This window comes from Methylobacterium ajmalii, from assembly GCF_036448855.1.
Classification (GTDB): Bacteria; Pseudomonadota; Alphaproteobacteria; order Rhizobiales; family Beijerinckiaceae; genus Methylobacterium; species Methylobacterium ajmalii.
In genome coordinates this window covers 55,252-168,453 of sequence record NZ_JAZFXT010000023.1, presented here as the reverse complement: position 1 = coordinate 168,453, position 113,202 = coordinate 55,252, and the positions used below count along the sequence as shown (strand labels likewise).

The following is a 113,202-nucleotide window of genomic DNA, read 5'->3' as shown; positions in this document are numbered from 1 at the left end:
CCCCGAGCGGCCTCGGCCGGGTGATCGAGCCCCAGGCCGACGGCATGATGAACGCGATGATGCACGAGGTCTTCGTCAGCGGCACCGCCAAGAAGGGCGACATTCCGGGCTGGGATCTGGCCGGCAAGACCGGCACCAGCCAGGATTTCCGCGATGCCTGGGTGATCGGCTACTCCGCCACCCTGGTGACCGGCGTCTGGCTCGGCAACGACGACGGCGAGCCGACGAAGCGGGTGTCGGGCGGCAACCTGCCGGTGGAGATCTGGAACCGGGTCATGGTGGCGGGCCTGCGCGGCGACAAGCCGGCGCCGCTCCCCGGCGCCGCCCGCTGGCGCCGCACCAGCAACGCCGTCGCGGCGGCCAACCCCGCCGAGCCGCCGACGATCGGCGGCATGATCGACGACCTCCTCGGCGGCGGCCAGCCCGCCCCCGCCCGGCCGCAGCCGGCGCCCCAGCGCGGCGGCCCGAGCCGGGAGGACAAGAACTTCCTCGAGCGGCTGTTCGGAGTCGGGGAGTGAGAGGAATTCCGGACGATGTCTTCCGGGATTCCTCCCGTGGGCCCGCACGGTGGCGCCGTCGCCCCGCGCGCGTCGGGTGATGGGGACATCATGTGAGGCGGGCCGCACGGCGCCCGCCGAACGGGTCGTTCAGTCCTTGAATTCCTCGATCGCGTCGACCTTGCCCGGGTAGAACGCGAGATGATCCTTGATCGCCGCCACCGCCGGAAACGGGGTCTCGTAGCTCCAGACCGCGTTGGCCCGCTCGACCCCGCCGGCGGTGAGGGAGAAGTAGCTGGCATCACCCTTGTGGGGGCAATGGGTGCGGTGCGCGGTCCGTGCGAAGAGGTCCATCTCGGCATCCTCGCGCGGGATGTAGAGCACCGGCGGCATGGCGCCCTCGCGCAGGGTCAGCGCCCGGGTGGTCTCGGCGACGATCGTGCCGCCGAGCATGACGCGGATCCGGTGCGGGTTCGGCGTGATCGTGATGGATGGGCCCGTCATGACGGCTCCTTGCGTTCCACGGTGCCGAGGGCGTCGGCCAGCCGCGCCTGGGCGCTGCCCGGCCGCAGCGGCTTCTGCTGGCTCTCGTGCGGCACCCAGCCCGAGAGCCAGATCATCTCGAAGGTCGCCCGCAGGCGCCCGTCCGGGTCGGCGAAGCGCTCGGCGTAGAGGGCGGCGGCCCGCATCAGGGTCGCGCGGCGCAGGCCGCCGCGGCGCTCGCGAAGCGCGTTGGTCAGCCCCATGGCCCGCAGGTCGCGCATCAGCCCGAACGGATCGCCGTAGCGCACCGTCACGGTCTCGACGTCGGCGACCGGCAGGGCGAAGCCGGCGCGCTGGAGCAGGCCGCCGACGTCGCGCACCTCCGCGAACGGCGCCACCCGGGGGCTTGCCCCGCCCTCGACCTCGCTCTCGGCCTGGGTGAGGACCTGGCGCAGCTCGGTCAGCGTGCGCCCGCCGAGCAGGCAGCCGACGAAAAGGCCGTCGGGCCGCAAGGCCCGGCGGATCTGCACCAGCGCGCCCGGCAGGTCGTTGACGTGCTGGAGCGCCAGCAGCGACACGGCGAGGTCGAAGCTCCTGTCGCCGAACGGCAGGGTCTCGGGATCGCCGACCGCGACGGCGAGGCCGGGCCCGCCCGGCTCCGCCACCGGTGCGAGGCGGATGACGGATTGCGCCCGCCCGCTCGCCCGCAGCCAGGATGCGGCCGCCGGTACCGGGGTGGCGAGGTCGAGGGCGTAGGGAAATTCCCGCAACACCGCACCGAGGCGGTCCGACAGGTCGTCGACCGCCCGCGCGACCAGGAAGTCGGCGAAGCCGGCGCGGCGGGCGCGGGCGAGCCGCTTGCGGATCAGGGGGGCGTCGAACAGGAGCGGCGAGGACATCGCCCGCTAGATGGCGCGGGACCGGGCCCAGCGCCAGGGCCGGTGCGCCCGCGAGACCGGAAAGGCGTTGTCGATCCCTCGCCGATCCCTTGCAGGCCACTCGCCCAGCCTCTTGCCCGGCCCCTTGCCGAATCGTTCAAGGAATCGAGGTAAGAGGGCCTGGTGACCCGCCCCCCTCTCCTCCTCCCGGCCTGGCTGCTCGTCGCGGCCTGCGTCCTCCCGGCCGCCGCCGTGGCCGCACCGGTGCGGCCGGCGCCCGCGTCGCAGGCCAAGGATTCGGGAGGCAAGGAGGAGACGGTCGAGCAGGCCCTGTGCCGCCTGATCGAGGGCGCGGCCCAGTCCAAGGGTCTGCCGGTCGCCTTCCTGACCCGGCTGATCTGGCGCGAGAGCAGCTTCCGGCCCGGCGTGGTAAGCCCTGCCGGCGCCCAGGGCGTGGCGCAGTTCATGCCCGGCACGGCGCAGGAGCGCGGGCTGACCGACCCGTTCGACCCCGAGCAGGCGATCCCCGCGGCCGCGCGCTTCCTCCTCGACCTGCGGGGCCGGTTCGGCAATCTCGGCCTCGCCGCCGCGGCCTACAATGGCGGGCCCGGCAGGGTCTCGTCCTGGCTCGCCGGCACCGGCGGCCTGCCGGCGGAGACCCGCGCCTACGTCGCGGCGATCACCGGGCGCAGCGCCGAGGACTGGGCCGCCGCCGCCAAGGCCGACACCAAGGGCGATCTCGTCGAGCCGGAGGGCACGACCTGCCTGCAGGTCACGGCGTCCTTGCGCATCCGCGGCCGCACCGAGACCTTCTTCGCGGGTGCCGCCGCGACGCTCGCACCCTGGGGCGTCCAGCTCGCCGGCAATTTCTCGAAGTCGATCGCCCTGGCGAGCTTCGGCCGAGCCCGCGACCGCTACGCGGCGATCCTCGGCGACGTGCGCCCGATGGTCATCGGCACCCGCCTGCGCCACCGCGGCACCCGGGCATTCTACCGCATCCGCGTGCCCGCCGAGACCCGCCCCGGTGCCGAGGCGCTGTGCAACCGCATCCGCGGCGTCGGCGGGGCCTGCCTGGTGCTGAAAACCTGAGGTTCACGCCGCGTCACCCAAACGGGTGATGACACAACCTCCGCCCCCTGTTTCGCTCGGCAGCCGACCAAGGGTCGCGCAGCGGGCGAGCAGGGAGGAAGGCTCATGAAGTTCGGCGACGGCGTGCCCCGGTGGGCCCGGAGACGGGTCGAGCGGCACATGATGCGCCATGTCGACGGCCGGATCGTGCGGTGGATGTCGTTCGGATCCGGGCTCAAGCCGGGCGCGGTTGAGGCGATGGCATCCGAGACGGCCCCGGTCGACACGGTTGGGAACGTGGTTCCGTTCCTCCGCCGGCCGTCCCACGCCGGACCCGGCGGCCGTGCCTCGACGCTCGACGCGACGGGGTCATGATTCACCACCTAGAGTTCAAAAAACCGGCGCCCATCGTGGCGCCGGCCTCCGTCAGCCGCGGGGCTGTCCGATCGCGTTCAGCATCGCGGTGAACCAGGCAGCCTCTGGATCGAACGCCTTGCCGCCGCGGATACGCGGGAACTCGATCGCCCGCAGCCGGCCGTCCCGCTCCTCGTCGTGCCCGATCACGCCGGAGACGCCGGTGAGGCCGCACTCGACCGCGTAGTCGACCATGCCCTGGATCAGCCGCAGATCGTCGGCGTTCGGGGCCGCCGAGCGGGCGAAATGGCCGGATTTCAGCACGAGCGACTTCTCCGCCCCGATCATCGGCGCGAAGCGGTCGGCGAACCACTTGCCGACGTTGACCGTATCGATCTTGACGTGGCCGAAGGGGTCGCGGCCCAGCACCTCGCCCCGCCCTTCGATCTCGGCGACGATCTCGTCGAGGCCGGCGCCCTCGCTGAGAAAGATCGTGACGCAATCCTTGGCGTCGAGCCGTGCCTTCAGCCGGGCCGCCTCGCGGGCGATGTCGAGGGGCATCTCGGGCAGGTAGACCGCGTCCACCTCCTTGTGCGCCCGGTCGAGGCCGAATTCCGGCACGAACTCCGTCCGGTCGAGGCGGTCGCGATAGGCCTTGGCCGTCGCGGCGGTGAGCCAGCCGCACTTGCGGCCCATGATCTCGTGGACGATCAGCATGCGCGGGTTGGCGCTCTGCTCGTTGACGATGTTCTCGGCGAAGAGCGCGCCCTGCTCGGCCGCCGTCCAGGCGCCCAGCGTCTGGCGGATCGGCACCACGTCGTTGTCGATGGTCTTGGGCAGGCCGACGACCGTCAGGTGGTAGCCGTTGGCCTCGAGATAGGCCGCGAGGTCGGCCGCCGTGGTGTTGGTGTCGTCGCCGCCGATCGTGTGCAGCACGCTGATTTGATCGCGGGCAAGCTGCTCGGCCGCCACCTTGAGCGGGTCCTGCCCTTCCTTCACCAGGCCGCGCTTCACGCAATCCTTGACGTTGGTGAGCTTGATCCGGCTGTTGCCGAGCGGCGAGCCGCCGTGGCGCAGCAGGAGATGCGCCTTGGCCCGCACCTCGGGGGTGACCGGGATGTGGTCGCCGAGGAGCAGGCCCTTGTAGCCGCTGCGATAGCCGATGATCTCGGCCTCGGGCGCCAGGTCGGTGTAGCGGGCGATCAGCCCGCCGACCGCCGCCGACAAGCAGGGGGCGAGGCCGCCCGCGGTGAGCATGGCGATCTTCAGGGTAGGCATGGTTGGGCTCCGCGTGTCCGACGCGAAGCCCATAGTGGGCCGAACGGCCGTGGGGTCCAGCCCCCGGGCTCAGTCCTTGTCGAGGCTGAGGTCCGGCGCCTCGGGATTCTTCATGCCCACGACGTGGTAGCCGGCATCGACGTGCAGGATCTCGCCGGTCATGCCGCGCGACATGTCGGAGATCAGGTAGGCGGCGGTCTCGCCGACCTCGTCGATCGTCACGGTGCGGCGCAAGGGGGCGTTGTACTCGTTCCACTTCAGGATGTAGCGGAAGTCGCCGATGCCGGAGGCGGCAAGCGTCTTGATCGGGCCGGCCGAGATCGCGTTGACGCGGATCTTCTGGGGGCCGAGATCGGCCGCGAGGTAGCGCACCGAGGCCTCGAGCGCGGCCTTGGCGACGCCCATCACATTGTAGTGCGGCATCCACTTCTCGGCGCCGTAATAGGTCAGCGTGAGGAGCGAGCCGCCGTTGCGCATCAGCTTCTCGGCCCGCTGGGCCACGGCCGTGAACGAGTAGCAGGAGATCAGCAGCGACTTCGAGAAGTTCGCCTCGCTGGTCTCGATGTAGCGGCCGGTCAGCTCGTCCTTGTCCGAGAAGGCGATGCAGTGGATGACGAAGTCGATCCCCTCGGGGAAGTGCCGGCCGGTGGCCTCGAAGGCCGCGTCGATCGAGGCCGGGTCGGTGACGTCGCAATGGCCGACGACCGCCGCGTCGAGCTCGCGCGCGAGCGGTTCGACGCGCTTCTTCAGCGCCTCGCCCTGGTAGGTGAAGGCCAGCTGCGCGCCGTGCTGGTGGGCGCTCTTGGCGATGCCCCAGGCGATCGAGCGGTTGTTGGCGACGCCGAGCACGAGGCCGCGCTTGCCGGCGAGGAGCCCGGTCTTCAGGGATGCGGCCTGCCCGTCATCCTGCACCTGTGCCCGGTTCGAGTCAGCCAGGTTCGAGTCAGCCATGAGTCACCCAAAGAACAGCCGCCACGGGGGGCCGGCGGCAGGGCGGACCCGGCCGTCCATGGCTCCCCAGGGGTTTCCTTAACCGACGCCCGCGGGCGACGGAAGTGCGCCGGCTCCTGTTATAGCCCGCGCGTTCCGAACTCTACGGGGTCGCGGCGGCCGCCCGGCGCTTGCGGGCGAACTCGGTCAGTGCCTCGTCGGCGCTCGCCGGCAGGGTGATGGCGACCGTGGCGAGCAGGTCGCCGCGGGTGCCGTCCTTCTTCGGCAGGCCCTTGCCGCGCAGGCGGAAGACCCGGCCCGAGCTGGTCATCGGCGGGATCTTCATCTCGACCGCTCCGGTCAGGGTCTGGATCCGGATCGGCCCGCCGAGCACCGCGTCCTCCAGCGGCACCTCGGCGGAGGTGCGCAGGTCCGAGCCCTCGACCTGGAAGCGCGCATCGGGGGCAAAGCGGATGGTGAGGAGGGCGTCGCCCGGCTCGGCGCCGTGGGCGCCCGGATAGCCGAGGCCGCGCAGGCGGATCACCTGCCCGTCGACCACGCCCTTGGGCACCACCACGTCGACCTCGCGGCCGCTCGGCAGGTTGAGGCGGAGCTTGGCCTCCCCGGCGACCTGATCGAGGCCGACCGTGAGCTCGGCCGCCACGTCCTCGCCCTTCTGGGGCGCGCCGCGGCCGGCGCCGCCCGAGCGGAACGCCTCGCCGAACAGGTGCGAGAAGATCTCCTCGCCGAAGCCGCCGGCGGCCCCGCCGCCCGCGCCGCCCCGGCCGCGGGCCATCGATTCGAAGTCGAAGCCGCCGGCACCGCCGCCGCGCCCGGCGCCGCCGCCGAAGCCCTCGAAGCCGGTGAAGCGGGGCTTGCCGTCGCCGTCGATGGCGCCGCGGTCGAACTGCTCGCGCTTCTTGGCGTCGCCCAGGATCTCGTAGGCCTGGTTGACCTCGGAGAAGCGGTCCTGCGCCTTGGCGTCGTTCTTGTTGCGGTCGGGGTGGTAGGCCTTGGCGAGCTTGCGGAAGGCCTTCTTGATCTCCGCCTCGTCGGCCGAACGGCTCACGCCGAGTACGTCGTATGGGTTGCGCATGGCGATCCGATGGCGATTCGAGCGGCCCCGCATCCGGCGCGTCACGGGCGGGAGCGGGGCCGCGGCTTGAAAGAGATGTGCCCTATCTGGCGACCGTGTTGCCGGATTGCAACGCAGGCGGAGCGGGAGGCTGCCAGGTTACGGCACTTCCCGCGCAAGCGCCATTCGGACCGTCGAACCGGAGGCTCAGCCCGGCTTCGACGTGGCCTTGAGGCTCTTCAGCTCCCAGGCACCGCCGGACGGGCGGCAGCCGGTGCCGCGCACGAAGCGGTTGCTCCCCGGCCCGATCACCGAGGCGAGGAAGCCGCGGCAGATCTCGTCGTTCTTCACGAAGGGCAGCCCGGTCGGGTTGATCATGCCGCGCATGCCCGAATCCGGGTTGTCCCACTTCACCGGCTGGCCGTTGCCCTGCGGGTCGAGGGCGACGGAGAGGGCCGCCTTGGCCCGGCGCCAATCCTCGCCCGAAAGGTCGGAGCCGAAGCTCTTCGGCGCCGCCGGCTCGATGCTGCCGGTGCTCTCGGGCTCCGGCGGGGCGGCGTCCACCTGCGGGGTGAACATGATGAGCGGCTGGCTGCAGCCGCCGAGTGACAGGACGCCGCCGAGCACGCCCGCCGCACAGGCGAGCCCGAGCGTCACCGAACCGACTTTACACGCACCGCGACGCATTACACCTAATCTCAAGACCGGACGGCCCGCCGCGACGCATCACCTTGCGACGCCGACCCGCCCCCGGTTCGGTTGTCACAGCGGCACTCCCGCGGAGTGCCATTTGGGTAAGGACGATGCCGTGGACGGGTTAACGAAGGGTGATTTCACGCAGAACCCGGATCCGTGGGACCTGTTCCGGCAATGGTTTGCCGACGCACAGGTCTCCGAGCCGGAGGATCCCAACGCCATGGCGCTCGCGACCAGCGGCGCCGACGGGATGCCGGACGTGCGCATCGTGCTCCTGAAGGATGCCGACGAGCGCGGTTTCGTGTTCTACACCAACACCCTGTCGATGAAGGGGCAGGAGCTCGCCGACAACCCGCAGGCCGCCCTGGTGATGCACTGGAAGAGCCTGCGCCGGCAGGTCCGGGCCCGCGGGACGGTGACCAAGGTCTCGGAGGCGGAAGCCGACGCCTATTACGCCTCGCGCCCCCGCGACAGCCGCCTCGGTGCCTGGGCGAGCCGCCAGTCGCAGCCGCTGGAGAGCCGCGACGTCCTGATCCGGGCGGTGGACGAGATGCGCGCCCGCTTTCCCAACGAGGCGGTGCCGCGCCCGCCGCACTGGACCGGCTACCGCATCGCCCCGGTGACGATGGAGTTCTGGCAGGACGGCGCCTACCGTCTGCACGACCGGGTGCGCTTCACCCGCGAGGGCGAAGCCTGGACGGGGAACCGGCTCTACCCGTGAGGGGCGGGCCTCCCGGACCGTCGCGTCCCTGAGGCGCAACCTTTGCTGCGGCGCGGCGAGCCCTGGATTTCCGGGTCGCCGGGCCCTACCCTGAGGCTCTCGGCGCCCCGCACGACCGGCGGCGCCCGCACCGGACATCCCGAGGAACGGCCGTGGCCCCACCGTCGAACGAACGCCGCCGCGTGATGCTGCTCACCGGCGCGAGCCGGGGCATCGGCCATGCCACCGTCAAGCGCTTCTCGGCGGCGGGCTGGCGCGTCATCACCTGCTCGCGCCACGCCTTCCCGGAGAACTGCCCCTGGGAGATGGGCCCGGAGGACCACCTGCAGCTCGACCTCGCCGACCCGGAGGACACGATCCGCGCCGTCAAGGAGGTGGCGGGCCGGCTCGAGGCCGAGGGCGGGCTCCTGCACGCGCTCGTCAACAATGCCGGCATCTCGCCCAAAGGGGCGGGCGGCGCGCGGCTCGGCGCCATCGACACCCCGTTCTCCGACTGGCAGCGGGTGTTCCAGGTCAACTTCTTCGCACCCATCCTGCTCGCGCGCGGCCTGCGCGACGAGCTGACCCGGTCGCGCGGGTCGATCGTCAACGTGACGTCGATCGCGGGCTCGCGCGTCCATCCCTTCGCGGGGGCGGCCTACGCCACCTCCAAGGCCGCGCTCGCCGGCCTCACCCGGGAGATGGCCTCCGATTTCGGTCCCCTCGGGGTGCGGGTGAACGCGATCTCGCCCGGCGAGATCGACACCTCGATCCTCTCGCCCGGGACCGACAAGCTGGTGGCGCAGATCCCGCAGCGCCGCCTCGGCACCCCCGACGAGGTCGCCAAGGCGATCTACTTCCTGTGCACCGAGGCCTCGTCCTACGTGAACGGCGCCGAGCTGCACATCAACGGCGGCCAGCATGTCTGAGCGGGCGGCGCTCGCTCTCGCGCTCCTGCTTCTCGCCTCCCCCGCCGCCGCCGAGCCGCGGGTCGCGCTCCTCGACCTGCCGTTCCGGGTGACGCAGCTGCGCGACGCCGCCAGCGAGGCGGCTCTCGCCGTCGCCACCGCCGGCCTGCCGCAGCTGCCCCGCAAGCCCGGGCCGCTGGCGGTCGCCTGGGGCGAGACGGGTGCGGCCGTCGTCACCCTGGCGGGCGACACGGTGACGGTGATCCCCCTCCCCCTCGATGCGATCGAGGGCCTGACCGCCGGCGAGACGCCGAAGGGCGCGGTGCCGGGCTCGCGCCGGGTGCTGGCCGGGCCGTTGAGCGCCTACCTGTCGGGGACCGGGCCGGACGGCCACCGGACCGCGAGCGCCCTCACCTTGCGCGAGCGCCAGCCGGTGGCGATGAGCGCCGACCCGAAGCCGGTGCCGGTCGCGACCAGCGCCGTGTCGCCGGGCCCCGGCGCGGTCTTCGCGGCCGACGCCCTGCGGCCGGTCGAGATCGACGGGACCGTCAACCTGCTCGCGGTGAGCGAGCGGCCGGAGGGCGCGAGCCTCGCGGTGATCGGGCGCCGGGACGGCGCCTGGCAGGTGCGCGGCGCGACCCCGCCCGAGCCCGGCCCCCTGAGCCTCGCGGCCGCCCGTCCGGGCGCGACGCCCGCCGCCCTGCTGGTGCGCGGCGCCGACGGCCGGGCCGAGAGCTGGTCCCTCGCCGGCGGCACCCCCGCCCGGCAGGCGCGCGGGGGAGCGGGCTTTGCCGCCCCCGGCGCCGCCCTCGGCGAGGGGGAATGGGTTCTGGCGGCCGGCGACCGCACGGCGCTGGCCTACCTCTCGACCGACGGCCTGAAGGAGCGTGCCCGCGCGGCCCTGCCGGCGCCGGTCGGGGCCGGCCTCGCGGTCCTGGGCTCCGGGCATGGCGCCGCCATCGTGGTGGCGCTGACCGACGGGCGGCTCGCGACCGTGCGGGACGGGGACGCGCGGCCGTGAGCGACGGATCCGACGAGCCGGCCTGGCGCCGGCGCTATCCCGTCCGTCCCTTCGTCGCCGCCTCGGTGGCGGTGGTGCGCGACGGGCGGGTGCTGCTCGCCGCCCGCGGACAGGCGCCGATGCGGGGCGTCTACACCCTGCCGGGCGGGCAGGTGGAGGTCGGCGAGACCCTGGCCGAGGCGGCCCTGCGCGAGCTGCACGAGGAGGTCGGGGTGGTGGCAGAGATCGTCGCCGGCCTCTCCCCCCTGGAGGTGATCGGCCGCGACGGGGACGGCGCGGTGCTGCACCATTTCGTGATCCATCCCCACGCCGCCCGTTGGCGCTCCGGCGAGCCGACGACCGGTCCGGAGGCCCTCGATCTGCGCTGGGTGACGCCCGAGGAAGCCCATGATCTGCCGACCACCGAGGGGTTGCACGGCGTGATCGCGCAGGCCCTCGCTGCCGTGGGGAACGGCGCATGAGACGCTCCCCGTCGCTCGGTGCGCGCGCCGCCGTGCTCGCCGTCTGCCTGCTCGCGGCCTCGCCGGCTCTCGCCCAGACCCGGCCGAAGCCCGCCGCCAAGCCGCCGGAGAAGGAAGTCCCCGCCCCCCCGCCGCCGCCCGACGCGCCCGCTCCCTACGACCGCGACCTCCTGCGGCTGTCGGAGATCATCGGCGCCCTGAGCTTCCTGCGCGAGCTGTGCGGCCATCCCGACGCGCCGGAATGGCCCGCCCGCATGAAGGCCTTGCTCGAGTCCGAGGGGACCAGCCAGGGCCGGCGCGACCGCCTGGCCGGCGCCTACAACCGCGGCTATGGCGGCTACGCGGTCACCTACCGGGTCTGCACCCCCTCGGCGGTCGAGGCGACGACCCGCTTCATCGGCGAGGGCGAGCGGCTGTCGGTCGCGCTCGCCGGCCGTTTCGGCGGCTGAGCGCCGGCCTGTTGCCAGGATGCCACATCTGTGGCGGTGGCGTCGAAGAGGGAGGCATTCTCGCGGCGCCGTTAACCTCTTCGCAATTCCTTGCTGGCTCGCGCCCGGCAGAGACCCTATGAATCGGGACATCACCTGAGGCTGCTGCGGATTCGAGACCGCCGTTCTCCTCCAGAGACCCGATCTCAAGGCTGTCGATGACCGATTTCGAAACCTACGAGCCCGAGCTCCACTCCGACCAGGACGCGAAGCGCGCCGCCCTGAGCTACGTCTCGGAAGCCTTCGCCGAAGGCTGCCTGGACGGGCTCGACGGCGACTGCATGGCCCAGGCCGCCCTGTTCGCGGCCTTCCAGGAACTGGTGCAGACCTACGGCGAGGAAGCCACCGCGCGATACGCGGAAGGCTTTCCCGAGCGCATCCGCGGCGGTACCTACACGGTGCGGCCGGAGGCCCGGCATTAAGAGCCGTTAACGATTCCGGCCCGCCCGTCGACGAACGGGCGGGACCTGCGGCACCGCTTCGCGCGTTCGTCGCGCATGAGCCTCCACGATCCCGCCTCCCTCCGCACGGCCCGCCTGTGGCGCCCGCGACGGGTCGTCGTCACGGCAGCGGCGCGGGATCACGCCCACGGCCGGGCGATCCTGGCCCGGGCCGAGGCGCTGGGCCTGCCGGTCGAGGCCCTGCCCGGCAACCGCCTCACCGGCCTGCGCCATCCCGATCCGCGCCGGGCCTATATCGAGGCCAAGAGCACGCTCGCGGTGGTGGTGGCTCCGCCCGCCAAGCTGAAGCTGCAGCCGATCCCGCCGAGCGCCGACTGGCGGGTCGATCTCGCCGAGGGCTGCCCGGCCCATTGCCAGTACTGCTACCTCGCCGGCTCGCTCGCGGGCCCGCCGGTGACCCGGGTCTACGCCAACCTCCCGGAGATCCTGTCGAACCTCGCCTCCTATGTCGGGCGCGGCGGCGTCACCTCGGCGAGCGCGGAGCGGGCGCAGGAGGGCACGAGCTTCGAGGCCTCGTGCTACACCGATCCCCTCGGCATCGAGCACCTGAGCGGCTCGCTCTCGGCGGCGATCCGGCATTTCGGCGCCTGGGACGCCCCGGTGAGCCTGCGGGCGACTACCAAGTTCGCCGCGGTCGAGCCCCTGCTCGGCCTCGATCACGGGCGCCGTACCCGCCTGCGCTTCTCGGTCAACCCCGTGGCGGCCGGCCGCTTCGAGGGCGGCACCGCCCCTCTGCGCGAGCGGCTCTCGGCCCTCGGCGCGGTCGCCCGGGCCGGCTACCCGGTCGGCCTCACGGTCGCGCCGATCCTGCCTCTGCCGGACTGGCGCGCGGCCTACGACGACCTCTTCGTGCAAGCCGCCGAGGCGCTGGCGGGCGCGCCCGACCTCGACCTCACCGCCGAGCTCATCACTCACCGCTTCACCCCCGGCTCGAAGACGGTGCTGGAAGGCTGGTATCCGGGCTCCGACCTGCCGATGCGCGAGGACGAGCGCAGCCGCAAGTTCACGAAGTTCGGCTCGGTCAAGTACGTGTTTCCCGCCGAGCTGATGCGGGAGATGCGCGGGGAGCTGACACGTTCCCTCGCGGAGCGGCTGCCGATGGCGCGGGTGCTGTACTGGACCCGAGGCGGCTCGCTCACCCGCCTCCCGCGAACTCCGCCTCCAGGGCCGGGATCAATTCCTCCAGGAAATCCTCGGCGGCGGCCGGCAGGGTGCGGCCGGCCTTGGCGATCAGGCAGACCGGGCGGGAAAAGCTCGCCTCGGCGATCGGCCGCGAGCGCAGGGCGGGCTCGGCCCGGATCTCGCGGGCCGAGCCCGGCAGGATCGTGAGCCCGAGCCCGGCCCGCACCATCCCGACCGCGGTCATCATGTAGGTGGCCTCGCAGGCGGTCACGGGCCGGCGGCCGGCGGCCACGAAGGCGGCGTCGACCACGCCGCGCACGCTGGTCGCGGCGTCCATCAGCACCAGCGGGTGCTCGGCCAGCGCTTCCAGCGTCACGCTCGCGACCTCCCCGATCGGGTGGCCGTCCGGATAGACGACGTGGAGCGCGTCCGCGGCACGGGCCAGCACCGTCACCTCGGGGTCGCGGACCTCGCCGCCGGTCACGCCGAGATCGACTTCTTCCTGGCGCACCAGGGCGAGCACCCGCTCGGCGATCACGTCCTTGACCACGAAGCCCATCCGCGGATGCGCGGCCCGGAAGCCCGCGATCGCGTCCGGCAGGAGACCCGCCGCCACCGAGGGCAGGGCCGCGATCCTGACGATGCCATGGCGCCGCGCCGCGAGGTCGCGGGTATCGACCACCACGCCGTCGAGCTCGCGCAGCACGCGCTGGAACACCGGCAGCAACTCGCGCCCGGCCCGCGTCGGCGCGACGCTGCGGCTGGTGCGGTCGAGGAGGCGGACAGCCAGCGCCTCCTCCAGCCGGCGGATCTGCACGGTGAGCGCCGGCTGCGACAGGTTCAGGAGCGCGGCCGCCCGGGTGAAGCTGCGCAGGTGCGCCACCGACACGAAGGCGCGGACGTGGCGCAGGTTGAGATCCATAATGAAACGCTATCGTGACGATCCGATCTTTTCAATTGTTAGATCGTAACCCTTGAGTTGTGATCCCCCGGTCATCAACGGCGCCGCAACCGAGCGCCGAACCCTGGGAGGAAGCGATGCTGGCCCTGCTCGGCCTGTGCACCATCGCGTTGTTGCTCGCGGCCATTCTCACCAAGCGCCTGTCGCCCCTCGTGGCGCTGATCGTGATCCCGGTCGCCGCCGCCCTCGTGGGCGGCTTCGGGCTCGAGACCGGCAAGTTCGTGCTCGCCGGCATCCAGAGCCTGGCGCCGGTCGTCGGCATGTTCGTGTTCGCGATCCTGTTCTTCGGGATCGTCAGCGATGCCGGCCTGCTCGACCCGATCATCGACCGGATCCTCGCCACCGTCGGCACCCGGCCGAGCCGGATCGTGCCGGGCACGACGCTGCTGGCGCTCCTCATTCATCTCGACGGCTCGGGCGCGGTGACGTTCCTGATCACCATTCCGGCGATGCTGCCGCTCTACGACCGGGTCGGAATCGACCGGCGCATCCTGGCCTGCGCGGCCTCGCTGGCGGCGGGCGTCAACTTCCTGCCCTGGACCGGGCCGATGATCCGGGCCTCGGCGGCGCTCAAGCTGCCGATCCCCGACATCTTCACGCCGCTGGTGCCGGTGCAGGCGGTGGGCCTCGCATTCATCTTCGCGGTCTCTTACTGGCTCGGCCTGCGCGAGGAGCGCCGGCTCAAGCTGGCGAGCGCCGGTCGTGCGTCCGAGGCCGTGACCGCCGGGACGCGTACCCTGAGCGATGCCGAGCGCGCCCTGCGGCGGCCGGAGCGGTTCTGGCTGAACCTCGTCCTCACCCTCGCGGTCCTCGGCACGATGGTGCTGATGGCGGAGAAGATCCCGCCGGCCCTGATGTTCATGCTCGGCACGGCGCTGGCCTTGATCATCAACTATCCGAGCGTCGACGCCCAGCGCCAGCGCATCGACGCGCACGCCAAGGCGGCGATCCTGATGGCGTCGATCCTGCTCGCCGCCGGCGTGTTCACCGGCATCATGCAGGGCACCGGCATGCTCAGGGCGATGGCGCAGGGAGCGGTGGCGTTCGTGCCGCCCGGCCTCGCGCCCCACATCCCGTTCGCGCTCGGCCTCGTCTCGATGCCGCTCAGCATGCTGTTCGACCCCGACTCGTTCTATTTCGGCGTGCTGCCGGTGGTGGCCGAGGTCGCCCATCAGCTCGGCGTGCCGCCGCTCCAGGTCGCGCAAGGCGCCCTGCTCGGCCAGATGACCACCGGCTTCCCGGTGAGCCCGCTGACGCCTGCGACCTTCCTGGTCTGCGGGTTGTGCGGGATCGACCTCGCCGACCACCAGAAGTTCACCTTCCCGTTCCTGCTCGCGGCCTCCGTGGTGATGACCTTCGCGGCCGTCGCCTTCGGGGTCTTCCCCCTGTGATTCCGCAGCACCCGCAGGGTGCCGTGCAAGCCCGAACGGGCGTCGGCGCCGATGCGCCGGACGCCTTCGCCGGAGGCGAAGGCAAGCGAGGGAGAGATTCATGAAGTCCATCCGCCTGGGCGCCGGGGCCGGCTATGCCGGCGACCGGATCGAGCCCGCGGTCGAGCTCGCCGAGCACGGCGCCCTCGACTACCTCGTCTTCGAGTGCCTGGCCGAGCGCACCATCGCGCTCGCCCAGCAGGCGCGCCTGCGCGATCCCGCCTCCGGCTACGACCCCCTGCTGGAGGCCCGGATGCGGGCGGTGCTGGAGCCGTGCCGCCGCAACGGCACCCGCATCGTCACCAACATGGGCGCGGCCAACCCGCTCGCCGCCGCCGAGAAGACCCGGGCCATCGCCCGCGACCTCGGGCTCACCGGCCTCAAGGTGGCGGCGGTGATCGGCGACGACGTGCTCGAGGCGGTGGGCGCCGGGGATTACCAGATCCTCGAGACCGGCGGCCGGGTGCGCGATCTCGGCAACCGGGTGATCTCGGCCAACGCCTATCTCGGCGCCGGCCCGATCGTGGAGGCGCTGGCCCGGGGCGCCGACGTCGTCGTCACCGGCCGGGTCGGCGATCCGGCGCTCTTCCTCGCGCCGCTCATCCACGCCTTCGGCTGGGCAGACGACGACTGGGACCGCCTCGGCCGCGGCACGCTGGCCGGCCATCTCCTCGAATGCGCCGGCCAGGTCACCGGCGGCTACTTCGCCGATCCGGGGGTGAAGGACGTGGCGGGCCTCTCCCGCCTCGGCTTCCCCATCGGCATCGTGACGCAGGACGGCGACATCGAGATCACCAAGGTCGCGGGCTCTGGCGGGCAGGTGACGCTCGCCACCTGCAAGGAGCAGCTCCTCTACGAGGTCCACGACCCCGCCCGCTATCTCCAGCCCGACGTGGTGGCGGATTTTTCGGGCGTCGCCATGGAGGAGGTCGGCCCCGACCGGGTGCGGGTGACCGGCGGGCGCGGCACCCCGGCGACCGGGCTCCTCAAGGTCTCGGTCGGGTTGATCGATTCATTCATCGGCGAGGGCCAGATCTCCTATGCCGGGCCGGGCGCCGCCGCGCGGGGCCGCCTCGCCCTCGACATCGTGCGCGAGCGCCTCTCGCTCACCGGCGTGACGACGAGCGAGCTGCGCTTCGACCTGATCGGCGTCGATTCCCTGCACGGTCCGGCCCGCGCCGCCGGGGCGCCAGAGCCCTACGAGGTCCGCGTCCGGGTCGCCGGGCGCTGCGACAGCCTCAGCGAGGCGGCGCGGATCGGCAACGAGGTCGAGACCCTCTACACCAACGGCCCGGCCGGCGGCGGCGGGGCCTGGAAATCGGCCCGCGAGGTCGTCGGCGTGGTGTCGGTGCTGGTGCCGGCCGCGCTCGCCCGGCCGAGCGTGCGGATGATCGAGGCGTGAGGAGGAACCCGATGAAGCTGCGCGCGCTCGCCCATTCCCGCACCGGCGACAAGGGCAACACCGCCAATGTCTCGCTGATCGCGATCGACCCGGCCGACTACCCGCGCCTGGAGCGCCACGTCACACCCGAGCGGGTGCGGGCCCACTTCGCCGGCATCGTCCACGGCGAGGTCGTCCGCTACGCCCTGCCGCAACTCGGCGCCCTCAACTTCGTGATGGCGGACGCGCTCGGCGGCGGCGTCACCCGCTCGCTGGCCCTCGACGCCCACGGCAAGGGCCTGAGCGCGGCGCTCCTCGACCTGGAGATCCCCGACGAGGCGTGAGGATCGCCCGGCGGGCGTCCGGTCCCGCGCCGGACGCTCGCGTGCATAATTGTTGACAATCCTACGATAAGAATGATGATGGCCTAAGCCGCGGCCCATGCCCCGGCGTCGTCCATCCGTACCGGATCGTCACCGATGAAGCTCGCATCCTACTGGCTCGAGACCGCGCCGCCCTTCACGGCCGGCAGCCCCGGCCCGTCGGAGGGACGCTACGACGTCGCGGTGGTGGGCGCGGGCTTCACCGGCCTGTCGGCGGCGCTCGCCCTCGCGAAGCGCGGCGCCCGGGTGGCGGTGCTGGAGGCCGAGGGCGTCGGCAGCGCGGCGTCCGGCCGCAACGGCGGCCAGTGCAACAACGGCTTCGCCTCGGATTACCGCGCCATCGCTACCCGGTTCGGCGAGGAGCGGGCGGCGGCGCTCTACCACGCCTACGACGCGGCGGTGGACAGCGTCGAGCGGCTGGTCCGCGAAGAGGGGATCGACTGCGATTTCCGTCGCACTGGCAAGATCAAGCTGGCCGCCAAGCCCGAGCATTTCGACAAGCTCCAGCGCACCTACGAGGCGCTGTCGCCGCGCGCCGACCCGGACACCCACCTCGTCCCGGCTTCCGCCATCCGCGGCGAGGTCGGCTCGGACGCCTTCTACGGCGGCCTCGTCTACGCCAAGAGCGGCGGCATGCATGTCGGCAAGTTCGCCCGCGGGCTCGCCCGCGCGGCGGCGGGCCATGGCGCGGCGGTGTTCGAGAACGCCCCCGTCACCCGCCTGCACCGGCTTTCCGGCACCGCCCACGAGGTCACGACCCCGCGCGGCACCCTGACGGCGAACCAGGTGCTGATGGCCACCGGCGCCTCGACGGTCGGCCCGCTCGGCTGGTTCCGCCGCCGCATCGTGCCGGTCGGCTCGTTCGTGATCGTCACCGAGCCGCTGCCGCGCGACGTGCTCGACCGGCTGATGCCGACCCGCCGCATGGCAACCAATACCAAGAACGTCGGCACCTATTTCCGGGTCACCCCGGACGACCGGCTGCTGTTCGGCGGCCGGGCCCGGTTCGCGGTCTCGAACCCGCTCTCGGACGAGAAGAGCGGCCGCGTGCTGCGCCGCGCCCTCGACCAGGTGTTTCCCGAGCTCGCCCGCGCCCGGATCGACTATTGCTGGGGCGGCGTCGTCGACATGACGGCCGACCGCCTGCCCCGGGCCGGCGTTCGCGACGGGCTGTACTACTCGATGGGCTATAGCGGCCACGGCACCCAGATGGCGACCCATATGGGGCAGGTCATGGCCGAGGTGCTGGAGGGGCGCGCCGAGCGCAACCCCTTCGCGGGCTGGGACTGGAAGGCCATCCCCGGGCATTTCGGCCCGCCCTGGTTCCTTCCCTTCGTGGGCGCGTATTATCGTCTGCAGGACGTTCTGCACTAGAGCATTTTCCGACGGAGTGGGCACCGGGTCGTCGATAGAAAATGCGGCTATATCAACGACCTAGCGCGGCGCCCGGTTGCAGGGCGATCGGGCGCTGCTCTAGGACGGTCGTCTTCTCATCCGATCAGCGGGGCGCGGGAACGGCATGGCGAGCCAGACTGACAAGGCGGTAAAGCCGGTGCCCGCCAGCAAGCGCCTGCCGCGCACGACCCTGTCGGGCCAGATCGCCGGCCAGATTCGCGCTTCGATCCTCGACGGCAGCTATCCCCTCGGCGCCCAGCTCAACGAGATGGAGCTGGCCTCCGCCTTCGGCGTCAGCCGCGGGCCGGTGCGCGAGGCGATGCAGCGCCTGATCCAGGAGGGCCTGTTGCGCAGCGAGCCGCATCGCGGCGTGTTCGTGCCCGAGCTCGCGCCCTCCGACCTCATCGACATCTACTTCGTGCGCCGCTCCCTCGAACTCGTCGCCATGCGGCGGATCCTGGAGAACGCCGACCGCGGAGCGGTGGTGCGGGACCTCGCCGGCATCGTGCGCCAGATGAAGGCGGCGGTCCGGCGCAAGGACTGGCCGCAGGTCGCCGACCTCGACATGCAGTTCCACCGCCGCATCGTCGACGAGGCCGGCAGCGAGCGCCTGACCCGCAGCTTCGCCACGCTCCAGGCCGAGACCCGGCTCTGCCTGCAGATGCTGATGGGCGGCTACAGCGAGAATGCCGCCCTGATCGACGAGCATCAGCTCCTCGTCGACCTGATCGAGCGTGGCGCGGTCGAGCCGGCGCTCGCCGAGATGGAGCGTCATTTCGGCGATCCGGTCCGCACGCTGCAGAAGGCCAACGCCTCGCGCAAGGAGAAGCTCGGCGCCGAGGCGGCGTGAGGTTTCGCAGTGCAACACACGCTCAAGCTTAATCCCGGGTAAGCCGGATCCGCGGCTTTCGTTGCGATCGTCTCGGTTCTCGCTGACCAGCCGAGCAGTGCCCGGGGGTTGGACTTGGCTCAGCTTCATTTTCGAGTGGAACCGCGGGAACCTGCGTGTTACCCGGCAGATACGGACCGATTCGGTCCCTCTCTCCCCTCTCGGGACCTGCCATGCTCCTCCGGTTCAGCTTCGGCCGGCTGGCCTGCCTGTCGGCGGCCGTCCTCGCCGGTCACCTCGTCGCGGCCCGTCCGGCGTCGGCCTGCCCGGCCGCGCTGCCGCCGGCGGCGGAACGGATGAGCCTCGACGTGACCGAGGCGCACGTCGCCCGGCGCGAGCCGGTGCGGGTTCTGGCGATCGGCTCGTCCTCGACGGAGGGGATCGGCGCCTCGGGCCCGGACCGGACCTACCCGCATCTCCTGGAGCAGGCCCTGCGCGGCGCCTGGCGCGGCACCCCGGTCGACGTGACCAATGCCGGCATCGGCGGCGAGACCGCCGACCAGACCCTCGCCCGCCTCGCCGAGGCCCTGGCCCGCCCGGTCAAGCCCGACCTGGTGATCTGGCAGGTCGGCACCAACGACGCGATCACGGGCGGCGACGAGGCGGCGTTCCGCCGCCGGCTCGAACAGGGCGTCGCCCTGGTCCGCGCCGCCGGCAGCGACCTCATCGTCCTCGATCAGCAATACTACCCGGCGATCCCCGACCACGCCCGCTACGAGCGCTTCGTCGGCCTCGTCGCCGCGGTCGCCCAGGAGGCCGAGGTGCCGGTCTTCTCGCGCTACGCCCTGATGAAGGACTGGAACCGCCAGGACCCGGCGCTTCTGGCCGGCATGCTGTCCTCGGATCGCTTCCACATGGGCGACCAGGGCTATGCCTGCCTCGTCCAGGCGCTCGGCCGCGACATCCTCGACGCCGTGACCCCGCGGCCCGAACCGCTCCAGGCGGTCGCCCGCGCCAAGCGCCAGAAGCTGCCGGATGCGGCGTCGCTGCGGCGGGGCTGACCGGGACAACGCATCGGCGACGTCAATCGGCCCCCGGACGGATGACCGTCCGGGGGCATCTTTTTTGGGCTACCTCGATGGGATGAGACGGCCCCCTTCCATCGGACTGGGTCTTACAAGTCCGGCGCCCGCCGATGCCACTCCGTCGCCGCCTGGTAGGCCTGGCCGATCCGCAGCGCCATCGCCTCCTCGTAGCCGCGGCAGACGATCTGGAGCGAGAGCGGCAGGCCCGCCGCCGTGGCGCCGTTCGGCAGCGCCAGGGCGCAGAGTTCCAGGAGGTTGCCGAAGCGGGTGAAGCGGGAGGGCGCCACCGCCTGGTCGACCGCGTCGAGGGGGATCGCCGCGCTCTCGGTGGTCGGGGTGAGGAGCGCGTCGATCCCGTCCATCGCCCGGGCGAAGGCGGCATTCATCTCCCGCTGCATCCGCCGCGTGCGCAGGTATTCCTGCGCCGTGACGCCCGCGCCCGCCAGGATGCGCCCGCGCACGTCCTCGTCGAGGAGCGCCGCGCGGTCCTCGGCGACCGCGCCGTTGTAAGCGTAGGCCTCCGCCTCGACGATCGCCGAGGTCGCGAGCAGGTCGGCGAAGCGGAACGGCAGCACCACCTCGACGATCTCGGCCCCGCACCGGGCCAGGGTGTCGAGGGCGGCGTCGTAGGCGTCGAGCATCTCGGACGAGACGCCCGCCCGCTCCGCCGCCGGCATCCGGGCGAGCCGCAGGCCCCGCACCCCGCGATGCAGGGCCGGCATCGGGTCCTCCGGCACCACGCCCCGCGTGTTCGGGTCACGGGGATCGGGCCCGGACAGGATGGTGTAGAGGAGCGCGGCATCCTCGACCGAGCGCGCCATCGGCCCCGGCGTGTCGAGGGTGGCGCTGAGCGGGACGATGCCGGCGGTGCTGATCCGGCCGACCGTCGCCTTGAGGCCGGTGAGCCCGCAGAACGAGGCCGGCAGCCGCACCGAGCCGCCGGTATCGGTGCCGATGCCCCACGGGGCCATCCGGGCCGCGACGGCGACGCCGGTCCCGCTGCTCGACCCGCCGGGCGTGCGGGCGACGGCGAGGTCCCAGGGGTTGCGCGGCGTGCCCATCCGCCGGTTGGTGCCCCAGCCGCCGTAGGCGAACTCGACCGTATGGGTCTTGCCCAGCACGATCATGCCCTGGGCCAGCATCCGCCGGGCGATGGTGGCGGTCTCGGTCGCCCGCCGCGCGGCAAAATGCGCCGAGCCCCCGGTGGTGATCCGGCCCTCGAGGTCGATCAGGTCCTTAAGCACCACCGGTACGCCGTGGAGCGGGCCGACGGCGTGGCCGGCGCGGATCATCCGGTCGGCGCCCTCGGCGGCGAGCCGCGCATCGTCGGCGAAGACCGCGACGAAGGCCTGCAGTTGCGGCTCCAGCCGCGCGATGCGTTCGAGATGGGCCTCCACGGCCGCGACCGGCGAGATCGTGCGGGTGGCGATGGCTCGGGCGAGGGCGAGGGCGGGCAGCGCGGCGGGATCGGTCACGGGATGCCTCTCGGAGCGTTTCACGGGACGCTGATCCGGGTCAGGTCGACGAACCAGGATCGGGGTGGGACAAAACCCTTCACCCGCGGCGACATCGCCCTGGGGTTGAGATCATGGACAACATACAGCCAGGGCGGGTCGTCGACCAGCCGCTCGTGGCCGGCCCGCATCGCCGCGTCCATCGCCTCGGGGGTGCTCGCGCGGGCGGCGTCCATCATCGCAACGTCGAAGCGGGCATCCGTCCACTGCGCGAAGTTGAAGCCCTTCGGGGCGAGGTTGGCGGAGCCGAAGTAGCGCGCCATCACGGCGACGTCGGAGGTGGTCGAGGAGATGTTGAGCACCGTGGCGCCGCGCAGGGACGGCGCGTCCGGGGTCGCCCGCATGGCGTTGAGCAGCACCTGCCACTCGACCACCTCGAGGGCGACGTCGACGCCGCAATTCTGCTTCAGGGTCTCCTGCAGGAACTCGTTCATCGGCAGCGGCTGCATCTGGCCCGAGCCCGAGGCCGAGAGCATCAGCGTGAGCTTGAGCGGGTGCTCCGCGCCGAACCCGGCCTCGGCGAGGAGCGCGCGGCCCTTCGCCGGATCGAGGCGGTAGCGGTTCTGCGGCGCGCCGAATTCCGGGTCGTCCGGCTTGAGCCAGCCGACCGCCGGCTCGGCGGTCCCGTTCAGGAAGGTGACGAGCCCGTCCCGGTCGATGCAGTAGTTCAGGGCCCGGCGCACCCGCACGTCCTTGAGCGGGCTGCCGGCGGCGCCGATGTTGAAGAGCCACGGCCAGATATGCGGGTAGGAGCCGGTGGTGACGGCAAAGCCGGCTTGGCGCAGGGACGGGATCGCGTCCGACGGCGGCGCCTCGATCCAGTCGACCTGGCCGGCCCGCAGGGCGGCGATACGGGCATTGGCCTCCGGGATCGGCATCAGCCGCACCCGGTCGACCTGCGCCCGGTGCGCGCCGTCCCAGTAATCCGGGTTGCGGGCGAGTTCGACCATCTCCCGCGGCTGCACCCGGGTAATGCGGAACGGCCCGGTCCCGGCCGCCGGCAGCGTCGCGACCCGGGCCCAGTCCCGCCCGGCCGCCTCGAACGAGGCCGGCGAGGTGAACAGCAGGTAGACCACCATATAGGGGAAGTAGGCGACCGGGTCGCGGCTGGTGATGGCGACGGTACGGTCGTCGATCTTGCGGTAACCGGCGAGGAGCGGCGCCCGCGCCCGGCTGATCCCGGCGGCCGGCGGCTCGTATTGCGGGCTGTCGGACTTGAAGTAGCGGTCGAGGTTCCAGATCACCGCGTCCGCGTCGAAGGCCGTGCCGTCGTGGAAGCGCACGTCCTGGCGCAGGTGGAAGATCCAGGTCGTGGGATCGTCCGGCGCCTGTTCCCACCGCTCGGCGAGGCCCGGCCGCAGGGCCGAGCTCCGGTCGGTGCGGTCGAGATCCCACAGCACCAGCCCCTCGAAGACCGGATAGCCGAGGAAGCGCATGCCCTCGAAGCCGTTGTTCGGCAGCCCGGTGGTGGTCGGGATGTCGGCCGCCGTCATGGCGATGCGGAGCATCGAGTCGGCGGCGGCCGGTGCCGTGGCGGCGAGGAAGGCCGAGAGGGCGATGGAGAGGAGATGCGGACGGGTCATCACGAGGCTGGTAGCGCTGACAGGCTTGTTGCCGGAGCAAGCTCTAAGCCATCCGGGCTCAAGACTCGTGTGACCGTCCGATCGAATCGTCAGCTTTTGAGCCGGTATCCCGTCTTGAAGATCCGGGCCACCGCCGCGAGGCAGAGGAGAAGGAACACCACCGCCATGCCCAGGCTCACCGCCGGGTTGACGTCCGAATGGCCGTAGAAGCTCCAGCGGAAGCCGCTGATCAGGTAGACCACCGGATTGACGAGGCTGACCGCGCGCCACAGCGGCGGCAGCATGTCGATCGAGTAGAAGCTGCCGCCCAGGAAGGTCAGCGGCGTGACGATGAGGAGCGGCACCAGCTGCAGCTTCTCGAACCCGTCGGCCCACAGGCCGATCACGAAGCCGAACAGGCTGAAGGTGACGGCGGTGAGCACCAGGAAGAGCACCATCACGAACGGATGCTCGATGCGCAGCGGCACGAACAGCGCCGAGGTCGCCAGAATGATCAGCCCGAGCATGATCGACTTGGTGGCCGCCGCCCCGACATAGCCGGCGACGATCTCGACCGCCGAGATCGGGGCCGACAGGATCTCGTAGATCGTGCCGGAGAAGCGCGGGAAGTAGATGCCGAACGAGGCGTTCGAGATGCTCTGGGTCAGAAGCGTCAGCATGATCAGCCCGGGCACGATGAAGGCGCCGTACGGCACCCCGTCGACCGAGGTCATCCGCCCGCCGATGGCGGCGCCGAACACCACGAAGTAGAGCGAGGTCGAGATCACCGGCGCGACGATGCTCTGGAGCAGCGTGCGGAAGGCGCGGTGCATCTCGAAGCCGTAGATGGCGCGGATGGCGGGCCAGTTCATGCGCGGTCCTTCACGAGATCGACGAAGATGTCCTCGAGCGAGCTCTGCCGGGTCTGGAGGTCGCGGAAGCGGATGCCGGAGGCGGCGAGGTCGGTGAGGAGCCCGGTGATCCCGGTGCGCTCCGCCTTGGCGTCGTAGGTGTAGGTGAGCACCGTGCCGTCCGCCGACAGGGCCAGGGGATGGCCGGCGAGCGCCGCCGGCAGGGCGGGGAGCGGATCGTGCAGGAGGAGCGTCAGCTCCTTGCGGCCGAGCTTGCGCATCAGCTCGGCCTTCTCCTCGACCAGCACGATCTCGCCCTTGGCGATCACCCCCACCCGGTCGGCCATCTCCTCGGCCTCCTCGATGTAGTGGGTGGTGAGGATCACCGTGACGCCCTGCTCGCGCAGGCGGCGCACCAGGCGCCACATGTCCTGGCGGAGCGCCACGTCGACGCCGGCCGTCGGCTCGTCGAGGAAGAGGATGCGCGGCTCGTGCGAGAGCGCCTTGGCGATCAGCACGCGCCGCTTCATGCCCCCCGACAGGGTCATGATCTTGGCGTCGCGCTTCTCCCACAGCGAGAGGTCGCGCAGCACCCGCTCGATATGGGCCGGATCGGGCTTGAGGCCGAACAGGCCGCGGCTGAAGCTCACCGTCGCCCACACGGTCTCGAAGGCGTCGGCGGTCAGCTCCTGCGGCACGAGGCCGATCAGGCGCCTTGCGGCGCGCGGGGCGGCCAGGATGTCGTGGCCGCCGACCGTCACCGTGCCGGTGCTCGGCGTGACGATGCCGCAGATGATGCTGATGAGGGTGGTCTTGCCGGCGCCGTTGGGCCCGAGCAGGGCGAAGATCTCGCCCTCCCGGACGTCGAGGTCGACGCGCTTGAGCGCGGCGTGGCCCGAGGCGTAGGTCTTCGACAGGTTGGCGATCGTGATGATGGGCGTCATCCGGTCCCGGGGCGTGTCAGGGGCTGACGGGGATGCCCGTTCACCTAGGCCAGCCGGGGCCGGACCGCCACCGCCCTCCCCCGAAACCCGTCACGCCCGGGGACCCCGCGGGCTCGAAAACCGCGCGGGTGTGTCCCGGATGCGCGCTGGGCATCACCGCCCGGCACGCCTGTTTGCGGATAATATTACCGGTCGCGGGGCGGAGCCTCGTCGGCGTCGCCGTCCTCGACCTCGTAGAGGTCGTCGTCGTCCTCCGAGCCGTCGTCGTGCGGGGACCCGTCCTGGGCCTGGACCTCGTCGTCGCGGGTCCGCGGCTTGGTGTAGAAGTTGCCGACGAGCAGCGCCTCGCCGGCGCCGACCATGCCGCTCAGGTAGGCGTTGATGGTCGCCGGTGCGGCGTCCGGCAGCGCGCGCAGGATCTGCGGCTGCGACAGGCCCTGCGGCCCGGCCCCGTCGATCAGCGCCTTGAGCCGCCCCTTGGTCGAGTTCGCCCGCGGCCCCCGGGGACCGCGCCGACCGCTCGCCCGCGCCTCGGCGCTCATGCCGCCGGCACCCGCGAACCCGCCCGCCGGGCCGGCCGCCGGCCGCGCGAGACCGAGATCCTCGATCGGCGTATCCTCGACGATCGCCCGCAGCGCGTTCTCGGCGAGCCGGAGCTTGGCGAGTTCCGCCCCGATCCGCTCGTACTCGGCCTCGAGCGCCGCGCGCCGTTCGCTCACATCAGCCAAGGCCTTCATGAGCGCATCATTCTCCGACATTGCCCCTCCAGACATTCTGGGCAATGGCTCGTTGCATAGGTGTCCGACAGCGTCAACGAAGACCCGCACGACCGAAGAGATGTCCCTGCGTCTTCCACGGGATACCGCCGGCGCCGCGGCACCGATCGTCGGGTCGGTCCGGTACGAAGACTGCTGACGAGCGAGAGCTCGAACAATCGAGACCGGCATCTCTCGTCATGAGACACTCATGCCGCCGTTTTGCATGAGCTTCGCGATGATATTGCGGATATGTCGAGAAGTAAAAGTGGTGAGCGCGCTGGGACTCGAACCCAGGACCTACAGATTAAAAGTCCGTTGCTCTACCAGCTGAGCTACGCGCCCGTGCTCCCGGGATGAAGCGCGGCGCTGGCGGGCCGGCCCTGGTCCTGTTCGGAGCATGGGCGGACATAGGGGGTTGACGCGGCCGGGTCAACCGGGAGACCACGGCCGCCCACAGAACCCCCGTCGCGATGTCCCCTGCCCCCGCCCCGTCCGCCGATTCCGCGACCGCGTCCGCCGCGGCCTGGCGGCGTTTCGCCGGCCTCCTCGTCGGGGCGGCCGGCGCGCTGGGGCTCCTCGTGCTCGGCTTCGTGACGCTCCTCGACCCTTACGGCCTGCGTGCCGCGCCCGGGCGGGCGCCGGGGCCGATCATGGATCTCAACCAGCGCTTCATGTACCCGCAGGTGGTGCGCAGCGGCGCCTACGACGCGGCGGTGTTCGGCACCTCGACGGCACGGCTCCTCGATCCGCAGGCGCTCGACCGCGCCTTCGGCGGGCGCTTCGCCAACCTGGCGATGAACGCCGCGACGCCCTGGGAGCAGACGCAGCTCGCCCGGCTGTTCCTCGCCCGGACCTCAGCGAAGGCGGTGCTGTTCGGCCTCGACGCGCCGTGGTGCGAGGCGGATGCGGAGGCAAAGCGCCTGACCTTCCGGGCCTTTCCGCCCTGGCTCTACCGCGAGCCGCTCGCCTGGAGCGCACTCCTCCACCAGTGGAACCAGCAGAGCGTCGAGATCGCCGGGCGGGCGCTCCTCCACCGCCTCGGCAGGATGAAGGCCCGCATCCGCGGCGACGGCTACGAGGTCTTCACCCCGCCGGAATCGCTCTACGACGCGGCCCGGGCGGCGGCCCACATCCACGGCGATGCACCCGCGCCCGAGGCAGCGCCCGACGCGGCGCCCACGGCCGATCCCGCCACCCCGGCCCTGCCCTGGCTCGATGCGCTGCTGGCCCTCGTGCCGGCGGATGCCCTCAAGCTCGTCGCCTTCATGCCGGTCAACGTGGCGGCGCAACCCCCGCCGGGCAGCGCCGGCGCGGCGAGGGAGGCGGCCTGCAAGGCGCGGGTGGCGGACATCGCCCGCCGCCGCGGCGCGACGCTGGTCGACTTCCGCATCCCCTCGGCGGTGACGCGGGACGACACCCAGTACTGGGACGCGCTGCATTACCGCCTGCCGGTCGCCGGGCGCATCGTCGATGCCCTGCGCCGGGCGGTGGACGCGAAGGCCGACGACCCGGACGGGTTCTACCGGGTGCTCGCCGCGCCGCGGCCGACGGGGCCGTGATCAGGCGGCCCGGTCGCGCTCCGCCTTCTGCCAGCCCTCGCGCGTCTCGCCGATGAAGTCCTGGAGCCGGCCTTCGGCGATGGCCTTGCGCAGGCCGGCCATCAGGTCCTGGTAGTAGGACAGGTTGTTCCAGGTCAGCAGCATCATCCCCAGGATCTCGCCGGCGCGGACGAGGTGATGCAGGTAGGCCTTGCTGTAGAGGTTGGCCGCCGGGCAGGTCGACTCCGGGTCGAGGGGGGTGTTGTCCTCGGCGAAGCGCGCGTTGCGCAGGTTGAGGCGGCCGTGGCGGGTATAGACCATGCCGTGGCGGCCGGCCCGCGTCGGCATCACGCAGTCGAACATGTCGATGCCGCGGCTCACCGCCTGGACGATGTCGTCGGGCGTGCCGACGCCCATCAGGTAGCGCGGCTTGTGGGTCGGCAGGTGCGGCTCGACGGTCTCGATCATCGCGAGCATCGTCGCCTGCGGCTCGCCGACCGCCAGCCCGCCGACGGCGTAGCCCTTGAGGTCGAGGTCGACCAGGGCCCTGGCGCTCTCGACGCGCAATGCCGGGATGTCGCCGCCCTGGACGATGCCGAACATCGCCTTGCCGGGCTGGTCGCCGAAGGCGATGCGGCAGCGCTCGGCCCAGCGCAGAGAGAGGCGCATCGCGCTCTCGATCGCCGATTCGGGCGCGGGCAGGCGCACGCACTCGTCGAGCTGCATCTGGATGTCGGAGCCGAGCAGGCCCTGGATCTCGATCGAGCGCTCGGGGCTCAGGAGATGCGTCGAGCCGTCGAGATGCGACTGGAACCGCACCCCGGTCTCGTCGAGCTTGCGCAACCCCGACAGCGACATGACCTGGAAGCCGCCGGAATCGGTCAGGATCGGGTAGGGCCACTGCATCATGGCGTGCAGGCCGCCGAGGCGTGCCACCCGCTCCGCGCCGGGGCGCAGCATCAGGTGGTAGGTGTTGCCGAGCACCACGTCGGCGCCGAGCGCCTTCACCTGCTCAGGGTACATCGCCTTGACGGTGCCGGCGGTGCCCACCGGCATGAAGGCCGGGGTGCGGATGACGCCCCGCGGCATGCGGATCTCGCCGGTGCGGGCCGGCCCGTCGGTCGCCGCGACGGTGAAGGTGAACTGGTCGGTCATCGCGTCTCCGCCCGGAAGAGCAGGCTGCTATCGCCGTAGGAATAGAAGCGGTAGCCGCGCTCGATCGCGGCCACGTAGGCCGCCCGCATCGGCTCGAGCCCGGCAAAGGCCGAGACGAGCATGAACAGCGTCGAGCGCGGCAGGTGGAAGTTGGTCATCAGCCCATCGACCGCGCGGAAGCGGTAGCCCGGCGTGATGAAGATGTCGGTGGCGCCGGTCCAGGGCCGGATCGTGCCTCCGGAATCGGCCGCGCTCTCCAGGAGGCGCAAGGCCGTGGTGCCCACCGCCACGATGCGCCCGCCCGCCGCGCGGGCCCAGTTCAGGGCCTCCGCCGCCCCCGGGGTGATCTCGCCGATCTCGGCATGCATCCGGTGGGCGTCGGTGTCGTCGGCCTTGACCGGCAGGAAGGTGCCGGCGCCGACATGCAGTGTCACCCGCACCTGCGCCAGCCCGGCGGCATCGCAGGCCGCCAGCAACTCCGGCGTGAAGTGCAGGCCGGCGGTCGGGGCGGCGACCGCCCCGGGCTCGCGGGCGTAGACCGTCTGGTAGTCGGCGGCGTCCTGCGCGTCGGTCGGGCGCTTGGCGGCGATGTAGGGGGGCAGCGGCAACTCGCCGAGGGCCGCCACCGCCTCGTCGAGGGCGGGGCCCGCGAGATCGAACGCGAAGGTGGTCTCGCCCCCCTCCCCGCGCTCGACGATGGTGGCGTCGAGGCGGGTGAGCCCGCAGGCCTCCCCCTCCCCGGCCGCCCCGAAGCTGACCCGGTCGCCGACCTTCAGCCGCTTGGCCGGCCGGGCGAAGGCGCGCCAGCGATCGGGCGCCTCCCGCAGGTGCAGCATCGCCTCGAGCCGTACCGTGCCGCCGTCGCGGTGGCGCAGGCCGCGCAGGCGCGCCGGGATCACCCGCGTGTCGTTGAAGACCAGCACGTCGCCCGGGCGCAGGAGGCCGGGGAGGTCGCGCACGATGCGGTCCTCCGGGGGGCTGCCCGGATGCAGCAGCATCAGGCGGGCGCCGTCCCGCGGCACCGCGGGCCGGAGGGCGATGCTGTCCTCCGGCAGGTCGAAATCGAACAGGTCCACGCGCATCGCGCCCTTCAGCCAGGATTCCGCCGCCGGATCAATGGGGCACGGGCGCTCGCGGGCCGGAGGATGGCGCGCCGGCCTCCGGCGCCCCATCTGACATCGCGTCGTTTCGTCCGTCCGGAGTCTCCCGTCATGCCCAGCCATCCGACCCTCGATGCCGAGCTCGTCGTCTGGTGGGAGTGCGAGGCCGCGCGGCTGGAGAGCCTCGCCGCCTCCGCCCGCTTCGGCTTCACGCGCCGGCACTATGCCCGCAAGGCCGCCGCCGCTCGGGCGCGGGCCCAGGTGAGCCGCCTGCGCGAGCAGGCCCGGGAGCCGGCGCCCCGGCCCGCCATCGGCTGAGCGGGCCCGCGCCTTCCCCTGAGGAATAGCCGGCGCCCGAGGTTTTAGCCGGGGCTAAGACCTGTGCCGTGGCCTTCCGGGACGCGGCGCCGTATGGGAGCGGCGCCGGACCGCGGCGGCGCCCTCCGCGCCGCGGCTACGCCCTCGTGCCTCGGAACATCGTCATGGAACGCGCGCAAGCCGCCGCCCTCGCCAGTGCCGGGGTCGGCCTCCTGGTGCTCGGCCTCAAGTTCTTCGCCTGGTGGATCACCGGCAGCCTCGCGCTCTACTCGGACGCGCTCGAGAGCATCATCAACGTGGTCGCGGCGATGACGGCCTTCGTGGCCCTGCGCGTCGCCGCCCAGCCCGCCGACCAGAACCACCCCTACGGCCACCACAAGGCCGAGTACTTCTCGGCGGTGATCGAGGGCGCGCTGATCATCGTCGCGGCGATCGTCATCCTGCGCGACGCCTACGACGCGCTCCAGGCGCCCAAGACCCTCGACGCACCGCTCGTGGGCGTGGCGGTGAACGGGTTAGCCACGGTGATCAATCTCGTCTGGGGCCTGATGCTGGTGCGGCGCGGCCGCGACTGGCGCTCGCCGGCCCTGGTGGCGGACGGCAAGCACGTGCTGGCCGACGTGTTCACCTCCGGCGGCGTGCTCATCGGCCTCGGGCTCGCCACCGCGACCGGGTGGGCGATCCTCGATCCGGTGATCGCGGTCGTGGTGGCGCTCAACATCCTGTGGTCGGGCGGCGCCATGGTGCGCGATTCCGTGAGCGGCCTGATGGACCAGGCCGCGCCGGCCGAGATGGTGGGGCAGATCCGCCGCTTGATCTCCGAGCACGGCGAGGGCGCGCTGGAGGCGCACGACGTGCGCACCCGGCACGCCGGCCAGGTCACCTTCATCGACTTCCACCTCGTGGTGCCGGGCGAGATGACCGTGGCGGAATCCCACGGAATCTGCGACCGGCTGGAAGCCGCGATCGAGGGCGCGGTCGAGGGCGCCGTGGTGACGATCCACGTCGAGCCCGGCGAGGAGGCCAAGCAGCGCGGCCTACCGGTTATCTGAGGCGCGGCCCCTTGCGGGGGGCCGTCCCCACCGGCGACAACGCCCCGGCAACGGAGGACCGACCAGCGTGACGGGTGCGGACGACGACTACGTGTACGACGAGGCGACGGGCGAGTGGCGCCCGGCGAGCGAGATGCAGGCCACCGCGACCCGCGAGGTGCGGGACGCCTCCGGCAACGTGCTCAACGACGGCGATTCCGTCACCCTGATCAAGGACCTGAAGGTCAAGGGCGCCAACCAGACCCTCAAGCAGGGCACGGTGATCCGCTCGATCCGGCTGACCGACGACCCCGACGAGATCGATTGCCGGCACGACACGATCAAGGGCCTGGTGCTGCGCACGGAGTTCGTCCGCAAGCGGTGAGGCCGCGCTCGTGGTCACCCCGGAGCGGGAAAGCGGAACTTGGGATCCTTACCCGCATCCAGTCCGATGTGGACCGAGACGCTATCCGCCTCGCTTTTCGAATGGTCGTAGATCAAGAGTTATAATTTTATATTAGGACTGTATTCTGCAGCGCGCTCTCGTAGTATGGCGAGGCATGAAAAATTTTTGCCGCTTTCCACAATAATTTCATGCCATAAAGGCAAGGCCCATCGTGCGGGCTATTCGCAAAATGCGCAGTTCGTAAAAATAGTGCATTGATTTTTGATAAGTGGATAATCCATATTGCGGTTTCGCTTGCGCTAGTAGATAATACATGAAAGATTGGAAATCTGATCATTGCGCTCGCGGGTGAATGGCAATTATGCGATCCGTCAGTTCTTGTAGTGTATTATTTTTATTGAGCATGTTGTGCCTGCTGGCTGCCGGATGTGATAGATGGACGAGCCTTGCAAATATCACTAAAAAGACAATCACAGATAATTGGCCCGAACAGTATCTGGAGGCCATCACAGCAGCCAACAAGGGCGACTGCCGCGAGTCTTGGAACAGCCTCTGGCCGCTCGCTAAGCGGGGTGATCGAAATGCTATCTATCTTTTGTCCGAGATGCTGCTGGAGGGGATGGAAATCACAGTAAATTCAAATTATAAGAAAGACGCTTTTCTATTTTATTTATATTCATTAGGCTCAAGAGACGCGTATTCTATATATATCAGCAAATCAAATCCGAAGTATCATCATTCAGAATTTATCAAGAGATTCGAAAAGCAGGATCTCGGTGAATTGAGTCAGGTCTATCAATGCATCAAAAATAATCACGATTCGGATTGTCTCAAAGAGTATAAAGAAAAAGGGATTATACCAAATTTCAATAAATTTACATCCGATATCGAAAGGCAAATAAAAAATTACAAGACAATCTCCGGATGCCACATATTTCTCGGATAAAATATCGGAGTTTTAGATTGTTGGGCCTAAAACTCCGATTAAGCAGTTGACTATCAGAATTTTTAAAAAACCGGCACCATCCGGCGCATTGCCTCGGTGAGATCCGCAGCCGAACGGGCAAAACACAATCGCAGGAAGCCCTCACCGCCGGGCCCGAAAGCCGAGCCCGGAGCGAGCCCGACATTCGCCTGATCGACGATGTGCTTGGCCAGGCGGACGTCGTCCGGCTCGGCCGGCACCCGCGGAAAGGCGTAGAAGGCGCCCGGCGGCGCCGGCAGCTCGACGCCGGGCACGGCGCTCAAGGCTTCGGAGACGATGGCGCGCCCGGCGCGGGCCTGCGCGACCTGTTCTTCCACCAGCGCCTCGCCGTCGCGGATCGCCGTGACCGCGGCGTGCTGCAGGAAGGTGGCGACGCCCGACGTGCCGTAGAGGACGAGCCCGTCGACGATCCGGCCGATCGAGGCCGGTCCCTCGAGCCAGCCGACGCGCCAGCCGGTCATCGCCCAGTTCTTGGAAAACGTCTGGACGAACAGCACCCGGTCGCGGTCCTCCGGTTGCCAGACGTCGCGGATCGATGGCGCGCGGCCCGAAGCCTCGTAGGCGGGATCGAAGCAGAACCGGCCGTAGATCTCGTCGGCGACGATCCAAAGGTCGTGGCGGCGGGCGATCGCCAGCACCGCCTCGAGGTCGGCCCGGGTCGCGACCCAGCCGGTCGGGTTCGCCGGGGTGTTGAGGACGATGGCGCGGGTGCGGAGCGTGATCGCGGCGGCGATCCGGGCGATGTCGAGGCTCCAGCCCGTGCCGGCATCGAACTGCATCGGCACCGGGACCGGCTTGGCCCCCTGCATCGCGATCGCGCCGAAGAAGTTCGACCAAGTCGGGGTCGGCAGCACCACCTCGTCGCCGGGCTCGGCGGCAATGCGGATCGCGGTGTGGAAGGCGTGCATGCCGCCGACCGTCACGAAGAACCGCTCGGGGCCGACCGGATCGGCGTAGACCCGCGACACGTACTCGGCCAGGGCCTCGCGCAGGGGCGGGATGCCGAGCATGCGGGTGTAGAACGTCGCGCCGTCGCGAAGGGCCCGGTGGGCCGCCTCGGCGATGAAGGCCGGGGTCGGCCGGTCGCCCTCCCCGACCCAGAGCGGGATCAGGCCCGGCCGCTCGACGCCGTAGGCCACGAGCTCGCCGATGCCGCTCGGCCACACCCCGGCCGCCTCGCGGCTCACCGGCGGCATCGTGTCGGGCAGGGGCGTCACGGTCATGCTGGGACTCACCGGATGGGACGGGAGACCCAGGCATCGCAAGCGAGGCGTCCCGGCGCAAGCCGGAGCGGGAGCGCGCCAGATGCGCGTTCAGATCCGCGTGGCGATGAAGAACCAGCGCGTGCCGTCGAGCGAGCCGGTCTCGGCGAGCGGCAGGAACGGCCCCTCGTCCGAGCGGCAGAAATGCCGTGCGAAACGATCGGCGGGGAAGAAGCCGAGCAGCCGCTCGACCGAGCCGCCGAACTTTTCCAGGCCCGCCCCGCCATGGACCTCGATGAACCAGTTCGGAATCCGGTCAAGGGAGGTGCCTGCGCCGTCGAGCACCGCGCATTCGAAGCCCTCGACGTCGACGTAGACGATGTCGGGGGTGCCGAACTCACGGACCAGGCTGTCGATCGAGCGGCTCTCGACCTGGATCTTGCCGTGAGTGCCGGCGCCGCCGTCGACTTGGCCGTTCAGGCTCTCGTTGAACTCCAGCACCCCGTCCTCGCTCGCCGCGGCGGCGTGGAGGATCGTCAGGTTGCGGACGCCGTTATGCGCGACGTTCTCGCGGGCGACGCGGGCGTTGTGCGGGTTGGCCTCCAGCGCCACCACCCGGCCGGTCGGGCCGACATGGTGGGCGAGTTGCAGCGCCACCACCGCCTGATGCGCGCCGAGGTCGAACACCGTCGCCCCGTCCGTCAGCGCCCCGTTTTCCTTGAAGAACGCGATCTCGGCCAGCATTCCGGAATCGTGGTCGTACCATTCGGCGCCGACCGGATCGCACAGGCTGACCGTCAGATCGATCCCGCCGAAGCGGTGCGTCACCACGCGCCGCTCGAAGGACTTCAGCGAGCGCTCCAGCTTGGCCCGCCGCGCCATGGACTGCATCCATGGCGGCATCAACTGCTTCGACAACGCCGTCAACATGGAAGGAAGATCCCTCGTCCCGATTACTGCAACCGTCATAGCAGGTCGGGGCCGGGGGGCCGAAGCGGCTTCCGGTTTCTCGGTTAAGCGTCCCGGTGGCGGAGTGCCGAGATCCCGCCGACACTCGTCAATATTTGGGTGAGAGGTCGCGGCCTGCCGCATTTGGGTGAGAGGTCGCGGTGTACCGCTCCGGGCCGGTCGTCCGGCCGGCCGCGATGCGCGGGGTCCCCGGTGAATGGGGACCCCGCGCGAGGCTTTACCGAGGGTTCTGCGTCCTCACCCCTGGCGCACCAGGATGACCGTCGCGAGCGGCGGCAGCGACAGGGTCAGCGAGTGGTCCTGGCCGTGCGAGGCCTCCGCCACCGCGTCGACACCGCCGTAATTGCCGACGTTGCTGCCGCCGTACTGCTCGGCGTCCGAGTTGAACGCCTCCCGGTAACGGCCGGCCGCCGGCACGCCGACGCGGTAGCCATGGCGCACGACCGGGGTGAAGTTCGAGATCACGATCGCGATCTCGCCCTCCTTCCGGCCCTTGCGCGCCCAGGCGATGACGTTGTTCTCGGCGTCGTCCGAGATCAGCCACTGGAAGCCGGCGGCCTCGGTGTCGCGCGCGTAGAGCGCCGGGGTCGCCGCATAGAGGTGGTTGAGGTCGCGCACCACCGCCTTGACGCCGGCATGGAGGGGGTCCTCCAGCAGGTGCCAGTCCAGGCTCTGGTTGTGGTTCCACTCCTTCTCCTGGCCGAACTCGCCGCCCATGAAGAGCAGCTTCTTGCCGGGATGACCCCACATGAAGCCGAAATAGGCGCGGAGGTTCGCGAATTTCTGCCAGCGGTCGCCCGGCATCTTGCCGAGCAGCGAGCCCTTCCCGTGCACCACCTCGTCGTGGGACAGCGGTAGGATGAAGTTTTCCGAGAAGGCGTAGAGCAGCCCGAAGGTCAGGTCGTGGTGGTGGTAGCGGCGGTGCACCGGCTCTTTCGATATGAACCGGAGGGTGTCGTGCATCCACCCCATGTTCCACTTGAAGCCGAAGCCGAGGCCGCCGGTATAGGTCGGGTGCGAGACGCCGGGCCAGGAGGTCGATTCCTCCGCCACCGTCATCGTGCCCGGCGCGTGGCTGTAGGTCGCCTCGTTGGTCTTGCGCAGGAAGTCGATGGCTTCCAGGTTCTCGTTGCCGCCGTACTGGTTCGGGATCCACTCCCCGGCCCGGCGCGAGTAGTCGAGATAGAGCATCGAGGCCACCGCATCGACCCGCAGGCCGTCGAGGTGATAGTGCTCGAGCCAGAACCGGGCGTTGCAGGCGAGGAACGCCGAGACCTCGGTGCGCCCGAAATTGTAGATGTAGGTGCCCCAGTCCTGATGGAAGCCCTGGCGCGGGTCGGCGTGCTCGTAGAGGTGGGTGCCGTCGAACTGGCCGAGGCCGTGGGCGTCGAGGGGGAAGTGGCCCGGCACCCAGTCGAGCAGGATGCCGATGCCGGCCTCGTGCGCCGCGTTCACGAACTCGGAGAAGTCGTCGGGCGAGCCGAAGCGGCTCGTCGGCGCGTAGAGCGAGACCGGCTGGTAGCCCCAGGACCCGTCGAACGGATGCTCGGTGATCGGCAACAGCTCGATATGGGTGAAGCCCATCTCCTTGACGTAGGGGATCAGGCGCGCGGCGAGCTCGCGGTAGGTGAGGTAGCGGTTGCCCTCCTCCGGCACCCGCGCCCACGAGCCCAGGTGGACCTCGTAGATCGAGATCGGGCTGTGGCGGTGGTCGATGGCGTTGCGGCTCTCCATCCAGGCGCCGTCGCGCCAGGCGAGCTTGGGCAGGCCTTCGAGCCGGGAGGCGGTCTCGGGCGGCTGCTGGGCCGCGAAGGCGACCGGGTCCGCCTTGAGCGGCAGGAGCGCGCCGTCGGGTCCGCGCATCTCGAACTTGTAGTGCCCGCCCCGCTTCAGTTCGGGGATGAACAGTTCCCAGACGCCGCCATCCTGCCACAGCCGCATCGGGTGGCGCCGGCCGTCCCAGTCGTTGAAGTCGCCGACGACCGAGACACGGCGGGCGTTCGGCGCCCAGACCGCGAAGCGGAAGCCCGGCGTGCCGCCGATCTCGACCTCCTGGGCGCCCAGCACCCGGTGCACCGCGTCGTTGCCGACGTCGCGCAGGAGGCCGATCTCCTGCTGGTCCAGGGTGGCGCCGTACTCGTAGGGGTCGCGCCGCAGGCGCTCGGTGTTGTCCCAACCCTCTACGGCGATCCGGTAATCCGGCCGCCGCGGATGCGTGACGCCGGCGACGAAGAAGCCGGCCGGGTGGCGGCGTTCCATCGGCACGCGGGTCTCGCCGATCACCACCGTGGCGGCGCGGGCCTCCGGCAGCACCACGCGGATCTCCCACTGGCCCTCGGCCGTCTCGTGCGGGCCCAGCACCGAGAACGGGTCGCCGTGCTCGGCCCGCATCATCGCCTCGACGGCGTCGGGATGGACCGCGTAGGCGCGGCCGGGCACCGGGGGACGGGCGGGCCGGCCCGGGGCCGGGGCCGGGCCCGAGACGCGGGGCGAGGACGCCGCCTGCATGGCGGCGACGCGCAGCGACACGGGCTTGCCGGAGGCCGCGCCCCGGCGCGGCGCCTCGGTGGTCGGGGCCTCAGCGGCGGTGCCGGTCGGTGCCGCGGGGGTCGTCACGGTCTCGGTCGCGCGCGGCTCAGGCGGGCGGGCGGTCGGGCGCCGGCGAGCGGCCGGCTTCCGGGCGCTGGTCTCGTCGTCCATGGGTCTCGCACCTCTCCAAGCGGGTTTTCGTCGACATGGTCGGGGGGCTCGCACCACCCCGCGACCACGGGAATCGACGCGGGCGACGCCTCAGCTGGGCGTCGCCCGCGCGGGGTCAGTCGGCCAGGATGGCCAGGACGCCGCGGGCCGGAATCTCGATCCAGTCCGGGCGGTTGTTGGCCTCGTAGTCGATCTCGTAGAGCGCCTTCTGCAGCAGGCAGAGCTGCAGCAGACGTTCCTGCGTCGCCGCATCGGTGACGGCGGCGCGGCTGCCCTGCACGGTGGCCGCGTAGGCGTCGAGGAACGCGCCGCTCACCATGCCGCGCCAGGCGTCGACGGCGGCCTTCGCTCGGTCGCCCGCCTCGGCGAAGCGCGAGGCGACCTCGCGGCTCACGGTCTCGCCGCCATAGGCGAACGAGCGCAGGATCCCGGCGACGTCGCGCAGGGGCGTCGACTTCGCCCGGCGCTCGTCCACCGGCCGCGACGGCTCGCCCTCGAAGTCGACGATGATGAGATCGTCCTGCGAGGCCAGCACCTGCCCGAGATGGTAGTCGCCGTGGATACGGGTCCGGTGGGCCCCGGCCGGCGCCTCGCGGCTCAGGGCCTCGATCAGCGCCTCGATCTTGGCCTTGGCGGACAGCACCGCTTCGGCCGCCTCGCGGGCACCCTCCGAGGCCGCGGCACCCAGCCCGTTGCAGGCGCGCAGGGCCTTCTCGGCCTGGCGGCGCGTGTCGGCGGCGAGGACCGCGAGGTCGTCGGCCGTGAACGGCTCGGCGGCGAAGGCCGGGTCGTCGGTCTCGGTGGCGAGCGCCCGGTGCATCTCGGCGGTGCGCTGGCCGAGCAACGCGGCCCAGCGCAGATGCGTGGCGAAGGCGTCCTCGGGCGAGGGAGCCTCGCTCTCGGGCACCAGCACGAACGTGTCGAGGTCGCGCCGGAGATACTCGAGCATCAGGGTCCAGGCATCGCCCTGGTTGCGCACGAAGGCCTGGAGCAGGCCGAGCGCGGTCGCGGTTCCGTCGGGCCCGACATGCTCGACGACGCCGAGGAGCGCCGGGGTGTTCTTGAAGCCGGCCTGTTCGGTGAGGAAGCGCCCGACCTCGACCTCCGGGTGGTCACCGGGCTGGAGCCGGCGCAGGAGCTTCAGCATCAGCCGCGAGCCGAAGGCGATCGAGGTGTTGCTCTGCTCCGCGGACAGACGACGGATGTCGGCCGGGTCGAGCTCGATCTCCGAATCGAAGGCCGAGGTCGCCCGGAAGCGCAGGCTGCCCTTCTCCGAGGCGATGTCGCGGTTGTGGCGGATCGCGTCGACCATCGCGAGGGCGAAGTCGGTCGAGGAGGCCGCGCCGTAGAGGAGGCCCATCCGCGGGCCGCGGCGCACCCGGGCGACCGCGTGGTCCATCAGCGACTCGTCCTCGCGGCCCTCGTCGACGGCGAGCGGCACGAAGTAGTCCTGCGTGTCGCCGTTGCCGAGCGAGACGGCGATGCGCGGCAGCAGGAAGCCGCCGGTGCCGGTCGCGGAGGGCAGGATCGCGCTGTCGGTGACCTCGACCGAGCGGATGCGCGAGCCCTTGGCGCCGAACCAGCGCCGGGAGCCGATGAAGCGGGGCGCGACCGTGCGCTCGAAGGCCTGGCGCTCGCGGCCCCGCATCAGGGTCTCGACGCCGCCGGTGAGCACCAGGGTGAACAGCTCCGGCGCCTCGGGGCTCGGCCCCATCGTGCCGGCATTCGCCGTCGAGAGGGAGAACCAGTAGAAGCCGTAGGCCGGCATGGTGAGCAGGTACGGCAGGTCGCCGATCGGCGGGAACGAGGTGCCGCCGGTCAGTTCCACCGGGACGGCGGTACGAAGATCCGACAGGTCGAGCTGCACCGCCTGCGGCGCCCGCGACAGGTTGGCGACGCAGAGCACGCGCTCGTTGTCGTGCTCGCGAATCCAGGCGAGCACCTTGCGGTTGTCCGGGTAGAGGAAGCGTAAGCCGCCGCGCCCGAGCGAGACGTGGTTGTTGCGGATCGCGATCATCCGCCGCGTCCAGTTGAGCAGGCTGGTCTGGGCGCGGGCCTGCGCCTCGACGTTCACCGCGTCGAAGCCGTAGATCGGGTCTTGGATCGTCGGCAGGAACAGCCGGGCCGGGTCGGAGCGGGAGAAGCCGCCGTTGCGGTCGGGCGACCACTGCATCGGCGTGCGCACGCCGTCACGGTCGCCGAGATAGATGTTGTCGCCCATGCCGATCTCGTCGCCGTAATACAGCACCGGGGTGCCGGGCATCGAGAGGACCAGGAACTTCATCAGCTCGATCTTGCGCCGGTCGTTCTCGAGCAGCGGCGCGAGGCGGCGACGGATGCCGAGGTTGATGCGGGCGCGCCGGTCGGCGGCGTAGAAGCTCCAGAGGTAGTCGCGCTCCTTGTCGGTCACCATCTCGAGGGTCAGCTCGTCATGGTTGCGCAGGAAGATCGCCCATTGGCAGCCGTCCGGGATCTCCGGCGTCTGCCGCATGATGTCGGTGATCGGGTGCCGGTCTTCCTGCGCGATCGCCATGTACATCCGCGGCATCAGCGGGAAGTGGAACGCCATGTGGCATTCGTCGCCGTCGCCGAAATACTGTGCGGTTTCCTCCGGCCACTGGTTGGCCTCGGCCAAGAGCATCCGGTCGGGGTAGGATTCGTCGAGGGCGGCGCGGATCTTCTTGATGACCGTGTGAGTCTCGGGCAGGTTCTCGCAGTTGGTGCCATCGCGCTCGATCAGGTAGGGGATCGCGTCGAGGCGCAACCCGTCCACTCCCATGTCGAGCCAGTAGCGCATCACCTCGATGACCGCGTCGAGAACCTTCGGGTTGTCGAAGTTCAGGTCGGGCTGGTGCGAGTAGAAGCGGTGCCAGTAATACGCCTTGGCGACCGGGTCCCAGGTCCAGTTCGACGCTTCGGTGTCGAGGAAGATGATGCGGGTGTCGGTGTACTTCTCGTCGGTGTCCGACCAGACGTAGAAGTTGCGCCACTCCGAATCCTTCGGGGCGTTGCGGGCCTGCTGGAACCAGGGATGCTGGTCCGAGGTGTGGTTGATGACGAGCTCGGTGATGACCCGCAGGCCCCGGGCATGGGCCTCGTCCACGAAGGTCCGGAACTGGTCCATCGTGCCGTAGGACTGGTTGATGTCGCGGTAATCCGCGATGTCGTAGCCGTCGTCGCGCAGGGGCGAGGGATAGAAAGGCATCACCCAGATCGCGGTCACGCCGAGGTCGCGGATGTAGTCGAGCTTCGCGGTCAGGCCGTCGAAGTCGCCGATGCCGTCGTTGTTCGCGTCGAAGAAGGACTTGACGTGCACCTGGTAGATGATGGCGTCACGGTACCATTGCGGATCGGTACGATCGATCATCGCGTCAGAGCCTCATTCGATCGGGTAGTGGCGCCGGGCTGAAGGCCTTTGCGGCTGTCGCCATGCTCGGGCTCAACGCGGGGCGCCGGGGAGAGTTCGGAATGCCTGCCGGCACGGACGGTCGCCCGCCCGCGCCTGATACGCACTTCGGCTAGGCCGAGCCGTGCTGCCACGCGGCGCCCGCCGCCGCAAGCCGCGCCGGGCGGCGCAGGCGCCAGATCACCACCGACCGCTCGGCCGGATCGAGGGCGATGCGGTGGGTCTTGCCGCGCAGCTCGAACTTGTAGCCGAGCAGCAGGTCCTCGACCTCGACGGCGCCGTCGTCGGGCAGCCCGAGCTGCCACAGCGGCACCTCGTAGGTGCATTCCTGGCGGTTCCGCGGGTCGAGGTTGACCATGCAGAACACCGCGTTGTCGCCCGACGGCGTCATCCGCAGGTAGGCCAGGATCTGCTCGTTCCAGGCCGGGGTGAAGACCACGTTGCGGAAGTCCCAGAGCGCCGGGTTCTCGCGCCGGATGCGGTTCAACGCAATGATGTGGTCGCGGATGTTGCCGGGCTTGTAGTAGTCCCAGGCCCGCAGCTCGTACTTTTCGGAGTCGAGGTACTCTTCCTTGCCCGGCACCGGCGCGGCGTCGCAGAGCTCGAAGCCGTTGTAGATGCCGTAGACGCTCGACAGCGTCGCGGCGAGCGTACCCCGGATGACGAAGCCCGGCCGGCCGCTGGTCTGGAGGAAGACCGGGTTGATGTCCGGCGTGTTGGCGAAGAAGTTCGGGCGGTAATACTCGCCCATCTCGCCGGCGAGTTCGGTGGCGTAGGTCGCCAGCTCGTCCTTGGTGTTGCGCCAGGTGAAGTAGGTGTAGCTCTGCTGGAAACCCGCCTTGGCGAGTTTCTTCATCATCTTGGGCCGGGTGAAGGCCTCGGCGAGAAAGAGCACGTCCGGGTAGCGGTCGTTGACGTCGCGGATCATCCACTCCCAGAACGGGATCGGCTTGGTGTGCGGGTTGTCGACCCGGAAGATCTTCACCCCCAGCTCGACCCAGCCGACGATGATGTCGCGCAGCTCGGTCCACAGCGACGGGAAGGCGCCGTCGCGGTAGAAATCGACGTTGACGATGTCCTCGTACTTCTTCGGCGGGTTCTCGGCGAACTTGATCGTACCGTCGGGCCGCCAGTCGAACCATTCCGGATGCTGCTTGATCCAGGGATGGTCCGGCGAGCACTGGATGGCGAAGTCGAGCGCCACCTCCATGCCGTGGGCGTGGCTCGCCGCCACAAGGCGCCGGAAGTCGTCGAGGGTGCCGAGATCCGGATGCACCGCCTCGTGGCCGCCCTCCTGTGCGCCGACGGCGTAGACCGAGCCGACATCGCCCTCGCCCGCCTTCAGCGAGTTGTTCTTGCCCTTGCGGTTGGTGCGGCCGATCGGGTGGATCGGCGTGAAGTAGAGCACGTCGAAGCCGAGCTGGCGGATCTCCGGCAGCCGCGCGATCACGTCGTCGAAGGTGCCGTGGCGGTTGGGGTCGCCGGATTGCGAGCGCGGAAAGATCTCGTACCAGGCCGAGAACCGGGCCGCCAAGCGGTCGGCGAAGACCTCCAGCACGACGGGATAGCGCGAGAGGTTCACGCGCTCGGAGTTGCGGTGGATCAGGGCCGTCTGCTCCAGCAGCCGGCGGAGCTGCGCCGCCGAGCCCGCCTCGTCGGCCTCGAGCGCCGTGACGAGAGCGCCGAGCGCCGTCTCGTCGCTGCCCTCGGCCAGGGCCGCCGCCCGCTTGACCAGGCCGACGCCCTCGATCGTCTCGAGCCGGACGTCGATGCCGGCCTTGCGCTTCTTCTCGAGGCCGCGCAGCCAGGACGAGAAGTCGTCGCGCCACGCCTCGACCGTGTACTCGTAGCGGGCGTTGCGGGTGAGCGGGAAATGGCCGTGCCAGCGGTCGTTGTCGACGAACAGCATCGGGTCGCGGCGCCACTCGGTCTCGCCGGCCAGACGCGACAGGACCGCGGCGTTGATGACGTCGTGCCCGTCGGTGAAGATGTCGGCCTCGACGTGGACCTGGTCTCCGACGACCCGCTTGATCGCCGAGCGGCCGCCGTCGATCTCCGGGCTCACCGCCTCGATGATCACGCGCCCCTCCCCGTCCGGGGTGGTGCGGCGGGGCCGGCGCATCGCGCCGATGCGGCGGGCGGCGAGGATGCGCACCGCGCGGGGTTCGAGGCCGATCGACTGGTCGGCCCGGAAGGCGAGCGGGGCGGCCTCGGGCGTCAGGTCCTGGAACGGGCCGAACTCGCCGCCGGTGCCGGCGATGAGCGGCGCCGGATCGACGGCCACGGGGGCATCGGTCGGGTTGTGCAGCACGATCACGGCGTTCTCGGCCGAGCCGGTATGGCCGGTATCGATGCGGATCAGCGCGATGTAAGCGGCATCCGGGGCCGAGAGGCGCCATTGCGCGCCCTCGACATTCGCCGCCGGCAGGTCGGCGCGCAGGCGGTTCACCGCCGCGACGAAGCCCGAGATGTCGATGCCGGTGTGGTGCTCGCGGCTCTCCGGGGTGGTGTCCACGACGTGGAGCGGCTTGGCGTAGCCCCACTCGTAGCCGATCGGCATCAGCACGCCGGCCGAGAAGAAGGCGGCGAGCGCGTAGCGGCTCTTGAGTTCCGCCGCCACCGCCTCCGGCCCGCCCTCGAGGGAGGCGGCCAGCCGCGGCATGTCGTGGTTTTCCGGAAACGCGATCGAGGGCGCCAGGATGCGCAGGCGCTCGTACTGCTCGAGCGCCCAGGGCGCCTTGAGGTCCCACCAGGCGAAAGAGTTGAACAGGTAGTCGAACCCGGCTTCCGCCGTGGCCCGTGCCTCCTCGAAGGTGCAGCCCAGGGTCTCGGCGGCGAAGAGCGCGGCGTGGTCGCGCTGCTTGGCGGCGCCGATCAGGCTGCGCCAGACGTCCGGCGGCACCTTGTAGGCGGCGTCGCACCGGAAGCCGGCGACACCGAGGGCCTGGAGCCGGGCGATGTAGCCGTCCCACAGCTCGGTCAGCGCGGTGCGGGGCCCGGCCTCGACGTAGTCGAACTCGGCGAGGTCGCCCCAGACGGTGATCTTCGAGGGATCGTCGGGATCGACGGCGTGCGGGCTCACCGGCGCGCCGGATGCGTCGCGCACGAACAGGTCCGGGCGCTCGTGCGCCAGCCGGCCGTCGTTGGCGGCGTGGTTCACCACGAGGTCGGTCATGATCTTCAGGCCGTGCCCGGCGGCAGCCGCGCAGAAGCGGCGGATCTGCTCGTCGTCCGGCGTCCCGTCGAGGTCGCGCAGGCGCTCGTCGAGGCGGTCGGTGTCGGCCACGGCGTAGAGCGAGCGCGAGCCGCCGGCCTGATGGAACGGGTTGAGGTAGACCCAGTCGAAACCGAGCTCGGCGATGCGGGGGAGTTCCGCGGTCCAGGCCGAGACCCGGCCGACCAGGAGGGGAAAGAGGTTGTAGATCCGCGGTCCGGCCGCCAGCGGCGCCAGGGTGGCCGGCAGCGGCGTCACCTCGCGGGTGCGCTTCGCCGGCTTGGTGCTGGTGCGGGGTACGTTCATCGGCCCGGTCCTGCCTGCTTCTCTCGAATCATCTCGGGCGGGCTCGCATGCCCCCCTCGGGGCACGCGAGCCCGGGGTCTCAAGTGGCGGAGCGACGCAGAACCGCCAGGGGGAGACGCGCGAAGAGTCGGGCAACCGACAGATGCCCGCCCTCGGCCCGGACCTCGTCGCCGGTGACGAGGTCGCGCCAGGCGCTGCCCTCCGGCACCGGCAGGAGAACGTCCGCGACGGCTCCGGCGAGGCGGGTGCCGTCCCCGTCCGGCGCCTCGCCGGCCGCCTCGCTCACCACCTGGCGCGGCACCGCGACCAGGAGGTCGCCGGCCTCCGCACCCGCGGTCGCGTCCTGCCGCAGGAAGGCGACGATGCGCTCCGCCCCCTGCCCCTCGGCCGCGACCGGCGTGTAGTCGGCCTCGGCGTAGAAGCCGGGATGCGCGGCGCGGTCGGCGAGCAGCCGGGCGAGCACACGCTGCTTGATCCGCCCGTCCGGCCAGGCGGCGAGGAGGTCCTCCAGGGCCGTCTCCTGCCCGAGCGCCGCCTCACGCTCGGCGTAGTCGACCGGGCGGCGGTTGTCGGGATCGACGAAGGAGAAATCCCAGAACTCCGTGCCCTGGTAGATGTCGGGCAGGCCCGGCAGGGTGCATTTGAGGACGGAGCGGGCGAGCCCCGACACCATGCCGACCCGGGCAAGCCGCTCGGCGAAGGGCCGGAACTCCCGCAGGAACTCCGAGCCCGGCGCCACCAGGGCGTCGAAGAGCTTCGCGACCGCGCCCTCGTAGGCCTCGTCGACGTTGACCCAGCTCGACCGGCGCTTGCCCTCGCGCATCGCCTTCTCGGCATAGGCGCCGAGCCGGGTGCGGAACGCCTCGACGTCCTTCGGGTCCGGGTTCTCGCTCAGCAGCTCCAGCGGCCAGGCGCCGAGGATCGCCTGCAGGAACATCCACTGGTCGTTGGCGTCGGGCGCCGGCTCGCCCTCGACCTCCGTCAGGTGCGGCTCGGCCAGCCGGCCCCACAGGTCCCAGGCCTGCGCCCACTCCCCCGGGATCTCGGAGAGCGCCAGCAGCCGCGTGCGGGCATCCTCGCCGCGCTTGGTGTCGTGGGTGGCCGTGGTGATCATCGCGTTCGGCCAGTCGCGGGCGCGGGCGGCCTGGAGCCCGTGGAAATGCTCCGCGGTGAGGCCGTACTCGCCCGGATCGCCCCCGACCTCGTTGAGCGCCAGGAGCGCGACGAAGCGGTAGAAGAGCGTGTCCTCCAGGCTCTTGGCCATCACCGGGCCGGTGAGCTGCTGGAAGCGCCGGCGGAAGCGGCGCACCACCTCGGGATCGGGTCGGCCCGGCCCCTCGGTATCGAGGCGTCCGAGCAGCACCCGTTCGGCGAAGTCGTGCACCGAGCGGTCGGGCAGGCGGGAACGGCGCTTGGCCTTGCGCACCGTATCGCCGATGAGCTTCAGGTCCTCCGCCTCGATCTCGTTCTCGTCGAGCTCCTGGGGCAGGTAGCTGCGGTAGACCGGGAACCGGGCGACGATCTCGGAAAGCGCCTGGCGCAGGGCGTTGACCGAGAAGTCGCGGGTGCGACGGTCGGCGTCGGCAACCTGCTTCAGGTCCGAGGTGAGCACCTCCAGCTCGCTGGCGAAGCTGGTCTCCAGGATCTCGCTCTTTACGTTGCGCAGGAGCCAGGGATACGGCTCGTCCATGCCGGTCGCCCCGGCATAGAGCCCGGCCACCGCCTCGCGCTTGCCCTGGTCGACGAACAGCCCGTCGATCTGGTTGAGCACGTCGTAGCCGGTGGTGCCGGCGATCGGCCACGGGCGCAGCTTCTCGCCGGGCTCCAGGATCTTCTCAACGACGATGTAGAAGCCCGGGCCGAGCGCGGCCTGCAGCGCGCGGGCGTAGCCGGCCGGATCGGCCAGGCCGTCGATGTGGTCGATGCGCAGCCCGTCGATCCGTCCCTCGCGGATCTGGCGGAACAGCATCGCGTGGGCGCCCTCGAACACCCGGCGATCCTCGACCTTGAGCCCGGCGAGCGAGTTGACATCGAAGAAGCGGCGGTAGTTGATGTCGCTCGCCGCGACGCGCCAGTGGGCGAGCCGGTAGGCCTGCGCCTCAAGGATGCGGTGGAGCGCCCCGAAGCTGTCGGGATGGCCCTTGAAGCCGTTGACGAGCGTCACCGCCCGGTCGATCGCGGCCTTCAGATCGGGCGAGGACGCCACCGCGTGGGCCAGGCGCCGCTTCAGCCCCTCGGCCTCCTCCGGATAACCGGCCTGACGCTCGACGTTGGCCTCGTCGGCCATCCGGCGCAGGCGCTCGGAGATCGACAGCACCTCGGCCGAGGCCTCGTCGCCGACCTCCGCCAGCGCGGCGAGGGTCCGGTCGAGAACGATCGGGTAGCTCAGCGGGTTGACCGGGAAGCGATGCTCGAAGTGCCAGACGCTGAGGGCGCCCTCCTCCGGGTCGAAGGCGAGCTTCAGGTCGCCCTTTTCCAGGGCTTCGCCGTAGCGGTCGCCGAGGAAGGGCACGACGAGCTTGTTGCGGGCGCCCAGCCGGCCCCAGTCGATGTCGAAGGCGTCCGCCGCCGGCGACAGCGCGCCCCATTCGAGCACCGAGAGCCACCACGGGTTGTCGGCGCCGCCGACGCCCATGTGGTTGGGCACGATGTCGAGCAGGAACTTGAGGCCGTGGCTCTTCAGCGTGTCGCTGAAGCGGATGAACGCCTCCTCGCCGCCGAGCTCCGGGTTGATCTCGCGGTGGTCGACGATGTCGTAGCCGTGCATCGAGCCGGGCCGCGCCTTGTGGATCGGCGAGGCGTAGACGTGGCTGATGCCGAGCTTGGCCAGGTACGGGACGATCCTGGCGGCGTGGTCGAAGGTGAAGTCCTTGTGGAACTGCAGCCGGTAGGTCGCCCGCGGCGGCGGCGAGGCGAGGCGCGCGGCGCCCGAGCGCGGACCCCGCGCCTCGGCCGAGAGCGAGGAAGCGAGCTTGGCGAGCGGTCCGCCGGGCGCCGCGATCGCGTCGAGGTCGCGGTCGAGCTTGCGGCGCCAGTTCGGGTAGCCCTCGGTGACGCCCGGCATGTTGGCCTGGCTCACCTCGCCGAGGATGTCCTCGTACTGCACCGCGGTCAGGACCGAGGGCGCGCGGGCAAGGAAGCGCACCGCCGCCTCGAAGGGCGGCTCGGCCGGCACCTCGCTCGTCGGGATCAGGCCCTCCTGGTTCAGCGCCTCGGCGAGGCGCCGGCGCTCGTGCACCCGCTCGTCGCGCTCGGCGCCCGCCCGGTCGGCGTCGTAGAGGCCGAGCGACTGGCGCAGCTCCGTATCGACACCCCGCCACCAGCCGACGAAGGTCGGCAGGTCGTGGGTAGTGATGGCGCAGAGCGCGTCGCGCGGGTACTCGGCCGGGCGCTTGAAGGTGCCGCCCTCCCCCCGCTCGAACGAGAGGATGCGGTAGCTCAGGATGCCGGCCTGCATCAGCGCGTCGGAGAAGCCGGCCGGCGCGGTGCCGAGGTCTTCCGCGATCACGAGGCACTTCGCCCGGTGGCTCTCGAGCCGCAGGACCGCCAGCATCGCCTCGAACGGCATCGCCACGTAGGCGCCGCCCTTCGCCCCCCCGCCGACCGGGATCAGGAACAGCCGGGCGAGCTGGAAGGCGTGGTCGATGCGGATCGCGCCGGCGTGGCGCATGTTGGCCTGGACCAGCGCCCGGAAGGCCGCGAGGCCGTCGCGCTCCAGCTCCAGCGGATCGAAGGGCGGCAGGCCCCAATCCTGGCCGTTCGGCGCCAGGATGTCCGGCGGCGCGCCGATCGACAGCCCGGCGGCGAAGCGCTCGGGATGCGACCAGACCTCCGAGCCGCCGCGGTCGGCGCCGACCGCGAGGTCGCGGTAGAGCCCGAGCCGCATGCCGGTGGCGAGGCCCTGCGCGGCGGCCTCGGCGAATTGCCGGTCGGCGAGGAACTGCAGCCAGGCGTGGTAGGCGACCCGCTCCTGATGATCGGCCGCGAAGGCCGCGACCTCCGGCGTGCCGTTGCGGCGGTAGGCCTCCGGCCAGTCGCCGAGCCAGTGGGCGCCGCCTTGCGCGAAATGTTCGGCCAGGGCCTCGAAGGTGGCGTGGGCCTCCAGGTTCTCGCCGCCCGCGGCGCGGAAGGCGAGGTACTCGGTGTCCCGCCCGGCCCGGGCCGGCGAATCCTGCCACAGCGCCTCCAGCACCGGGCCGAGCACCTGCCAGATGCCGGCATGGTCGACGAGCGAGGCGTCGCGCAGGCGCGCGATCTCGGAGTCGGACTGGCGCAGGAGCGCCTCCGCCCGGCTGCCGGGAAAGCCCGGCAGGGCGGCGGGGGCGATGAAAAGCGTCTCGAGGAAGAGCCGCGACGACGGCGAGTAGGGCGAGACCTTCTGGCGGTCGGTCGAGAACAGGGCGTGGACCGGGCTGAGCCCCAGGAAGGCCGCGCCCTTCGCGCCGGCATCGGCGGCGGCCCGGCCGGCATCCGCGTAGGTGCCGATGCCGAGATTGTCGGCGGAGCGCAGGCCGTAGAGCTGGGCTGCGAGGCCCCAGTCCCGGGCGCCCTCCTCGGCCAGGGCCCGCGGGCGCCAGCAGCGCTGGGGCGCGGCGATCACGGTCGCCTCGGCGCGCCGCTCGCCGAGCGTCACGACGAGCCGGTGGTAGCCGGGGGTGAGCGGCGGCAGCTCGATCGCCTCGGTGCCGGGGGCGAGCACGACCCGCCCGTCGCGGGCGGTGCCGCGCTCGTCGACGACCCGCCAGCTCAGCGTGCCGGAGCCGCCCTCCGGCCGGACCGGCACCCGCGCGGCGCGCCTGGCCTCGACCGGCACCAGCGGCGGCACGAGGCCGTGGCGCAGGGCGCGGATGCGGCCGAGGCTCGCCCGCGCCTCCTCCTCGGTGCCCGCCGGCAGGCCGAGTGCGGCGAGCAGCCCCTGGCGCACGCCGAGCGGGGTCTCGACGCGCTGGCCGAAGGCGTCGGTGTAGTCGGCGGCGATGCCCGCCTCATCGGCGAGCCGCGCGACGACATCCTCGGTCACGGCCATCTCAACGCACCTCTTTCACGAACACGCCCGACCAGGCGGGCAGGACCAGGGAACCGCTCTCGCCGTCCGTCACGCCGGGCGAGCGCCAGACGACGCGGCCGGGAGGCTTCGGGAGGGCGAAGGGCTCGCCCCCGAACGCCGCGACGAAGCGCAGATCGCCCCCGGCATAGGACCAGGTGACGTCGATGACGTCCGGCCGCGGGAGGACGTAGCGCCCGCCCTGCCAGGCGGTCTTCGTCAGCGGCACGATCTCGCGCTGGCGCAGGGCCAGGAGCGCGGTCGTGTCGGCCAGGACCTCGCGGTGGGGCGAGCTGTCGCGCTCCGCCCAGTCGAGGGTCGAGCGCCGGAACGTCTCCTCCGCGGTGGGGTCGGGGATCGTCTTCGCCTTCTCCTCGTCGGCGAAGGCCGCGAAGCTCTTGAACTCGCGACGCCGGCCGTCGCGCACCGCCTTGTTCAGCTCCTCGTCGGGAGCGAAATCGACGAAGAACAGGAACGGCGTCGAGGCCGACCATTCCTCGCCCATCCACAGCATCGGGATCTGCGGGCTGAGCAGCAGGCCGGCCCGGGCCAGCGCCAGCCTGTCGGGCTCGGCGAGATGGCTCAGGCGCTCGCCGAGCGCCCGGTTGCCGACCTGGTCGTGGTTCTGCAGGAAGGTGACGAACGCGGATGGCGGCAGGTGGCCGGAGGGCTCGCCGCGCGGGTGATCGTCGAGGGTCTTGAAGGGCTCGCCCTGGTAGGCGAAGCCCTCCGCCAGGCTGCGGGCGAGGTGGGCAGCCGGCTTGTCGGAGAAGCTCTCGTAGTAGCCCGCCTCCTCGCCGGTGAGCAGGATGTGCCAGCCGTGATGGGTGTCGTCGGCCCATTGCGCGCTGTGGAAGCGCGGCCGGCCGGCGGCCCCGCGTTCGAGCCAGGAGGCCTGGTTGGCCTCGTTCTCCAGCATCAGGTGGATCGGCCGGTCGGGGAACGCGGCCCGGATGCGCTCGGCGAGTTCACCGAGGAAGTGTTTCTCCGAATCGTCCTGGATCGCGTGGACCGCGTCGAAGCGAAGGCCGTCGACGTGGAACTCCTCCAGCCAGTACAGCGAGTTGTGGACGAAGTAGTCCCGCACCACCTGGCCGCTGGTCTTGCCGTCGAAGTTGATGCCCGCCCCCCAGGGCGTCTGGTGGCGCTCGGTGAAGAAGGTCTTGGCGTAGGCGTTGAGGTAGTTCCCGGCCGGGCCGAAGTGGTTGTAGACCACGTCGAGGAAGACCATCAGGCCGAGGCCGTGCGCGCGGTCGACCAGGCGGCGCAGGTCGTCGGGCGTGCCGTAGGCCGAATCCGGCGCGTAGGGCAGCACGCCGTCGTAGCCCCAGTTGCGGCTACCCTTGAAGTCGGCCAGCGGCAGGAGCTCGATCGCGGTCACGCCGAGGTCGCGCAGGGCCTCGAGCCTGTCGGCGAGGGCCGCGTAGGTGCCCTCGGGCGTCGCCGTCCCGACATGGACCTCGTAGATCACCGTCTCCTCGAACGGACGGCTCTTCCAGGCGCCGTCGGTCCACGGGAAGGCGGCGGGGTCGATCACCTCGGACAGCCCCGAGACGTCCTCGGGCTGGAAGCGCGAGGCGGGGTCGGGCACGACGAGATCGCCGTCGATCCGGTAGCCGTAGCGAGCCCCGGCGCGCACGCCCGGCACCGTCAGATGGCGCCAGCCCTCGCCCGAATCCGGCAGCGGATGCTCGTTCCCGTCGAGCACCAGGGCGACCTTCGTCGCGGTCGGCGACCATAGGGCGAAACGCACGCCCTCCGGTCCGATCTCCGCACCGAATGGCATGCTGTGGGCGCGCCGCATCGGGCCACCATCCTTCGAAAAAGTGAGGGCAAAAAGCGAGGGCGAGCGGCGTGGGGTGCCGTCTCGCTCTGAGAAATTCAGCCGGCCTGCCCAGGTTCCGCACTGCGAAAGGCCGGAGCTGCAATAGCCGAGCTTGAGAGGGCCGAGCTTGCCGCGGGAGCTAAGGCGGGCGATCCTCCCGGCAATGGCCGGCCGGCAAGCACCCGGGGATTTTCGCCGAATCGCCGTGGCGGCGAGCCAAGGCGCGCCTGATCCGGTTTGGAGTGGCGTCCGGATTCCCGGAGATTGGCACAAGCGGTCCGGCCCGCGGAGCGGGCAAACGCGAAGACCCGCGAGGCGGGCGAGCGCGAGGAGAAGTGCGGCCGGGCGCGCGCCGACCTCAGAACGCCCAGGCCAGGGTCGCGGCGAGCGCCACCGCCAGGGCAGCCCCGGTCGCCGTCATCGCCATCCGGCCGAGGCCGACGGTCGCTGCGGCGACACCCTCCTCGGCGAAGCCGAAGGCCTGGCCGGCGGCCTGCTCGGCCCGGGCGAGGGTGAGGTGGCGGGTCCGGCTGTGGCGAACCTGGCGTCTGGCGGCTCTCATCGTCGGGTCGCTCCTGCGGCGCGGCCTGTCCGGCCGGCGATCGCGCGGCCGCTTCGACAACGGGCGGTCATGGCCCAGGTTCCGGCCGAGCCCGTGCGCGTCACCGGACCTTAAGGGAATTTGTTTACGTCTCGGTGACTCTGGTACGGGTTCTGCGGCGCGGCGGTCCCGGACCGGCCGCCCCACGCGACCATGCCACGCCCGAAGCCACCGGAAGCCCCTTTTTGTTCCGCGTTTGTTCCGGTATAGGGAGAGGATGACCTCGAATGCTGCCAGAGCCCTTCCCCCACCGCGAGGCCGTCGCGTGAGCGAGGCCGCACGAGACCTGTTCGGCGCGGGCGCCAAGCCTGCCGAAAGAAAGCCTCCCGAAGGCAAGCCTCTCGAAGGAAAGCCGCCCGCGGATCCGTTGAAGGCGGACGCGCTCAAGCGCACGAAGCCGGTCGCCGTGCCCCCGCCCGCGGACGCCGCGGAGGCCGGCTACGACGCCTCGGCGATCGAGGTGCTGGAGGGGCTGGAGCCGGTGCGGCGCCGGCCCGGCATGTATATCGGCGGCACCGACGAGAAGGCCCTGCACCACCTCTTCGCCGAGGTGATCGACAACTCGATGGACGAGGCGGTGGCGGGGCATGCCAGCTTCATCGAGGTGGAGCTGCAGGAGGACGGCTGCCTCGTCGTGACCGACAACGGCCGCGGCATCCCGGTCGACCCGCACCCGAAATTTCCCGGCAAGTCGGCGCTCGAGGTCATCATGACCACGCTCCATGCCGGCGGTAAGTTCGATTCGAAGGTCTATGAGACCTCGGGCGGCCTGCACGGCGTCGGCATCTCGGTGGTGAACGCCCTCTCGGACGTGCTCGAGGTCGAGGTCGCCCGCAACCAGACGCTCTACCGCCAGACCTTCTCGCGCGGCCACGCGCAGGGGCCGATCGAGACGATCGGCCGGGTGCAGAACCGGCGCGGCACGAAGGTGCGCTTCCATCCCGACGCCGAGATCTTCGGCGAGCACAGGTTCGATCCCCGCCGCCTGTTCAAGATGGCGCGCTCGAAGGCCTACCTGTTCGGCGGGGTCGAGATCCGCTGGCGCTGCGCGCCCAGCCTGCTGGAAGGCGTCGAGAACGTGCCGGCCGAGGCCGTGCACCGCTTCCCGGCCGGCTTGAAGGACTATCTCGCCCGCGAGATCGACGGCAAGGACCTGGTCGCCGACGGCGTCTTCGCCGGCAAGGTGACGAAGCCCGGCAGCCACGGCTCGCTCGAATGGGCGATGGTCTGGCTGTCGAACGACGACGGCTTCTCCTCGTCCTACTGCAACACCATCCCGACGCCGGAGGGCGGCACCCACGAGAGCGGGATGCGGGTGGCGCTGCTGCGGGGCCTGCGCGACCACGCCGAGCGGGTGGGCCAGGTCAAGCGGATGGCCTCGGTCACCGCCGACGACGTGATGGCGACCTGCGCGGCGATGCTGTCGGTCTTCATCCGCGAGCCCGAGTTCCAGGGCCAGACCAAGGACAAGCTCGCGACGCTGGAGGCCTCCCGCATCGTCGAGGCGGCGATCCGCGACGCCTTCGACCACTGGCTCGCCGCCTCCCCGGTCCAGGCCAACAAGCTCCTCGACTGGGTGATCGACCGGGCCGAGGAGCGCCTGCGCCGGCGCCAGGAGAAGGAGGTCGCCCGCAAGACCGCGACCCGCAAGCTGCGGCTGCCGGGCAAGCTCGCCGATTGCTCGAAGGCCGGGGCCGCCGGCTCCGAGATCTTCATCGTCGAGGGCGATTCGGCCGGCGGCTCGGCCAAGCAGGCGCGCGACCGCGCCACCCAGGCGATCCTGCCCCTGCGCGGCAAGATCCTCAACGTCGCCTCGGCGAGCCGGGACAAGCTCGGGGCCAACCAGCTCCTGTCCGACCTGACCCAGGCGCTGGGCTGCGGCCTCGGCAATCAGTACCGGCACGACGACCTTCGCTACGAGAAGGTCATCATCATGACCGACGCCGACGTCGACGGCGCCCACATCGCCTCGCTGCTCATCACCTTCTTCTACCGGCAGATGCCGAAGCTGATCGAGGGCGGGCACCTCTACCTCGCGGTCCCGCCCCTCTACCGGCTGACGCAGGGCGCGAAGAGCGCCTACGCCCGCGACGACCGCCACAAGGAGCAGCTGCTCAAGACGACCTTCAAGTCGGGCAAGGTCGAGATCGGGCGCTTCAAGGGCCTCGGCGAGATGATGCCCGGGCAGCTCAAGGAGACCACGATGGATCCGAAGAAGCGCACGCTCCTGCGGGTCGAGGTGGTGGAGGAGGCGCGCGAGGCCACCGGCGACACGGTCGAGCGTCTGATGGGCAACAAGCCCGAGGCCCGCTTCGCCTTCATCTCCGAGCGCGCGGTCTTCGCCGACGAGATCGAGCTCGACATCTGACACGCCGGGGTGCCCCCACGGGCCTGCCCGGCCTCGTCCGGCGCTCGCAGGCCCCGGCGAACCCGGGATCCGTCGGGGGCTTTCGCCCCGTCTCCCTCGGCCGTACGCCGCGCCCGTTACGGCGCGGCGTTCCTCAGGTTGCCGGCCATCGCTTCGAGGCGGCCCAGGACGGCGGCGAGCACCGGCCGCAGCCGCGCGGCCTTGCCCGCGTCCAGGGTGAAAGGCGGCGCTTCCGTCGCCAGGTGCGAGCCCTGCGCGAGCTCCATCTGGATCGCGTGGATCCCGGACTCGGGACGGCCGTAGTGGCGTGTCGTCCAGCCGCCGCGGAAACGGCCGTTGACGACGCTCGTGTAGCCGGCGGCGGCCGCGCAGGTCTCGGCCGCCGCGCGCTCGATCGCCGGGTCGCAGGTCCGCCCGCCGTCGGTGCCGATGTTGAAATCCGGCAGCGTGCCCGGGAACAGGAACGGGATCCGCGAGCGGATCGAGTGGCAATCGTACAGGATCGCGATCCCGTGCAGCGCCCGCACGCGCGCGACCTCGGCGGCGAGCGCGGCGTGGTAGGGCGCGTGGAAGCGCGCGATCCGGTCGGCGACGTCGTCCTCGTCCGGGCCCGCGCCGTCCCGCCAGATCGGGGCACCGTCGAAATCGGTGACGGGAACCAGGCCGGTGGTGTTCTGCCCCGGATAGAGGCTGGTACCGGACGGGTCGCGGTTGGCATCGACGACGTAGCGGTGGAACGTCGCCCGCACGGTCGTCGCGTCCGGGAGCAGCCCGTCGTAGAGCCGGTGGATGTGCCAGTCGGTGTCGCGCAGCCGGCGGCCCTCGTCGTTCAGCCGCGCGAGGATGTCGGCCGGAACGTCCGTGCCGGTATGGGGCAGGGCCAGGATGACCGGCGACGAGCCCCGGGCGACCTCGGCCGGGCTCGCGGAGACCGGGCTCATGCCGCCTCCAGACCCGGCAGGATGCCGGGCGACGGGCTGGCGTCGATCGCGCCCTGCGCCACCAGGCCGGCGGCGATCCGCAGGTCGTCCGCGAGGTAGCGGTCCTCATCGAGCGGACGGATTGCGGCGCGGATCGCCGCGAGCGCCCGCTCCAATTCCGGGCTCGTCCGCAGCGGGCCGCGCAGCTCGACGCCCTGGGCGCCCGCCAGGGCCTCGATGCCCAGGATGCCGAACAGGTTCTCGGTCATCGCCAGCAGGCGGCGGGCGCCGTGGCAGGCCATCGAGACGTGGTCCTCCTGGTTGGCGGAGGTGGGCGTCGAATCGACCGAGGCCGGGTGAGACCGCTGCTTGTTCTCGCTCATCAGCGCCGCCGAGGTCACCTCGGCGATCATCAGCCCGGAATTCAGGCCGGGCTTGCGCGCCAGGAACGCCGGCAGGCCGAAGGACAGGGCCGGGTCGACCAGGAGGGCGATCCGGCGCTGCGCGATCGAGCCGATCTCGCAGACCGCGAGCGCGATCTGGTCGGCCGCGAAGGCGACCGGCTCGGCATGGAAGTTTCCGCCCGACACGACCTCGCCGTCGGACAGGACCAGGGGGTTGTCGGTGACGGCATTGGCCTCGATCTCGAGGGTGCGGCCGGCCTGGCGCAGGAGGTCGAGGCAGGCGCCCACGACCTGGGGCTGGCACCGGATGCAGTAGGGATCCTGGACCCGCTCGTCGCCCTCGACGTGGCTCTCGCGGATCGCCGAACCGTCGAGGAGCGCGCGCAGGGCCGCCCCGGCCTCGATCTGCCCGCGATGGCCCCGCAGCGCATGAATCTCGGGGTGGAACGGGGCGGAGGAGCCCATCGCCGCGTCGGTCGACAGCGCGCCGGTGACGAGGGCGGCCCGCAGCGCCCGGAAGGCGCGGAACAGCCCGGCCAGCGCCAGCGCGGTCGAGACCTGCGTGCCGTTGATGAGCGCGAGCCCTTCCTTGGCGGCCAGCACCACCGGCTCGAGCCCGGCGCGCCGCAGCGCCTCGCCGCCCGGCATCCGCTCACCCGCGACGAAGGCCTCGCCCTCGCCGATCATCACGGCGGCCAGGTGGGCGAGCGGCGCGAGGTCGCCGCTGGCGCCGACCGAGCCCTGGCCCGGGATGGCCGGGACGACGCCGCGGGCGAGCATCGCCTCGATGAGGCGCACGATCGCCAGCCGCACCCCCGACGCGCCGCGGCCGAGCGAGATCAGCTTCAGCGCCATCACGAGGCGCACCACGTCCGGCTCCAGGAGCTCGCCGAGGCCGCAGCAATGCGACAGGATCAGGTTGCGCTGGAGGGTGGCGAGGTCGCCGGGCGCGATCCGGATCGAGGCCAGTTTCCCGAAGCCGGTATTGATCCCGTAGATCGGCGCCTCGCCCTCGGCGATCGCCGCGATCCGGGCCGCGCCCCGCTCGATGGCGGCATCGCAGCCCGCATCCAGCCGCGCCGCCACGCCGTCGCGATAGACGCGCTCGAGGTCCTGGAGCGACACGTGTCCCGGATGGAAGGTCAGGGTCATGGCGAGGTCCTCGTTCGCTCGACGACGCGCGCGGGGCGCAGGGTAAGGACGACGCGGCCGCGCCGTCGCCGACGACCACCCGTGCCCCGCCCGATCGACGCAGGCGAGCGCGGCGATGCGCCGTTGGTGTCCTAATATGTATAGACATGTAACGAGGCTTGGCAAGCGCGAGCCGGGCCATGCGGGGGCCTGCGACCCGGGGCGCGGTGCGGCACCGCGTGTCATGTCTAGGGTTGAAAGGCGCCGGGTGGCGGCCGGGCGGTCAGCCGGTCGGCCGGCCTCATGCCTGCCATTCGTTGATCTCGCGGCCCCGGCGGCCTATTCATGCGCGCCATGGACCTCCGAGATTCCGCCGAACGATCCGTGGCCCCCGGATTCCCGGCCCCCCACCTCCCGGCCCCCCACGTCCCGACGACCGTGGCGCCGCTGACCTGCGCGTCGCCGCCCCGCGGACGGGCCGCGCCGTTCCTGCCGATGAGCCGCGCCGAGATGACGGCGCTCGGGTGGGACGCCTGCGACATCGTGCTGGTGACGGGCGACGCCTATGTCGACCATCCGAGCTTCGGCATGGCCATCATCGGCCGGCTGCTCGAATCGCAGGGGTTCCGGGTCGGCATCATCGCGCAGCCGGACTGGCAGTCGGCCGAGCCGTTCAAGGCCCTCGGCCGGCCGACCCTGTTCTTCGGCGTCACCGGCGGCAACCTCGATTCGATGGTCAACCGCTACACGGCGGACCGGCGCCTGCGCCACGACGACGCCTACACGGCCGGCGGCGAGGGCGGAAAGCGGCCGGACCGCTGCACCATCGTCTACACGCAGCGCTGCCGCGAGGCGTACAAGGACGTGCCGATCGTGCTCGGCGGCATCGAGGCGTCGCTGCGCCGGATCGCGCACTACGATTACTGGTCCGACAAGGTGCGCCGCTCGATCCTGGCGGACGCCAAGGCCGACCTCCTCCTCTACGGCAACGCCGAGCGCGCCGTGGTCGAGGTGGCCAACCGCCTCGCCGCCGGCGAGGCGCCGCACGAGCTCGACTCGGTCCGGGGCGTCGCCCTCTTTCGCCGGGTGCCCGAGCACTATACCGAGCTGCCCGCCGACGACCTCGATTCCGCCGACGAGGCCGCCTCCCGCAAGGCCGGCGAGACCGTGATCCGGCTCCCCGCCTACGACGTCGTCAAGGACGACAAGGAGGCCTATGCCCGCGCCTCGCGCGTGCTGCACCGGGAGGCCAATCCCGGCAACGCGCGCCCGCTCGTCCAGCGCCACGGCGACCGCGACCTGTGGCTGAATCCGCCGCCGATCCCGCTCACCAGCGCGGAGATGGATGCGGTCTACGACCTGCCCTATGCGCGGGCGCCCCACCCGTCCTACGGCGACGCCAAGATCCCCGCCTGGGACATGATCAAGTTCTCGGTGACGATCATGCGCGGCTGCTTCGGCGGCTGCACCTTCTGCTCGATCACCGAGCACGAGGGCCGCGTCATCCAGAATCGCTCGGAGGGCTCGATCCTGCGCGAGATCGAGCGGATCCGCGACAAGACCCCGGGCTTCACCGGCGTGATCTCGGATGTCGGCGGGCCGACCGCCAACATGTACCGGATGGCCTGCAAGGACCCGAAGATCGAGGCGGCCTGCCGTCTGCCGTCCTGCGTCTTCCCGGACATCTGCCCGAACCTCAACACCTCGCACGACGACCTGATCCGGCTCTACCGCAAGGTCCGGGAGGTGAAGGGCGTCAAGAAGGTGATGGTGGCCTCCGGCGTGCGCTACGACCTCGCGGTCCGCAGCCCCGAATACGTCAAGGAACTCGTCACCCACCACGTCGGCGGCCGCCTGAAGATCGCGCCCGAGCACACCGAGCGCGGCCCCCTCGACCTGATGATGAAGCCGGGAATCGGCACCTACGACCGATTCAAGGAGATGTTCGACGAGGCGGCCAAGCAGGCGGGCAAGAAATACTACCTGATCCCGTACTTCATCGCGGCGCATCCCGGCACGACCGACGAGGACATGCTGCAGCTCGCGCTGTGGCTCAAGAAGAACGACTACCGCGCCGACCAGGTCCAGACCTTCCTGCCGTCGCCGATGGCGACCGCCACGGCGATGTACCATACCGAGGTCAACACGCTGAAGGGCGTGCGGCGCGGCGGCAGCGAGCCGGTCGAGGCGATCAAGGGCTTGCGCCAGCGCCGCCTCCACAAGGCGTTCCTGCGCTACCACGACCCCGAGAACTGGCCCCTGCTCCGCGAGGCGCTGCGGGAGATGGGCCGCACCGACCTCATCGGGCCGCGGCCCGACCAGCTCGTGCCGTTCTCGCAGCCGCCGGGGACGGGCCTGGGTGCGGGCAAGGCTGGCGCGGGCAAGGCGCGCGGACCGCAGCGGCCGGCGCGCCAGCCGACCGGGCAGCGGTTCACCACGAAGGGCGTACCGATCAGGAAGTGAGACGTCTTCCGGAGGACGGCTTCCGGAAGTCGCATCACCCGCCCGCGCGGTGGAGTCGCCGGCCTTCCCCGCGCGAGCGAAGCCGATTTGCGCATCGCGACGCGATCCCGCGGACGTCGGATGCCGGCCGCGTGGGCGGGTGCGCGTCCCCGGGCGGGATGCTCGGCCGCGTCCATGCCGCGCGTTGCACGCGCATCGGCCGGAGGGTAACTCCGGCTCGGATGGATCGCGGAACGGGAGACGGTGACCCGCGTGAGCAAGCTGGCGGTGACGAAACGCGGACCGGCCAAGGCGGCTTCCGCCCCCTTCGCCGAGATCGTGATGGTGTGCGCCAAATGCGCCAAGCGTCAGGGCGTCGGCGCCAAGGCGGTGCGGGGCGGGTTGAAGCGGGCCCTCAAGGCCGATCGTCGCGGCCGCAAGGTGCGGGTGGTCGAGACCGGCTGCCTCGGCCTGTGCCCCAAGCGCAGCCTCACGCTCGCCACCGCCGGCTCTCTCGGCGAGGGCCGCCTCCTGGTGCTCGATCCGACGCTCTCCGCCGAGGCGATGCTCGACGCCCTGCTGCCGGCCCGGGACGGGGACCGATGACGGCGGGCGACGCGGTCCCGCACCCCGAGGCCCGTCGCCCGAGCCTCGGCCGGCGCCTGCTGCGGCGGGTGCCGCTCCTCGGCGCCGCGGTCGGCGTGGTCCTGGCGCTGTGGCTCGTCGCCGCCAACGACGTCGGGGCGGTGGCGGACGCCTTCGGGCGCGTCGGCGTGCTCGGCATCGTCGCGGTGGTGCTGGTGCGGGTCGTGATCGTCGGGCTGTGCGGTATCGCCTGGGCCCGGGTGCTCTCCGGCCTCGTCGGGCTCGCCTCCGGCCCGTTCGTGCTGCTGCGCTTCGTGCGCGAGGGCGTCAACGTGCTCTTGCCCGTCGCCTCGGTCGGCGGCGAGGTGCTGGGCGCGCGTCTCCTCACCTTCTGGGGCGTCACGGGCGCGGCGAGCGCCGCCGGCATCCTGGTCGACATGTTCTTCCAGGTCGTCACCCAGGCGCTGTTCGCGCTGACCGGCGTCGTCCTGCTCTCGCGGCTCGAGGGCGAGCAGGCGGCCACCCTCGCGGCGTGGTGCGCCAAGGGCCTGGCGCTCAGCGGCGTGGTGCTGGCCGCGTTCTTCGCCGTGCAGCGCTACGGCGGCGCCGCCTTCGTCGAGCGCCGGGTGAGCGCGCTCGCCCGCCGCTTCGCGGCCGAGGGCGGGGCGGCGCCGGTCGGCGGCGGCGTCCAGGCGGCGCTCGATGCGGTCTGGGACCGTCGTCGCGGGCTGCCGCTGGCGGAGGGCTTCCTCCTCCACCTCGCGGCCTGGTTCCTGGGCGCCCTCGAGATCTGGATCGCGCTGCGCTGCATCGGCATCGAGGGCGTGACGTTCGCCGAGGCGGTGGTCCTCGAATCCCTGAGCCAGGCGATCAAGTCGGCCGCCTTCCCGGTTCCGAGCGGGCTCGGCGTCCAGGAGGGCGGCTTCGTGCTCCTCGGCAGCCTGTTCGGCATCGATCCCCACACGGCGCTCGCCCTGTCCCTGGTCAAGCGCGTGCCCGACGTCGTGCTGGGCCTGCCGGCGCTCCTGGCCTGGCAGATGATCGAGGCCCGGCGCGGGCTGATGGTCCCGCCCGCCGCCCCACCCGCGATCTAGAGAGCCTCACGATCGCGCTGCAATCGCGAAGCTCTCCAGGTCTTTGATTCTGCCTCATTGTCTGCGACGAACCGGCATCCGCGCCGCTGAAGAATGCTCTAGCGCGCCGCGCGGGCCAGCACGTCCGGCGTGTCGGGAGCGCTCATCGCGCGGGCCGCGGCCTCGGCGGTGAGGCCGCCGGCGTCGCGGCGGGCCGGGTCGGCGCCGCGGGCGAGCAGAGTCTCCACCATCTCGACCCGGTTGAACATCGCCGCGACCATCAGGGCGGTGCGCCCGTCCGGCCCGGCCCCGTCGACCGCCGCCCCCCCGTCGAGGAGCGCGAGCACCACCGGCAGCGCGCCCTTGAACGCCGCCGCGGCGAGCGGGGTCTGGCCGCGGTCGTTGGCGATCTCCGGGTCGGCCGCGTGCGCCATCAGCACGCCGACGGTCTCGACATGGCCGTGATAGGCCGCGAGCATCAGGAGCGTGTCGCCCTTGTCGTTGCGCAGGTTCGGCGGCATCCCCATGCCGAGAAGCTCGCCCAGCTCCGCGTGGTGACCGAGGCGCGCATAGCCGAAGACCCGGCCCGCGAAGGCGATCGTGTCCTCGTCCAGGGTCGGGCGCGCCGGGGCGCCGGGCTCGTCGTTCTGCATCGCTCTCATCCGTCGTGTTCGGCGCGGGATATCGGGCGGGGGCCCGTGCCGCCAAGTGGTGCCCCCTACCGAGCGGATACCCGGCCGGGACGGTCGCCCCATCACGACGCAGGCGGCCGCGATCCGCTCGCCCCGGGATTGATCGAGCCCATTAGGTCTGCATTCACTACACGCCCGGGAATCAGGCCGAACGACCAAATGACCGACTGTAAGTTCATCACCGGAGGCGTACGTCTCTCGCGACACAGATCTCCCTAGAGAGACGCCCGTTGTGACCGCCCTCTACGATTGCATCGCCCACAATCACGATCTCAAGCTCGTTTTGCTCGCTGCGGTTGTGTGCAATCTCGCTGCGGCAACTAGCCTGACCTTGCTCGACTACGCGCGCGGCCACGCCGGCAGGGCGCGCAGGCTGTGGCTGCTCACCGGGGCGCTCGCCGGCGGCACCGGGATCTGGGCGACCCACTTCATCGCCATGCTGGCCTTCTCGCCCGGCCTCGCCTCGGCCTACGACCTCGGGCTGACCGGGCTGTCGCTGATGATCGCGGTCTGCATGACGGCGGCCGGGTTCTGGATCGCGCTGCGGCCCGGCCTGCCGGCCGCCCCCTGGCTCGGCGGCGCGCAGATCGGCGTCGGCGTTGGCGCGATGCACTTCACCGGCATGGCGGCCTTCGAGGTCGCGGGCCGCATCGCCTGGGATCCGGTCCTGGTCGGGGCGGCCCTCGTCGCCGGGGCCGGGCTCGGCAGCCTGGCGCTCGCCACCACCCTGCGCGACGGCTCGATGCGCACGAAGGTGCTCGGGGCCGGCCTGATGGTCGCGGGGATCTGCAGCCTTCACTTCACCGCGATGACCGCCGCGGTGATCGAGCCGGATCCGAGCCGGGCGCTCTCTGGCACCGCGGTGCCGGTGGAGATGATGGCGGCCGCGGTCGCGGTCGGCAGCATCACGATCCTCGTCCTCGCCTTCGCGGGCCTGTGGCTGCACCTGCGCGACGAGCGCCGCTCGGCGCTCGAGGGCGACCGGATGCGCGGCCTCGCCAACGCCGCCGTCGAGGGCCTGGTCGTCTGCGACGGCGACCGCATCGTCACCGTCAACGACAGCTTCGCCGACCTCGTCGGCGTGCTTCCCGACGCGCTCACCGGCCAGCCGCTCTCGGCCATCCTGGGCGAGGCGGCCGACCCGCTCCGGCCCGGGACCGACGAGGACGTCGAGGTGCCGGAGGCGCAGCTGCGCCGCGCCGACGGCACGCTCGTCCCGGTCGAGGTGATCCGCCGCGTCATCGACTTCGCCGGCCGCCCGCACGCGGCGATGGCGGTGCGCGACCTGCGGGCGCGCAAGCGTGCCGAGGCGCGGATCGCCTACCTCGCCCATCACGACGCCCTGACCGGCGCGCCGAACCGGGCAAGCTTCAACGACCGGCTGGTACAGGAGATCGCGCTCGCCCAGGCCGCCGGGCGGCCGCTGGCGGTGCTCTGCGCCGACCTCGATCGGTTCAAGGAGGTCAACGACCTGTTCGGCCACGCGGCCGGCGACGCCCTGCTGCGCTCGGTCTGCGCCGCCATCGCCGGGGTGCTGGCCCCCGGCCAGATGCTGGCGCGGCTCGGCGGCGACGAGTTCGCCGTGCTGGCCCCGAACCTCGACGCGGCCGGTGCCGAAGTCCTGGGCGAGGCGATCCTGGCGGCCCTGCGCCAGGCCGAGACCGGCCCGGCCGGGGCGATCGCCGCCGCGAGCCTCGGCCTTGCCGTCTACCCGCATGACGGCGACGACGCCGAGACCCTGATGGTCCAGGCCGACACCGCCCTCTACCGCGCCAAGCAGGAGGGACGCGGGCGCCTGCGCTTCTACGAGGCGCGGATGGGCGTGCAGGTGCGCGAGCGGCGCCAGATCGAGCACGACCTGCGCCATGCCGTCGAGCGGGGCGAGCTGCGGGTGGTCTACCAGCCGCAGACCCGCATCGACAGCGGCGAGGCCGTCGGCTTCGAGGCGCTGCTGCGCTGGCATCACCCGGAGCGCGGCACCGTCCCGCCGAACCTGTTCATCCCGATCGCCGAGGAGACCGGCAGCATCCTCGCCATCGGCGAGTGGGTGCTGCGCGAGACCTGCCGCGAGGCGGCCTCCTGGGACAAGCCGCTGCGCATCGCGGTGAACGTCTCGGCGGTCCAGCTCCACGCCCCGGGCTTCGCCGAACTCGTCCACGAGATCCTGTTCGCCACCGGCCTGTCGCCGGCCCGGCTCGAACTGGAGATCACCGAGACGGCGCTGATCCGCGACCTGCCCCGGGCGCTTACCACCCTGCGGCGGATCAAGGCGCTCGGCGTGCGCATCGCCATGGACGATTTCGGCACCGGCTACTCGTCGCTGTCGAACCTGCGCGCCTTCCCGTTCGACAAGATCAAGATCGACGCCTCCTTCACCCGCTCGGTCGATTCGAGCGAGCAGGCCGCCACCATCGTGCGCACCGTGCTGGGGCTGGGCCGGGGCCTCGGCCTGCCGGTCCTGGCCGAGGGGGTCGAGACCTCGGCCGAGCTCGCCTTCCTGGGCGCCGAGGCCTGCCAGGAGGCGCAGGGCTACCTGATCGGCCGTCCCGGCCCGATCGGCGGCTTCCAGCACCTGACGGCGGAGCCGGACGCCGCCGAGGACGCGGCATGAGCGGCGCGCGGGCTGGCCGGCGCGGGCAAGAGGCGGCATAAGCCGGGCAGGCGGGGCCGTCCGGTCCCGCCGCCTCTTCCCGAGACGAGACTCCATGACCGTCAAGGCCGTCCCCACGCAGCCCTTTCCCGACCAGAAGCCCGGCACCTCGGGCCTGCGCAAGAAGGTGCCGGTCTTCCGCCAGCCGCGCTACGTCGAGAACTTCGTCCAGGCGATCTTCGACTGCCTGCCCGACCGGGCCGGCACGACGCTGGTGGTCGGCGGCGACGGGCGCTTCCTCAACCGCGAGGTAGTGCAGACGACCCTGAAGATCGCGGCGGCCAACGGCTTCTCGCGCATCCTGGTCGGCCGCGGCGGCCTGCTCTCGACGCCCGCCGCCTCCTGCGTGATCCGCAAGTACGGCGCGATCGGCGGCGTGGTGCTCTCGGCGAGCCACAACCCGGGCGGCCCCGAGGGCGATTTCGGCATCAAGTTCAACGGCCGCAACGGCGGTCCCGCCCCCGAGCCGGTCACCGAGGCGATCTTTTCCCGCACCAAGGCGATCGGCGAGTACCGCATCGTCGAGGCCGCCGACATCGACCTCGACACCCCGGGCGACGTCGCGCTCGGCGAGGCCACCGTCACGGTGATCGATCCGGTGGCGGATTACGCCGCCCTGATGGAGACGCTGATCGACTTCCCGGCCATCGCGGCGCTCTTTCGCTCCGGCTTCCGGATGCGCTTCGACGCGATGAGCGCGGTGACCGGCCCCTACGCGGTGGAGATCCTGGAGCGGCGTCTGGGTGCCCCCGCCGGCACGGTGATCAACGCCGAGCCGCTGCCCGATTTCGGCGGACACCACCCGGACCCGAACCCGGTCCACGCCCACGACCTGATGGTCGAGATGACCGGCCCGTCCGCGCCCGATTTCGGTGCGGCCTCCGACGGCGACGGCGACCGCAACATGATCGTGGCGCCCCACCTGTTCGTCACGCCGAGCGACAGCCTGGCGATCCTGGCCGCCCACGCGCATCTGGCGCCGGGCTACGAGGCGGGTCTCTCCGGCATCGCCCGCTCGATGCCGACGAGCCGCGCCGCCGACCGGGTCGCGGCCGCTCTCGGCGTTCCGGCCTTCGAGACCCCGACCGGCTGGAAGTTCTTCGGCAACCTGCTCGATGCCGGGCGGATCACGCTGTGCGGCGAGGAGAGCGCCGGCACCGGCTCGAACCACGTCCGCGAGAAGGACGGGCTCTGGGCGGTCCTGCTCTGGCTCAACCTGCTTGCCGCGACCGGCAAGCCCGCCGACCAGGTGGTGCGCGACCACTGGGCGACGTACGGCCGCGACTACTACGCCCGCCACGACTACGAGGAGGTGGAGAGCGCCGCCGCCGAGGGTCTGATGAGCGCGCTTCGCGACAAGCTCGCCGGGCTGCCGGGGCGGAGCTTCGGCGGGCTCACCGTCGAGGCGGCGGACGACTTCGCCTATACCGACCCGGTCGACGGCTCGGTGACCGCGCGCCAGGGCGTGCGGATCCTGTTTCGCGAGGATGCCCGGGTGGTCTTCCGCCTGTCGGGCACCGGCACGGTCGGGGCGACGCTCCGGGTCTATCTCGAGCGCTTCTCGAAGGACCGGCTCGATGCGCCGACCGCCGAGATGCTGGCGCCCGTCGTGGCGGCGGCGGAGGCCATCGCCGGGATCGTCCAGCATACCGGCCGGACCGAGCCGTCGGTCGTGACGTAGGGCGGGCCCGACCCCTCCCCTTGCGCGGGGGAGGGAGCGGCGGTGCTACACCGCCCCTTCCTCCCCCGGCGGCACGACCCGCGGGCGCTCGTGATAGAGCAGGTACAGCCCGGAGGCCGCCACCACCGCGCCGCCGATCACCGTCCAGTGATCGGGCAGATGGCCGAAGACCAGGATGCCGAGGAGCACCGCCCAGAGCAGGTGGGCGTAGGCGAAGGGCGCCAGCGTCGAGGCCGGGGCCCGACGGTGCGCCAGGATCAGCAGCCAGTGCCCCAGCGCCCCGAAGAAGCCGACGGAGGCGATGCCGATCCAGGTCGAGGCCTCGGTCGGGGTCTGCCACAGGAACGGCAGGGCCGGCGCGGTCAGCACCGAGCCGACGAGGCCGGTATAGAACATCGTGGTCTCGGGCGGGTCGTAGGCGGCGAGCATCCGCGTCACCACGATGTAGACCCCGTTGACGAGCGCGGTGACGACCGCGAGCAAAGCCGCCGGGTGCATGCCCGAGAGCCCCGGCCGGCTCACCACCAGGACCCCGGAGAATCCGACCAGCACCGCCGCTACCCGGCGCCAGCCGATCCGCTCGCCGAGCAGCGGCCCGGCGATCAGCGCCACGACGAGGGGCGACGCGAAGGTGATCGAGGTGACCTGCGCCAGCGGCAGGTAGCGCAGGGCCACGAACGAGCACATCGTGGCGGTCACCAGGCACAGCGAGCGCAGCACCTGCAGGCCCGGCCGGCGCGTGCGCATCAGCCCGACGATGTCGCGCCGCCCGGCGAGGAAGCCCGCCACGATGACGAAGCTGACGAGGTAGCGCAGGGCCACGATCAGCATCGGGCTCATCGTCCCGCTGAGGAACTTCGCCGAGGCGTCGATGCTGGCAAAGCCCGCCACCGCGCTCACCATCAGGGCGATGCCGGTCAGGGTCTCGTGCTGGCCCGTGCCGCGCATGCCCGCTTCCTCTCTCGTTCGCTCCCTTGACTTAGAACGGAACTCCATTCAAATCCAGAACTGCGTTCCAGATTTGAGAGCGCGGAATTCGAGCACGAGAGATGGCCGGCTCCCTGCTGCGGCGCGCCCTGGACCTGGTGGAGCTCCTCGCGAACCATCCGCGCGGGTTGCCCCTCCAGACCATCGCCGAGACGCTGGATATCCCCAAGAGCGGCGCCCACCGGCTGCTGGCCGAGCTCGCCGAGCATTCTTACGTGGTCCAGGACGGTGAGACCGGGCGCTACCTGCTGACCACCAAGTTCGCCACGCTCGGCCTCAAGCACCTCTCGCGCACCGGCGTCGTCGACATCGCCCAGTCGGTGCTCGACCGGCTGGCGGATGTCAGCGGCGAGCTGGCGCGGCTCGCGGTGGTCGACTACCCGCGCCTCGTCTGGGTGGCGAAGGCGCAAGGCGCCCGCACCGGCCTGCGCTACGACGGCGACATGGGCACCGAGGCGCGCCTCTCGACCAGCTCGACCGGCATCGCCTGGCTCGCGAGCCTGACCGACGAGGAGGCGCTCGGCCTCGTGATGCGCCAGGGCCTCGGCACCCCCGAGGAGTTCGGCCCCAACGCGCCGCGCACGGTCGCGGCGCTCATGGCCCTGGTCAACGAGGCCCGCGCCCGGGGTTACGCCTGGGTGCGGGACACCAACACGCCGGGCGCCGCCGCGATGGCGGCCAACATCGTGCATCCGCAGACCGGGCGCGCCATCGGCAACCTCAGCGTCGCCGGCCCGAGCCTGCGCCTGACGGAAGCGCAGCGCGACGCCATCGCGCCGGACCTGCTCGCCGCTGCCGCCGACCTCTCCTCGGTCGGCGCCTTCTCCGAGTATCTCGGGGCGCTCGGCGGCCGGGCCCCCGTCGCGTCCGGATGACGCCCTGAAATGGCTCGGGCCCCGGGACGGTGGTAAGTCCCGCGGGCGCGTCGAACGACCGGGCCGCCAAGAGCCACCGGGGGTTCTTCCCCTCGCACGACCCGTCACGGGCCCCGGAAGGCCCCCAGGAGGAAGCGATGACCCACGCCGACAGCGAGTTCCTGCAGAGGGACCGCTCGATCCACCCGCCGGCCTTCACGCCGGACTACAAGACCAGCGTGCTGCGCTCGCCGCGCCGGGCGATGATCTCGCTGCAATCCTCCCTGTCGGAGGTGACCGGCCCGGCCTTCGGGCATTCGGAGCTCGGCGCGCTCGATAACGACCTGATCCTCAACTACGCCCGCGAGGGCGAGCCGATCGGCGAGCGGATCTTCGTCCACGGCCACGTCCGGGACGAGAACGGCCGGGGCATCCCCCACACCCTGGTCGAGTTCTGGCAGGCCAATGCGGGCGGGCGCTACCGCCACCGCAACGACCGCTACCTCGCCCCGATCGACCCGAACTTCGGCGGCTGCGGCCGGACGATCACCGATGAGAACGGCTTCTACTACTTCCGCACGATCAAGCCCGGACCCTATCCCTGGCGCAACAACCTCAATTCCTGGCGCCCGGCGCACATCCACTTCTCGGTGTTCGGCTCCGGCTTCGCCCAGCGCCTCATCACCCAGATGTACTTCGAGGGCGACCCGCTGATCTGGCGCGACCCGATGGTGCTCGGCATCCCCGACCGCTCGGCCGCCGAGCGCTTGATCGCCCCCCTCGACCTCGGCGCCGCGGTGCCGCTCGACATGCTCGCCTACAAGTTCGACATCGTGCTGCGCGGCCGCCAGCAGACGCTGTTCGAGAACAAGCTCCAGGGAAATTGAGAGTTGAGGGGAACTGAACCGATGGTCCAGCCGCTTCCCGTTCGTCTCCAGGAGACGCCGTCCCAGACCGCGGGTCCCTACGTCCATATCGGGCTGATCCCGCACCAGGCCGGGTTCGACATCTTCGAGACCAATTTCACCAATGTGCTCGCCGGGCCCGAGACCAAGGGCGAGCGCATCCGGATCGAGGGGCGGGTCTTCGACGGCGCCGGCTCCCTGGTGCGCGACGCCTTCCTGGAGATCTGGCAGGCCAATTCCGCGGGCCGCTACAACCACCCGGCCGACCGCCAGGAGGGCAAGCCCCTCGACGAAACGTTTCGCGGCTGGGGCCGCACCGGCTCGGACTTCGACACCGGATTGTGGTTCTTCGAGACGGTGAAGCCCGGCCCGGTCGAGGGCCGCAAGGGCCACCGCCCGATGGCACCGCACGTCAACCTCTGGATCGCCGCCCGCGGCATCAATATCGGCCTCCAGACCCGGCTCTACTTCGCCGACGAGGTCGAGGCCAACGCCGCCGACCCGGTGCTGAACCTCGTCGAGCGCGGACCGTTGCGCGACAGCCTGCTGGCGAAGCGCGAGGAGCGGGATGGGACGACCGTCTACGTCTTCGACATCTACCTGCAGGGGCCGAACGAGACCGTGTTCTTCGACGTGTGAGCTTCGCCCCATCCGCCTGACACACGACTCCTCATCCCACCCACGACCTCATCCTGAGTTGCCGCATAGCGGCCTCGAAGGAGGGCTCCAGAGATGACTAAGATTTCTGGAACCCTCCTTCGAGGTCAGTCGATCTTCGATCGCGTGCGATCTGTGATCGCCAGCGATCGAAGATCGTCAATACCTCAGGATGAGGTTGCAGGTGGGAAGGAGCGGAAGACCATCACTCGGTCGCGTCCTCACGTCTCATCGTGGCGACAGAGCCAAAAATAACCCCAGGAGCCCCCCATGAACCCCGTCGTCATCGCCGTCGCGATCACCGGCTCGGTCCCGCGCAAGAAGGACAACCCGGCGGTGCCCACCACCGTCGCCGAGCAGGTCGAATCCACGCACGCAGCCTTCGAGGCCGGCGCCACCCTCGTCCACATCCACGTCCGCAACGACGACGAGTCCCCCTCCTCCGACCCCGACAAGTTCGCGGCGGTGCAGGAGGGCGTGCGCAAGCACTGCCCCGGCATGATCGTGCAGTTCTCGACCGGCGGCCGCGGCCGCGATCCGAGCGCGCGCGGCCTCTCGCTGGTCCACCGGCCCGACATGGCCTCGCTCTCGACCGGCTCGGTCAACTTCCCGAGCATCGTCTACGAGAACCACGCGACGCTCGTCGACAACCTCGCCGGCTCGATGCGCGAGAACGGCATCCGGCCCGAGATCGAGATCTTCGACCTCTCCCACATCCACGGCGCCAAGCGGCTGATCGAGGAGGGGCTGATGGACGCCCATCCGCACGTCCAGTTCGTGATGGGCGTGAAGAACGCGATGCCGGCCGAGGAGCACCTGCTCGACATCCTGCTCGCCGAGACCCGCCGGGTGATCCCGGGCGCGACCTGGACCGCCGCCGGCATCGGCCGCGAGCAGGCCCGCGTCATGGGCTGGGCGCTCGCCCGCGGGGCCGACGCCGTGCGCACGGGCCTCGAGGACAATATCCGGGTGACGAAGGACCGGCTCGCCGCGAGCAACGCCGAGCTGGTCTCGCTCGCCGCCGAGATGGTGACGCGCCACAACCGCAAGGTCGCGACCGCGGCGGAGGCCCGCGCCCAGCTCCACCTGAAGCCCGTGGCCTGATCCGATGACGCTCTCGGCCCTCGACTCCGCCCTGCTCGGGCCCCTCTTCGCCACGGACGCCATGCGCGCCGTCTTCGCCGACGAGGCCCGGGTGGCGGCGATGCTGCGGGCCGAGGCGGCCCTCGCGCGGGCGCAAGCCGAGGCCGGCCTCGTGCCGGCGTCCCTCAGCCCCGCCATCGAGGCGATCGGCGCGGCGGCGCTCGATCCCGCCGCTCTCGGGCGGCGCACCGCCGTGTCCGGCGTGCCGGTGATCCCGTTCGTCAAGGCGGTGCAGGGCGCCCTGCCGCCCGAGCTCGAGCCCGCCTTCCACAAGGCCACCACCACCCAGGACATCGCCGACACCGCCCTGGTGCTTCAGGTCCGCGACGCCTTCGACCTCGTCGCGGCGGACCTGAAGGCGATCCTCGACGGGCTGTCCGCCCTGGCGCGCCAGCACCGCGAGACCCCGTGCGTCGGGCGCACCTACGGCCAGCATGCGGCCCCGGTCACCTTCGGGTTCAAGGCGGCGATCTGGGCGCTCGGCATCGCCGAGGTGGCGGCCCTGCTGCCGGCCCTGCGCGACCGGGTCCTCACCGCCTCGCTCGGCGGCCCCGTGGGCACGCTCGCGGGCCTCGGCGAGGCGGCGGAAGCGGTCGGCGACGGCTTCGCCGCCGCGCTGGGCCTGCATCCCGACCTCGCGCCCTGGCACACGCGCCGCGCCCGCATCGCCGAGACCGGCTCGTGGCTCGCCCTGCTGATGGGGGCGCTCGCCAAGTTCGCCACCGATGTCGCGCATCTCGCCACCACCGAGGTCGGCGAGGTCGCCGAGCCCTACGTGCCGGGCCGCGGCGGCTCCTCGGCGATGCCGCACAAGCGCAATCCCGTCTCCTCGACGGTGATCCTCTCCGCCTTCGGCGCCGCCAAGGGCACCAGCCTGACCCTGCTCGACGGGATGGCGGCGGCCCACGAGCGGCCGGCCGGCGCCTGGCACGCCGAGTGGCACGCCCTGCCGACCCTGTTCGGCCTCGCCTCGGGAGCGCTGCGCGAGGCCCGCGGCCTCGCCCAGGGGCTGGTCCCCGACCCTGGGCGGATGCTTCGCAACCTCGACGTGACGCAGGGCCTCCTCTTCGCCGACGCCGCAGCGAGCCGGCTGGCGCCCGTGATCGGCGCCAAGGCCGCCCATGCCCTGGTCGAGGAGGCCGCCGGCGCGGTCCGCGACGGGCAAGGCTCGCTCCGGGAGGTGCTGCGCGCCCGGCCCGAGGCGGCGGGCGCCGACGTCGAGCCCGCCTTCGACCTCACCCCCGCCATCCGGGCCGGGGCCCGCACCGCCGACCGGGCGCTGGCGGACGTCTCGCGCCTCGCCGCCTTCCTGCACTCCGCGTAAAACGAGGTTCCCATGCCCCAGATCGAGGCCAACGGCACCCTTCTGAACTACGAGCTGTCCGGTCCGAGCGGCGCGCCGGTGGTGGTCTTTTCCAACTCGCTCGGCACCTCGCTGGCGATGTGGGACCCGCTGATGCCCTACCTGCGGGGCCGCTACCGGGTGCTGCGCTACGACACCCGCGGCCACGGCGCCTCGCAGGTGCGCGACACCCAAATCGAGGTCGCGGATCTCGCCGAGGACCTGATCGGGCTCCTCGACGCGCTCAACATCCCCCGCGCCCATGTCGTCGGCCTGTCGCTCGGCGGCATGACCGGGCAGGCGGCGGCGAGCCGCCATCCCGACCGGGTGATCAGCCTGACCCTGATGGCGACCGCGGCCTTCATGCCGAGCGAGGCGTCGTGGAACGAGCGCGCCGCGCTCGTGCGCGAGAAGGGCACGGCGGCGATCGTCGAGGCGACGATGACCCGCTGGTTCACGCCCGATTTCCCCGCCAAGTCCCCCGATGCTGTGGCGCCGGTGCATGCCCAATTCACCGGCACCGATTCGGCCGGCTACGCGGTCTGCTGCAACGCCATCGGCCGCATGGACCTGCGCCCGGTGCTCGACCGCATCACCGCCCCGACCCTGGTCATCGCCGGCCGCGACGACCCGGCGACGCCGCCCGCCATGGCGCAGGAGATCTGCGACGGCATCCGCCACGCCGAATTGGTGGTGCTGCCGAACGCCGCCCACCTCCTTTCCGTCGAGCAGCCGGCCGCCACCGCCGCCCATCTCCTCGGCTTCCTCGACCGGCACCGCGGAGCGCCCGAGACGGCGACGGGAGCGGTCGCGTTCGAGACCGGTCTCACCAACCGCAAGAGCGTGCTCGGCGAGGCCCATGTCGAGCGCTCGCTGGCCGCGGCCGGCGACTTCGCCGGGCCCTGGCAGGACTTCATCACCCGCACCGCCTGGGGCGAGGTCTGGGGCGACCCGCGCATCCCGTGGAAGACCCGGTCCTTCGTGACGCTCGCCATGATGGTGGCGCTCGGTCGCGAGGAGGAGTTCAAGCTCCATGTCCGCCCGGCCCTGCGCAACGGCGTCACCGTGGCGGAACTGCAGGCGCTGCTGATCCAGACCGCGATCTATGCCGGCGTGCCGGCGGCGAACGGCGCGTTCCGCTGGGCCCGGGACGTGCTGGGCGACGAGATCGCCTGACCGGACGACGAACTCGCCTGACCGGATGCACCGCGGCGGGCAGGGTGGTAGAGCAGGCGGCATTCCGGCTGCCTCCTGCCGCCCCCCATCGCTCCCCGAACCCTCCGGACCATGGACGCCGTCACGCCCCGCCCTCCCCGCACCAAGGACCCCGAGCGGACCCGGGCCGACATCCTGGCGGTCGCGACGGAAGAGTTCTCCGCCTTCGGGCTCAGCGGTGCGCGGGTCGACGCCATCGCGGAGCGCACCCGCACGTCGAAGCGGATGATCTACTATTACTTCGGCGGCAAGGAGGGCCTGTACCTCGCGGTGCTGGAGAAGGCCTATGCCGACATCCGCCAGGTCGAGGCCGACCTCGACCTCGGCAACCTGGCGCCCGCCGAGGCGATCCGCCGGCTCGTCGAATTCACCTTCGAGTACGACGAGGCCCATCCGGACTTCATCCGCCTCGTCGCGATCGAGAACATCCACCGGGCCGAGCACCTCTCGGGCTCCGAGACGATCCGCGGGCTCAACCTCGGGGTGATCCAGACCATCACCGACATCATCGCCCGCGGGCAGGCCGACGGGGTGTTCCGCGCCGACGTCGATCCCCTCGACGTCCACCTGATGATCAGCGCGCTCTGCTTCTTCCGGGTCTCGAACCGCCACACCTTCGGGGCGATCTTCTCCGTCGACCTCGACGCGCCGGAACTGCGCGCCCGCCACAAGCGGATGGTCGGGGACGCGGTCGTCGGGATGCTGGCCCTGCGCTGACCGGCCGGGAACCGGATCCGCCGCCGGTCGATTGCTCCTCGTGAAGACCCGTCACAGTCGCGGAGGACAGCCCGATGACCCGAGGCACCAGCCGTCTCGTCCTGCTCGCCGTCCTGGCCGCCTCGCCGGTGGTCGCGCAGGTCGTCGACAAGCCGCTCGCCGACAGCCCCCAGCGCAGCCGCGAGACGGCTCCCAACATGCCGCCCGCCCACGAGACGCTCCCCGAGCGCGTCCGCCCGGGCGACGCCGACACGACCGGCACCGTGCGGCCCTCCGCGCCGGCCGCCGACCCGAAGACGACCGACGGGGTCCTGCGGCCGCAGCGGGGCTAGGCGTAGCCGGTCGGCCGATGACGGCGCGTCCCGCGCCGTGAGGCAGGCGGCTTCGGCTTGCGAATCACCGACCGGGCTGCTTCCCTCCCCGCGCAGGGAGGCAGCCCATGACCGACGAACTCGTCTTCTACACCCATCCGATGTCCCGCGGGCGGATCGTCCGCTGGATGCTGGAGGAGGTCGGGGCGACCTACCGCACCGAGATCCTCGGCTACGGCCCAACGATGAAGGACGCGTCCTACCGGGCCATCAACCCCCTCGCCAAGGTGCCGGCCCTGGTCCATCGCGGCGTCGCCGTGACCGAGACGGCGGCGATCTGCGCCTATCTGGCCGATGCCTTCCCGCAGTCCGGCCTCGCCCCGGCCGTGGGAGATCCCGAGCGCGGCGCCTATTACCGCTGGCTGTTCTTCGCCGCCGGCCCGGTCGAGGCGGCGGTCACCGACAAGGCGCTCGGCGTCGTGGTGCCGGACGAGCCGCGGATGCGCGCCATGGTCGGCTACGGCAGCATGGCGGAAGTCCTCGATGCCCTCGAGGGCGCCGTCTCGGGCCGCGAGTACCTCGCCGGAGGGCGCTTCTCGGCCGCGGACCTCTATGTCGGTTCCCATCTGATCTGGGGCATGCAGTTCGGCTCGATCGAGCGGCGCCCGGCCTACGAGGCCTATGTCGCCCGTCTCGTCGACCGTCCGGCGGCCGTGCGCGCCCGGGAGATCGACGACCGGATCCACGCCGAGATGCAGCAAGGCTGATCCGACCCCACGTTCCGCCGGGGAGAGGCGCAGGAGGGCCCACGTCGCCGGGAACGTCCGGCCTCCGCCCGCGTTCGCACCGCGACGCAGCGGAAATCCTCCGCGCCCCAGCCACACGGAGTCCACCATGGCCAGCGACCTGATCCACGACGTCTTCAGCGGCGAGCGCAACCTGACCACCAAGGAGCGCACCATCTCGGTCGTGCTCGGCCTCGGCCTCGCCGCGGCGGCGGCTCAGCCCCGGCCGAACAAGTTCCTGAGCCTCGCGGCCCTGGTCGCCGGCTCGCTCCTGGCGATCCGCGGCGCCACCGGCCATTGCGCCGCCAAGTCGCTGATGAACGATAGCGGGCACAGCCCGGCTCGCATCTGATCGGACGATTCCGGGGCGCCCGCGGGTGCCCCGGATCTCCATGGGATCGTTCTTCGCGACAGACGAACAAAAGACCCGCGCCGGCATCCCGGCGCGGGTCTTTTGTTCGTCGGTAAGGAAAGGCCGGCGGGAAGATCCCGCCGGCCGTCGAGAAATCAGAGCACGGTGGTGCGGCGGCGGCCCTGGATGAGGCCGAAGATCGCGAGCACGACGACCGCGCCGACGACCGAGGCGATCAGGCCGGCGCCCTCGTTCGGCGGATACCAGCCGGTGACCTGCCCGAGGAAGGTCGCCACGAAGGCGCCGACGATGCCGAGCAGCGTCGTCATGATGAAGCCGCTCGGCTCGTTGGCCGTGCCGGGCATGAGGAACTTGGCGATGACACCGGCGACGAAGCCGATGATGATGGTCCACAGGATCGCAAGCATGGGGGCTGCCCTTCGGCTCCGCTTCTATGTTGATGAAACGCACGGGCCGGGCCGAGGTTGCGCCGGAAGGCGGGACTGTCTGGCTTTTCCTGTCCTGCCCGGACTGTCCGACGGCGGAAAGGGCCGGCGCCCTCCACCCGGGATCCGGGTGCCAAGCCCGGGACAAGCCGGAGTAGGATATAACGCGCGCAGGCGGACGAGTCGGCCGTCGCGCCGTGCGGGCGCGCGGGTCCGTCGGGCCACGGTGTCGAGGAGCGGCGCGCCATGCGCGGGAGAACGGGTTATCGGGTCCGGGCGGCCGGGGCGGCGGCGGGCCTGCTGCTGGCGGGCGCGGCGCACGCGGCGTCCTACGAGTTCGTGCCGGCCCCCCAGGCCGACCTCAACCGGGTCTACCGGGTCGACAAGGCCACCGGCGAGGTCATCTCCTGCCAGTACGGCCTGCAGGAGAACACGATCGGCACCACCCTGTGCTTCGGACCCGGCGAGGGCGCCGGTCCGCAGGCCCCGTCCGAGTACGGCCTGGTGGCGTCGCGCCACCTGCGCGAGGCCGGCGTCTTCCGGGTCAACCACCGCACCGGCGCGATGAGCATCTGCTACGTCCTCGACGACGCGGTGGTGTGCACGCCGCAGGGCAATGCCGGCAGCGAGGCTCCGCGGACCGGGGCGGCTCCGACCCCGGCGACCAAGCCCTGAACGCCAAGCCGCTTCGGCCGGCCCGGCGCCGCAGCGCGGCAACGCCGCTTCCGCCTCCCCCGACCGCGTGCTAGGGGCCTCTCGATCGGCGGGGCCGGCCGTTTTCGGACCCGCCGACCTCAGACCACATGCGGCGGGATGCCATGCTGATTGCCTTCATCCGTTCGTCCTGCGGGGGCCGGCGTTGAGCCCCGCCGAGCTCAAGCGCGCCGCCGCCGCCCGGGCGGTCGGCCTGGTCGAGGACGGGATGCGCCTCGGCCTCGGCACGGGCTCGACGGCGACGCTCTTCGTCGAGCTGCTCGGCGAGCGGGTGCGGGCCGGCCTCACCGTCGTCGGGGTGCCGACCTCCGAGGCGACAGCCCGGGCCGCCGAGGCCGCCGGCATCCCGCTGACCACCCTCGACGCCACGCCCGACCTCGACCTGACGATCGACGGCGCCGACGAGATCGACCCGCAGCTCCGCCTGATCAAGGGCGGCGGCGGTGCGCTCCTGCGCGAGAAGATCGTGGCGGCGGCGAGCCGCCGCATGGTGGTGATCGTCGACGGGGCCAAGCGCGTCGAGACGCTGGGGCGCTTCCCCCTGCCGATCGAGGTGGTGCCCTTCGGCCTCGTCGCCACCACCCTGGCGGTCGCGGCGGCGCTCCGGTCCACCGGCTGCGCCGGGCCGCTCGCCGTGCGCAAGGGCGCCGACGGCGCGCCCTTCGTCACCGATGGCGGGCATTTCATCCTCGATGCCGGCCTGTCCCGCATCCCCGACCCGGAGGCGCTGGGACGCGCCCTCGTCGCGGTGCCGGGCGTGGTCGAGCACGGCCTGTTCATCGGGCTGGCCACCGGCGCGATCGTCGCGGAGGCGGCCGACGGCCAGCCCCGCATCGTCACCCTCGGGGCGGCCTGACGCGCCCTCCCCATCCTCGTCGCGGCCGCCCCCGTGCGGGCGCCGCCTTCCGGAGCAACACGATGTCCCCGCGCCGTTCCCGTATCCTCCTGGCGGGCCTGCTCGCCGCGTCCCTGGCGACCCCCGCCCTCGCCCAGACCAAGCCGGCGTCCCCCGCCGCCCCGCAGGCGGGCACGATCACCCCGAGCCACCTGGCGCTCGCCAAGGAGGTGATGCTCTCCTCCGGCATTGCCCGCTCGTTCGATTCGATCCTCCCGGCCTTCGGCGAGCAGATCAAGCAGGCGGCGGTCACCCGGCCCGAGCTGAGCAAGGACCTGGGCGAGGTCCTCGAGAAGCTGCAGCCCGAGCTCGAGCTGCAGAAGCAGCGCATCATCGAGACCGCCTCGCGCATCTACGCCAACAAGCTCACCGAGGCGGAGCTGCGCGACGTCGCCACCTTCTTCCGCTCGCCGGCGGGCAAGCGCTACGTCGAGACCCAGCCCCAGGTCCTCGACGACATGGTGCAGGCGATGCAGACCTGGACCCAGGAGGTCTCCGAATACATGATGGTCCGGGTCCGGGCCGAGATGGGCAAGCGCGGCCACCAGCTTCAGTGATCGGCGCGGCATCCGCCGGGACATCGGCCTCGCCAGCCGGCGGGAGGGCCGCCACTCTCGATCGTCTCGGCGCCGTCGTGATCGCGGCCCTGCCGGCCTGCATGGCGGTCGCCAACCGGTCGAGCCCGGTCGTGGTCGGCCTCGCCGGGCTCCTGCTGCTCGCCGGTGCGGCCGCCTCCGGCCGGCCGGTGCGGGCGCTCCTGCTGGCGCCGCTGGCGACGCCGGTCGGCGTCGCCGCCCTGGCCTTCCTGGCCTGGTGCGGCATCAGCCTCGCCTGGAGCCCGCTGCCCGGCCTGTCGCTGCGCACCCTGTCCGAGTTCCTGCCGGCCCTGCTCGGGGCCTACCTGGTGGCGCGCCTCGCGCCGCCGCATCTCGGCCGCGTCGCGGCGCCGGCGGCCTGGATCCTGGTCGCGACCTGCCTCTACGTCATGGCCGATCTCGCCTCCGGCCTGGTGATCCGCGAGGCGCTCGGCCAGCGCGTCGCCGCCTTCGCGTTCAACCGGCCGCTCCTCACCATGATGCTGCTGGTCGGCCCGCTCGCCCTCGTGCTCGCGGCCACCGGCCGGCGGGTGCTCGCGGCCGCAGCGCTCGCGATCTTCGCCGCGGCGGCCTGGCGCTCGGTCAGCGGCGCCACGGTGCTGGGGCTCGCCGCGGGCGCCCTCGCCTTCCTCGCCCTGCGCCGGCTGCCGGCGCGGCTCGGCCTCGGGCTGACCGGGGCCGCGCTCCTCGGCGCTCTGGTCCTCGCCCCCGTCGAGGGCGACCTCCTGGCCCGCACGATGCCCGAGGCCCTGCACCAGCGGCTCGCCGGCAGCAGCACCCGGGCCCGGGTCGCCATCGCCCGCAGCTTCGGCGCGGCGGTCGCCGCCGATCCGTGGCGGGGTGCGGGCTACGGCACCAGCGCGCGGTTCCAGGACGTGCCGGTCGCCGAGCGGGTCGAGCCCGAGATGCGCTTCATGCTGGCGGTCGGGCACCCGCATAACAGCTTCCTGCAGGTCTGGGCCGAGCTCGGGGTGGTCGGTGCCGCGCTCGCCGCCCTCGTCCTCCTGCTGACCCTGCGGGCGGTCGCGGGCTGGACCGCGACCGCCCGCACCATGGCGCTGGCCCTGCTCGCCGGGGCCGGGATCGTCGCCTTCGTCGAGCATGGCGCCTGGCAGGCCTGGTGGACCGCCGGCGTCGGCGCGGCCATCGCCTGGCTGCGCGCCCTGCCCTATCACTCGCAAGACCCAACGCACGAGCGGTGAGCGCCATGACCGAGACCCGCAACGACGCCTTCGACGTCGACCTGTTCGTGATCGGCGGCGGCTCCGGCGGCGTGCGGGCCGCCCGCATCGCCGCCGGCTACGGCGCCCGGGTGCAGCTCGCCGAGGAGTACCGGGTCGGCGGCACCTGCGTGATCCGCGGCTGCGTGCCCAAGAAGCTGATGGTCTATGCCGGCCGCTTCCGCGACGAGTTCGAGGACGCCGCCGGCTTCGGCTGGGAGGTCGGCACCCCGCGCTTCGACTGGGCGGTCCTCAAGGCCCGCCGCGACGCCGAGGTGACCCGGCTCGAGGGCATCTACGCCACCAACCTGATGCGGGCCGGCGTCGAGGTCGTGGCCGACCGGGCGGTGATCGAGGACCCGCACACGGTGCGGCTGGTCCGCTCCGGCTCCCTGGTGCGCGCCCGCCACATCCTGATCGCGGTCGGCGCCCACCCGGTGAAGGAGCCGCTGATCCCCGGCGCCGAGCTCGCCATCACGTCGAACGAGGTGTTCGAGCTGGAAACCCGGCCCGAGCGGATCCTGGTGGTCGGCGGCGGCTACATCGCGGTCGAGTTCGCGGGCGTGTTCGCGGCCTTGGGCACGCGCACCACCCTGCTCCACCGCGGCGACCGGCTGCTGCGCGGCTTCGACGGCGAGATCCGCCAGGCGCTGGGCGAGGCCTACGCCAAGCGCATGGACCTGCGCCTGAACACCACCGTCCACCGCCTCGACCGGCGCGACGGCGCGATTCTCGCCACCTTGAGCGACGGCAGCGAACTCCTCGTCGACCAGGTGCTGGTGGCGACCGGGCGGCGCCCGAACGTCGCCGGGCTCGGGCTGGAGAAGGCCGGCATCGAGCTCGATGCCGCAGGGGCGATCCCGGTCGACCGCTTCTCGCAGACCGTCGCCCCGTCGATCTACGCCGTCGGCGACGTCACCAACCGCGCCGCGCTCACCCCGATCGCGATCCGCGAGGGCCACGCCTTCGCCGACACGGTGTTCGGCGGCAAGCCCTGGGCGGTCGACCACGACCTGATCCCGACCGCGGTGTTCTCGACCCCCGAGATCGGCGTCGTCGGCCACGGCGAGGAGGTGGCACGCCGCCTCCACGGCGAGATCGACGTCTACGAGGCCCGCTTCCGGCCGATGAAGGCGACGCTTTCGGGCCGCGACGAGCGCATCCTGATGAAGGTCATCGTCGATCGCGCGAGCGACCGGGTGGTCGGCGTCCACGTCCTCGGCCACGATGCCGGCGAGATCATCCAGGCCGTCGGCATCGCGGTGACGATGGGCGCCAAGAAGGCCGATTTCGACCGCACGATCGCGGTCCACCCGACGGCCGGCGAGGAACTGGTGACGATGCGCACGCCCTCGGTGGTCAAGCAGCCGGTGGCGGTGGGCTGAGCTGATTTCGCAAAACTGGTCACCGGTTTGCGGCGAAAACCCGCGACACGATAATCACCCGAGCGGACGACGCGTTGGCCCGCCAACGCAAGTCCGCTGAGAGCGGCCGCTACCGGCAGGCATCGGCGTAGCGCCGCGGGGTCGTCCCGAAGGCGCGCCGGAAATGGCCGGTGAAGTGGCTCTGGTCGTAGAAGCCGAAGCGGGCCGCCGCCTCCGCCGGCGCTGCGCCCGTCGCCAGGGCTGCCCGCGCGGCCTCCAGCCGCCGGTGGACGACGAACTGGTGCACGGTCATGCCCGTGCGGGCCTTGAACAGCCGCATGACGTGGAACGGGCTCAGCCCGACCGCGGCGGCCACGTCCTCGACGCTCAGGCGGTGATCGAGGTTGGCCATGACGTAGTCGATGTCGCGCCGGATCGGGGCCGTCGGCGGCGGCCCCGGGATCGACCGGCCCGCGCGCTGCCCGTGGCGGCGGAGAAGGAGCGCGAGCGCCCGGCAGATCGCCTCCTGCCGGCGCAACGCCTCGACCGGGCGGGAGGCGACGTCGATCGCCGACACGAGTGCCCCCGCCAGCGCCGCATCCTCGATCAGGCCTCCCGCCCCGAGATCGAGCGTGCCGCGGTTGAAGAACCCGTCCGACAGAGTCTCGAGGGCCGCGACGCCCGGGTAGAGGGCCGAATAGGTCCAGCCGCCGTCCCGTGCCGCCCTCTCCCCGGTATGCATCTCGCCCGGCGGGATGATCATCACCGTTCCGGGCGAGGCCACGCCGTGCGTCCCGGCGATGCTGTACTTCTGGGCTCCGGCCCGGAACGCCGCGATCACGAAGGCATCGTGCGCGTGCGCGCCGTAGCGGCAGGTCCGGCATTCCGCCCGCAGGATGTCGATCCCGCCGAGGATGCCGCTGTCGTGCCAGAGCTCGATCCTGTCCGTCATCGCCGTATCGCCCGAGTACCGTCGGTGTAGTGCCGCGCCCGGGGTGGGTCGACCGCAGGATTTTCCCAAGAGCAGGTCCGTCCTATCGGCGGCGGCCCCCGGGCGGGTAGGCGTCCTGCCGCAGCGGCGACGGTCGCCCGGCACGGGGCCGGTCCGGAAGGCCGGCGAGGAACGCGATGCCCCCTGGAATCCCGATCGACCCTCCGCCCCGCGGCCCGTTCGTGCAGGGGGTCGCGGCCTGTCTTCCCACCGTCCTCGGATACTGGAGCATCGGCTTTGCCGCCGGCGGCGTCGGGACGTTGGCCGGGTTCTCGATCCCGGACATCCTCCTCCTCGCCGGGCTGCTCTACGCGGGCTCCGCACAATTCCTGGTCTACGGCATGACGGCGGCGGGCGCCGGGCCGCTCGCGATCGCCGCCGCGATCCTGCTGGTGAACGTCCGCTACCTGCTGATGAGCGCGGCGCTGGCGCCTTACTTCCGCGGCCAGACCGCGCTGCAGAAATGCGTCGGCGGCGCGCTCCTCACCGACGAGACCTTCGCGGTCGCCTCCGGGCATGCCGTCCGGCACGGCGCGCTGCCGTTCCGGTGGCTGCTGGGGGTCAACCTCACCGCCTACCTGAACTGGATCGCGGCGAACGGCCTCGGGGCGGTCCTCGCCCGGACCCTGCCGGCCGCCGTCGCGGACGGATTGTCCTTCGGGCTCACCGCCATGTTCGTCGGGCTCCTGCTGCTCACGGTCCTGGCGAGCCGCAGCCGGGCGTCGGACCTCGTCTGCGTCGCGGTCGCGGCAAGCGCCGCGGCGGCGGCGCTCGCGATCCTGCCGCCGAACGTCGCCCTCCTCGTCGGCGCGGTCGCCGGGGCGACGGCCGCCACCGCCGCGACGGCGACCCGCACCGCGGAGGTCCGATGAACGGCACCCTCGTCACGGCGATCCGGCTCGGCGCCGCCGTCACCCTGTGCGCCCGCGCCGGGCCGATCCTGTTCCTGTCGCGGCGTCCCCTGCCGCGGGCGGCGGTGCTGTGGCTCGGCTTCGTGCCCTCCGCCATCATGGCGGCAATCGTCGCCGTCGACCTGATCGTGCATCCCGCCCGCACCGCGGGCGGCTGGAGCGTCTCGGCCCTCGCCGCCGCGGCCGCCCTCGCCGTCGGCCTCCTCGGCCGCAGCCTGTTCTTCACGGTGCTGTCGGGATTGTGCGCCTTCGCGCTGTTCAAGGCAGTCCTGCCGTAGCTCTAACGGCACCAGCCGTACGGCAGGGCTGCAATTCGCGAGGAGCGCCCCTCTCGCGCCGCGTCGCAAACCCCCCTATAAGCCCGGCTTCCGCGACCGACCTGACCGGTTATCGAAGAGGTGCGGTAGGAGAGGACGATGAGCGAGCGTTGGACCCCCACGAGCTGGCGGCGGCTGCCGATTCAGCAGGTCCCGGATTATCCGGATTCCGCGGCCCTTTCGGCGGTGGAGCGGCAGCTCGCGAGCTTTCCTCCGCTGGTGTTTGCCGGTGAGGCGCGCAAGCTGAAGCAGAACCTCGCCAAGGTCGCGGCCGGCGAGGCGTTCCTGCTTCAGGGCGGCGACTGCGCCGAGAGCTTCGACGAGCATTCCGCCGACAACATCCGCGATTTCTTCCGAGTCTTCCTGCAGATGGCGCTGGTGCTGACCTTCGCGGGCGGCTCGCCGGTGGTGAAGGTCGGGCGCATCGCCGGGCAGTTCGCCAAGCCGCGCTCCTCGCCGGTCGAGACCGTCGACGGGGTATCGCTGCCGAGCTACCGCGGCGACATCGTCAACGGCATCGGCTTCTCGGAGTCCGAGCGGGTGCCGAACCCGAACCGCCAGACCGAGGCCTACCGCCAGTCAGCCGCGACGCTGAACCTGCTGCGCGCCTTCGCGACCGGCGGCTACGCCAACCTCGAGAACGCGCATCGCTGGATGCTCGGCTTCGTCAAGGACTCGCCCCAGTCCTCGGCCTATGCCGACCTGGCCCAGCGCATGACCGAGACCCTCGACTTCATGCGGGCGATCGGCATCAACCCCGAGACGCACCAGGAGGTGCGCCAGACCGATTTCTTCACCAGCCACGAGGCCCTGCTGCTCGGCTACGAGGAGGCCCTGACCCGGGTCGATTCGACCAGCGGCGACTGGTACGCCACGTCGGGCCACATGCTGTGGATCGGCGACCGCACCCGCCAGCCCGACCACGCCCACATCGAGTTCGCCCGGGGCATCAAGAACCCGATCGGCCTCAAATGCGGCCCGTCGCTGAAGGCCGACGACCTGATCCGGCTCGTCGACCTGCTCAACCCGACCGATGAGGCCGGGCGCCTGACCCTGATCTGCCGCTTCGGCGCCGACAAGGTCGGCGATCACCTCCCGGCGCTCGTCCGGGCGGTGGAGCGCGAGGGCCGAAAGGTCGTGTGGTCCTGCGATCCGATGCACGGCAACACCGTGACGGCGAGCGGCTACAAGACCCGGCCGTTCGAGCGGGTGATGAAGGAGATCCAGGGCTTCTTCGACATCCACCAGGCCGAAGGGACGCATGCGGGCGGCATCCACCTCGAGATGACGGGCAAGAACGTCACGGAGTGCACGGGCGGCGCCCGGGCGCTGACGGCGGACGACCTGCGCGACCGCTACCACACCTATTGCGACCCGCGCCTCAACGCCGAGCAGGCGCTCGAGGTGGCGTTCCTGACCGCCGACCTCGTCAAGCGCGAGCGCAGGCAGCACGAGCATCCCCGGATCGAGGCCGCCGAATAGGCACCTCGCCCGATCGGGACGGGCTCGGCCCGGGAGGGGCGCCGCCGGCCGGCGGCGCCCCTCCCGGGCTTTTTTGTATCGGGCGACAATCTCCGATGCCGTGTCCGGGCCTCCGCCGCGGTGCCGGACGGCCGCGTCGCGGCGAGCGCGACCATCGCCCTCGCTCATCGGAGACGCGACGGACGTCCGAGCGGCCGTTCGAACGCGATCCCGGCGAACGCGCCGCACCGCCAGACAAGCCGCGCCCGGCGGGTGATCTCGACGTGCCAGACGACGATCCAGAAGCGGCCCGGGAGCGCATAGCGGGGGGGCAGGCCGATTCTGGCGCCACCATTCGAGAGATCGCGAATGACGCAGGGGATCCGGTCGTGGAACGACGGCAGGACCGTTGCCGGCATCGAGGTGGGGTAGCGGGGATCGATCCTGGCATCCCGGACGGGAAATGCCGTAACGTTCTGCAACTCTCCCCTCGTCCCAGCCGCGTCGCCTGTCATTCATTCTGCGCCCTGTATCCTGTCGGAGTGGCGACCTATCACGATCGGTGCGCCCTGTTACCCAGGGTATGACGTTATTATTTCACGTCGAATATCGCATATTTCCTGATAGTTAAAACATATTTACGACGATTGACGAGTATCGCACCGGATCTGTCCGATGCTTATATCGTAAGGCATAAGCGAAAGGGCCTCGGGCCCCGGGCGAGATCGCACGCTCCGACGGCCGGCGAACCGTGCTGCATCGCGTGGACTTCCGAGCATCGGCGCGGATGGCGGGAAGGCTGGGACGGACGGGCCCTTCCATCCGGCCGTCCGGCGGCATGCCTCGGTCCACCGAATGCGTCGCTCCCGGCGGTGCAGGAGCGGGGATGGCCCGATTTGCCGGCTCCACGGCTTGCGCCCCGACCCGACCGTCGCTATACACCGGCCATCCCGCCGGGATAGCTCCCATCGTCTAGCGGTCTAGGACGTCGCCCTCTCACGGCGAAAACAGGGGTTCGAGTCCCCTTGGGAGCGCCAACTCTTCGAAGAGTTGTTTTGGCCGCGGGTTCATCTTCGACCTTGTGAGATGGCTGTGTTGGCCCATGGCGCGGGCGAGCGCAGATGCCGTCCGCTTGCCGCAGCCCGGCCCGCCGAGACCCTCCCCTGCCCCGCGTCGAAGGGCATCGCCGGTCGAATCCCCTGTCTCAAGCAGGTTGTGCCCGCCTGCCCCGGCGGCGGCGGCGCGTCCATAGCTCACCGGTACTAATGGCCGCCGCCGACGCGGCGGGCTATTCGGTCGCGGTCCGAGGGATTGCTCCGGGTGCGGGGCGAAGCCGGATCGCGGGAGGGAGCCGGACATGACCTGCCAGCCACGCCAGATGGCGATCGTCCTCGCAGCGGTGCTGCTTTTGTCCGGACCGTCGCGGGCTCAGGTCATCGACCCCCGGGACGACGAGGCCGTCGTCACGGCGAGCGGCCAGTCCACCGCCATCGCGATGGCCTGCGGCAAGATCGATCACGCGGCCGCGGCCTTGCGGCGGGCCGACCTGCAGAAGCGCTTCACCTCGAAGGGGATGGCTGCAGCGACCTTCGCTCGCCTCTACGACACGGCCGTCGACGGCATGACCGCGACCGCGAAAGCGAACCCGGCCGCGACCAGAGCGGGCTGCGAGCGCCTCGGCAGGCTCGGTGCCGAGCCGTAGCGCACGCTGTCCGACCGCCGGGCGGCTCGGACGCGCTTCGCGATGCAGGAGGGAACAGGATCACATGCGCCGCTCAGCTCTTCTTCCGATCCTGATGGCGTCCACGGCAGCCCTGGCCGAGGGCCAGCCTTCCCTGATCTGGCTCGACATGCCGCGCGGCAAGGTGTCGATCGAGATCAACGGCGTCGAGGGCAACGAGAACGGCCACGGCCTCGTGGTCAATGCCCCCGGCGGCAAGGACGCCCTGATCGATAGCGAATCCCTGCCCGAGGTCGTGACGAAATCGGGCGACAGCGTCCTGTTGCGGGTGTTCACTGGCGGCAATGCCTGCCCGGCCATGTATGCGTGGCTGACCTACGACCGCGAGGGCCTGCGCGCGACGTCGACATTCGGGACCTGCGCGGAGGACGGCGAACTCGTTCCGGGCACGGGCCACCCGGCCTTCGTCCTCGACAAGCTCGGCAACGGGCCGGGCAAGATCCGCTACGACTTCGACGGCAGGACAGTTCGCGAGACCGCGATCCGGGCCGGCCGGAAGTAGCCGGAATCGTTGAATGCCGGCCGGCGGCGTACCCGGCGCGGGCCTCAATACTCCACGAATTCGCCGAGCCGGCCGGCCAGGCGATAGGCGCGCTCGCGGGTGAGGCCGCGCAGGATCACCCGGCTGTCGCTGTAGAGCGTGAAGGTGCCGTCCGCGTCGGCCTGGATGCGAATGCCCTCGTGCATGGTCGGCGCTCCCTGGGGTGAGGCTTGGCACCCGTCGGGATGCGGGGGGAAACGCGCGAGGGCCCGGGCGGATACGGACCCGGCAACACTTTTTTAAATCCCGCTGTCGGGAAAAAAGGGTCGGTTCGCCGGAACCTTCACCGTTGGAAGATTCTTTTAAGGGACCCGCTCAACGGGCCGGCGCCGCCGCAGGGCGGGGCCGCGCAGAGGAGACACCAAGATGAAGAAGATGACCCTGGGCCTCGCGGCCGCGGCCGTTCTCGGCAGCCTCACCTTCGGCATCGGCGCGGCCTCCGCCGCCCCGGCGAGCCCGGCCGGCATCCAGGCCGCCCCGATGGTGGAGACGGTGCAGATGACCCGCGGCGAGCGCCGGATGATGCGCCACCACCGCATGCACCGCCACATGATGCATCGTCGTCACATGATGCACCGCCGGCACATGATGCGTCACCGCATGATGCACCGTCACATGCACCGCATGTAATGAATTCCGCTCCGCCCGGCCCTCGTGCCGGGCGGAGCCTTTTTACGGGGCTCAGTACGGCCGGTTGGCGAAGGCCGGCTTGCCGGCCAGGATCCGCTCGTCGACCTGGCGCACGTCGCGCAGGCCGCACATCGCCATCGTGACGTCGAGTTCCTTGCGGATGATGTCGAGGCACTGGGTCACGCCCGCCTCGCCGCCGGCCCCGAGCCCGTACAGGAAGGCGCGGCCGATGAAGACGCCGTGCGCTCCGAGCGCCAGCGCCTTGATGACGTCCTGGCCCGAGCGGATGCCGCCATCCATCAGCACCTCGATCCGGTCGCCCACCGCCTCGACGATTCCCGGCAGGGCCTCGATCGACGACAGCGCGCCGTCGAGCTGACGGCCGCCGTGGTTGGAGACGATCATCGCCTCGGCGCCGCTCTGTGCGGCCAGTTCCGCGTCCTCGGGATCGAGGATCCCCTTCAGGATCAGCTTGCCGCCCCAGCGGTCGCGGATGCGCTTGACGTCGTCCCAGTTGAGGCGCGGATCGAACTGCTCGGCGGTCCAGGACGACAGCGAGCGCAGGTCGCCCACGCCCTGCGCGTGCCCGACGATGTTGCGGAAGGTACGGCGCTGGGTGCGCAGCATGTTGAGGCACCAGCGCGGCTTCGTCGCCAGGTTGATGATGTTGGGGATCGTCATCCGGGGCGGGGTCGAGAGCCCGTTCTTCACGTCCTTGTGGCGCTGGCCGAGGATCTGGAGGTCGAGGGTGAGCACGAGCGCCGAGCATTGCGCGGCCTTGGCGCGGTCGATCAAGCGGTCGATGAAGTCGCGGTCGCGCATCACGTAGAGCTGGAACCAGAACGGGGCGTCGGTATTCTCGGCCACGTCCTCGATCGAGCAGATGCTCATGGTCGAGAGCGTGAACGGCACGCCGGCCTTGGCGGCGGCCCGCGCCGCCAGGATCTCGCCGTCGGCGTGCTGCATGCCGGTCAGGCCCGTCGGCGCCAGCGCCACCGGCATGCTCACCGGCTGGCCCGCCATGGTGCTGGCGAGCGACCGGTTCGTCATGTCGACGGCGACGCGCTGGCGCAGCTTGATCCTGGAGAAGTCGTCCTCGTTCGCCCGGTAGGTGCCCTCGGTGTACGAACCGGAATCGGCGTAGTCGTAGAACATCCGCGGCACCCGCCGCTCGGCGAGCACCCGCAGGTCCTCGATGCAGGTGACGGGGCCGCCCGTGAAGAACCGCGACGTCCAGGACGGCGGCCGCGACGAGGGCATTCGGGTGGCTTGCATGGCGTCTCGCTCGTGCGTCTGTTCTGGCGCGCGGGTCATCCTCCGCGCGCGGGCTTATTGAGCCTCGCGCCTCCGAAATACCCTCAACCGCTCCGGTCTGACCATCGTTTTCGCCCTGCATCCGGCGCGGCCCGGCCGCGCGGGACTCACGGGATCACCTCCTCCCGCGGGGTCGCGCTCAGCTCGGTCCAGTCGAGCTCCTCCTCAAGGCGGAAGAAGGCGTCGTCGCCGATCTCGCCGCGGTCGCGCAGGTCCAGGATGACGCCGCGGGCGGCCTCGACGGCGCGCCGGCGCAGGCCGTCGGCGGGCAGGCTCTCCGGCGCCAGACCCTCGTCGTGCGATTCGGCCTCGCTGAGCGCGGCGTCGAATTCCCGTCGCAGGGCTTCGGCATGGGGCGAGTCGTCGCCCTCGAGGCTGTCGCGGGCCGCCCGGTAGGCGGCGGCCCGGGCGCGGCCGATCTCGAGGCCGACCGGGTCCTCGTCCCCGAGGGAGAACCACCCGAGCAGCGGCCGCAGGGTCAGGCCCTGGATCACCAGGGTGCCGAGCACGACGCAGAACGCGGTCAGTACCACGAGGTCGCGATGCGGGAAGTCCCCCGGCAGCGCGAGCGCCAGCGCGACGGTGATGAGGCCGCGCATGCCGCACCACGCCACGATGGTGGCCGAGCGCAGGCCGACCGGCGGCGGTCCGCTCGGCCCGAGGAACCGGTGCCACAGCCGCGCCACCATCCGCGCGCCGAGCACCCAGGCGAGGCGGACCGCCACGGTGGTACCGAACACCGCCGCGGCCACGAAGGCGTAGTGGAGCCGCTCGGCCGGGCTCAGGCCTTCGAGGATCGGGCCGATCTGCAGGCCGATCAGCACGAAGGCCAGCACGTTCAGCACGAACACCGCCGTCTCCCAGACGGTGTTGGAGGTGATCCGCAGATGGGCCGGCATCGTCTGGGGCGAGAGCCGCGACACGGTGAGGCCGAAGCTGACCACGGTCAGCACGCCTGAGACCTCGACCCGCTCGGCGGCGAGCCAGAGCCCGAAGGTGGCGATGAACTGCAGCACCACGGCGCTCGGCGGATCGGTGACGCGGCGCATCAGCCGGACGTAGAGCAGCGCGAGGAGCGGACCGGCGATGATCCCGCCGACGACGCCGATCAGGAAGGTCGGGGCGACCTCCGCAGCCGAGAACGAGCCGCTCGCCACCGCGCCCAGGGCCAGGCGGTAGATCAGCAGCGACGAGGCGTCGTTGAACAGGCTCTCGCCCTTGAGGATGGTGACGAGGCGATGGGGCAGCCGGACATGGGCCAGCACCGAGAGCGCCGCCACGGCGTCGGGAGGGGCCACGATGGCGCCGAGCACGATGCAGGCGGCGAGCGGCATGTCGGGCACCAGCGCGCGCGCCACGAGCGCCACCGCCAGCGTGGTGACGCCGACGGCACCGACGACGAGGCCGGCGACCGGCCGCCAGTTGCGCCGCAGGTCGCGCAGGCTGGTGTCGTAGGAGGCGTCGAGCAGGACCGGGGCGAGGAAGAGCGCCAGCGCCAGGTCGGGGTCGAGCCCCGGGCGGGGCACCTGCGGCACGAAGGCCAGCACCACGCCGCCCACGGCCAGGAAGGCCGGGAACGGCGCCCCGAGGCGCCGCGCCACCCCGGCGAGCAGGACCGCGACGACGAGCACGCCCGCGATCCATTCGAAGATCAGCATCACCCCTCCGGTTGCAGGGGTGGGCAACGCGCGAGAGCTCCCGATGGTTTGCCGGGCGTGCGCAGCCCGGCAAACCCCGTCAGGACGGCGGCAGGGCGGCCTGCAGCTCGGCAATCCGGGCCGGCCGCAGGATGTGCCCGTCGGCGAGCACGATCCACACGGTTCCGGTCTCCACGCTGCGGGCGGCGGCCACCGCCTCGCGCAGGGTGGTGGTCGGGCGCTCCCCGGCCTCGTCGCCGGGCCAGACGACGAGCTGCGCGGGCGCGTTCCAGTCGATGCGGGTCGGGTCGGTCATGCGCCGTGAACACCATTCCATTGCGGCCGGGACGGGGCGATGCCGTTGCGGAAGCGTAACGGAGGGCGGGGCGCTGCTGCCGAGAATCGAAACCCGCTCGCCGGGAGGGAGGTCGGCATCGAGCCAGACGAAAAAGTCTTCATCGGCACGGGACGGCGAAGCTGGTGCCCTATTCCCGTGGTTTCCGGAACGGGTCTTCCGGCGACCGTACCGTCGGTCGAGGACCGACGGGAAAGGGACGCCGCATCACGCCCCGGGAGAAGGTCGAGAATCGGGCTCGCAGCCGGACCGAGCCGGCTCACTCGACCCGGCGGACCACGGCGCGGTCGCCGTTGACGCGCTGCGCCCAGTCCCGGGCCCGATCCTGGCCCTTGAGGTCGACGAGCTTCGCCCCGCCGACATCGGCGCTGCGGAAGTCGGCCCCCGCCACGGTCGCGCCGGTGAGGTCGGCGCCCGACAGATCGGCGCCGGTCAGCGCCACGTCGGTGAGGTCGGCCCCGGTCAGGTTCGCGAAGTCGAGGCGGGCGCGGCCGAGATCGGCCCCGGTCAGGTTCGCGCCGGCGAGGTTCACCGAGACGAACACCGCCCGCATCAGGCCCATGGACTGGTTGCGCAGGTCCGCTCCGCCGCGCAGGCCGACGAGGGAGGCTCCCCGCATGGTTGCGCCGCGGAAGTCGCCGATCGGGACCGCGCGGCTGAGGTCGGCCCCGGTCAGGTTCGCCCCCCGGGCGGTGATCCCGAACATCCGGGCCCCGGCGAGCTTCGCGCCGGAGAGGTCGGCCTTGATGATCCAGGCCTGCTCCAGGTTGGCGCCGGTGAGGTCGGTTCCGCGCAGGTCGGCCGCGTTGAGCCGGGCGGTCCGGAGGTTCGCCCCCCGCAGGTCGAGGCCCGAGAGATCGAGGCCCGACAGCGCCCGGTCGGAGAGGTCGACGGGCCGGCCGGAGGCGCGGGCGATCAGCGCCTCGACGTCGGCGCGGCTCATCTCGGCCTTCGTCATCGCCGGGGAGGCCATGTCGGCGCCCAGCAGCATGTCCTGCTCGGCGGGGGCCGGGCCGGCGGCGAGGACCACCAGGACGGCGGCGGAGATCGCCATCGGGGCGAGGCGTCGCATCGTTCCCTCCCTGGGCCGATCCGGTTCGCCCGGCGGCCGATCGTTGGCGGGCGTGGTCGATCGCGCCCGGGGGACACGATAGCGCGCCCGGGGCCACCGGGAGGGCCGGCGCGCCCGCGTCACTTCGACCGCCCGGCGGCACGCCCCGGGGCGCGGTCAGGCTGCCTTGCGGCCGGCATGGCGGCCGATCGCGTCCTCGACCTCCCGGGCCGGGACCGGGCGGCCGAAGAGGTAGCCCTGCATCTCGGCGCAGGCGAGGAGGCGCACGGCCTCGCGCTGGGCTTGCGTCTCGACGCCCTCGGCGGTGACGGTCGCGCCGAAATGCGCCGCCATCCCGACGATCGCGCCGACGATCGCCGCGGTGTCGGGGTCGGCGATGTCGCGGATGAACGAGCGGTCGATCTTGATGCGGTCGAACGGAAACCGCCGCAGGTAGCTCAGCGACGAGTAGCCGGTGCCGAAATCGTCCAGCGCGATGCAGACGCCGAGCGCCTTCAGGCGCTGCAGGCAGGAGAGCGAGACGGGATCGTCCTCGACGAGGATGCTTTCGGTGATCTCGATCTCGAGGCGGGCCGCCGGTAGCTGCGCCCCGGCGAGCGCCGCCAGCACCGTCTGCTCGAGGCCGGGCTGGCGCAGCTGCAGCGCCGAGACGTTGACGGCGACCCGCAGCTCCTCGGGCCAGCGCGCCGCCGCGCGGCAGGCCTCGTGGAGCGCGAAGGCACCGAGCGCCACGATCCGGCCGGTCTCCTCGGCCAGCGGGATGAACTCGGAGGGCGGGACGAGCCCGAGCTCGGGATGATGCCAGCGCATCAGCGCCTCGAACCCGCACAGGGTGCCGTCCGCGCTGCGCAGGATCGGCTGGTAGTGCATCGTCAGCCCGCCGGTTCCCCCGAGAGCCGCATGCAGGTCGCGCTCGAGCCGTGAGCGGCGGGTGAGCGCCTCGTCCATCCCCGGCACGTAGTGGCGGAACGTGTTGCGACCCTCCGCCTTGGCCCGGTAGAGCGCGATGTCGGCCTTCTTGAACAGGTCGTCGGCATCGGTCTCGCCCTCCGCCAGCGCGATGCCGATGCTGATCCCGACCCCGGCCACCACGCCGCCGAGCGGGACCGGCCGCTCCACCGCGTCGATCAGGCGGCGGGCGATGCCCTCGACGCAGCGCCGGTCGTCGATCCCGTCGAGGATGATGGCGAACTCGTCGCCGCCGAGCCGCGCGATGGTGTCGGCGTGACGCACGACGCCGCGCAACCGGTCGGCGACGACCTTGAGGAGCGCGTCGCCCGCCGGGTGGCCGTAGGTGTCGTTGACGGCCTTGAATCGATCGAGGTCGCAGGCCAGCACCGCGACGCCGCCGCGCCGGTCCCGGGTTCCGGCGAGCCGCCCGCCCAGGCGCTCGCGGAACAGCACGCGGTTCGGCAGCCCGGTCAGGGCGTCGTGCAGGGCCATGTGGGCGATGCGCCGCTCGGCCTCGCGCCGCAGCGTGGTGTCGACCTGGAGACCGACCATGCGGACCGGCCGCCCGCCCTCCCCGGGGCCGTCGCGGCTCACCACCTTGCCGCGGGCGAGCACCCAGCACCAGGTGCCGTCGCGCCGGCGCAGGCGGTGCTCGCATTCGAAGACCGCGCTGCGCCCCGTCAGGTGCTCGTCGAGGAGCCGTCCCAGCGTCGCGGCCTCCCCCGGGTGGACGAGGGCCTGCCAGGTCTCGATCCGGCCGGGCAGCTCGCCGGGGGCGTAGCCGAGCATCGTCTGCCAGCGGTCGGACAGCCACATCGCCCCGGTGGTCAGGGTGAGGTCCCACAGCCCGTCGGTATCGACCGCGAGCGCCAGCCGCTCCTCGCTGACGCGCAACGCCGTCTGGCTCGCCCGCAGGGCCGCGTTGGCCCGCAGGGTGCGGTCGGCGAAGAGCGCCAGGACGCCGAAGCCCAGGATGCTGAGCATCACCGTGGTGATGCCGGCGGCGAGCACGAGGCGGGGCAGGATCGCCCCGGTCTCGACCGGCATCAGGTCGGGCACGATCTCCAGGGCGGCCATCGCGGTGAAGTGCATGGCGGCGACCGAGGCCGTGAGCACGCTCGCCACGACGAGGCGGGTATGGGGCCGGGCGCGACCGCCGTGGACCGCGAATCCGGCGGCGGCGAGGGCGCAGCCGACCACGACGGCGGCGAGCGCCAGCGGCTGGTCGAAGGCGAGCGTGCCGGGCACCTGGAGGCTCAGCGTGCCGACCCCGTGCATCGCCGCGACGCCGAAGCCGAGGATCAGCCCGGCGCCGAGCGAGGCGGCGACCCGGTTGCGGGCCCGGCTCGCCCCGAAGGCGGCGAGCACCGAGAGGACGGAGGCGGCGAGCGACAGGAGCGTGCCGTCGAGGCGGTAGCCGATGGTGAAGCCGGGGTCGTAGCCGAGCATCCCGATGAAGTGCGTGCACCAGATCCCCGCCCCGGCCGCGAAGCTCGCCACGACGAGCCAGACCCAGCGCCCCATCCCGACGGTGTCGAGGCTGTGCCGGTTGAGGCGCAGGGCCGTGTGGAGCGAGACCCAGCAGATCAGGCCGGCGAGCGGGACGACCCAGGCGGCGTGCTGGTCGACCAGGCAGGCGATCGGGCGGTACATCGGACGACCTCCGGGGGAGACGGGCGTGACCCGGCGCACGCGCGGGCGATCGGCCCGGCGCGGCGAAGGGGGGAAGGCGGGGGAAAGAGCGGCAGCGAGGGACCGTCGGGGCGGGAGACGACCGGACGGTGGAAGCGGGGTCCCGGCGTCACTGCACCAGGACGGCGCCGCCGCAGCGCGTGCCGGTGACCGCCACGTCGGCGGCACCGAGCTTCACGCCCGCGAGGCCGAGGATCGAGAACAGCAGGCTGTCGATCGGCCCCGCCGCGGCGCCGAGGATCCCGGTGACGAGACCCTTCGGATCGATGACGCCCGGAAGGGAGAGGCCGTTGACCTGGAGGTCGAGGTTGGCGAGCAGCGAGGCGGTCGCCGAACTGACGAGCGTCGTCGTCGACACGGTCCGGACGCGCCCGGCCCGGATGTCGTCGTCGGTGAAGGTCAGGGACCGGGTCGAGGCGCCGAGCTGCACGGACGACACGCCGGTGACGGAGAGGAGCGGCGCCCTGAGGATCGTCGCGGGGGCGGGAGCGCCGCGCGGGCTGCCGAGATCGAGGGCGTTGGTCGGGACGGCGCCGATCGACAGGGCGGCGATGCCGGTCGAGACGTCGAGCGTCGCGGTCCGCTCGCCGGAGGCGTTCCACGGGCAGACGACCGAGCGCAGCACGGCGCGGGCCGGCGCCAGCTCGATCATGATCGGCAAGGAGAGGTCGACGAGGCCGACCGGCCCGGGGATCGACAGCTCGACGAGGATGCGCTGCTGGGCCGTGCTCAGGCTGCCGCCGATTCCGGTGAAGCCCGAGGTGCGCCAGGCGTCGCCGGTGCGCAGCGAGACCGTCGCGCGCAGGAGGCCCGGGACCGCGGTGCCGAGGTCGAGCCCGACCTGGCGCCCGCCACTGGCCAGGAAGGCCGCCCCGCCGATCATGTCGAGGGCGTTGACCCACAAAGCCTCGCCGGTCTGCGCCAACGGCGTCGATCCGATCTCGCCCGCATTAAGCAGACCGGCGAGGCGCACCGAGGTCCCGGTGCCGCTCAGGGCAGCCGTCAGGGCGTTGAGGGCGGGGCGGGCGCCCGAGCCGCCGGCGGGGTCGGCGGCCTGCCCGAGGAGGGCGACGAAGTCCGACAGGCGCAGGCTGCCGGCCAGCACGTCGTCGAAGGTCACGGCCTGGAGGCCGAGCCGGGGGGCGGCGCCGCGCAGGAAGCTCAGGGCATCGACCCGTAGGCCGGCGAGGGCGCGGTAATCCATCAGCGAGAGCGACACGGTCGTGCCGAGCAGGCGCGACAGCAGCGCGTTGGCGATGCCGGCGTCCAGGCCGACGAGGCGCGAGCCGATGCCGAACGAGGCGAGCTCGGCCCGCCGGGCTGTCGCATCGCCGGAGACGACGAAGCTCGCGGGACCGCCGACGATCCGCGTGAAGGCGGTCCTGACCGTGTTGGCGAGGTGGATGCGCACGGCGTTGGGGGTGCTCGATCCCGGGGTGAAGCGGCGCGCGGGCGGGATCGTGCGGTCGGCGACGTAGGTGCCGGGGACGACCGTGACGTCGTCGGGGATGCGGTAGCCGTTGTCGACGAGGGCCCGCGTCGCCGCTGCCGCGCCGTCGCTGGCCCGGGCCGCCGCGAGGGCGGCGAGGTCGACCGCCGACTGGATGCAGCGCTTCTCGAGGTAGACGAGGCCGAGATCGACCCCGAGGCCGGCAAAGCCGCACAGCATCGCCAGCACCAGGGCGACGAGCGGCAGGAGCGCCCCCGCCTCGTCGGCACGCAGCCGTCCGAGCCGCGCCCTCACAGGCCGCCCCGGCGGATGCTCGCGGAGCGCGAGAGGGTCTGGGGCAGCGGCACCGAGCGGGGGAAGACGTTGAGAAGCGTCGTCTTCAGGTCGTAGCGCAGGGTGACGGTGAAGAGGTTGGGATCGCCGTCGTCGGGCTTCGCCTCGATGGTGACCGCGTCGGCCCGCAGGACCGAGCCGACAACAACACTACGTTGTGCCGCCGAGGTCGCGAGGGCGATCCGCTCGGCCGGATCGAGCCCCGCCACGGCTGCCCGCGCGGATTCGCTGGCCGCGGTCTGCAGGGAGTGGGCGACGCCGAGATAGCTCCCGAACGCAATGATTCCCAACAGCATGGCGAGGAGGGCGGGCGCCACGATCGCGAATTCGACCGCCGCCGAGCCCGATTGCTGCCGCGCGAACGCGGTCACGAGCCTACGTGATGCCGGCATGAGCAACTCCGGGTTGATCAACCTGGAATTGATTTGACGGCACGGAGGTTTCACATAAGTTAATGTCGTCAGTAAAGATCCGAACTTATCCGGTGCGAGACGGATTTGCGCTGCTTTCGCAGGCTCGCAGTACGCATCCGACCACGATCCGCCGGTAAACCGCCGGTCCGTCCGCAATCGGACGCGGCGTCCCGGGCGCGCTCACCGCCGATTGAATTGTCGAATAAGCCGAAGAAACGTTGTGAGGTATTTCACAGAGCAATCATCGTCCCGCCGAAACTGAAATAAAGGTTCTTCCACGTCGTGTTCCGACATGCACGAGCGGCATAATGGCGGTTTAACATGGAATAACGGCTCCAGTGTGGAGGAGGCGCCGTCGCCGGGCCATACTCCCGCATACTCTTGTCTTGCCCGATGACCCTGCGACCGCGGTCCGGCGTCGGGTCGACCCGCGACGCGACGTTGGCGTGCCCCCGGCAGTGCTTGCCTGTCCCACCCGTCAGATCGTAGCGAGGTGAAGGCGATCGGAGATCGCCGGCGATCTTCGATCGCGACCGGTCGGGGGTCTCGAAGGAGGGTCCCAGGGATCGCCGCGCCCACTGGATGTCTGCTTCGCAGTCGACCCATCTCGGATGGGCCGATGCCTCGGGACGAGGTCCCGGGTGACACAAGGTCGTCCGTTCGCATCGATCGGGCTGCGAGCCACGGTACCGTGCGGTCACCCCGCGATCGGGATCCGCTCCCGGATTTCGATTTTGCCGCATTTTCTTCGCCGAACCGGCATCCGGTTCGTCGAAAAAAATGCGACAAAACAATGACTTAGAGAGCGTCGCGATTGCAACGCGATCGTGAGTCGCTCTAACTCTCCAGGGTCTCGACCGGCAGGTCGATCGCGATGACGAGGCCCGTCGCCGCCCAGTCGTACGCGATGGCGCCGCCGAGCTGGTCGCGGGCGCTGCGGGCCGCTAGCACCGTGCCGAAGCCCTTCCGGTCCGGCGCCCGCTCGATCGGAGGACCGCCCTCCTCCCGCCAGCGCAGGCGGTAGGTGTCGCCGTCGCGCGTGCCGTCGATCCGCACCATCCCCTCGGGCACGGCGAGCGCGCCGTACTTCACGGCGTTGGTCGCCTGCTCGTGGACGATCAGCGCGAGCGCCGTCGCCGACCGCTCGCCGATCGCGGCCTCTGTGCAGCGGATCCGGATGCGGTCGGGCCCCGTCGCCCGGTAGGGGGCCAGGAGCTCGTCGAGCAAGCCCTGGACGGTCGTCGTCGCCCCGCCGCTCGCGCCGTCCTCGGTGACGTGGGGCCGCACGTAGTCGTGGGCGCGCGACAGGGCGTCGATCCGCTCGCGCAGCTCCCGCGCGTAGGGCTTGGCCTCCGGGTAGTCCCGGGCGCTCAGCGACACCATGCTGGTAACGACCGCGAAGATGTTCTTGATGCGGTGACTCAACTCGCGCGTGAGGAGGGCGCGCGCCTCCTCGTCCTGCCGGGCGGCGGTTATGTCGCGGAAGGTGCCGACGAGCTGGAGGCCGCGCCGCGCCGCCCCTTCCCCGGCGAACTCGACTTGGCCCATGGCGGCGATCCAGACCACCTGCCCGTCCGGCCGCAGCAGCCGATAGGCCGTGCGGTAGCCCCCGTCGCCGGCCGGATCGAACGCCGCCTGGACCAGGCGGTGGTTCTCGTCGCGGTCGTCCGGGTGCAGCATGGCGAGCCACTGCCGGTAGCTCAGCGGCGCCTCGCTCGGGAAGCCGATGATGCGCCGGCAGCGCGGCGAGCCCTTGAGCGTGTCGGCCTCCAGGCTCAACCACCACAGGCCGAGATCCGCGGCCTCGACGGCGAGCTCGAGCAGGTGGGCGCTCTCCTCGAGCTGCGCGCTCAGCGCTGCGGGGTCGGTGGTGTGTGGCGGCACGGGCAGGATCGCGGATGGCGTTACGGCGGCACCGGTCTACAGGCGCGGCCGGCGCGAGGCGAGACGCCGCGGCGTCGCGCCTCGATCCGGTTCACGGTGAGGCGCCGGACCGGCACGGGTGATCCCGCGGGGACGGCCCGGACCCGGTGCAGGTGCGGCGCGAAGTTGTGCAACCGGAGTTGTGCTGTCCCAATTGACGGACAGCAACCTGTCTGCATAATCGGACAGGTCAGGGCGTGACGGATCCGATGGCGATCCACTTCCCGCAGCTGGCGTGCAAGCCACGAGCCAGGGATGGCCCCGTGACCTCCGCGATCGAACCCCACAAGGCGCGCCGGCTCTACCTGCTGCTGCGCGACCAGATCATCAGCGGCCGGCTGGCGAGCGGTGCCCGGCTGCCGGGCGAGCCGGTGCTCGCCGCCGAGCACGGCCTGGCGCGGGTCACCGTGCGGCGCGCCCTCGACCTCCTGGCCAGCGAGGGGCTGGTGCGCCGGCGTCCGGGCTCTGGCACCTTCGTGCAGGCGCCGGCCGGCCCCCGGCCGGTGGTGGCCGACCTGCCGAACCTGCTCTCGGGGCTGATCGCCATGGGGCGGGCCACCGGCGTGCGGCTCCTGTCGTTCGAATACGTCGCGGCGCCCGCCGCCATCGCCGAGGCGCTGCTGCTGGAGCCCGGCGAGCGGGTGCAGCGCTCGGTGCGGGTACGCCTGATCGACGGCCAGCCCTTCTCCTACCTCACCACCCACGTCCCCGAGCGGGTCGGTCTGTCCTACTCGGAGGCCGATCTCGCGGCGACGCCGCTCCTCTCGCTGATGGAGCGCTCCGGCGTCGTCGCCGACCGGGCGACCCAGGCGATCGGCGCGACGCTCGCCGGCCCCGAGGTGGCGGGCGCCCTCGACCTCGAGGTCGGCTCGGCGCTGATCGAGCTGACCCGCGTGGTGTTCGACCCCTCCGGCCGCGGCGTCGAGCACCTGCACGCGCTCTACCGGCCCGACCGCTACGCCTTCCAGATGGACCTCGTGCGCACCGGCGATGCCGGCGAGCGGCGCTGGACGCCCGCGGTGCCGCGCCCGGTCAAATCCGAATCCACCCGCCGTCCCGCCCACAGGAGGCCCGCCCCGTGACCTCGATCCTCGCCCCCTCCCGCCGCGCCGTCCTGCGCACCGGCCTCGCCGCGACCTCGCTGGTGGCGATGCCCGCGATCCTTCGGGCGCAAGGGGCGTCCGTGAAGCTCGGCATCATCCAGCCGGTGACCGGCGCGCTCGCCAATGACGGCGACCTGGGCAAGCTCGGCGCCGAGCTGGCGGTCCAGGACATCAACGCGGCCGGCGGCCTCAAGGCCCTCGGCGGCGCCAAGCTGGAGATCGTCTTCGCCGACAGCCGCTCGAACCCCGAGACGGCGGCGCAGGAGACCGAGCGCCTGAACGGCGAGGGCGTGGCGGCGATCGTCGGCGGCTTCGGCAGCGGCCTCTGCGCCACCGCGAGCCAGGCGGCCTCGCGCTACGACCTGCCCTACCTGATCGATGTCGGCGTCGCCGACCAGCTGACGAAGCGCGGCCTCAAGAACACGTTCCGGTTCTCGCCGAGCTTCGGCATGGTGACGAAGAGCGCGCTGGAACGCCTCGTCGCCCTCAACGACGCCGCCGGCAAGCCGGCCCGCACCGTCGTCATCGTGCACGAGGACGGGCTGTTCGGCTCCGGCCTCGCCAAGCTCCTCCAGGCCGAGCTGCCGAAGCTCGGCTTCGAGATCCTCGAGACCGTCTCGCATCCGAGCCCGGCCCGCGACATGGCGAACGTCGTGCTGCGCATCCGCTCGCTCCAGCCCGATCTGGTGATTCCCTCGAACTACTACGGCGAGTTCGTGCTGCTCGCCCGCACGATGCTCCAGCAGAGGGTCCGCCCGAAGGGCATCTACGCGATCCTCGGCGGCGGCGCTTCCTCGCTGCGCTTCGTCAAGGAGTTCCCGCAGGCGGCCGAGGGCGTGATGGATTGCAACCACTGGCCCGATCCGAAGAACCCGCTGACGGCCGAATTGCGCAAGCGCACGGAAGCCGCGGGCCGGGCCTTCGCCTACAACGTGCCGATGAACTACTCGGCGGTGCGCCTGATGGCCGAGGCGATCGAGAAGGCCGGGGCGCCCGACCGCCTCAAGATCATCGAGGCGCTCTCGACCCAGAGCTTCTCGAGCGGCGTGATGCCCTACGGCCAGTCGAAGTTCGACACCGGCCAGAACACCAGCGCGCTCCCGCTCAACACCCAGGTCCAGGGCGGCGACGTCAAGGTGATCGCCCCGGAGGCCTTCGCGGAGACCAAGGCCAACTTCCCGCTCAAGGCGTGACGATGTACGCGCCCCAGATCCTGATCGAGGCGGCCCTCAACGGCCTGATGACGGGGGCGGTCTACGCCCTCATCGCCCTCGGGCTGACCCTGGTCTACGGGGTGCTGCACATCATCAACTTCGCGCACGGGGCGCTGCTCACCGTCGCGATGTTCGCGGTCTGGGGCGCCTTCGCTCTGGTCCACGTCGATCCCTATTGGGCGATGGTCGGGATCGTGCCCTTGATGTTCGGCCTCGGCTACGGCCTCCAGCGCTTCGTCATCGGCCCGGCGAGCCACGGCAACGACAACAACGTGCTGCTCGTCACGCTCGGCCTGTCGATCGTGCTGGAGAACGGGCTCCTCGCGCTCTTCCGCTCCGACACCCGCGCGCTCGATTCCGATGCCGCGCTCCAGGTGATCGAGCTCGGGCCGCTCCTCCTCTCGACGCCGCGGGTGATCGGCTTCGCCGCCTCGCTCGCCGTCACCGGCCTGCTCTGGCTTGTCCTGAACCGCACCGACACCGGCCGGGCGATCCGGGCGGTGGCGCGGGAGAAGCTCGGCGCGCGCCTCGTCGGCATCGAGGTCGATCACGTCTACGCCGTCACCTTCGGCATCGGCTGCGCCTGCCTCGCCGTCGCCGCCTGCCTGTTGATGCCGACCTACTACGTCAACCCGCGCTCGGGCGCCGCCTTCGTGCTCGTCGCCTTCACCATCGTGGTGCTCGGCGGCATGGGGTCGATCGCCGGCGCTCTCGTCGGCGGCCTGATCATCGGCGTCGTCGAGAGCTTTTCCGGCCTGCTGCTCGGCGACAGCCTCGGCCAGATCGGCATCTTCCTGATCTTCATCCTGGTGCTGCTGGTGCGCCCGACCGGCCTGTTCGGAGCCCGCGCATGAGCGCCCGCGACCTCCTGCCCGCGATCCTCGCCCTGGCCCTGCTCGCCGCCCTGCCCTTTCTCGGGCTGTCGGGCAGCGTCCTCAACTTCCTGGTCACGACGCTGATCATCGCGCTCGCGGGCCTCGGCTGGAACGTGCTCGGCGGCTTCGGCGGCCAGTATTCCTTCGGCCACGCCGCCTTCTTCGGCACCGGCGCCTACGCCACCGCGATCCTGCAGATGAAGCTCGGCTGGAACGCCTGGGGGGCGCTCGGGGCGGGAATCGGGCTCGGCGCGCTCGTCGGCCTCGCCATCGGCTACTTGAGCTTCCGGGCTGGGCTTCGCGGCTCCTACTTCGCGCTCGTCACCCTGGCCTTCGCGGAGGTCTTCCGCATCCTGGCCAACGCCGCGGACTTCACCGGCGGGGCGGCCGGCCTGCTCCTGCCCCTGCGGCCGGGCCTCGCGACCCTGCAATTTGCCGACCGCAAGCTTTTCTACCTCCTCGTCCTCGCCTTCGTGGGCGTGGCGCTCCTGATCTCGCGCTGGCTCGAACGCTCGCGCTTCGGCGCCCACCTCATCGCCGTGCGCGAGAACGAGGAGGCGGCCCGGGCGCTCGGGGTCGACGCCCTCGCGGTCAAGCTGCGCGCGATCGCGCTCTCGGCGGCGATCACCGGGGCGGCCGGCGGGCTCTACGTCCAGTCCTTCCTCTACCTCGATGCGGGCGTCGCCTACGGCACCTGGATCTCCGTCGAGGCACTCTTGGCGCCGATCGTCGGCGGCATCGGCACCGCCTTCGGGCCGCTCGTGGGAGCGCTCGCCCTGCAGGGCCTCGGCGAGGTCACCAAGCACCTCGCCGGCGGCATCCCGGGGGTCGACCTCGTGGTGTTCGGCGCCTGCCTGATCGCCGTCATCGCCTTCGCGCCGCAGGGGCTGCTCGGCCTGCGTCCCTTCCGCCGCCGGCGCAAGGCCCGCGGCGAGCGCACCGTCCCGGTGGGAGCCTGACCCGATGCTCGCCGTCGATTCCCTCACCAAGCGCTTCCAGGGCCTCGTCGCGGTCGATCACGCCTCGCTCGCGGTGCCGGCCGGCTCGATCACCGGGCTGATCGGCCCGAACGGCGCCGGCAAGACCACCCTGTTCGGGATGATCTCGGGCTTCCTCACCCCGAGCGAGGGCCGGGTGCTGTTCGATGGTGCCGACGTCACCGGCGAGGCGCCGCACCTGCGGGCGCGCCGCGGCATCGCCCGCACCTTCCAGATCGTCCAGCCCTTCGCCGGGCTCACGGTGGCCGAGAACATCGCGGTCGGCGCCTATCTGCGCCATCCGAAACGCGCCGACGCCGTCGCCAAGGCCCGGGAGGTCGGGACCCGGGTGGGCTTGCGCGACCAGCTCGACAAGCCGGCCTCCGACCTCACGGTCGCCGGGCGCAAGCGCCTGGAGGTCGCCCGGGCGCTCGCCACCGAGCCGCGCCTCCTCCTCCTCGACGAGGTACTGGCGGGCCTCAACCCGTCCGAGATCCGCGACATCCTGCCGGTGGTGCGCTCCATCCGCGACGGCGGCGTCACCATCCTGATGATCGAGCACATCATGCAGGCGGTGATGACCCTGTGCGAGGAGGTCTTCGTCCTGGCGCAGGGGCGGATGATCGCCTCGGGGCCGCCGCGGCAGGTCTGCGCCGATCCGCAGGTGATCGAAGCCTATCTCGGCAAGGGCGCGGCCGCCCGCATGAAAGCCGAAGAGGCCGTCGATGCTTGAGGTCTCCGGGCTCCGCGCCGGCTACGGCGCCACCGAGGTCCTGCGCGGCCTCGACCTCTGCGTGCAGCCGGGCGAGATCGTCGCGGTGCTCGGCGCCAACGGCGTCGGCAAGACGACGCTCAACAAGGTCCTGTCCGGGGTCGTCTCGGCGCGGACCGGCACGATCCGCTTCGACGGCCAGGCCATCACCAACGCCTCGGCCTCTGCCATCGTCGAGGCCGGGCTGATCCACGTCCCGGAAGGCCGCAAGATCTTCCCGAACCTGAGCGTGCGCGAGAACCTGGTGCTCGGCAGCTACCGCCGCGGCCGGGCGCGGCGCGCGCAAAACATCGAGCGGGTCTTTTCCACCTTTCCGCGCCTGCGCGAGCGGGCGGCCCAGGCCGCCGGCACGCTCTCGGGCGGCGAGCAGCAGATGCTCGCCATCGGCCGCGGGCTGATGGCGGAACCCCGCCTCCTCATCCTCGACGAGCCCTCGCTCGGGCTCTCGCCGCTCCTCGTCGAGGAGATGTTCACGCTCGTCCGGACCCTCAACCAGGAAGGACTGCCGATCATGCTGGTGGAACAGAACGTGGTGCAGTCGCTCGACCTCGCGACCCGCGCCTACATCCTGGAGAACGGCACCGTCGCGCTCGAAGGCGAGGCCGCGACGCTCGCCGCCGACCCGGCCCTGCGCCGCACCTATCTGGGGCTCTGAGCCATGGGCATCGTCACCCCCGGCATCGTGCCGGCCACCACGCTGATGGCCGAGCCCGTCCCCGCCTGGCTCGGGCGCTGGACCGCCTTCGCGGCCGACCTCCAATTCTCCGACCTGCCCGAGGCGGCGCTCGACCGCGCCCGCCTCGTCCTCCTCGATTCGCTCGGCGTCATCGCCGCCGGGATGCGCGAGCCGGAGTGCCGGGCGCTCGCCGAGCGGCTGGCCGCCCGCCGCACGGGCGCGGCCCCGGCGATCGGCAGCGGCCTGTCGCTCGATCCGCGCGACGCGGCCTTGGTCAACGGGGCCGCGGGCACGACGCTGGAGCTCGACGAGGGCAACCAGTACGCCCGCGGCCACCCGGCGATCCACGTCGTCCCGGCCGCCCTCGCGGTCGCCCAGGAAGTGAAGGCCTCCGGCGCCGACCTGATCGCGGCGCTGGTCCTCGGCTACGAGATCGGCGCGCGGATCGGCATCGCCTCGAAACTGCGGGTGACGATGCACCCGCACGGCACCTGGGGCACCGTCGGCGCGGCGCTCGCGGTGGCGAAGCTGCATGGCGCCGATGCCGCGATGATCGGCCGGGCGATCGGGCTCGCCTCGTCGCTGGGTCTGAGCACCAGCCGGCGCACGATGCTGGAGGGGGCGACCGTCCGCAACACCTATGCGGGGTTCTCCAACCAGCTCGGGCTCACCGCCTGGGACCTCGCCGAGAGCGGCTTCCTGCCCGAGCGCGACGGGATCGGCACGGTCTATGGCGGCATCCTCGCCGACGATTTCTCCGCCGACGCGATGGTGGAGGAGCTGGGGACCCGCTGGGAGATCGCCCGCAACTACTTCAAGCGCCACGCCGCCTGCCGCTACACCCACGGCGCCCTCGACGCCCTGGCGCAGATCCGCGCTGAATCCGGTCCGCTCGACCCGGATTCCGTCCGCTCGGTCGAGGTCGCCACCTACGTCTGGGCGGCGCAGCTCGACCACCCGGCGCCCGAGACGATGCTGGCGGCGAAGTTCTCCCTGCCCTTCGCCCTCGCGGCGGCCCTGGTGCGGGGCGAGGCGAACACCGACGCCTTCCGGGACGAGGCGCGGGCCGACCGCCGCATCCTCGCGCTCGCCCGCCGGGTGATGGTGCGGGAGGACCCGGCGATGACGGCGCAGCTGCCGTCCCTGCGGCCCGCCACCGTCACCCTGACGCTGGCCGACGGCCGCAAGCTCTCGGCGAAGGCGCTCACCAACCGCGGCGACACCGAGGACCCGTACTCGGCCGACGACGTGCGGGACAAGTTCCGGGCGCTCGCCGGGCCGGTCTGGGGAGCGGAGCGGAGCGAAGACATCATCCGCGCGGTCGCCGGGATCGAGAAGGCGGAGAGGGTCGGGGCGTTGCTGGCGCTGGTGGCGTGAGACGCGCTATCTGGATACCTAAATAATATTACATTTTTGGCAAATATATCCCGCCGATAAATTCGGAAAACTCTCTACTGCATTCAGAACGGCAATAGCATACGCGCTCCCCTCCCCCTTGTGGGGAGGGGCTATGGGGATCGAAGATCCCACGTGGGGGTGGTGCCGCGTAGGGCGCGCGCTTCATCCGGCACCACCCCCACCTCCGACTCCTCCCCACAAGGGGGAGGAGAGGTGCCCCGCCTGCGGGAAGAGGGGAAGCGCGCACCACGAACGTGATGAAACCGAACGAGGAACACCCCGCGTCATGTCCCTGAAGTCCCGCCTCGCCGAGGACCGCGTCCTCGTCGCTCCGGGCGTCTACGACGCCCTCACGGCCTCGCTCGCCACGGATGCGGGATTCGAGGCCCTGTACCTCTCGGGCGCGGCCATCGCCTATACGCGGCTGGGCCGGCCCGATATCGGCCTCGTCGCGATGACCGAGGTCGCCGAGACGATCACGCTGGTGCGCGACCGGGTGGCGACGCCCCTCGTGGTCGATGCCGACAACGGCTACGGCAACGCGCTCAACGTCGAGCGCACCGTGCGGCTGTTCGAGCGGGCCGGCGCCAGCGCGATCCAGCTCGAGGACCAGAGCTACCCCAAGCGCTGCGGCCACCTCCAGGACAAGACCTTGATCGGCCAGGGCGACATGGTCGGCAAGATCAAGGCGGCGCTCGACGCCCGCGTCAGCGCCGAGACCCTGATCGTCGCCCGCACCGACGCGGTGGCGGTCGAGGGCTTCGAGCGCGCCATCGAGCGGGCGCAAGCCTATGCGGAGGCCGGGGCCGACGTGCTGTTCGTCGAGGCGCCCCGCTCGGCCAACCAGCTCGCCGAGGTCACGAAGGCCCTCGGCCACACCCGCCCGCTGCTCGCCAACATGGTCGAGGGCGGCGACACGCCGCTGGCCTCGGCCGCCGATCTCGGGGCGCTCGGCTTCCGGCTGGTGATCTTCCCCGGCGGCATCGTCCGGGCGCTCGCCCGCACGGCCCAGGCCTATTACGGCTCGCTCGCCAAGGCCGGCACCAACACGCCGTTCGCCGACCGGATGTTCGATTTCGGCGAACTGAACGCGCTCATCGGCACGCCCGAGATGCTGGCCCGCGGCCGCGCCTATGAAGGAGCGGGACAATGACCCCGATCGATCCCGTCACCCTGGCGGTGCTGAAGGGCCGCCTCGAGCAGATCGCCGACGAGATGGACGCGACGCTCTACCGTTCGGCCTTCAACCCGATCATCGCCGAGGCCCGCGACGCCTGCCACGGACTCTACCACGCCACCACCGGCGACACCCTGGTCCAGGGCACCAAGGGCCTGCCGATCTTCGTCGGCGCCATGGCGTTCGCGGTGAAGGCGGTGATCGCCAAGGTCGAGCGCGAGGGCGGATTGGTGCCCGGCGACACCTTCCTGTTCAACGACCCCTATAGCGGCGGCACCCACCTCAACGACTTCCGCCTCGTCCGCCCGGTCTTTCGCGATGGGCAGCTCTTCTGCTGGCTCGCCTCGGTCGGCCACTGGCTCGACATCGGCGGCAACGTGCCGGGCGGCTACAACCCGAAGGCGACCGAGAGCTTCCAGGAGGGCGTACGCTTCCCGCCGGTGAAGCTCTTCTCCGCCGGGCGCCTCAACCAGGACATCGTCGATATCCTGGCCGCCAACACCCGCGTCCCGACCTCGAACTGGGGCGACCTCAACGGCCAGCTCAACGCCCTCGATCTCGGCGAGCGCCGCTTCACCGCGCTCCTCGACGAGTACGGCGACGCCACGGTCGATGCCGCCTTCGCGGCCTTCTCCGACCGGGCCGAGGCCCTGATGCGCGCCGCGATCCGGGCCCTGCCGGACGGCCATTACGGCTTCTCGGACGTGCTCGACAACGACGGCATCATCGACGAGCCGCTGACCATCGCCCTCGACCTCACCATCGAGGGCGACAGCATGGTGCTGGACTTCTCGCGCTCCTCGGCGCCGGCGCAAGGCCCGATCAACATCTCGCACGCGACGACCGTGGCGGCCTGCTACGTCGCGTTGAAGCACGTCTTCACCGAGGTGCCGGCCAATGCCGGCTGCCTGCGTCCGATCACCTTCACGGTGCCGGAGACGACCCTGCTGGGGGCCGGCGCCCCGAAGCCGATGGCGGGCTACACCGAGACGATCCTGCGGCTGATCGGCGTGGTGCTGGGCGCGCTGGCCGCCGCCGATCCGGACCGGGCGACCGCCGCGCCCTTCGGCACCATCAACGCGCTCTCGCTCGCCGGCCACCGGGCCGACGGCTCGCGCTGGGTGATGTTCTCGTTCTTCGGCGGGGGCCTCGGGGGCAACCCCGAGACCGACGGCCTGAGCCACGCCAACAACCCGATCTCGACCGCGACGATTCCCCCGGTCGAGATCCTGGAGGCCGCCTATCCCGTGGTCTTCACCCAGTGGGCCTTGCGGCCCGACAGCGCCGGGGCCGGCGCCCATCGCGGCGGGCTCGGCGCGGTCTACGAGATCGAGACCCTGACCGATGCCGACGTGTTCCTGCTCGGCGAGCGCGGCAAGGTGGCGCCGTTCGGCGTCAAGGGCGGGCAATCCGCGGCGCTCAACCGCTTCGGCTGGCAGACGCAAGACGGCTGGGCGAGCCCGCCGATGGTCTCGAAGGTGACGGATGTCCGCATCAAGGCCGGCGAGCGGGTGCGGCTCGAGACCCCCGGCGGCGGCGGCTTCGGCCACCCGGCCGAGCGGAACCGCGACGCCCTGCGGCGCGACCTGCGCCTCGGCTACGTGAGCCCGGAGGCCGCCGCCCGCGACTATGCCCTGACGACCGGAGACGAGCAATGACCCCCCGTGCCATCGTCGGCGTCGATGTCGGCGGCACCTTCACCGACCTGTTCTACTACGACGAGGCCGCCGGCCGCTTCCAGACCGGCAAGGTCCCGTCGAACCGCGGCGATGAGGCGGTGGGCTTCCTCGCCGGCCTGAAAGGCTTCGGCCCGGTCGCCGGCCTCGCCTCGATCGTTCACGGCACCACGGTCGGCACCAACGCGCTCCTGGAGCGGAAAGGAGCCCGGATCGGCCTCATCACCACGCGCGGCTTTCGCGACGTGCTGGAGATGCGCCGGCGCGACCGGCGCCACACCTGGGGCCTGTGGGGCGATTTCGTCCCCGTGGTCGACCGCGACCTGCGGCTGGAGGTCGACGAGCGCACGCTCGCCGACGGCACGATCCGGGAGGCGGTGAACCCGGATCAGGTGGCCGAGGCCGCCCGCGCGCTGATCGCCAACGGCGCCGAGGCCCTGGCGATCTGCTTCGTCAACGCCTACGCCAACCCGGAGAACGAGCGGGTCGCGATGGAGGCGGCCTCCGCCGTGTGGCCGAACGCCAACGTGGAGCGCTCGTCCGGCATCCTGCCGGAGATCCGCGAGTTCGAGCGCACCTCGACGACGGTGCTCAACGCCTATCTCCAGCCCGTCGTCGGCAGCTATCTCGGCAAGCTCGACCGGGCGCTGGAGTCGGAGGGGTTCGAGGGCCGCTTCCACATCGTCCAGTCGAACGGCGGCGTGATGTCGACCGCCACCGCCCGGCGTCTTCCCGTCCGCACCGCCCTGTCGGGGCCGGCGGCCGGGGTGATCGCGGCCGCCGCCATCGCCAAGGAGGCCGGCTTCCCGAACGTGATCACGGGTGACCTCGGCGGCACCTCCTTCGACGTATCGCTGGTGGTCGAGGGCGAGACGGCGCTCGCCGCCCAGACCACCATCGATTTCGGTCTCGTCATCCGCACGCCGATGATCGAGATCAGCACGATCGGCGCCGGCGGCGGCTCGATCGCCCATGTCGATGCCGGCGGCCTGCTCCAGGTCGGGCCGGAAAGCGCCGGCTCGCGGCCGGGCCCGGTCTGCTACGGCCAGGGCAACACCCGCCCGACGCTCACCGACGCCAACGTGGTGCTCGGCCGGATCAACGCCGAGCGGCCGATCGGCGGCGCGCTGAAGCGCCTCGACGTGGAAGCCGCCAAGGCCGCGATCCGGGAGCACGTCGCAGGCCCCCTCGGCCTCGACGTGATGGCGGCGGCCGAAGCCATCGTGCGGGTGGCCGACGGCAAGATGGCCGGGGCGATCCGCCTCGTCTCGATCGAGCGCGGGCACGACCCCCAGAAATTCGCCGCGGTGCCGTTCGGCGGCGGCGGGGCGCTGCATGTCGGCGCGCTGATCAAGGATGTGGGCCTGCGCGGGGCGCTGGTGCCGCGCTATCCCGGCGTCACCTCGGCCCTCGGCTGCGTCATCGCCGATATCCGGCACGACCAGGTCCAGACCCTCAACCTGTCGCTGGCCGGCCTCGACGCCGCCGCCCTCGACCGGCGGATGGTGGCGGAAGCGCAAGCCGCCCGGGAGGTCGTCGAGGCCGCCGGCCTCACGGTGTCGCGCATCGACACGGTGTTCGAGCTCGACATGCACTATGTCGGCCAGACACACACCGTGGCGGTGGCCCTCCCCGTAACGGTCGAGAACGGCACCACCGGCGTCACGGTGGCGATCATCCAGGAGGCGTTCGAGGCGGCCTACCGCACCTCGTTCAGCCGCCTGCTCCCGGGGTTGGGCACCCGGATCGTCAACCTGCGCACCGCCGCGATCGGCCGGCGGCCGCATTTCGATCTCGCCGCGCTCGCGCCGGGGGCGGATGCGTCGCTGGAGGCCGCCCGCACCGGCAGCCGGCCGGTCTGGTTCGCCGGCGCCTGGCACGAGGCGGCGGTCTATGCCCGCCTCTCGCTTCCCGTCGGCGCCGAGATCCCCGGCCCGGCGATCCTGGAGCAGCCGGACGCCACCACGGTGGTCGATCCCGACCTGACGGCGCGGGTCGACCGGCTCGGCAACGTGGTCGTCACCCGCACGGGAGCTCCCGCATGAGCCATGCCCCGATCCCGATGGAGCGCACCGCGCTGCTGATCTGCGATCTGCAGAACGACTTCCTGCATCCGGACGGCGCCTATGGCCGGGCCGGTCAGGCGGCACCCGAGATCGCGGCCGTGCCGGCGACGGTGCGCCCGCTCGCCGAGCTGATCCGGGCGCGGGGCGGCTTCATCGTCTCGACCCACTTCACGCTGGTGCCGGGCAAGGGCGGCGAGCCGATGATCTCGCCCCATCTGCGCGAGCTGCGGCCGTTCCTGCGCAAGGGCGATTTTCTGCCCGGAGCCTGGGGCCACGCGCTGGTGGACGAACTCCAGCCCGCCGACCTCACGGTCGAGAAGGTCGCCTACTCGGCCTTCTACATGACCCGGCTCGAATGGGTGTTGCGCAAGGCGGGAATCGAGCGGCTGCTGGTCTCGGGCATCGTCACCAACGGCGGCGTCGCCTCGACGGTGCGCGACGCCCATGTCCGCGACTTCTCCGTGACCGTGCTGTCGGATGCCTGCGCGGCGTTCTCGCCCTCCGTGCACCGGACCGCGATCGACGCGCTCAAGCCCGTCTGCCGAGTGGCGGAGGTCGCCGAGATCCTGGCGGAGCTGTCCGCATGACGATCGAATCCGCCAAGGGAGTCGCCTTCGACATCGAGGTCCCGGTCGCGGTGATCGGCGCCGGCGCCGCCGGGCTGGTGGCGGCACTCGCCGCGCACGAGGCCGGGGCCGAGGTTCTGGTGATCGAGCGCGATCCCGTGCCCCGCGGCTCCACCGCCCTCTCGGCCGGGCTGGTCCCGGCCCCCGGCACCCGCTGGCAGCGGGAGGCCGGCCTGGAGGACAGCCCGGCCTTGTTCTCCGCCGACATCATGGCGAAGGCCAAGGACGAGCCCGATCCGGCCCTCGTCGCGCGCCTCGCCGGCAGCGTCGGCCCCGCCCTCGAATGGCTCGCCGATCGCCACGGCCTCCCTTTCTCGGTCATCACCGATTTCCGCTATCCGGGCCACTCGGCGAACCGCATGCACGGCCTGCCGAGCCGGTCCGGCGAGGAGCTGGTCGACCGCCTCGCCCGCGCCGTCGAGGAGGCCGGCATCCCGATCCTGTGCGAGGCCGCGGTCGACACCCTCTACGCCGAGGACGGCGCCATCCGGGGCCTCGGCCTCGTGCGGCCCGACGGCTCGCGCGAGCGCGTCGCCTGCCGGGCGCTGGTACTGGCCTGCAACGGCTACGGCGGCAACAAGGCCCTGGTGGCCAAGCACGTCCCGGACCTCTCCGGCGCGCTGTATTTCGGCCACGAGGGCAACCAGGGCGACGCGCTGCTCTGGGGCGCGGCGCTCGGTGCCGCCACCCGCCACCTCTCGGGCCACCAGGGCCACGGCTCGGTGGCGCATCCGCACGGCATCCTGATCACCTGGGCGACGGTCACGGAGGGCGGGTTCCAGGTGAACGCGGAGGGGCGACGGTTCTCGAACGAGAGCAAGGGCTATTCCGAGCAGGCGGCGGAAGTGTTGCGCCAGCCCGGCGGGAGCGTCGTCACGGTGTTCGACGCGCGCATCGCCGGGATCGCCCGCCAGTTCGAGGATTTTCGGAAGGCCGAGAGCGCCGGGGCGATCGTCGAGGCGGAGACCATCGCCGAGCTCGCCGCGCGCCTTCACCTGCCGGAGGATGCCCTGGCGGCGACCCTGGCCGAGGTCGAGGCGCTGAAGCGCGACGGGGGGCGGGATGGCTTCGGGCGCTCCTTCGCGGGCGTGCCGGCGCTCGGGGCGCCCTACAGGGCGGTGCGAGTGACGGGGGCGTTGTTCCACACCCAGGGCGGCCTCGTAGTCGATGACGACGCGCGGGTTCTCACGGAGAACGGCGCCGCGATCCCGAACCTGTTCGCCGCGGGCGGGGCGGCCTGCGGCGTCTCCGGGACGGGGCCGGGCGGGTATCTCTCGGGCAACGGGCTGCTGGCGGCGGTGGCGCTCGGGCGCATCGCAGGCCAGGCGGCGGGGGCGACGGGGGTTTGTTAGATCAAAGCGCCTCACCATCTCCCGGACCTGTTCGATGAACCGCAACGGCTGTTCTACCCACCGCGCCATCCTGGGGCCGCGAAGCGGCACCCGGGATGACGATGGAGGATCAAAGCACGGTCGCGCACGTCGAACAGGCTCTTGGTCATGCCCTGTCACGCCCCCTCCCTTATCCTGATCTCCGTCTGCTTCACGGTAGTCGTCCGGGAAAGGGGCGAGGGCTTCGTCATTCTCGACATCAACGCCACGGCGGAGGACGCCCGATGACCTCGCAACCCCGCACCCTCTTCGACAAGGTCTGGGACGCCCACGTCATGGCGACCCGCCCCGACGGCCAGGCGCTCCTCGCCATCGATCGCCACCTGCTGCACGAGGGCTCGTTCCACGCCTTCGGCATGCTCGACCATGCCGGCCGCCAGATCCGCCGGCCGGAGCTGACCTTCGCGGTGGCCGACCACTACGTCCCCTCCCGCGACCGCGACGGGCCGATCCCCGATCCCGAGATCGCCAACATGGTCTCGACGCTCGCCGACAATGCCGGCCGGCACCGCATCCGGCATTTCGGCCTCGACGACCGCCAGCAGGGCATCGTCCACGTTCTCGCCCCCGAGCAGGGCCTGACGCTGCCGGGCCTCACGATCGTCTGCGGCGATTCCCACACCTCGACCCACGGCGCCTTCGGGGCGCTGGGCTTCGGCATCGGGGCGACGGAAGTGGCGCACGTGCTGGCGACGCAGGCCCTGTGGCAGCGCCGGCCCAAGACCCTGCGGGTCACCATCGACGGGGTGCTCGGCCCCCACGTCACCGCCAAGGACGTGATTTTAGCGATCATCGCGGTCATCGGGGCCGGCGGCGCGGTCGGGCACGTGCTCGAATATGCCGGCAGCGCCATCCGCGGCCTGTCGATGGAGGGGCGGCTCACCATCTGCAACATGTCGATCGAGGCCGGGGCGCGAGCCGGGATGATCGCGCCGGACGACACCACCTTCGCGTTCCTGGAGGAGCGCCCCTACGCCCCGAAGGGCGCGCTGTTCGATCAGGCGGTGGCGGCCTGGCGTCGTCTCCCGAGCGACGCGGGCGCCCGGTTCGACCGCGAGGTGACGCTCGATGCGGGCGCCATCGCCCCGACCGTGACCTGGGGCACCAGCCCCGAGACCGCGCTTCCCGTCACCGCCGCGGTGCCGGATCCGGGCGCGGAAACCGATCCCACCAAGGCCGGGCAGATGCGGGCGATGCTCGACTATATGGGCCTCACGCCGGGCATGCCGCTCGAAGAGGTCGCGATCGACCGGGTGTTCATCGGCTCCTGCACCAATTCGCGGATCGAGGACCTTCGCGCCGCCGCGACCGTGCTGCGCGGCCGGACGGCGGCGGTGCCGGGCCTCGTCGTGCCGGGCTCCGGCCCGGTGCGGCGCCAGGCCGAATCGGAAGGGCTCGACCGGGTGTTTCGCGACGCCGGCCTCGAATGGGGCGAGCCGGGCTGCTCGATGTGCGTCGGCATCAACGGCGACCTCGTGCCGGCGGGCGAGCGCTGCGCCTCGACCACCAACCGCAACTTCCCGGGCCGCCAGGGCCCGAACGCCCGTACCCACCTGATGAGCCCGGCCATGGCGGCGGCGGCCGCCGTCACCGGCCGCCTCACCGATATCCGCCGCCTCGGGAGAAGCTGAGATGCAGCCCTTCACGACCCTCCAGGCCGTCGCGGTGCCCCTCGACGTCGCCAACGTCGACACCGACCAGATCCTGCCGGCCCGCTTCCTCAAGAAGCCGAGGAGCGCCGGCTACGGCAATTTCCT

Annotated in this window: 98 protein-coding genes, 2 tRNA genes and 1 pseudogene (2 of these 101 cut by a window edge); 62 read left to right on the top strand and 39 right to left on the bottom strand. The window is 71.6% G+C overall.

Annotation, left to right across the window (positions count from 1 at the left end; genetic code table 11):
* A protein-coding gene (locus V3T34_RS09720) for a transglycosylase domain-containing protein (protein WP_305078612.1) crosses the window boundary here: on the top strand, window positions 1-518 show its 3' portion. 1,675 nt of this gene lie to the left of the window's left edge; the window shows 518 of its 2,193 coding nt (coding positions 1,676-2,193); its start codon lies off the left edge, out of view; its stop codon occupies window positions 516-518.
* A gap of 129 nt (window positions 519-647) precedes the next feature.
* Here V3T34_RS09720 and V3T34_RS09715 read toward each other — a convergent pair whose 3' ends face one another.
* The gene (locus tag V3T34_RS09715; protein ID WP_305078613.1) at window positions 648-1,001 is read right to left on the bottom strand and encodes a DUF427 domain-containing protein; all 354 of its coding nucleotides are present in this window, start codon (window positions 999-1,001) and stop codon (window positions 648-650) included.
* Entirely contained in the window at window positions 998-1,879 is an 882-nt protein-coding gene (locus V3T34_RS09710; RefSeq protein WP_305078614.1) for a methyltransferase domain-containing protein, read from the bottom strand. Before V3T34_RS09710 ends, V3T34_RS09715 begins: the two co-directional genes overlap by 4 nt.
* Window positions 1,880-2,041: 162 nt before the next feature.
* Here V3T34_RS09710 and V3T34_RS09705 point away from each other — a divergent pair, with 162 nt between their 5' ends.
* Window positions 2,042-2,947 (top strand): lytic transglycosylase domain-containing protein, encoded by a 906-nt coding sequence (locus V3T34_RS09705; protein ID WP_091885449.1) that lies wholly within the window; start codon window positions 2,042-2,044, stop codon window positions 2,945-2,947.
* A 105-nt stretch (window positions 2,948-3,052) separates the two neighbouring features.
* Window positions 3,053-3,301, top strand: coding sequence for a hypothetical protein (locus V3T34_RS09700; RefSeq protein ID WP_305078615.1), 249 nt, complete (start codon window positions 3,053-3,055; stop codon window positions 3,299-3,301).
* Window positions 3,302-3,352: 51 nt separating this feature from the next.
* Here V3T34_RS09700 and V3T34_RS09695 read toward each other — a convergent pair whose 3' ends face one another.
* From V3T34_RS09695 to V3T34_RS09680, 4 genes are all read right to left on the bottom strand, one after another.
* Window positions 3,353-4,558 carry a pyrophosphate--fructose-6-phosphate 1-phosphotransferase gene (locus V3T34_RS09695; protein ID WP_305078617.1) on the bottom strand — a complete coding sequence of 402 codons (1,206 nt, stop codon included), beginning with the start codon at window positions 4,556-4,558 and terminating at the stop codon, window positions 3,353-3,355.
* A 69-nt stretch (window positions 4,559-4,627) separates the two neighbouring features.
* Entirely contained in the window at window positions 4,628-5,494 is an 867-nt protein-coding gene (gene fabI, locus V3T34_RS09690; RefSeq protein ID WP_060849195.1) for an enoyl-ACP reductase FabI, read from the bottom strand.
* A gap of 157 nt (window positions 5,495-5,651) precedes the next feature.
* Entirely contained in the window at window positions 5,652-6,584 is a 933-nt protein-coding gene (locus V3T34_RS09685) for a DnaJ C-terminal domain-containing protein (RefSeq protein WP_060849194.1), read from the bottom strand.
* Between the two features lie 186 nt (window positions 6,585-6,770).
* Window positions 6,771-7,250 carry an RT0821/Lpp0805 family surface protein gene (locus V3T34_RS09680; RefSeq protein ID WP_305078619.1) on the bottom strand — a complete coding sequence of 160 codons (480 nt, stop codon included), beginning with the start codon at window positions 7,248-7,250 and terminating at the stop codon, window positions 6,771-6,773.
* 121 nt (window positions 7,251-7,371) lie between these two features.
* Here V3T34_RS09680 and pdxH point away from each other — a divergent pair, with 121 nt between their 5' ends.
* The 7 genes and pseudogenes from pdxH to V3T34_RS09645 all read left to right on the top strand — a co-directional run.
* Window positions 7,372-7,980 (top strand): pyridoxamine 5'-phosphate oxidase, encoded by a 609-nt coding sequence (gene pdxH / locus V3T34_RS09675; RefSeq protein WP_305078620.1) that lies wholly within the window; start codon window positions 7,372-7,374, stop codon window positions 7,978-7,980.
* Between the two features lie 185 nt (window positions 7,981-8,165).
* Window positions 8,166-8,888 (top strand): SDR family NAD(P)-dependent oxidoreductase, encoded by a 723-nt coding sequence (locus tag V3T34_RS09670; RefSeq protein WP_305078642.1) that lies wholly within the window; start codon window positions 8,166-8,168, stop codon window positions 8,886-8,888.
* A complete protein-coding gene (locus V3T34_RS09665) occupies window positions 8,881-9,888 on the top strand; it encodes a hypothetical protein (RefSeq protein ID WP_305078621.1) in 1,008 nt (335 codons plus the stop codon). Before V3T34_RS09670 ends, V3T34_RS09665 begins: the two co-directional genes overlap by 8 nt.
* Complete coding sequence (locus tag V3T34_RS09660; RefSeq protein WP_305078622.1) at window positions 9,885-10,349, top strand: NUDIX hydrolase; 465 nt, start codon at window positions 9,885-9,887, stop codon at window positions 10,347-10,349. The genes V3T34_RS09665 and V3T34_RS09660 overlap by 4 nt, the downstream gene beginning before the upstream one ends.
* A complete protein-coding gene (locus tag V3T34_RS09655) occupies window positions 10,346-10,798 on the top strand; it encodes a TIGR02301 family protein (protein WP_305078623.1) in 453 nt (150 codons plus the stop codon). The genes V3T34_RS09660 and V3T34_RS09655 overlap by 4 nt, the downstream gene beginning before the upstream one ends.
* A 197-nt stretch (window positions 10,799-10,995) precedes the next feature.
* Window positions 10,996-11,259 carry a hypothetical protein gene (locus V3T34_RS09650; protein WP_048426713.1) on the top strand — a complete coding sequence of 88 codons (264 nt, stop codon included), beginning with the start codon at window positions 10,996-10,998 and terminating at the stop codon, window positions 11,257-11,259.
* A 75-nt stretch (window positions 11,260-11,334) separates the two neighbouring features.
* Window positions 11,335-12,420 (top strand): annotated as a pseudogene (locus V3T34_RS09645) (spore photoproduct lyase family protein); the annotation flags it as partial.
* A 13-nt stretch (window positions 12,421-12,433) separates the two neighbouring features.
* On the opposite strand, the gene V3T34_RS09640 reads toward V3T34_RS09645, so the two are convergent.
* Complete coding sequence (locus V3T34_RS09640) at window positions 12,434-13,342, bottom strand: LysR family transcriptional regulator (RefSeq protein WP_060845816.1); 909 nt, start codon at window positions 13,340-13,342, stop codon at window positions 12,434-12,436.
* Between the two features lie 116 nt (window positions 13,343-13,458).
* Here V3T34_RS09640 and V3T34_RS09635 point away from each other — a divergent pair, with 116 nt between their 5' ends.
* The 6 genes from V3T34_RS09635 (at window position 13,459) to V3T34_RS09610 (ending at window position 19,860) form a co-directional block, all read left to right on the top strand.
* Complete coding sequence (locus V3T34_RS09635; protein ID WP_091885430.1) at window positions 13,459-14,772, top strand: CitMHS family transporter; 1,314 nt, start codon at window positions 13,459-13,461, stop codon at window positions 14,770-14,772.
* A gap of 100 nt (window positions 14,773-14,872) precedes the next feature.
* On the top strand, window positions 14,873-16,213 hold the full coding sequence (locus V3T34_RS09630) for an acyclic terpene utilization AtuA family protein (RefSeq protein WP_305078624.1): 1,341 nt from the start codon (window positions 14,873-14,875) through the stop codon (window positions 16,211-16,213).
* Window positions 16,214-16,224: 11 nt separating this feature from the next.
* Entirely contained in the window at window positions 16,225-16,536 is a 312-nt protein-coding gene (locus V3T34_RS09625; protein WP_060845813.1) for an AtuA-related protein, read from the top strand.
* A gap of 135 nt (window positions 16,537-16,671) precedes the next feature.
* Entirely contained in the window at window positions 16,672-17,949 is a 1,278-nt protein-coding gene (locus V3T34_RS09620; RefSeq protein ID WP_060845812.1) for an NAD(P)/FAD-dependent oxidoreductase, read from the top strand.
* A 145-nt stretch (window positions 17,950-18,094) separates the two neighbouring features.
* Window positions 18,095-18,820: a GntR family transcriptional regulator gene (locus tag V3T34_RS09615; protein ID WP_060845811.1), complete on the top strand. Its 726-nt coding sequence runs from the start codon at window positions 18,095-18,097 to the stop codon at window positions 18,818-18,820.
* Between the two features lie 212 nt (window positions 18,821-19,032).
* The gene (locus V3T34_RS09610) at window positions 19,033-19,860 is read left to right on the top strand and encodes an SGNH/GDSL hydrolase family protein (protein ID WP_060845810.1); all 828 of its coding nucleotides are present in this window, start codon (window positions 19,033-19,035) and stop codon (window positions 19,858-19,860) included.
* A gap of 113 nt (window positions 19,861-19,973) precedes the next feature.
* On the opposite strand, the gene V3T34_RS09605 is transcribed toward V3T34_RS09610, so the two are convergent.
* The 6 genes from V3T34_RS09605 to V3T34_RS09580 all read right to left on the bottom strand — a co-directional run bounded on the left by V3T34_RS09605 (window position 19,974) and on the right by V3T34_RS09580 (window position 25,855).
* Window positions 19,974-21,359 (bottom strand): amidase, encoded by a 1,386-nt coding sequence (locus V3T34_RS09605; RefSeq protein WP_305078625.1) that lies wholly within the window; start codon window positions 21,357-21,359, stop codon window positions 19,974-19,976.
* A 20-nt stretch (window positions 21,360-21,379) separates the two neighbouring features.
* Window positions 21,380-22,981: an ABC transporter substrate-binding protein gene (locus tag V3T34_RS09600; protein ID WP_305078626.1), complete on the bottom strand. Its 1,602-nt coding sequence runs from the start codon at window positions 22,979-22,981 to the stop codon at window positions 21,380-21,382.
* Window positions 22,982-23,070: 89 nt separating this feature from the next.
* Window positions 23,071-23,832: an ABC transporter permease gene (locus V3T34_RS09595; protein ID WP_060845807.1), complete on the bottom strand. Its 762-nt coding sequence runs from the start codon at window positions 23,830-23,832 to the stop codon at window positions 23,071-23,073.
* Window positions 23,829-24,755, bottom strand: coding sequence for an ABC transporter ATP-binding protein (locus V3T34_RS09590; RefSeq protein WP_060845806.1), 927 nt, complete (start codon window positions 24,753-24,755; stop codon window positions 23,829-23,831). The genes V3T34_RS09595 and V3T34_RS09590 overlap by 4 nt, the downstream gene beginning before the upstream one ends.
* Window positions 24,756-24,940: 185 nt before the next feature.
* Window positions 24,941-25,492 (bottom strand): hypothetical protein, encoded by a 552-nt coding sequence (locus V3T34_RS09585; protein WP_331369153.1) that lies wholly within the window; start codon window positions 25,490-25,492, stop codon window positions 24,941-24,943.
* Between the two features lie 287 nt (window positions 25,493-25,779).
* Window positions 25,780-25,855: transfer RNA gene (locus V3T34_RS09580), tRNA-Lys, on the bottom strand.
* 128 nt (window positions 25,856-25,983) lie between these two features.
* Between V3T34_RS09580 and V3T34_RS09575 the strand changes: the two genes are divergently transcribed.
* A complete protein-coding gene (locus tag V3T34_RS09575) occupies window positions 25,984-27,072 on the top strand; it encodes a hypothetical protein (protein WP_305078628.1) in 1,089 nt (362 codons plus the stop codon).
* On the opposite strand, the gene tgt is transcribed toward V3T34_RS09575, so the two are convergent.
* Both tgt and queA read right to left on the bottom strand, forming a co-directional pair.
* Window positions 27,073-28,206 (bottom strand): tRNA guanosine(34) transglycosylase Tgt, encoded by a 1,134-nt coding sequence (gene tgt / locus V3T34_RS09570; RefSeq protein ID WP_305078629.1) that lies wholly within the window; start codon window positions 28,204-28,206, stop codon window positions 27,073-27,075. It lies immediately after the preceding gene.
* Window positions 28,203-29,288: a tRNA preQ1(34) S-adenosylmethionine ribosyltransferase-isomerase QueA gene (gene queA / locus V3T34_RS09565; RefSeq protein ID WP_305078630.1), complete on the bottom strand. Its 1,086-nt coding sequence runs from the start codon at window positions 29,286-29,288 to the stop codon at window positions 28,203-28,205. Before queA ends, tgt begins: the two co-directional genes overlap by 4 nt.
* A 129-nt stretch (window positions 29,289-29,417) precedes the next feature.
* Between queA and V3T34_RS09560 the strand changes: the two genes are divergently transcribed.
* The 3 genes from V3T34_RS09560 to V3T34_RS09550 all read left to right on the top strand — a co-directional run bounded on the left by V3T34_RS09560 (window position 29,418) and on the right by V3T34_RS09550 (window position 31,040).
* Window positions 29,418-29,624: a hypothetical protein gene (locus V3T34_RS09560; protein ID WP_060845785.1), complete on the top strand. Its 207-nt coding sequence runs from the start codon at window positions 29,418-29,420 to the stop codon at window positions 29,622-29,624.
* 164 nt (window positions 29,625-29,788) lie between these two features.
* Entirely contained in the window at window positions 29,789-30,676 is an 888-nt protein-coding gene (locus V3T34_RS09555; RefSeq protein WP_305078631.1) for a cation diffusion facilitator family transporter, read from the top strand.
* Between the two features lie 67 nt (window positions 30,677-30,743).
* Window positions 30,744-31,040, top strand: a complete 297-nt coding sequence (locus V3T34_RS09550; RefSeq protein WP_060845783.1) for an alkylphosphonate utilization protein — start codon at window positions 30,744-30,746, stop codon at window positions 31,038-31,040.
* Window positions 31,041-32,069: 1,029 nt separating this feature from the next.
* Here V3T34_RS09550 and V3T34_RS09545 read toward each other — a convergent pair.
* The 8 genes from V3T34_RS09545 to V3T34_RS09510 all read right to left on the bottom strand — a co-directional run bounded on the left by V3T34_RS09545 (window position 32,070) and on the right by V3T34_RS09510 (window position 51,274).
* Window positions 32,070-33,269: a pyridoxal phosphate-dependent aminotransferase gene (locus V3T34_RS09545; RefSeq protein ID WP_305078632.1), complete on the bottom strand. Its 1,200-nt coding sequence runs from the start codon at window positions 33,267-33,269 to the stop codon at window positions 32,070-32,072.
* Window positions 33,270-33,359: 90 nt separating this feature from the next.
* Window positions 33,360-34,178, bottom strand: a complete 819-nt coding sequence (locus V3T34_RS09540) for an FkbM family methyltransferase (protein WP_305078633.1) — start codon at window positions 34,176-34,178, stop codon at window positions 33,360-33,362.
* Window positions 34,179-34,454: 276 nt separating this feature from the next.
* The gene (gene glgB, locus V3T34_RS09535; protein WP_305078643.1) at window positions 34,455-36,611 is read right to left on the bottom strand and encodes a 1,4-alpha-glucan branching protein GlgB; all 2,157 of its coding nucleotides are present in this window, start codon (window positions 36,609-36,611) and stop codon (window positions 34,455-34,457) included.
* Window positions 36,612-37,032: 421 nt separating this feature from the next.
* Complete coding sequence (gene treS / locus V3T34_RS09530) at window positions 37,033-40,284, bottom strand: maltose alpha-D-glucosyltransferase (protein ID WP_305078634.1); 3,252 nt, start codon at window positions 40,282-40,284, stop codon at window positions 37,033-37,035.
* A 151-nt stretch (window positions 40,285-40,435) separates the two neighbouring features.
* Window positions 40,436-43,843 carry a maltotransferase domain-containing protein gene (locus V3T34_RS09525; RefSeq protein ID WP_331369152.1) on the bottom strand — a complete coding sequence of 1,136 codons (3,408 nt, stop codon included), beginning with the start codon at window positions 43,841-43,843 and terminating at the stop codon, window positions 40,436-40,438.
* 79 nt (window positions 43,844-43,922) lie between these two features.
* The gene (locus V3T34_RS09520; protein WP_305078637.1) at window positions 43,923-48,869 is read right to left on the bottom strand and encodes a malto-oligosyltrehalose synthase; all 4,947 of its coding nucleotides are present in this window, start codon (window positions 48,867-48,869) and stop codon (window positions 43,923-43,925) included.
* A 1-nt stretch (window position 48,870) separates the two neighbouring features.
* Entirely contained in the window at window positions 48,871-50,691 is a 1,821-nt protein-coding gene (gene treZ / locus V3T34_RS09515) for a malto-oligosyltrehalose trehalohydrolase (protein WP_305078638.1), read from the bottom strand.
* Window positions 50,692-51,070: 379 nt separating this feature from the next.
* Window positions 51,071-51,274 carry a hypothetical protein gene (locus V3T34_RS09510; protein WP_091744564.1) on the bottom strand — a complete coding sequence of 68 codons (204 nt, stop codon included), beginning with the start codon at window positions 51,272-51,274 and terminating at the stop codon, window positions 51,071-51,073.
* 304 nt (window positions 51,275-51,578) lie between these two features.
* Between V3T34_RS09510 and parE the strand changes: the two genes are divergently transcribed.
* A complete protein-coding gene (gene parE / locus V3T34_RS09505; protein WP_305078639.1) occupies window positions 51,579-53,681 on the top strand; it encodes a DNA topoisomerase IV subunit B in 2,103 nt (700 codons plus the stop codon).
* Between the two features lie 116 nt (window positions 53,682-53,797).
* On the opposite strand, the gene hutG is transcribed toward parE, so the two are convergent.
* Together hutG and hutH are read right to left on the bottom strand one after the other, a co-directional pair.
* Window positions 53,798-54,622: an N-formylglutamate deformylase gene (gene hutG / locus V3T34_RS09500; protein WP_305078640.1), complete on the bottom strand. Its 825-nt coding sequence runs from the start codon at window positions 54,620-54,622 to the stop codon at window positions 53,798-53,800.
* On the bottom strand, window positions 54,619-56,157 hold the full coding sequence (gene hutH, locus V3T34_RS09495) for a histidine ammonia-lyase (RefSeq protein WP_331369151.1): 1,539 nt from the start codon (window positions 56,155-56,157) through the stop codon (window positions 54,619-54,621). Before hutH ends, hutG begins: the two co-directional genes overlap by 4 nt.
* Before the next feature lie 474 nt (window positions 56,158-56,631).
* Between hutH and V3T34_RS09490 the strand changes: the two genes are divergently transcribed.
* The 3 genes from V3T34_RS09490 to V3T34_RS09480 all read left to right on the top strand — a co-directional run bounded on the left by V3T34_RS09490 (window position 56,632) and on the right by V3T34_RS09480 (window position 60,257).
* The gene (locus V3T34_RS09490) at window positions 56,632-58,599 is read left to right on the top strand and encodes a YgiQ family radical SAM protein (protein WP_305079460.1); all 1,968 of its coding nucleotides are present in this window, start codon (window positions 56,632-56,634) and stop codon (window positions 58,597-58,599) included.
* Between the two features lie 243 nt (window positions 58,600-58,842).
* Window positions 58,843-59,184, top strand: a complete 342-nt coding sequence (locus V3T34_RS09485; RefSeq protein ID WP_288588778.1) for a (2Fe-2S) ferredoxin domain-containing protein — start codon at window positions 58,843-58,845, stop codon at window positions 59,182-59,184.
* Complete coding sequence (locus V3T34_RS09480; RefSeq protein ID WP_091885367.1) at window positions 59,181-60,257, top strand: lysylphosphatidylglycerol synthase domain-containing protein; 1,077 nt, start codon at window positions 59,181-59,183, stop codon at window positions 60,255-60,257. Before V3T34_RS09485 ends, V3T34_RS09480 begins: the two co-directional genes overlap by 4 nt.
* Window positions 60,258-60,355: 98 nt before the next feature.
* Here the strand turns inward: V3T34_RS09480 and V3T34_RS09475 are convergent, their stop codons facing one another.
* Window positions 60,356-60,889, bottom strand: coding sequence for an ankyrin repeat domain-containing protein (locus V3T34_RS09475; protein WP_305079445.1), 534 nt, complete (start codon window positions 60,887-60,889; stop codon window positions 60,356-60,358).
* A 370-nt stretch (window positions 60,890-61,259) separates the two neighbouring features.
* Between V3T34_RS09475 and V3T34_RS09470 the strand changes: the two genes are divergently transcribed.
* Together V3T34_RS09470 and V3T34_RS09465 are read left to right on the top strand one after the other, a co-directional pair.
* Complete coding sequence (locus V3T34_RS09470) at window positions 61,260-63,539, top strand: bifunctional diguanylate cyclase/phosphodiesterase (protein ID WP_331369150.1); 2,280 nt, start codon at window positions 61,260-61,262, stop codon at window positions 63,537-63,539.
* A 94-nt stretch (window positions 63,540-63,633) separates the two neighbouring features.
* Window positions 63,634-65,259, top strand: a complete 1,626-nt coding sequence (locus tag V3T34_RS09465) for an alpha-D-glucose phosphate-specific phosphoglucomutase (protein WP_305079447.1) — start codon at window positions 63,634-63,636, stop codon at window positions 65,257-65,259.
* 45 nt (window positions 65,260-65,304) lie between these two features.
* On the opposite strand, the gene V3T34_RS09460 is transcribed toward V3T34_RS09465, so the two are convergent.
* Window positions 65,305-66,207, bottom strand: coding sequence for a DMT family transporter (locus V3T34_RS09460; RefSeq protein WP_060845768.1), 903 nt, complete (start codon window positions 66,205-66,207; stop codon window positions 65,305-65,307).
* Window positions 66,208-66,308: 101 nt separating this feature from the next.
* On the opposite strand from V3T34_RS09460, the gene V3T34_RS09455 reads away from it, so the two are divergent.
* From V3T34_RS09455 to V3T34_RS09410, 10 genes are all read left to right on the top strand, one after another.
* On the top strand, window positions 66,309-67,121 hold the full coding sequence (locus tag V3T34_RS09455; protein ID WP_060845767.1) for an IclR family transcriptional regulator: 813 nt from the start codon (window positions 66,309-66,311) through the stop codon (window positions 67,119-67,121).
* A 137-nt stretch (window positions 67,122-67,258) separates the two neighbouring features.
* On the top strand, window positions 67,259-67,987 hold the full coding sequence (pcaH, locus tag V3T34_RS09450; RefSeq protein WP_091744581.1) for a protocatechuate 3,4-dioxygenase subunit beta: 729 nt from the start codon (window positions 67,259-67,261) through the stop codon (window positions 67,985-67,987).
* Between the two features lie 21 nt (window positions 67,988-68,008).
* Window positions 68,009-68,644 (top strand): protocatechuate 3,4-dioxygenase subunit alpha, encoded by a 636-nt coding sequence (gene pcaG, locus V3T34_RS09445; protein ID WP_060845765.1) that lies wholly within the window; start codon window positions 68,009-68,011, stop codon window positions 68,642-68,644.
* A gap of 288 nt (window positions 68,645-68,932) precedes the next feature.
* On the top strand, window positions 68,933-69,766 hold the full coding sequence (locus tag V3T34_RS09440) for a 3-oxoadipate:acetyl-CoA acetyltransferase (protein ID WP_305079449.1): 834 nt from the start codon (window positions 68,933-68,935) through the stop codon (window positions 69,764-69,766).
* A gap of 4 nt (window positions 69,767-69,770) precedes the next feature.
* Window positions 69,771-71,129, top strand: a complete 1,359-nt coding sequence (locus V3T34_RS09435; protein ID WP_305079450.1) for a class-II fumarase/aspartase family protein — start codon at window positions 69,771-69,773, stop codon at window positions 71,127-71,129.
* 12 nt (window positions 71,130-71,141) lie between these two features.
* A complete protein-coding gene (gene pcaDC, locus V3T34_RS09430; protein ID WP_305079451.1) occupies window positions 71,142-72,323 on the top strand; it encodes a bifunctional 3-oxoadipate enol-lactonase/4-carboxymuconolactone decarboxylase PcaDC in 1,182 nt (393 codons plus the stop codon).
* 111 nt (window positions 72,324-72,434) lie between these two features.
* Complete coding sequence (locus V3T34_RS09425; RefSeq protein WP_060845761.1) at window positions 72,435-73,079, top strand: TetR/AcrR family transcriptional regulator; 645 nt, start codon at window positions 72,435-72,437, stop codon at window positions 73,077-73,079.
* 74 nt (window positions 73,080-73,153) lie between these two features.
* The gene (locus V3T34_RS09420) at window positions 73,154-73,411 is read left to right on the top strand and encodes a hypothetical protein (protein WP_305079452.1); all 258 of its coding nucleotides are present in this window, start codon (window positions 73,154-73,156) and stop codon (window positions 73,409-73,411) included.
* 107 nt (window positions 73,412-73,518) lie between these two features.
* Complete coding sequence (locus V3T34_RS09415) at window positions 73,519-74,157, top strand: glutathione S-transferase family protein (protein WP_305079453.1); 639 nt, start codon at window positions 73,519-73,521, stop codon at window positions 74,155-74,157.
* Between the two features lie 127 nt (window positions 74,158-74,284).
* Window positions 74,285-74,527 (top strand): YgaP-like transmembrane domain, encoded by a 243-nt coding sequence (locus V3T34_RS09410; RefSeq protein ID WP_060845758.1) that lies wholly within the window; start codon window positions 74,285-74,287, stop codon window positions 74,525-74,527.
* A gap of 155 nt (window positions 74,528-74,682) precedes the next feature.
* On the opposite strand, the gene V3T34_RS09405 is transcribed toward V3T34_RS09410, so the two are convergent.
* Window positions 74,683-74,955: a GlsB/YeaQ/YmgE family stress response membrane protein gene (locus V3T34_RS09405; protein ID WP_060845757.1), complete on the bottom strand. Its 273-nt coding sequence runs from the start codon at window positions 74,953-74,955 to the stop codon at window positions 74,683-74,685.
* A gap of 264 nt (window positions 74,956-75,219) precedes the next feature.
* Between V3T34_RS09405 and V3T34_RS09400 the strand changes: the two genes are divergently transcribed.
* The 5 genes from V3T34_RS09400 (at window position 75,220) to gor (ending at window position 79,783) form a co-directional block, all read left to right on the top strand.
* On the top strand, window positions 75,220-75,648 hold the full coding sequence (locus V3T34_RS09400; protein WP_060845756.1) for a hypothetical protein: 429 nt from the start codon (window positions 75,220-75,222) through the stop codon (window positions 75,646-75,648).
* Window positions 75,649-75,832: 184 nt separating this feature from the next.
* Window positions 75,833-76,543: a ribose-5-phosphate isomerase RpiA gene (gene rpiA / locus V3T34_RS09395; protein ID WP_091885338.1), complete on the top strand. Its 711-nt coding sequence runs from the start codon at window positions 75,833-75,835 to the stop codon at window positions 76,541-76,543.
* A gap of 62 nt (window positions 76,544-76,605) precedes the next feature.
* Complete coding sequence (locus V3T34_RS09390; protein ID WP_305079454.1) at window positions 76,606-77,139, top strand: DUF2059 domain-containing protein; 534 nt, start codon at window positions 76,606-76,608, stop codon at window positions 77,137-77,139.
* A gap of 101 nt (window positions 77,140-77,240) precedes the next feature.
* Window positions 77,241-78,380: an O-antigen ligase family protein gene (locus tag V3T34_RS09385; RefSeq protein ID WP_305079461.1), complete on the top strand. Its 1,140-nt coding sequence runs from the start codon at window positions 77,241-77,243 to the stop codon at window positions 78,378-78,380.
* Between the two features lie 5 nt (window positions 78,381-78,385).
* Complete coding sequence (gor, locus tag V3T34_RS09380; protein ID WP_305079455.1) at window positions 78,386-79,783, top strand: glutathione-disulfide reductase; 1,398 nt, start codon at window positions 78,386-78,388, stop codon at window positions 79,781-79,783.
* A 109-nt stretch (window positions 79,784-79,892) separates the two neighbouring features.
* Here gor and V3T34_RS09375 read toward each other — a convergent pair whose 3' ends face one another.
* Window positions 79,893-80,714: a helix-turn-helix domain-containing protein gene (locus V3T34_RS09375; protein WP_305079456.1), complete on the bottom strand. Its 822-nt coding sequence runs from the start codon at window positions 80,712-80,714 to the stop codon at window positions 79,893-79,895.
* Window positions 80,715-80,890: 176 nt separating this feature from the next.
* Between V3T34_RS09375 and V3T34_RS09370 the strand changes: the two genes are divergently transcribed.
* From V3T34_RS09370 to V3T34_RS09360, 3 genes are all read left to right on the top strand, one after another.
* On the top strand, window positions 80,891-81,625 hold the full coding sequence (locus V3T34_RS09370) for an AzlC family ABC transporter permease (RefSeq protein WP_305079457.1): 735 nt from the start codon (window positions 80,891-80,893) through the stop codon (window positions 81,623-81,625).
* Window positions 81,622-81,942 (top strand): AzlD domain-containing protein, encoded by a 321-nt coding sequence (locus V3T34_RS09365; RefSeq protein ID WP_305079458.1) that lies wholly within the window; start codon window positions 81,622-81,624, stop codon window positions 81,940-81,942. The genes V3T34_RS09370 and V3T34_RS09365 overlap by 4 nt, the downstream gene beginning before the upstream one ends.
* Before the next feature lie 138 nt (window positions 81,943-82,080).
* A complete protein-coding gene (locus V3T34_RS09360) occupies window positions 82,081-83,463 on the top strand; it encodes a class II 3-deoxy-7-phosphoheptulonate synthase (RefSeq protein ID WP_305079459.1) in 1,383 nt (460 codons plus the stop codon).
* Between the two features lie 164 nt (window positions 83,464-83,627).
* Here the strand turns inward: V3T34_RS09360 and V3T34_RS09355 are convergent, their stop codons facing one another.
* On the bottom strand, window positions 83,628-83,924 hold the full coding sequence (locus tag V3T34_RS09355) for a PilZ domain-containing protein (protein ID WP_175539925.1): 297 nt from the start codon (window positions 83,922-83,924) through the stop codon (window positions 83,628-83,630).
* Window positions 83,925-84,403: 479 nt separating this feature from the next.
* Between V3T34_RS09355 and V3T34_RS09350 the strand changes: the two genes are divergently transcribed.
* From V3T34_RS09350 to V3T34_RS09340, 3 genes are all read left to right on the top strand, one after another.
* Window positions 84,404-84,479: transfer RNA gene (locus tag V3T34_RS09350), tRNA-Glu, on the top strand.
* A gap of 341 nt (window positions 84,480-84,820) precedes the next feature.
* Entirely contained in the window at window positions 84,821-85,144 is a 324-nt protein-coding gene (locus V3T34_RS09345; protein ID WP_305078101.1) for a hypothetical protein, read from the top strand.
* A gap of 64 nt (window positions 85,145-85,208) precedes the next feature.
* Complete coding sequence (locus V3T34_RS09340; RefSeq protein WP_305078102.1) at window positions 85,209-85,685, top strand: hypothetical protein; 477 nt, start codon at window positions 85,209-85,211, stop codon at window positions 85,683-85,685.
* Window positions 85,686-85,729: 44 nt separating this feature from the next.
* Here the strand turns inward: V3T34_RS09340 and V3T34_RS09335 are convergent, their stop codons facing one another.
* The gene (locus V3T34_RS09335) at window positions 85,730-85,870 is read right to left on the bottom strand and encodes a hypothetical protein (protein WP_175539924.1); all 141 of its coding nucleotides are present in this window, start codon (window positions 85,868-85,870) and stop codon (window positions 85,730-85,732) included.
* Between the two features lie 220 nt (window positions 85,871-86,090).
* On the opposite strand from V3T34_RS09335, the gene V3T34_RS09330 reads away from it, so the two are divergent.
* Window positions 86,091-86,354 carry a hypothetical protein gene (locus V3T34_RS09330; protein WP_048429722.1) on the top strand — a complete coding sequence of 88 codons (264 nt, stop codon included), beginning with the start codon at window positions 86,091-86,093 and terminating at the stop codon, window positions 86,352-86,354.
* A gap of 51 nt (window positions 86,355-86,405) precedes the next feature.
* Here V3T34_RS09330 and V3T34_RS09325 read toward each other — a convergent pair whose 3' ends face one another.
* From V3T34_RS09325 to V3T34_RS09290, 8 genes are all read right to left on the bottom strand, one after another.
* Window positions 86,406-87,509 carry an alpha-hydroxy acid oxidase gene (locus V3T34_RS09325; RefSeq protein ID WP_305078143.1) on the bottom strand — a complete coding sequence of 368 codons (1,104 nt, stop codon included), beginning with the start codon at window positions 87,507-87,509 and terminating at the stop codon, window positions 86,406-86,408.
* 266 nt (window positions 87,510-87,775) lie between these two features.
* Window positions 87,776-89,326, bottom strand: coding sequence for a cation:proton antiporter (locus V3T34_RS09320; protein ID WP_305078103.1), 1,551 nt, complete (start codon window positions 89,324-89,326; stop codon window positions 87,776-87,778).
* 79 nt (window positions 89,327-89,405) lie between these two features.
* The gene (locus V3T34_RS09315) at window positions 89,406-89,621 is read right to left on the bottom strand and encodes a hypothetical protein (RefSeq protein ID WP_305078104.1); all 216 of its coding nucleotides are present in this window, start codon (window positions 89,619-89,621) and stop codon (window positions 89,406-89,408) included.
* A 298-nt stretch (window positions 89,622-89,919) separates the two neighbouring features.
* The gene (locus V3T34_RS09310; RefSeq protein WP_305078105.1) at window positions 89,920-90,732 is read right to left on the bottom strand and encodes a pentapeptide repeat-containing protein; all 813 of its coding nucleotides are present in this window, start codon (window positions 90,730-90,732) and stop codon (window positions 89,920-89,922) included.
* A gap of 156 nt (window positions 90,733-90,888) precedes the next feature.
* Window positions 90,889-93,336, bottom strand: coding sequence for a bifunctional diguanylate cyclase/phosphodiesterase (locus tag V3T34_RS09305; RefSeq protein WP_305078106.1), 2,448 nt, complete (start codon window positions 93,334-93,336; stop codon window positions 90,889-90,891).
* 148 nt (window positions 93,337-93,484) lie between these two features.
* Window positions 93,485-95,119, bottom strand: a complete 1,635-nt coding sequence (locus V3T34_RS09300) for a pilus assembly protein TadG-related protein (RefSeq protein ID WP_305078107.1) — start codon at window positions 95,117-95,119, stop codon at window positions 93,485-93,487.
* The gene (locus V3T34_RS09295; RefSeq protein WP_305078108.1) at window positions 95,116-95,529 is read right to left on the bottom strand and encodes a TadE/TadG family type IV pilus assembly protein; all 414 of its coding nucleotides are present in this window, start codon (window positions 95,527-95,529) and stop codon (window positions 95,116-95,118) included. Before V3T34_RS09295 ends, V3T34_RS09300 begins: the two co-directional genes overlap by 4 nt.
* Before the next feature lie 879 nt (window positions 95,530-96,408).
* Window positions 96,409-97,455, bottom strand: a complete 1,047-nt coding sequence (locus V3T34_RS09290; RefSeq protein ID WP_305078109.1) for a sensor histidine kinase — start codon at window positions 97,453-97,455, stop codon at window positions 96,409-96,411.
* A 302-nt stretch (window positions 97,456-97,757) separates the two neighbouring features.
* Here V3T34_RS09290 and V3T34_RS09285 point away from each other — a divergent pair, with 302 nt between their 5' ends.
* The 14 genes from V3T34_RS09285 to leuD form a co-directional block, all read left to right on the top strand.
* Entirely contained in the window at window positions 97,758-98,576 is an 819-nt protein-coding gene (locus V3T34_RS09285; protein WP_091885294.1) for a GntR family transcriptional regulator, read from the top strand.
* A complete protein-coding gene (locus V3T34_RS09280) occupies window positions 98,573-99,790 on the top strand; it encodes an ABC transporter substrate-binding protein (RefSeq protein ID WP_060845735.1) in 1,218 nt (405 codons plus the stop codon). The genes V3T34_RS09285 and V3T34_RS09280 overlap by 4 nt, the downstream gene beginning before the upstream one ends.
* Window positions 99,791-99,792: 2 nt before the next feature.
* Window positions 99,793-100,665 (top strand): branched-chain amino acid ABC transporter permease, encoded by an 873-nt coding sequence (locus V3T34_RS09275; protein ID WP_060845734.1) that lies wholly within the window; start codon window positions 99,793-99,795, stop codon window positions 100,663-100,665.
* Complete coding sequence (locus V3T34_RS09270; RefSeq protein ID WP_305078110.1) at window positions 100,662-101,645, top strand: branched-chain amino acid ABC transporter permease; 984 nt, start codon at window positions 100,662-100,664, stop codon at window positions 101,643-101,645. The genes V3T34_RS09275 and V3T34_RS09270 overlap by 4 nt, the downstream gene beginning before the upstream one ends.
* Window positions 101,646-101,649: 4 nt before the next feature.
* The gene (locus V3T34_RS09265; protein ID WP_060845732.1) at window positions 101,650-102,396 is read left to right on the top strand and encodes an ABC transporter ATP-binding protein; all 747 of its coding nucleotides are present in this window, start codon (window positions 101,650-101,652) and stop codon (window positions 102,394-102,396) included.
* Window positions 102,389-103,090 carry an ABC transporter ATP-binding protein gene (locus tag V3T34_RS09260; protein WP_060845731.1) on the top strand — a complete coding sequence of 234 codons (702 nt, stop codon included), beginning with the start codon at window positions 102,389-102,391 and terminating at the stop codon, window positions 103,088-103,090. The genes V3T34_RS09265 and V3T34_RS09260 overlap by 8 nt, the downstream gene beginning before the upstream one ends.
* Before the next feature lie 3 nt (window positions 103,091-103,093).
* Window positions 103,094-104,488: an MmgE/PrpD family protein gene (locus V3T34_RS09255; protein ID WP_060845730.1), complete on the top strand. Its 1,395-nt coding sequence runs from the start codon at window positions 103,094-103,096 to the stop codon at window positions 104,486-104,488.
* 307 nt (window positions 104,489-104,795) lie between these two features.
* The gene (locus tag V3T34_RS09250) at window positions 104,796-105,662 is read left to right on the top strand and encodes an isocitrate lyase/PEP mutase family protein (RefSeq protein ID WP_305078111.1); all 867 of its coding nucleotides are present in this window, start codon (window positions 104,796-104,798) and stop codon (window positions 105,660-105,662) included.
* Complete coding sequence (locus V3T34_RS09245) at window positions 105,659-107,344, top strand: hydantoinase B/oxoprolinase family protein (RefSeq protein ID WP_305078112.1); 1,686 nt, start codon at window positions 105,659-105,661, stop codon at window positions 107,342-107,344. Before V3T34_RS09250 ends, V3T34_RS09245 begins: the two co-directional genes overlap by 4 nt.
* Window positions 107,341-109,407, top strand: a complete 2,067-nt coding sequence (locus V3T34_RS09240; protein WP_305078113.1) for a hydantoinase/oxoprolinase family protein — start codon at window positions 107,341-107,343, stop codon at window positions 109,405-109,407. The genes V3T34_RS09245 and V3T34_RS09240 overlap by 4 nt, the downstream gene beginning before the upstream one ends.
* On the top strand, window positions 109,404-110,015 hold the full coding sequence (locus V3T34_RS09235) for a cysteine hydrolase family protein (RefSeq protein ID WP_305078114.1): 612 nt from the start codon (window positions 109,404-109,406) through the stop codon (window positions 110,013-110,015). Before V3T34_RS09240 ends, V3T34_RS09235 begins: the two co-directional genes overlap by 4 nt.
* Complete coding sequence (locus V3T34_RS09230; RefSeq protein WP_305078115.1) at window positions 110,012-111,406, top strand: FAD-dependent oxidoreductase; 1,395 nt, start codon at window positions 110,012-110,014, stop codon at window positions 111,404-111,406. The genes V3T34_RS09235 and V3T34_RS09230 overlap by 4 nt, the downstream gene beginning before the upstream one ends.
* Window positions 111,407-111,669: 263 nt before the next feature.
* Complete coding sequence (gene leuC, locus V3T34_RS09225; protein WP_305078116.1) at window positions 111,670-113,076, top strand: 3-isopropylmalate dehydratase large subunit; 1,407 nt, start codon at window positions 111,670-111,672, stop codon at window positions 113,074-113,076.
* A gap of 1 nt (window position 113,077) precedes the next feature.
* A protein-coding gene (gene leuD / locus V3T34_RS09220) for a 3-isopropylmalate dehydratase small subunit (RefSeq protein WP_305078117.1) crosses the window boundary here: on the top strand, window positions 113,078-113,202 show its 5' end (the start). Its footprint extends 484 nt past the window's final position; the window shows 125 of its 609 coding nt (coding positions 1-125); it begins with the start codon at window positions 113,078-113,080; its stop codon lies beyond the right edge, outside the window.

Excerpts from the sequence above, each read along its gene's own strand:
- V3T34_RS09360 (WP_305079459.1), top strand. The coding sequence starts at position 82,081 with ATGAGCGAGCGTTGGACCCCCACGAGCTGGCGGCGGCTGCCGATTCAG.
- pcaH (WP_091744581.1), top strand. The coding sequence starts at position 67,259 with ATGACCCACGCCGACAGCGAGTTCCTGCAGAGGGACCGCTCGATCCAC.
- V3T34_RS09680 (WP_305078619.1), bottom strand. The coding sequence starts at position 7,250 with ATGCGTCGCGGTGCGTGTAAAGTCGGTTCGGTGACGCTCGGGCTCGCC.
- V3T34_RS09595 (WP_060845807.1), bottom strand. The coding sequence starts at position 23,832 with ATGAACTGGCCCGCCATCCGCGCCATCTACGGCTTCGAGATGCACCGC.
- V3T34_RS09255 (WP_060845730.1), top strand. The coding sequence starts at position 103,094 with ATGGGCATCGTCACCCCCGGCATCGTGCCGGCCACCACGCTGATGGCC.
- V3T34_RS09425 (WP_060845761.1), top strand. The coding sequence starts at position 72,435 with ATGGACGCCGTCACGCCCCGCCCTCCCCGCACCAAGGACCCCGAGCGG.
- glgB (WP_305078643.1), bottom strand. The coding sequence starts at position 36,611 with ATGATGCGGGCCGAGCACGGCGACCCGTTCTCGGTGCTGGGCCCGCAC.
- V3T34_RS09615 (WP_060845811.1), top strand. The coding sequence starts at position 18,095 with ATGGCGAGCCAGACTGACAAGGCGGTAAAGCCGGTGCCCGCCAGCAAG.
- V3T34_RS09630 (WP_305078624.1), top strand. The coding sequence starts at position 14,873 with ATGAAGTCCATCCGCCTGGGCGCCGGGGCCGGCTATGCCGGCGACCGG.
- V3T34_RS09265 (WP_060845732.1), top strand. The coding sequence starts at position 101,650 with ATGCTCGCCGTCGATTCCCTCACCAAGCGCTTCCAGGGCCTCGTCGCG.
- V3T34_RS09490 (WP_305079460.1), top strand. The coding sequence starts at position 56,632 with ATGAGCCGCGCCGAGATGACGGCGCTCGGGTGGGACGCCTGCGACATC.
- V3T34_RS09440 (WP_305079449.1), top strand. The coding sequence starts at position 68,933 with ATGAACCCCGTCGTCATCGCCGTCGCGATCACCGGCTCGGTCCCGCGC.
- V3T34_RS09415 (WP_305079453.1), top strand. The coding sequence starts at position 73,519 with ATGACCGACGAACTCGTCTTCTACACCCATCCGATGTCCCGCGGGCGG.
- V3T34_RS09410 (WP_060845758.1), top strand. The coding sequence starts at position 74,285 with ATGGCCAGCGACCTGATCCACGACGTCTTCAGCGGCGAGCGCAACCTG.
- V3T34_RS09715 (WP_305078613.1), bottom strand. The coding sequence starts at position 1,001 with ATGACGGGCCCATCCATCACGATCACGCCGAACCCGCACCGGATCCGC.
- V3T34_RS09420 (WP_305079452.1), top strand. The coding sequence starts at position 73,154 with ATGACCCGAGGCACCAGCCGTCTCGTCCTGCTCGCCGTCCTGGCCGCC.
- V3T34_RS09320 (WP_305078103.1), bottom strand. The coding sequence starts at position 89,326 with ATGCTGATCTTCGAATGGATCGCGGGCGTGCTCGTCGTCGCGGTCCTG.
- hutG (WP_305078640.1), bottom strand. The coding sequence starts at position 54,622 with ATGAGCCCGGTCTCCGCGAGCCCGGCCGAGGTCGCCCGGGGCTCGTCG.
- V3T34_RS09250 (WP_305078111.1), top strand. The coding sequence starts at position 104,796 with ATGTCCCTGAAGTCCCGCCTCGCCGAGGACCGCGTCCTCGTCGCTCCG.
- V3T34_RS09435 (WP_305079450.1), top strand. The coding sequence starts at position 69,771 with ATGACGCTCTCGGCCCTCGACTCCGCCCTGCTCGGGCCCCTCTTCGCC.
- V3T34_RS09640 (WP_060845816.1), bottom strand. The coding sequence starts at position 13,342 with ATGGATCTCAACCTGCGCCACGTCCGCGCCTTCGTGTCGGTGGCGCAC.
- V3T34_RS09695 (WP_305078617.1), bottom strand. The coding sequence starts at position 4,558 with ATGCCTACCCTGAAGATCGCCATGCTCACCGCGGGCGGCCTCGCCCCC.
- V3T34_RS09540 (WP_305078633.1), bottom strand. The coding sequence starts at position 34,178 with ATGTTGACGGCGTTGTCGAAGCAGTTGATGCCGCCATGGATGCAGTCC.
- V3T34_RS09555 (WP_305078631.1), top strand. The coding sequence starts at position 29,789 with ATGGAACGCGCGCAAGCCGCCGCCCTCGCCAGTGCCGGGGTCGGCCTC.
- V3T34_RS09620 (WP_060845812.1), top strand. The coding sequence starts at position 16,672 with ATGAAGCTCGCATCCTACTGGCTCGAGACCGCGCCGCCCTTCACGGCC.
- pcaDC (WP_305079451.1), top strand. The coding sequence starts at position 71,142 with ATGCCCCAGATCGAGGCCAACGGCACCCTTCTGAACTACGAGCTGTCC.
- V3T34_RS09245 (WP_305078112.1), top strand. The coding sequence starts at position 105,659 with ATGACCCCGATCGATCCCGTCACCCTGGCGGTGCTGAAGGGCCGCCTC.
- V3T34_RS09685 (WP_060849194.1), bottom strand. The coding sequence starts at position 6,584 with ATGCGCAACCCATACGACGTACTCGGCGTGAGCCGTTCGGCCGACGAG.
- tgt (WP_305078629.1), bottom strand. The coding sequence starts at position 28,206 with ATGACCGACCAGTTCACCTTCACCGTCGCGGCGACCGACGGGCCGGCC.
- V3T34_RS09335 (WP_175539924.1), bottom strand. The coding sequence starts at position 85,870 with ATGCACGAGGGCATTCGCATCCAGGCCGACGCGGACGGCACCTTCACG.
- leuC (WP_305078116.1), top strand. The coding sequence starts at position 111,670 with ATGACCTCGCAACCCCGCACCCTCTTCGACAAGGTCTGGGACGCCCAC.
- V3T34_RS09345 (WP_305078101.1), top strand. The coding sequence starts at position 84,821 with ATGGCGATCGTCCTCGCAGCGGTGCTGCTTTTGTCCGGACCGTCGCGG.
- V3T34_RS09475 (WP_305079445.1), bottom strand. The coding sequence starts at position 60,889 with ATGCAGAACGACGAGCCCGGCGCCCCGGCGCGCCCGACCCTGGACGAG.
- V3T34_RS09465 (WP_305079447.1), top strand. The coding sequence starts at position 63,634 with ATGACCGTCAAGGCCGTCCCCACGCAGCCCTTTCCCGACCAGAAGCCC.
- V3T34_RS09325 (WP_305078143.1), bottom strand. The coding sequence starts at position 87,509 with ATGTTCTACGACTACGCCGATTCCGGTTCGTACACCGAGGGCACCTAC.
- V3T34_RS09710 (WP_305078614.1), bottom strand. The coding sequence starts at position 1,879 with ATGTCCTCGCCGCTCCTGTTCGACGCCCCCCTGATCCGCAAGCGGCTC.
- V3T34_RS09610 (WP_060845810.1), top strand. The coding sequence starts at position 19,033 with ATGCTCCTCCGGTTCAGCTTCGGCCGGCTGGCCTGCCTGTCGGCGGCC.
- V3T34_RS09260 (WP_060845731.1), top strand. The coding sequence starts at position 102,389 with ATGCTTGAGGTCTCCGGGCTCCGCGCCGGCTACGGCGCCACCGAGGTC.
- V3T34_RS09400 (WP_060845756.1), top strand. The coding sequence starts at position 75,220 with ATGCGCGGGAGAACGGGTTATCGGGTCCGGGCGGCCGGGGCGGCGGCG.
- V3T34_RS09330 (WP_048429722.1), top strand. The coding sequence starts at position 86,091 with ATGAAGAAGATGACCCTGGGCCTCGCGGCCGCGGCCGTTCTCGGCAGC.
- V3T34_RS09670 (WP_305078642.1), top strand. The coding sequence starts at position 8,166 with ATGCTGCTCACCGGCGCGAGCCGGGGCATCGGCCATGCCACCGTCAAG.
- V3T34_RS09635 (WP_091885430.1), top strand. The coding sequence starts at position 13,459 with ATGCTGGCCCTGCTCGGCCTGTGCACCATCGCGTTGTTGCTCGCGGCC.
- V3T34_RS09650 (WP_048426713.1), top strand. The coding sequence starts at position 10,996 with ATGACCGATTTCGAAACCTACGAGCCCGAGCTCCACTCCGACCAGGAC.
- V3T34_RS09700 (WP_305078615.1), top strand. The coding sequence starts at position 3,053 with ATGAAGTTCGGCGACGGCGTGCCCCGGTGGGCCCGGAGACGGGTCGAG.
- V3T34_RS09340 (WP_305078102.1), top strand. The coding sequence starts at position 85,209 with ATGCGCCGCTCAGCTCTTCTTCCGATCCTGATGGCGTCCACGGCAGCC.
- V3T34_RS09455 (WP_060845767.1), top strand. The coding sequence starts at position 66,309 with ATGGCCGGCTCCCTGCTGCGGCGCGCCCTGGACCTGGTGGAGCTCCTC.
- V3T34_RS09460 (WP_060845768.1), bottom strand. The coding sequence starts at position 66,207 with ATGCGCGGCACGGGCCAGCACGAGACCCTGACCGGCATCGCCCTGATG.
- V3T34_RS09525 (WP_331369152.1), bottom strand. The coding sequence starts at position 43,843 with ATGAACGTACCCCGCACCAGCACCAAGCCGGCGAAGCGCACCCGCGAG.
- V3T34_RS09590 (WP_060845806.1), bottom strand. The coding sequence starts at position 24,755 with ATGACGCCCATCATCACGATCGCCAACCTGTCGAAGACCTACGCCTCG.
- V3T34_RS09370 (WP_305079457.1), top strand. The coding sequence starts at position 80,891 with ATGCCCCCTGGAATCCCGATCGACCCTCCGCCCCGCGGCCCGTTCGTG.
- treS (WP_305078634.1), bottom strand. The coding sequence starts at position 40,284 with ATGATCGATCGTACCGATCCGCAATGGTACCGTGACGCCATCATCTAC.
- V3T34_RS09600 (WP_305078626.1), bottom strand. The coding sequence starts at position 22,981 with ATGACCCGTCCGCATCTCCTCTCCATCGCCCTCTCGGCCTTCCTCGCC.
- gor (WP_305079455.1), top strand. The coding sequence starts at position 78,386 with ATGACCGAGACCCGCAACGACGCCTTCGACGTCGACCTGTTCGTGATC.
- V3T34_RS09390 (WP_305079454.1), top strand. The coding sequence starts at position 76,606 with ATGTCCCCGCGCCGTTCCCGTATCCTCCTGGCGGGCCTGCTCGCCGCG.
- V3T34_RS09310 (WP_305078105.1), bottom strand. The coding sequence starts at position 90,732 with ATGCGACGCCTCGCCCCGATGGCGATCTCCGCCGCCGTCCTGGTGGTC.
- pcaG (WP_060845765.1), top strand. The coding sequence starts at position 68,009 with ATGGTCCAGCCGCTTCCCGTTCGTCTCCAGGAGACGCCGTCCCAGACC.
- V3T34_RS09655 (WP_305078623.1), top strand. The coding sequence starts at position 10,346 with ATGAGACGCTCCCCGTCGCTCGGTGCGCGCGCCGCCGTGCTCGCCGTC.
- hutH (WP_331369151.1), bottom strand. The coding sequence starts at position 56,157 with ATGACCCTGACCTTCCATCCGGGACACGTGTCGCTCCAGGACCTCGAG.
- V3T34_RS09480 (WP_091885367.1), top strand. The coding sequence starts at position 59,181 with ATGACGGCGGGCGACGCGGTCCCGCACCCCGAGGCCCGTCGCCCGAGC.
- V3T34_RS09625 (WP_060845813.1), top strand. The coding sequence starts at position 16,225 with ATGAAGCTGCGCGCGCTCGCCCATTCCCGCACCGGCGACAAGGGCAAC.
- queA (WP_305078630.1), bottom strand. The coding sequence starts at position 29,288 with ATGCGCGTGGACCTGTTCGATTTCGACCTGCCGGAGGACAGCATCGCC.
- V3T34_RS09305 (WP_305078106.1), bottom strand. The coding sequence starts at position 93,336 with ATGTACCGCCCGATCGCCTGCCTGGTCGACCAGCACGCCGCCTGGGTC.
- V3T34_RS09385 (WP_305079461.1), top strand. The coding sequence starts at position 77,241 with ATGGCGGTCGCCAACCGGTCGAGCCCGGTCGTGGTCGGCCTCGCCGGG.
- V3T34_RS09240 (WP_305078113.1), top strand. The coding sequence starts at position 107,341 with ATGACCCCCCGTGCCATCGTCGGCGTCGATGTCGGCGGCACCTTCACC.
- V3T34_RS09230 (WP_305078115.1), top strand. The coding sequence starts at position 110,012 with ATGACGATCGAATCCGCCAAGGGAGTCGCCTTCGACATCGAGGTCCCG.
- V3T34_RS09375 (WP_305079456.1), bottom strand. The coding sequence starts at position 80,714 with ATGACGGACAGGATCGAGCTCTGGCACGACAGCGGCATCCTCGGCGGG.
- V3T34_RS09520 (WP_305078637.1), bottom strand. The coding sequence starts at position 48,869 with ATGGCCGTGACCGAGGATGTCGTCGCGCGGCTCGCCGATGAGGCGGGC.
- V3T34_RS09575 (WP_305078628.1), top strand. The coding sequence starts at position 25,984 with ATGTCCCCTGCCCCCGCCCCGTCCGCCGATTCCGCGACCGCGTCCGCC.
- V3T34_RS09665 (WP_305078621.1), top strand. The coding sequence starts at position 8,881 with ATGTCTGAGCGGGCGGCGCTCGCTCTCGCGCTCCTGCTTCTCGCCTCC.
- treZ (WP_305078638.1), bottom strand. The coding sequence starts at position 50,691 with ATGCGGCGCGCCCACAGCATGCCATTCGGTGCGGAGATCGGACCGGAG.
- V3T34_RS09235 (WP_305078114.1), top strand. The coding sequence starts at position 109,404 with ATGAGCCATGCCCCGATCCCGATGGAGCGCACCGCGCTGCTGATCTGC.
- V3T34_RS09545 (WP_305078632.1), bottom strand. The coding sequence starts at position 33,269 with ATGACCGTGACGCCCCTGCCCGACACGATGCCGCCGGTGAGCCGCGAG.
- V3T34_RS09365 (WP_305079458.1), top strand. The coding sequence starts at position 81,622 with ATGAACGGCACCCTCGTCACGGCGATCCGGCTCGGCGCCGCCGTCACC.
- V3T34_RS09585 (WP_331369153.1), bottom strand. The coding sequence starts at position 25,492 with ATGAAGGCCTTGGCTGATGTGAGCGAACGGCGCGCGGCGCTCGAGGCC.
- V3T34_RS09405 (WP_060845757.1), bottom strand. The coding sequence starts at position 74,955 with ATGCTTGCGATCCTGTGGACCATCATCATCGGCTTCGTCGCCGGTGTC.
- V3T34_RS09270 (WP_305078110.1), top strand. The coding sequence starts at position 100,662 with ATGAGCGCCCGCGACCTCCTGCCCGCGATCCTCGCCCTGGCCCTGCTC.
- V3T34_RS09560 (WP_060845785.1), top strand. The coding sequence starts at position 29,418 with ATGCCCAGCCATCCGACCCTCGATGCCGAGCTCGTCGTCTGGTGGGAG.
- V3T34_RS09275 (WP_060845734.1), top strand. The coding sequence starts at position 99,793 with ATGTACGCGCCCCAGATCCTGATCGAGGCGGCCCTCAACGGCCTGATG.
- V3T34_RS09510 (WP_091744564.1), bottom strand. The coding sequence starts at position 51,274 with ATGAGAGCCGCCAGACGCCAGGTTCGCCACAGCCGGACCCGCCACCTC.
- V3T34_RS09315 (WP_305078104.1), bottom strand. The coding sequence starts at position 89,621 with ATGACCGACCCGACCCGCATCGACTGGAACGCGCCCGCGCAGCTCGTC.